The sequence below is a fragment of the Cohnella cholangitidis genome (genome assembly GCF_014107495.1).
GTDB lineage: Bacteria > Bacillota > Bacilli > Paenibacillales > Paenibacillaceae > Cohnella > Cohnella cholangitidis.
Map to the genome: position 1 here is coordinate 3,145,172 of NZ_CP041969.1, position 115,343 is coordinate 3,260,514.

Sequence of the window (115,343 nt, forward strand, 5' to 3'; positions counted from 1 at the left end):
AGAGACGGATCTTGAATCTCTATGGTACCGGCGGCGTAGGAAAAAGCTATTTAATCGACGAGTTCCGCAGGCTGGCGGTGAATGCAAATGCCATCCTTCTATTGATGGACAGCCGCGGGTTCTCCCATACACCGCAGGACTTCTGCACGCAATTGTTGCGTATGCTCGGCTATCCGATGGAGAAGCTGAAGCAGATCGCAGAGCCGCAGGCGCTATTAGAGTTATGCCATGGTATCCTCAGGGAAAGGGCAACGAAACAGAAGCTTGTTCTCGCATTGGACACATTCGAGGACATGGGGGATATGGAGCATTGGCTAAGAGAGGCATTTCTCCCGCAATTGGATCCCGAAATCCTGATTATCGTTTCGGGAAGATTCCCTTTGCAGGGCATATGGCTTAGTTCTCCGGCATGGCGCCATTGGATAAACCGGATGCCCGTCGGGGATCTGGATTATCTATCCGTTAAGCAATATCTGGAGCGCTCGGGCATTACTCACGAGCCGATGATCAAACAGATTTGGATGAAGACTAGAGGACATCCGCTCACGTTGTCCTTGATCGTCTCGACCACGATGGTTCAGAACATTCAGGGTTTGGAATCGGTGGATGGAACCGAAGTATTCGAACATATCGTGAGCATTTGGTTAAAAGAAGTTCCGGACGACAATCTTAGGGAGCTCGTAGAGACCGTAGCCGTCCTTCGGCACTTTAACCAGGAGTTGCTCTCCTATGTATTGGATCGGCAGGTAAAGACGGATTTATTCCAATCGCTGGTCGGGCTTTCTTTCATTCGGAGAGTGGACCGGGGTTGGATCCTTCATGATTTGATGCGGGAGGCCATCGGGTTAGAGCTGCGTTTGCGCCAGCCTGAACATCACGATTGGTTATGGAAACGCTGTATCATGTATTACTACAGCATGATGACCAACCAGTCCAAGAGAAAGGCGATCGCTTGGGAAGGTGTCGAATGGTACTATTATATCGGCGATCATATCGTCCGTAATTTCTGTTATCAGAAATTAACTCCGTATCATATGGAGACGTTGAGTCCGTCCAATTGGGCGGAGGCAGAGCAGTATTTGAGCCTTCGCCGCGCTAATCCGAGGGAAATTTGCCTTCCTCTCCAGCATCCGGACACGGGCGAGAGGTTTGAATATACGATTTCTAAAGAAGAAGGTCTATACCCGATTAAGCATATTCATCTTCAAGAGCTTTACGAACTCGATCCCGGCATTGTTAAGTTAATGAGGGACCAGCAAGGGGCAATATGCGGTCTGACGGCCATTATTCCGATTCACGCGGGAACGCTCGGTTACTTGCAAACCCATCCGTTGTCGTCCGCTTATTTCCAAAGCCTGCGGGAGTATAAGCTGAAGGAACTCCGGGTACCGAAAGAACAAATTGCGGGTTATTTTGTAAAGTCGATTGACGTGGCGGATTTTGAGGACGTGGCGATGCGTACTACTGCCGGGCTAACGTTTATCTCCCTGCTGATTTCTTCCGATTATGTTGTGGCTGCTCCTCCGGATCTCCCCTTCTTACGGGACTTCCATCTTAGCTTGGGGTGCGAGCAGGCGAGGAACGTTGCCCATTGCGATTATGACATTAACGCTCCTGCACCCTATTACGTCCTCGATACGAGAAGCGGCAAACTACAGGATTATTTGAACAAAATGATAGCGTCCTTCGGCCTGTTAGATCATTCCAAGCAGCAGGATAATGGTTTGCCCATGCTTACCGATCGGGAGAATGAAGTGGTGGGGCTTCTAGTGAAAGGCTATACGAATCAAGAAATCGCGGCTGAACTATTTATTACGGAAATAACGGTCAAGAAGCATCTGACAGGGGTATTCCAGAAGTTGAATGTCAGGAATCGGACGGAACTGGTTAACAGCTACTTAAAAAAACATATTGATCAATAAACGCATAAACAGAGCCAACCGTTAAGGTTGGCTCTGTTTAATTGCTAGCTTGGTCAATGATTCGGGGTGTAAAGTTTTTGAGCGCGAACATAGTCGACCGGTTTATCCGCAGGGATTTCCAGGAAGTAATCTAACTGCCATTGCTGCGTTTTTTGAGCCTGTCGACTCGTAGGGTTGTCCCAAGGAGGGTAAACGCGGATTGCCCTTTTGCCGCCTTTACCTTCATTGGATACGATATCCCGATCGCATAGAACGGCTTTGGGAAATACAAACTGACCCAAGGCATTGCCTTTGCGTGCGCTAATAACGAAGAAATCGACTGGATCGGACATGTCATAGGGTTGGATCGGCCCATTCCCGATTCTCTCCCATAAAGTCACAAATTGACCGATCTTTGTTGGAGTGATTTTTGCGACTCGGAATCGAATGGAGAGTGCATTTAAGTTAAATACATACGCTCCATATTCCGTGTTTTGCGCTTCCGGAATGGGTAGAGAGCAATGGAACCCGCAGGGGGTATAAAGAAGATCCTTATTCGCAAGCAAGTCGCTATGAAAAACGTCCGAGGAAGTCCAACGTTGCGGATCGCTAGGACAAACTTCTGCATAATCTTGATTTTTCTTATCCATCGTTCGAATCCCCTTGTGCGTCCTATGTGCTGAATCATTGCTGCGGAGCTTGATCGTTGAACGGCAACCCTCCTGGGCGGCAATCAGCACTTGGGTACAAATATACAGCAAAACGATGCATTGAAAAAGAATTCTCGTACAGCGGGAATCCGATCGCAACGGGAACCGTAAAAGCTAAAATGACCTCCATGACCACATTTCGTGACCTGGTCATTCCCATATTGGGCAATAGGCACCTGATATCCCTCCGACTTCCCGTGAGAAGATCAATTAGATACTGGGATACGTGTCGGTATCGAGAGATAAGGAGGGATTGAAGTTGAAATTAGGGAGAAAAATGCGAAATCGCGCGGCGGCCGTCAGTTTGGCGCTTGCGCTATTGCTGAATGGAGGCGTAGGCTCGCTGTCGGCGGCGCCGAATCCGCAACCGACGGTTACCGAACTGTACGATTCAACAGTTGATCCGAACGCAGACCTATCGAATCAATCCATTAAAGTCGCCGATTTTCAAGCCGCGGCTTTGACCGACAGGGACATCAATCTGCGATGGGTGCTGGCCGGATATAATGAGATCGCGATTCGCTGGGATGCGATCGCGGTCCAAGACCCCGATCATCCCGGCCAGACGATGCCGGACCCGAACATCGACCATTATACGCTGGAGTGGAAGAACGGGGATGCGTGGTTACCGCTTAAAGAGACGAAAGACGATTTCTACTATCTGCATACCGGCTTGCCGGAGACGACCTTCGTGGATTACAGAGTGATCGCTTACGATGCGGACGGCAAACAAACCGATGTTTATTCGATCAAGGCGGCGACCGATCATCTCTATCAAAAGCGGATCGTCGGATTAGCCGACAGCGGGGTCTCGGCCTTGCAAATCAGCGAGGATGGCCTGACGGTCGTATTCCTTACGGACGCCGCGAACTTGCCCGATGCCGCCGCTTCCAACCAACTCGGACTCTATATGTACCGGGTATCGGACGGCAGCTTGAAGCGCATCGATAATGCAGCCGACGTTGATTACGACAAACGGGGCGACAAGCTCGCCGTCAGCGGCAACGGGCGATATGCGGCCTATTCTCGAATGAACGGGAACCAATACGAGCTGTGCCGATACGACAGCGAAACAGGTCTAATCGAATCGGTTGCCATTCAGGGCAAGCGCTTCGATCAGATCGCGATAAGCCGCGACGGAACGAAGCTCGTCTTTGATTCAATCTCGTCAACTTATGTTCCGAATCAAGGGGATCAGAACGGAACCATAGATGTCTTTCTTATCGACTTCTCCAAGCCGATGGAGGAGCGGGTGCAACGAATTAGCGTCGCGCCGGACGGACAAGAAGGCAGCACGGAAAGCAAGAACGCCGCGATTAGCGCAGACGGCCGTTATGCGGCATTCGTTACGAAGTCGGACTTGCTTCCGGAAGAAGTCGAATACGACGGTCAAAATAAGCTCTACCTATACGATACAACGACCGGCCTTTTACAGCATGTACCGGTTGGGTACGTCGAGGACGGAGAGAGGAAAGAGCTGGATGCGACATGGCCGAGCCTATCCGAGGACGGGAAGTTGATCGCTTATCGCAACTATGTAAATGCGCGCGGGCTTAGAATCGGCGTCATTGACCGCAGTTCCGGCCAACCTGTCGAGGTATGGCATACGAACGGAAGCTCCAAAATCGATTTGCTCATTCCAAAGCTCACCAGCAATGGACGATATGTGACGCTTAATTATTTCGACTACAATCCGTATGAAAAATACGCGCCTTACGATACGAAAGGTTACTTGCGGTTTGATACGCAGTCAACAGCCAATGAGTACCGTTATTTGGGGAAAATGGCGTATTCCAGCGTCGCTTACTTAAGCGGAGACGGCAGCAAAGGAGTTTATGCCTACTGGAACGATTGGAACGAAGCGTCCGGCGGGGACACGAGCCTTGAAGAGGGCGTGCAGCTTTATTACTTCTGCCTGGAAAATTGCGAGGATACCGGGCCCTCTCAGGACATGGTGACGAAGGCGGATGTCGAGCTTCCGTCTCACGTCAACGGGTCCGTTCCGATGGGCGGTAAAATCGTCATTCGAGCGCTCGCGCAGCCGAACCTGTCGTTAAAAGCGGATATTGTGTACGAAAGCGCGGATCAAGGAAACAGTCATACCGTCAGCGCGAACTTGGCCGCATCTGCGGAAGAAGCGCGCGTATATCGCGCGGACTGGACGTTGCCTGCCGGAACGAAGCGGATCGTCTCGGTGAAAGTCGCGCCGATCGGAAAGCCCGACGAAAGCAAGGAGGCTCTGAATAGTCCGCTTGAAGTCGCCGGATTGCTGCAGGTGAAGCTGTCCACGGCGGACGCCTCCGCGTTAGCCGACGTGAAGATGAACCTCTGGAGCAATTCCGCGAAGGCGGGCGGCAGCGCTAAGTTCCCCGCTTCGCTGGAAGCGGAGACGGCCTTGAAGCCGGCTTCGGATTATACGCTCTCCCTTGTCGACGCATCCGGACGACTGCTGCTCGAGGAGCCGGGCGTCGAGGTGAAGCCCGGCGAATCGAATGCCGTCGCTCTATCCGTAATCCCCGCCGCGCAGCTCGCTGTTCATGTGATCGGGGAACGAGGCATGGCGGTTCAGAACGCCCAGGTGGAAATACGCCGGCCCGAAGGCGAATTGCTGTATCGCGGCAAAACGGTCGGAAACGGAATATTGACGGTCCCGAACGTGTTCTTTGCCGGGGATGAAGTTGAAATCCGGGTCGCGGCTCCGTCCCCCTATCAGTCTCCTGCACCGGAAATCCACAAGCTTCAAGCGGGCAATCAGCAGCCGGTCATCCAGCTTGCCAATTTGGACTTTGGTACGCTCGCGGGCATCACGATGTTCAAGGGTAAACCGGTGCCTGGCGTAACGGTAAAGCTATTAGGAGAAACCGGTACTCTCGTCGACCAGACGGTATCCGACGCGCAAGGCCGTTATCGTTTGCGAGCGCCGGCAGGCATTGTCCGTATCGCCGCCGAACGGAAGGAAGCGCCGTTGTACGCGAGCAAGCAGATTGAAACGCTTACGCTGAGGACGGCGGAAACGTTGACGCGTGATATTCCATTGGATAACCATGGTCTGGGAACGATCAAGGTCGAAGCCAAAATTCTTCATGTCGATGGAAGCTCAATCCCGATCTCCCTTGCCGACAAGGTGAACGCCCAAGATTACCAGCTCATGTTTCGTGCTTTGAATGTCGCTCAAGTCTATCGGATCTCTCCTGTCTATTACGATCGATTTCAATTTTACGGGACGCCCGGGGATCAATTCGAGGTTTGTATAAAGTCAACGGCAGTCGAGCTGGGCTCCGCCTGTGAAACCGTGCAATTAAACAGCAATCGGGAAGCTACGGCGACTCTGACGCTTAAAGAGACTGCAAGAATTACGGGAACCGTCTCGGGTTCTGATTTTGAAAGATCGGTCTATTACCAATACCGCTCAAGCAACGCGGACAATTGGACCTATCTCGGCTATCGAAATATTGAACCTAACGGAGCTTTTGCGCTTTCGCTCCCGAAACCCGGGATATATCAAATCCAATTTCGGAATAACTCCCAATCCTACACGTGGGAAGGCGAAGTCCATCAAGGGGAACTTCTTACCCTTCCCCCGATTCACCTGGCCAGCCAACCGACCCTATTCGCAGGAAAGTCCGGCAACGGCTTCAATCAAAGCGAGCTGCGTGCTTCGTCCGGGGAGACAGTGACCTTACGGGCAAGCTATCACAACAGCAGCCAAGCAGACATGCTGTTCGAAGCGAAGTTGATTTTGAACGTACCGACGGGCGCAACCTTATTGCCTGACAGCGTGATGCTGAACAATATCCCCGTTGCGGCTGCGGATGAGGGGAGCGGCAAATACGCCGTTACGGTAGGGCACTTGAATCCGTTAGCAAGCGGATCGATATCGTATCGCGTTCGAATCGACAATAATCCGCCTAGCGAGATGCTTCAGCAGATGGACATCCGCTTTAAGAAGACTTCCAACAGCGCGGTCGCCGTGGAAACGCTCGGCGCGGCTTTCATTCGCACTTCAATACTGACCTTAGAAGCGCCTGAGACGATTGCGCAACAATCCTTCACGGTCAGCGGACGCGCGCCAGCAGGCAAGCAAGTGTTCATCTATTCCGACGATGCGCTCGTCGGCAGCGCGGAATCGACTGCCGGCGGCTTATGGCACGCTGAAATCGCATTGCCGGATAAGCCAGACAGCTTCGTCTGGAAGAAGCCATCCAACAATCGCTTGATCGCGAAGGTAGAAACGGATTCCGGATTTGTAGAATCCAATATCGCGCTTGTTAAGGTTGATCCGACAGCGCCATCGATAACGGAAATGACGATAGGGCAGCAAACCGGCCGTAAAACCGTTTTTCATCCTAATAGGGGAGTTGAGCGGTTTCCTTTTACTATCGCGCCGAACACGTCCATTTTTGTGACGGCGAGCATCTCCAATCCCGAACGGATGATCAACCCGACGGTGACGATCGGCGATCAAACGGTTCCTTTGTACGAAGGCGATTCCGGCAAATTCAGCGCGATCGTCCCGGCCAGTCGCAACATGGGAACAGGGATATATGTAAACTACGACTTGCTGCCCGAAACGGCGAAACCAAGAACGAAAGAGCCGACCGAAGACGACTGGCTTGCGGAGCAAGCCGCTCAGGAAGCCGATTGGGGCAAGGTGGATGTCACCGTTTTCGATTCAAGCGAGTCGGGACCTGATCCCGAGGCGGCCTACTCCCCGACGTACAAGGTCAACTTCCCGGACAAAGACCATACGGAAGCCCTGTTCCGGATGAGCGTAAAGGCGGAGAAGCTGACGGGAGAACCCGTGCCTTACCGCGGATTCGTACCGACCTGGGATTACGAAACCGGCGCTCTGGTCATCAAAGGCAGCATTTCAAGAAGCATGTTCTCCGCTGCGCAGATGAAAGAGCTGGCGGCTATCGTGCCCGGCGTGCAATCTCTTCAATTCGGTCCAGAACCGACTTTGTCGACGGACTACCTGGGCATCACGCTCTCTCTCCTCAATCCGAAAGCGGAGAAGTTCAATACGGCGTACGGTATCGCCAATAGCTTAAAAGGCTACGTGAGCGACACGATCGATTTTATGGATTACGCCGATCAAATCCTGCAGTTCCAGGATTACGTCATCAACAACGAATGCGATGCGACGAGCGTCCGCTACTTCGTGAATGTGTCGAATATCCTATATGATCAAGCCGCGGGCGGGCTCGTCATGAAAAACATCATCACCGGGGCCGGTTTGGTGGCGGGCGTGGGGCTAAGCAAGCTCCCTCCTTGGGCGACGGCTTCCATATCGGGACTTCTGACCGCCGCGAATGACGCTATTTTGAGCTCCTGGGGCGATCGGCTGAATGACCTGAAAAAGGAATTCGAGGAAAACAAAAAATGGCGCGATCAAATGGCGGAAGCGGGAGCGATCAGCCGATGCAACACGAAGGACTTTAAGGAAGATAAAAAGGTGGCCGACCCCGTATGGATTTGGGACCCTAGCGGATATGCCTACGAAGCCGTACCCGGCAATCGGCTGGAAGGCGTAAAGGCTGTTTTGCTGCAAGAGGATCCCCGGCATCCGGGAGATTGGGGCGAGTGGGATGCGGACTGGTACGGCCAGCAAAATCCGCTCTACACGGATTCCGAAGGCCGATACGGATGGGATGTGCCGGAGGGCAAGTGGCGCGTTCTCTATTCGAAAGATGGATATCTGCCTGCGCAAAGCGCCGATTTGACCGTATTGCCGCCTCACTTCGACGTGAATGTCGCGATGGTATCGCTGCAGCCCCCTGAACCGATCGCCGGTCAAGCGGTCGCCGGCAAGTCGATTCGGGTGTCGTTCAGCAAATATATGGTTGCCGACACGGTGACCGCCGGAGGTATTATTCTTGAGAACGCAAGCGGATACCAAGTATCCGGCCGGGTCGAAGCCGTCGATAGCGAAGCGGACGAATCCGGACAGACGCTTGCGCGAAGCTTTAAGTTTGTACCTGAAGCGCCGCTTAAAGCCGGAGATCAATATCGCTTGCGCGTACTCGCGCATGTACAAAGCTACGCGTATGTCGGCATGACGTCGGAGCGCTCGTTCAATGTGAGCGTACTGCCTGCGGACGCGCGAATTCTTGAAGCGGCGGCAGATCTTACGGCTATCGCAGGGCAAACCGAATTGTTCGTTGAATGGACGAAGCTGGACAATGCCGACGCAAGCGGCTATAGATTGACCGCGACGCCGCAAGGCACATCGGCTTGCGAACCGGTCGTAAACGATTTGGGCCTAGCCCGAAACAACGCCTCGATGCAAGATTTGTGCGCCGGAACGACGTATGATTTGAGGTTGGCAACGTTGGATGCCGATGGCGGCGTATCCGCGGGTACCGCTATCACTGTGAAGACGAAGAATGCGCCGACATTGCTGCAGGACACGACGTCTCCCGGCGAGGCGACCGCAGCGTCGGCAGTCTGGAAAGACGAGCAGCTTTTCGTCGCATGGACGGACCCGAACGATCCGGATTTGCACCATGTAGAAGTATCGTACAGGGTCAAGGGAACAACGGCTTACAGCGTTCCGCAAGTCGTGGCGAAGGGCTTGCAGCAAGTCCGGTTGCTGCAGCTGGACAAGAGCAAATCGTATGACATTCTCATTCGCTCGTTTGACAACCGGCTGAACGGCTCGACCGGCCTAGCCCTTACCGACAAAGCCGACAATCCTGGAAGCGGGGGCGCTGGCGGTGGTGGTGGTGGCGGAGGCACTGGCGGTGGTAACGAAACCGGCGACCCGCTGCAGACGGAGATCGAACTTACCGGCGACGCGGGCGAATGGACGCTGTTCGACGGCGCTTTGCGGCTTAAGCAGCCCGCCGGAGCCTTCAAAGAGACGGTCAAGCTCGCGATTCGACAGCTTCCGATCCGCTCGAACGAGCAGCCGGCAGGCATGCTGCAGGTCAGCCCTGCGATCTCTCTCGTGGCAGATACGCAATCGCTCAAGCGAATGTCCGTCGAACTTCAAGCCGACAAGAGCCTGATCGTTGGCAAAGATATTCGCAAGCTAGGTATTTACCGGCAGGATCCGGCGAAGCCGCAAGCTTGGATCTACGTTGGAGGCGTCGTCGGAACGGACGGTTCCTCTGTCCGGACGGACATTTCCGAATGGGGCGTCTATGCGGCGTTCTATCATGAGGTTACGTTTGCGGATATTCAAAGCCATTGGAGCCGGCAAGAGGTGGAGGTGCTGGCGAGTCGGAACATTGTGTCCGGCGTATCCGCGGGCAAGTTCGAGCCGAATCGCTTGCTGACGCGCGCGGAAGCGGTTAAGCTCCTCTTGTCCCTGATGCGGCAATCCGGCAATTTGCCTGACCAGCCCGGTACCGGAGCGAATTTTAAAGACGTTCGGGGCAGCGCGTGGTATGCTGCGGATGTTGCTGCGGCAAGCGCGATTGGCATTATCCAGGGAGCGAATGGCCGCTTCCGCCCTCACGACGAGATTACGCGCGAAGAGCTTGTCTCCATGATTGCTAGAACCGGGGTTATCCCGGCAACGATGGATTCGGACGAATCTTCCGCTTGGCTGGCTCCTTACCGGGATGCCCGGAGCATATCCATTTGGGCGTTGCCGGCCATGCGGTTCGCCGTAGAACAAGGCTGGCTGAAAGGCCGTACCGCAAGCACGCTTTCCCCGCAAGGAAAGCTGTCTCGCGCAGAAGCGGCGGTCATCCTCTACCGGCTGTTGGATCAATTGCAGTTGATCCGGCAAGCTTAACAAAACGGAGACCCGAGAGAAGGACACTTTATCGCAAGTGGCCCCTCTCGGGTCTCCGTTTATCTAAGGCTGCAGCGGCAAGTCGATCCGCAGCACGCAGCCCCTATCATGGTCCGGCGAAAGCGTCAGCGTTCCCCCGAGCAGCATCACTCTTTCGTTCATGGATTGCATCCCGAAGCCGTATTCACCGGGCTCATACCGAATGCCGTCGTTGCGGAGGCGGAATCGAACAAGATGATCCTTCTGCTCCAGATGAAATCGGAAATGCTTGCTCTTGCCGTGTTTAATCCCGTTCGTCAATCCTTCCTTCAACGCTTGCAATATCGTACGCTGATGCGCCGCTGTCATGGGGGGCAGATCCCCTATCGCATAGTCGATTAGGACGTCCATCGTCTCGGACGTGTTTTCGATCAGCTCGGCAAGGATAGTCTGCAAAGTCAACTCGAACGCGTTGTCCTCCTTCATTCGATGGACCGCTTCCCGAATTTCGTCCAAGCCTTTGCGTACAAGCGCCTGAGACTGGCGAGCGTTCTCGAGGCCGCGTTCGTCTCCCCGCTCCAGCAGCATCATAGCCGCTTCAAGCTGAACGATCGACGCGGTCAGCGTATGCCCCACATGGTCGTGAATATCCTCGGAAATCCGATTCCGCTCCTTCATCATCGCAATGTCCGACATGGCTTTCGCCTTTTCGCGAATCGATGCCTGAAGCTGAAGGGATGTCCGTTCCAGGTCGGAAGTTCGTTCCCGCACCTTGCGCTCAAGCCTTCCCTTCATCCCTCTAAGCTGATCCCTTGCGCGTACGACGAGGACGAATCCCATCCCGAAAATCAAATAAAACAAGCTGAGCAGCACCAGGTTATCCACTACGATCTCGATCAAGAGCGACCACTGGTTCGAAGATCTGCTCCCCCGCGGATACATGAAGTTGTAAAGCTCTTCAGCCCCAATGCCGAGCAGCAGCACAATAACTAACGAGGCGATTTTTCCGGTTTCGCCGATGCGATCGCGGTACGACCGATAGATGCCCAAGATGGCAATAGGAGACGACAGCAGAATCAGCAGCAACATCAAGGTAATCGTCGTGTGATGGACCGAAGGGCTTAGCAAGCTGAAAATGATCGCTAAAGGAATCAGAATGGAATAATAGATTCGCAATCGCGCGAAAATTCGAGACGGATCCCCTCCGGACAATCGCTCCAGCAGCCCGGCAATCGCCCAAGCCGCCGCCGGGTTGCCGATTTGAACATAGGAAGCGAAAGCCCCCATGTCCAAGTAATACTGCAACAGCCCCGTGCCGAATAGCGCGGAATAGCCTGCCGATAATGTCAAACAGCCGAAGTATAGGTATGCAGCGTTCCGTTCGTAGAACAGCCATGCGCAAACCGTTAGGATGAAGATGAAAAGATAGCAGACCGACAGCACGAGCCGAATCGCGTCTTGCCGTAAAATCGAAACGAGCAATTCCTCTTGCGGTCCGCCGATGATTTGTCCGGCGGTAGGCACAAGCGAGGAGGGCTCCCCCCAGATGCGAAGATAGAGCATGCTGCCCGCCGACGATTCCGGCAAGGGAATTCGATTCCAACGGAATAATGACGGCTTTTCGCCCTCCGGCAGTTGACCGCTGTACACGATTCGGCCGTTCAAATAGGCTTCGAAATGACCCAATCTTCGAATATGAAGCGCCGTGCCTTCCCCGGTATCGACATTGGAAGGAAGGGCTCTTCGAACCCAATACACTTCCGAAGGCGTCTTGCGATCGTCGATTGCCCGCTTAGAGACGACCAGCCTTCCGACTCCGCGAATGCTTCGGCTTCCACGGACATATCGCCGTTGTAAAATTCCCATTTCTCGGGGGAATCAATGGAGAAGAAAGCCGGAAGTCCATATTGGACGGACTTTAGCGCGCTAAGATTGAAAATAGCCGTCACGATCAAGATCGCGACGGGGATCCCCAGTCCAAAGATAACCCAGCTTTTTCGCGTTTGCCGGCTAAGGCTATTTCCCATACGGCGTCTCCCCGATCAGCTCCTGCAGCATCATGGATGCGATCGTTCTGTCGTTCGTTTTCAGCTTGGCATAAATTCCGCTGACGTAATTTTTGACTGTCCCGATGCTCATGAAGAGCGTCTCTGCAATCTCCGGGTTCGATCTTCCCTGAATCAATGCGCGCGCGACTTCGTATTCTTTTCCCGACAGTTGGATTCCTTTCAGCTTCGTATCCAAAGCGCCAACAAGAACCTTGGCGGAAACATCGACCGATTTGATGCGTTTAGCCAGTTTCTCGGCAATGGCCGTCGGAAGCAGAAATTCCCCCTGGGTCGCATCCCGAATGGCTTGCGCCAGCTTCTTTCCGGGAATATCCTTCAGTAGAAAGCCGGTCGCGCCGCTTGCCAGCGCTTCAACAATGTACTCGTCCTCCGCGAACGTCGTCAAAATGATCAGCACCGTGTCCGGAAGCAGCCGCTTGAGCCGGCGCGTACATTTCAGGCCGTCCATGCGCGGCATTCGGATATCCATCAGCACGACCTGCGGCTTCAGCTCCGCAGCCAATCGCAGCGCTTCCTCGCCGTCTTTCGCTTCGCCTACGACTTCCATATCGTCTTGAATGCTGAGTATCGTTTGCAGTCCTTCCCGCATCAACGTTTGATCGTCTGCTATCAATATGCGAATCATATCCGTTCCTCCGGTCGTCCTGTTTGTTCCAAGTATATGACAGGCTCAAAGGAGCGACAATCGTTTACGGGCATTCCGTGACGGCAGTCACCCTTTTCCATGACAGTCAGGTATGTTCATTTTCGACAGATGGAGAACAAGGTTAGTCCACCATAGTGGAGTTGGGCGGGAAATCTTTCTTAAACACGGGAATTATAACAACAAAAATACATCTAATTTCATAATAAAATTATTGTAAAACGATAAATATATGTTAAAATAAAGCTAATTCATTATAAGTGAGGGGCTTTCTTATGAAACGAGGAACAACATTCTTTTTAAGATTAACTATTGTTCTGATTGGAATGGCAGTTCTTGCTTTGTGCGTTTTTTTGGTGCCTGAGATCGCGAACTACGCAGTGGAACTGTATCCGGATAGGACGTATTTGAAATCTCTCGTGTACATCGATTTGTATGCATCGGCGATTCCTTTTTACATCGCTCTGTATCAAGCGCTTCAACTTTTAAGCTACATCGACAAGAACAAAGCGTTCTCGGAATTATCCGTGCGGGCTTTAAAGAATATCAAAAACTGCGCGATCGCAATCAGCGGTTTGTATGCGTTAGGCATGCCGCTCTTCTATCTCGTGGCGGACAAAGACGATGCCCCGGGGATCATCGTAATCGGGATGATTATTATTTTTGCCTCCATGGTCATTGCCGTTTTTGCCGCCGTTCTTCAGAAGCTTCTAAAAGAGGCTATCGATATCAAATCAGAAAACGACTTGACGGTCTGAGGTGAATATTATGGCGATCATAATCAATATCGATGTGATGTTGGCTAAACGAAAAATGAGCGTAACGGAGCTTTCGGAGAGGGTTGGAATTACGATGGCTAATCTCTCCATATTGAAGAACGGGAAGGCAAAAGCGATTCGATTATCTACTTTGGAGGCAATTTGTAAGCATCTAGAATGTCAGCCGGGAGATCTATTAGAATACAAAAGCGACGATACCCAAGCGTAGGGGGGCATATCGATGGACAATAACAATCTAATTATCGAGAACATGGATAATCCCCGCGAGCTGGAGAGAATGTTTAGACAAGAGCCCGAAGTCTTTAAGAAGTCATTCTCCTACGCATGGGAACAAAACCCCGATTCGCGGGTTCTTGCCGTTTGGCAGGAAAGGCTGCATTTCAAGGAGACGGAAAATACGGAAAAGAGTTCTTTGTTTCGGAGAAACTTCCTATTTATAGGCATTTTAGCGATCCTAGCCGGGATTAGCACGAGGCTCCTTTTTCATTTTACCGAACAGCAAGCAATTGCCCCTATTAACCTTTTTTTCGGCATACTTCCCTTTATGGCTATTTATTTTGTTTACAATAACCATTCCAATAGAAAAGTGATCTACACCCTTTCATCGTTATTCCTGATCTCCGGAGTTTATCTGAACGTGCTGCCGCTAGAGAATAAAGACAGCATTATCATGGCCTATCTTCACCTTCCCGTTTTCTTATGGGTAATCATGGGGATAGCCTTTACCGGAAATGAACACGGTAGAGGCAGCGCAAGATTAGCTTATCTGAAATTTAACGGGGAATTTGGCATTCTATACGCCTGCATGGCCATAAGCGGAATGGTGTTAACCGCAATAACCCTGCAATTATTTAGATTCATCGGCACGGACATATCGGAATTCTATTTTAGCAACGTCGTATTATTCGGTACTGCCGCTCTGGCGATCGTAGCTGCCTATTTGGTAACAAGGGACATTAAGCTTGCAAAAAATATAGCGCCGTATCTCGCCAAAATTTTTAGTCCGCTTGTACTGGCGACATTGTTGGTTTACTTTATAGCGATTCTTTGGATCGGCAAAAACCCATTCTTGGACCGCGATTTCTTATTGGTGTTTAACGGAGTGCTCCTTAGCGTATTGGTCGTCACCATCTTCTCCATTACCGAACGCGGCACGGACGAGAAAATGAACGTTTCCGATTATATCAATTTAGCTCTAATCGCCCTTGCTCTTATCATTGACGCTGTAGCTTTATCGGCCATCGTGTTCAGGCTTTCTTCTTATGGGATTACGCCCAACAGACTTGCTGTCTTAGGCGTAAACCTACTGATCTTTGCCAATCTCATTTGGATTATCCTTTCCTATGTGCGTCTTCTAGGAAACAAAACCGGACCGTTAGCCATTCAAGATGCCGTTACGAAGTATTTGCCGGTCTACGGACTGTGGGCTGCTTTCGTTACCTTTACTTTTCCTTTGATTTTTTAACGAAGAGAGCCTTAAGCGAAACCATACACCGCGCCTATCGCCAACGATGCGTTCTAAAAAGCCAGTCGAGGAAAGGTTTGAGGGCAGGTTTAAGGACAAGCGTTATAGCGCCGATAAAGTCGGGACCAATGGCGACGGGGGATAGAAGGGCTTTTTGCGAATACTGATCGTTTATGATATACGTCCAAGTCGAAGATGGGCTTTTCAAGCCTAACCGTTCCCACTCGGAAGGATCGTTCGAATTGCCGAGCTTTGCCAGCATTCTCGAAGTTTCTTTTTCTATTTTCGCCTGAAGTTGCTCGAACGCCTGGATAATTCGCGTATGAAACTCGTCGATCGGGTTGAGGCTTGCAAGGCCTTCCAAATGGATGCCTTCGCGAATATACGAAACGTAAGCGAGATGCTCGGCCCAAAACTTGTCGATATAGAACAATCTGACGCGTTGTTCCGAGGGGCTCATTGGCGTTTCGCCGGTCAAAATGGCGAGGCGATCTTTATACAGGATGCGCCTTTGCTCCTCAACCATATCCGAATAATGGTTGAGCTCTTGGCGAATATGGAAGTTTTGGCCCATGATCACGTGCTGAATGTGGCCGATTTTGTTACGCAGCAACGCTTCATCGAGCGGCTCGTCCTGTTTGAGTTTCTTATAAGAGGAGGGGATCGCTTTGTCGATGCCGAAACGCAAAATCAAATCGTCCTCCAAGTTTACGAAAAATCTGGACGACCCCGGATCTCCTTGCCGGCCCGCGCGACCGCGCAGTTGGTCGTCGATTCGAATGCTTTCGTTCGCGAGCGTACCGATGACATACAGCCCCCCAAGCTTCGCGACAACATCCGCCTGCTTCGCGTCTCCGCCGCCAAGCCGTATATCCACGCCGCGCCCGGCCATGTTCGTGGACACCGTTACGGCGCCGATCTCTCCCGCCTTGGCAATGATTTCGGCTTCTTCCGAATCGTTCTTCGCGTTAAGCACATGGCAATTCACGCCGATTTGCCGTAGGCACTCCGCCAACAGGCCCGACTCTTCGACGCTCGAAGTGCCGATCAAAATCGGCCTTCCCGTCGCATGGACGGACGCGATTTCGGCGACCAGCGCTTTCAGCTTCGCTTCCTTGTGGGTAAAGATTTTGTGTGGGTGATCGATTCGGATACAAGGACGATTGGGCGGAATTTGTACCACCTGCAGCGAATAAATATTCTCGAATTCAATCGCCGATACTTGGGCGGTAGCCGTCATTCCGCTGATTTTCGGATATAAGCTCAGCAGATGCTGCAGCGTGATCGTGCCGAGGATTTGGCCGCCGGCTCTGGAACTAAGTCCTTCCTTCGCTTCCAGCGCTGCTTGCAGCCCGTCCGGTAAATGCCGGTTTTCCGCCACGCGTCCGGTATATTCGTCGATTAGCTCGATTTTACCGTCCCGGACGATGTAATCGATATCCCGCTTTAATAGAGCATCCGCATGAAGGGCGCAATTGAGAGACGTTAACAAATGACTGTTATGGCTTTCGTACAAATTACCGCAGTTCAATAGCGATTCTACCTTTTCGGAGCCAGCCTCGGTTAAGTAGACGTTACGCTTAAACTCATCGAAAACGAAATGCTCTTCGTGATGCAACTGCTTAGCCGCATCCGCGAACCTTGTGCCGTCGTTGTCAGTAGGTGCAGCTTCGCCTGCAATGACGAGCGGAACGCGCGCCTCGTCGAGCAGCAGCGAATCCGCTTCGTCGACGATCACGTAATGAAAAGCCCGGTGGACGGTGTCGCCCGCGGTCATCGCAATCGAGTCGCGCAGAAAATCAAAGCCCGCCTCTTTGGCCGTCACGTACGTAATGTCCGCCGAATAAGCCCGCTTTTTCTCGGCCAAGCCCATGCCCGCCTGAACCGCGACTACCGACAGACCGAGAAACCGATAAACCGGTCCCATCCACTCCGCATCCCTGTTCGCCAAGTAATCGTTAAACGTCAGGACATGCACGCCGTTGCCCGTTATCGCGTTTAAATACGCCGGCATAACGGCCGCAAGCGTCTTCCCTTCGCCTGTCCGCATTTCGACCAAATTCCCCTCGTGAAGGGCAATAGCCGCCATAATTTGAACCTCGTACGGCCGTATGCCAAGCGTTCGCCGCGCCGCCTCGCAAACTAATGCGTAAGCATCGATCAGCAGCTTGTCGAGCGGCGCGCCAGACTTGACTTCGCTTTGAAGCCGCAGGGATTCGGCCCTTAGCCGATCGTCGTTCCACTCTCGCAAATCCCGTTTCATTATCGTTTCGGCTTTGTCCCGATAGCCTTTGAGCTTGCGAAGCGCGTCGCGTTCTTTTACCTTTTGTACCAGTTTGCCGGCCATGTTCATGCGCTTGGTCCTCCCTCGCTACCGATAAATGTTGATAGGTATACGTTTGTTGCGAAAGGAGGTTGCGTGATATTGGGATACCAGGAAAAAATGTGCGAAAATGAGGAAGTAAAAGTCTGCGCAGATAGAATAAAACGGCAAAAAAACTATCATAGAATATAATTAATCGGGGAGGGAGAAGAATGAATAAAAATAGCGTGATTGCTGCTTGTCTCATCCTTTCGCTTGTAGGAAATGCATTTTTGCTGAAAATGTATTTTGACGCAAAGCATAACCAGGTTACGCTTGAAAAGGGAATTGTTATGAATGAATTTATTGAAAGGGAAAAGGAGTTAAGAAACTTCAGAGCATTTGTCAGCGAATTGGCAGCAGATGATGATGAACGCGTCCCTATTAGCGAAGAACAATCTAGCCTTTATTGGTTATTGGCATTTCCTTTAGAATCGATAATTATGAAAGGCACATATGAGATACAAGCAGACTATGAACATTACGATGACTATATAGGATTTATTCGAGAATTTGATCAAGAGTACAAGGCGATTGGAAATCACTTTAAATCCAAGTTGCCGTTAATGACTAAGGAGCAATTGGCGGATTTTGCTTTTCGTTTAGATGGAACTTATGAGTTGCTTATGAATCAAGCGTTAAGAGATTGGAAAATTAGTAGAAAGGATAAAAAGGTAGATATTCGATTCGAACCTCGCAAAGAAATACTTGATCAGGTTATACAAGAGCTAATGTCGATTCGCGAAGAACTTGAAGCTGGTGGATGACTCGCCTTTGTTCAAACGATCGTTGCGCATGAGGTCTAAAATGAGGAGGGGTAATTCAATGAAAAGGATCGAAACAGCAAGGCTATATATTAGAGAGTATAATATAGAGGATCTCTCAGCATTACATGAAATCCTTTCGGATGAATTAACAATGAGTTTTTGGCCAAAGCCTTTCAATTATTATCAGAGCGAAGAGTGGATCAAAAATAGGGGCATTGGGAAATACCAAGAAGGATATGGAAGATTTGCGATTGAACTCAAGGAAACAGGTAAAATTATCGGGGATGCGGGACTTTTAAGACTAGAGGTGGCCGGGGAAGTCGAGAACGATTTAGGTTATATTATTAAATCCGACTATTGGGGCCAAGGTTTTGGGTTTGAGGCTGCAAATGCGTTGATGATACGCGGCTTTAAAGAATTAAATCTACAACGGATATGCGCGAATATGCCGACAACCCACAACGCATCAAGAAAAGTGGCGGAAAAACTGGGAATGAAGCTTGATAAACAATTTTTGAATAGTAGAAATCGTGATATATTGACGTGTTTATATGTTGGAAACCCTCGAACATAATCCATTAATATTTCATTAATATTTGAAGAATTAAATGATGTTAGGATATTAAAAGTCATATGGTAAGCAACATAAAATATTGCTAGAGGGTAGGTTGAGAAGTGATCATGAAGAAGAAATCGCTAATCTGGTCTACGGTATTGGCGCTTGGTTTGACCTCCGCCGCGTCGTTCGGCGTCGGCATGGGTTCAGCGAAGACCTCGGCTGATTTTACCGATCTAAAGGACTTGGACGCAGCGACGAAGGCCAAGTTCGATGCGATGATGTCGGCAGGCGTTTTCGATGGGATATCCGAGAACACTTTCGGACTGAAAGACGAGATGAATCGCGCCCAATTCGCGAAGGTGGCGGCTCTTATTTTCGGCCTAAAGGTCGACACGAGTCTCAAGACATCTTCCTTCACGGACGTACAGTCCGACAGTCCCGGGTTCGGCTATGCGTTACCCTACATAGAAGCGATTAAGAAAGCAGGAATAACAGAAGGCATGGGTGACGGTACCTTCAACCCGGCGGGCGAGGTGACCAAGGAGCAGTTGGCCGCATTTCTGGTTCGAGGATTGGGCAAAGAAAAAGACGTAGAGGCGACTCCGGACGTTGCCGATCAGACCGTTTCTGGTTGGGCGCAAGGTTACGTTAATTTGGCTCTCGAGCTTAAATTACTAAATAATGCTCCGGAAGGTACGTTCGGGGGAAATGCACCAGCAGCCCGGGAATTGCTCGTTACCGGAGCCTTCGAGTCTGCCAGAACGTTCGAAGAGACCAAACCCCTTGAGGTATCAGGAGCCGACTTCGCGGCAGGGAACAAGTTGAAGCTGATGCTGACGGTGGGGGTCGACACAGGCTCCATCGACCTGTCCAAGATTACGATCAACGGAGTACCGCTCGATCCGAAGTTAGACAGCTTCGCGCTGTCCGAGGACAAGAAGACGATCATTATCACGCTGCATGAAGGTTTCCAACTCGATACGTCCAAGCAGCCGGTCATCAATGCGAACGGCCTGAAGACGATATTCGGCAATGAGATGAAGAACGAGGAGAGTAAGCCGATCCCGGTTACGGTAACCGAATCTCCGGTCACGAAACCGGAGACCCCTAGTACGCCATCGACGCCGGAACCTGCAACGAACCCTAACTCAAACACGGACTCCAACTCGAGTACGGGCCCGAACTCAAACCCGAATCCGAATCCGAATCCAAACTCGAACACGGACCCGAACTCAAACCCGAATCCGAATCCGAATCCAAACTCGAACACGGAACCGAACCCGAACACGGACCCGAATTCGAACCCGAATCCGAATCCGAATCCAAACCCGAACTCGGATCTACAGTGAAGATTCTGAATACATCCCCTGCGAATCGTATATCCCGGGCGGTGTATTTTTTTATGCTCCGAGCCGATATGACATCCGCGGATCGCTCGAAGCCGCGCTTGGTTCACCTTCAAAGACCCGGATGGCAACGAGTTGATGGTCACATCGCCAAGTTAGCAAGTCCATATGTTAAAATAGTAAAAAAACGAAAGTGAATGAGGATATGGTTAAAGCAGTCGATGTTCCCTCCTAAAAATATAAAATTTTAGGAGGGTAAAAAAATGATTTTCAATCCGATCGATAGGGATAGTTGGACTAGAAAACCTTATTTTGAACATTATTTAAACCGTGTCAGATGTACCTACAGTATGACCGCTGATATTGACATCACCCTTTTGCATGCAGAACTAAAAAGCATAGGGGTTAAGTTATATCCCGCCCTGATTTATATGATTACGACGGTGGTTAATCGTTACCGTGAATTCCGAACTTGCTTTGATCCGGAGGGAAGGCTGGGTTTTTGGGACCGTATGTCTCCCAGCTTCACCATATTTCATGAGGAGGATAAGACCTTCTCAAGCATTTGGACTCCGTTCAGCGAGGAGTTTCAAACGTTTTACGAGCGTTACCTTCAAGAGACGGAAACGTACATGAATGCGAAGCAATTATTCCCGGACGCGAACGAACCGCCGAACACGTTCCCGATTTCCAGTATCCCTTGGGTTAGCTTTACGGGTTTTAATCTGAATATCTATACTGAGGGAACGTATCTCCTGCCCATCTTTACAATGGGAAAATTCTATAGACAAGACGAAAAAATACTGTTGCCTGTATCGGCACAATTCCACCATGCGGTATGCGACGGCTATCATGCAGGTGTGTTCTTTAATGATCTGCAACGGTTGGTTGATGGTTGCAAAAGTTGGCTGGCAGGTAAATAATCGTACAAAAAAGCGAAACGGTTGCGTGTCTGCAACCAACCGTCAACAGGCTGCAAACGGAAATGCTGCAGCCTGTTGTTAGACCACAAAAAAGTCGCCTTAACCTTCAATTTTGACCGCTTGGAATAAATGCGTTTCTAAAATTTAAGCCACCGATTAGATTGCATACGGAGGGTGAAAGCCCTCCTTTTTTCGTGCCTTCGTTAGTCGCTGCGAGAACGCTTGTTCCCCACTCGATTTAGTGCTAAAATTTGTAATTATACGAAAAAGGAGAACGATGCATGAAAGTTAGACTAGAGGGCGTTACCATGCTGGCAAACGACGTGTCCGCGTTGGCCAACTTCTATCGCGATGCAATTGGATTTCATGTAGCTGTCGAAGAGGAGCATTATGTGGAACTCGAGAATAGCGGGGTTCGTCTTGCGATATGCTCCAGGCCCTTGATGGCAGAAAATACGAGCGGACATTATTCCTTCATCGAGAATCGTAGGGGGCAGGCATTCGAACTCAACTTCGAATGCGATTCCCCTGAGGCCGTCTATCATTCGTTTGCGGAATTCGTCGCTAAAGGAGCTACGGCGATTGCCGAGCCTACAATCAAACCGTGGGGACATGTTACCGGATTTTTTGCCGATCCCGAGGGCAATATCCATTCGCTATTTGCCGTTAACCCCAATAGTTAGTTGGCATCCCTTTCACTCAGATCTTCAAACAATCTTGATTTAACCACCACCAGATCTTCAAACGCCTCCTGTAAGATTCAGATATGAATCATTCTGGGGGGTTATTTTTATGAAAAGTTGGGGTTCAGGATGGGCTGGAATATGCGGAGGATTGCTTTATCTTTTCTTCGGGGCTGCATTCGTTATCACGCACGGAAGCACGACATTTAACCGTAATGACACTTGGCTAGGTTTCGATAATTTCGACTATGGTGAACTCAGCTTTGTGAACCCTATTCTTTTCTTGTTGTTGACGCTAGGGTTCGAGCGAAACGCCGATTATATGGGGAAAAGGGGCAAGTTTGGTATAAAATTGACTCAAGTCAGTCTGGTGTTGCAAGCAATCTCGCATTTCATAACGAATAATACGATTGATTTGGAGCATGACTGGAGAGGTCCTATTGCAACCAACGGCTGGATTCTCTATTTATTTTCCGTCTTGCTCTTGCTGATCGGAATGTTGTTGTGGGGATTATCGCTCGTGAAAAAGGAAGATTACCGTTTTCTTGCATGCCTCTTGATTACGACTGTTGTATTTTCGATCGCTATGTTTGTTGTTGGTGCATGGATTTCGAATAATTCGGACGGCAGCCAAATGTGGGAAGTTGCCTTCGGCCTTACTTATTTGCCAGTCGGTTTATGCTGGATAAGTTTAGGCGTGTTGCGACTTAGCAAATCAAGAGCTCTAGCTAGAGGTTGCTCCGTTCCTTAAGCCGGCTTGAACGCTCGGTAGATCTGCTGAGAGATCAGCAAAAGAATGCCCGCGAAGACCCAGATATCCGCGAAGTTCATAGTTGCAGCATCGGAGAAGTGAAGAAAGTCCGTCACATGGTTGAAGAGGATCCGATCGATGGCATTGCCAATCGCTCCGCCAATGATGAGAGCCACGCACGACTGCAGGTACGCGCCGCGAATATTGCCTTTCCGATGCCAATAGAGCGCGGCGATCGTCATGAGAATGACCAACAGCGCGAGAACTCTTCCCCATCCGTGGAACATGTTTCCGGTAGATCCCGTATTCACGAGATGCACAATCCGGAACGATCCGCCCAGAATCTCCGTCCTTTCGCCAAGCTCCAAGTTCATGCGAACCGCAACCTTCGTCGCGGCGTCGATCACGACCGCCGCGACGATGATCAAGTAGAAGTACATAGAGGTTCCCCCTTCACGACGATGCGCTATTTACTAAAGCTCTCCGGCGCATTCATTGACAGCTTTACTCCCAGACCGCTCCTGAAATCCTTCAGCGGCACGTACGGCTGATTCCGGAACGAAATGACCGTCTCCGGCTTGACCGCCCACGTCTTATCGTTCCGACGAATGCTCTTCCCCATATAGCTCGTTCAAATGAGCGATATGAGCTACTCCCCAGTCATTCATGACCTGCAATAAAGGGGCCATTCGTTGACCGTATGCCGTAATGGAATATTCGACCTTGGGAGGAATTTGGTTATAAATCTCGCGATGGATAATATCGTGATACTCTAGTTCCCTTAATTGTTGAGTGAGCATCTTTTTGGTGATGTCCGGGATCGTTTTTTGAAGCTCGCTAAATCTCATTGTGCCATTTGCAAAAAGGCGAAGCAGAATAACGGGCTTCCACTTCCCGATAAGGATATCTAACGCCGTTTCAAACTTGCAATAAGCAGTCACTAAATTTCCCTCCGATTCTTTACCATCCTAAGGTTTAGTTTTGTATACTACGTTTATTTTAAGTGCCTACTTCCTAATAGTTGCCCCGGAAATTATTATATGTTCAGGCGTTGAAGATACACAAGCAGAGGAGCTAACGACCATGAATATCGCGTTATGGATCGTGCAAGGAATTTTAGGATTAGGATTTATTTTTTCCGGTTGGATGAAGGCGGTTCAGTATGAAAAGGCAAAAGCGTCCTGGCTTTGGGTGAAAGACGTTTCGAGAGGATTCGTTTTCTTCATCGGGATCGTGGAGTTGGTTGGGGTACTTGGGGTAATTCTGCCCCAAGCGACGAATATCTCGCCTGTTCTGACGCCGATCGCCGCTACCGGGCTTGCCGCAATTGTTCTACTCGGAGCCGTATTCCATATTAAGCGCAAAGAATATAAACAAATCGGCGTGAACATCGTGTTCTTGGCGTTAGCCGTATTTGTAGCAGTAGGACGCATGTGAGCGGATAGAATGTGATAAAATGATGATATCTTTTTTTTGGAGGTGTTTGCTTTGTTAATGGGTATCCATTCCATGCGATTGAGATAATGTGAGAGTAGGCAAAAGCAACTCGGCCATTTTTTTCGTATGATGGCAAGGGTTTATTTGTTTATGCTTTTTACATTGTCTGTAGACGAAGGAATGGTTATCTAGTATTCCATATAAGGGGAATGAACAATGCAAACTCACTGGAAAAAAGCGTTCGCGATCATATTTAGCGGACAAATCTTCTCGATTTTAACGAGCTCTATGGTTCAGTTTTCAATCATATGGCATTTGACGGAAACGACGGAGTCGGCTGTCGTGTTAACGATGGCGGGGCTTGTCGCGTTTATGCCGCAGGCTATCTTAGGTCCGTTTATCGGCGTATGGCTCGATCGATGGGACCGAAAGTTAACCATGATTATATCCGATAGCACGATTGCGTTATTCAGTCTCGCATTAGGCTTATATTTCTATTTGGGCGAACCGAGCTTGGCATTCGTTTATCTGATATTGATGGTGCGCTCTACCGCTGCGGCTTTCCATGCGCCGTCATTCCAAGCCGCAATTCCGCTCATCGCTCCCGAAGAGCAGTTAACGCGGGTGGCAGGCTGGCAGCAGATGGTTTTTTCGGTTTCTACCGTTATCGGCCCGGCCCTGGGCATTGCCGTCTATACGGCTACTTCTCTTGGCGTCGTGTTGTTCTTAGACGTATTAGGCGCATTAATTGCAAGCACCATGCTTCTGTTCGTCAAGATTAATCAACCGAAGCCGGAAGCGAAACAGTCGTCTGGTTTTAAAAGCGAATTCATGTTGGGCTGGAAAGCTTTCGTTAAGGTAAAAGCAATTGTCTCGATTACGATAGCTACGGCGATATTCAGCTTGGCGTTCATGCCTCTGGCAACGCTGTTTCCTTTGATGACGTTGTCTCATTTCGAACGCGGAGGATATAGCGCAAGCCTCATCGAGGCGGTGTTCAGTATCGGAATGATACTGGGCGGGTTATTGTTATCCGTCGCTGCTTCGAAGTGGAAGGATATAACTTATATTTGTTGGAGTTTAATTGTGATAGGCTTAACTTGTTTATTTAGCGGAGTAATTAGCAATGAGGCCTTTATTGTCTTCGTGGTTCTGTCGTTCTTAATGGGAGCGGCTTCTCCGTTCTTCAATGGGCCGTATATGGCGATGATCCAGAGAGCATACGAGCCGGAGATGCTGGGGCGCGTTATCTCGCTGGTTACGAGCGTGATGCTGCTCGCTTCGCCGATCGGACTATTGCTCGCCGGACCGATCGTAGACAAGTATGGCGTTCAATGGTGGTTTTTCTGGTCTGGGGTCGTAACGGTCATGACCGGAATGGTTTTGGCTGCTCAATTCAAGCGATTGCAAGTAAGCGAAGCCGCTGCATAAAATAACAGAGAGTACGTGAATTTAGAATACATCGCCACTGAGGCAAGTGCCTTGGGCGATGTATTTTTTATGCCTCGAGGTCGTCAGGAATAAGTGGAGCAAATAGATTGAACGTTCTCGTGCTCGTGTTCGTGCTCGGCATACTAATGCCATGTAACAAACGAATTACAAACGCACAGTCACGATTTCAAGGGTTCGCAGAAATGCGATTCCTATTTTTTTTGGGCGAACAAGCACATGCGATTTGGGAAAGCAATACTCTACATTAGTTTATTGGAGGTGTTTCATTGGGCAATAAATTGACTTTCGACTACATCATTATAGGAACAGGGCCGGCTGGTGCGGTAATTGCCAAGACGTTAACGGATGATAACAAAACTTCGGCTCTTCTTATAGAAGCAGGCGAGAATAACGATAAAGACGAGTTTATCAGGGATTCCGCATTTGCTCTGGAATTAGAAGAGCAGTTTTTTCCGAAATATTTTTGGCAGGGGGAAGGGGTGCCGCAAGAAGGGTTGGACGACCGGGTATTCGAATGGACCACGGGTCGTCTATTGGGCGGAGGATCGTCGATAAACGGAGAACAATACGTACGACCTACATCGGCAGTATTTAGGCAGTGGGAAAAGCTGCTCGGTCCAATATGGTCGCCTAGACGCGCATTGCTTCGCTTCAAACGATTGGAGAAATATAACGGCCTATCGGACAATCCGCGGTCTCGTGGTTTCGGAGGCAGAATCGACATCAGGCAGGCACCGAAAAATCCGACAACGATGGCAGAGAAATTCGTCTCGGCGGTTGAACAGGGTACCGGGCATCAAGAAATTCTCGACTATAATGATCCCCGAACCCCGCTAGGTCCGTTTACGCGTTGGCAGCTCTACCAAAATCCTAACGGGGCAAGAGAAAATTCGTCCAGAGCTTTTTTATCATCGGATATTATGACTCCAAATGGGCGAGGCGTGAAAGGGCGGAAACTACGGGTCTTCTTTAACACAACCGCGCTTCGCGTTCTCTTTTCCGATAAAAGCGCGAATGGAGTGGAGCTCTTAAAGGAAGGCAGGCATCTTAAAGTTTTCGCTCGGAAAAAGGTAATCCTTTCGGCCGGAATAAATAGCGCGCAGCTTCTCATGCTCTCGGGAATCGGACCTGCCAAAATGCTTCGACAAGCGGGTATACCCGTCGTCTTCGATAATCCCAATGTAGGGAATAACTTAAGAAATCATACGCTTAATTTTGCATCCTTCACGACAAACCCCGAAGATAACGGATTGCCGTCCAACGATCCGAATGCCCTGTATACGGGAGGGGCATTCTTGCCTGACCCTACCGGTATAAATCCTAACAGACGAGCGGTTCAACTTGTCGGGATAGCTGCCGATGGAATGTTAAATTTGGCGATCTTATTCTTACGGCCCAAAAGCCGTGGAAGCATAACTATCCAGAATAACGACCCCTTAAAAATAGTGCTGGCGGATGAAGGATTTCTAGACAACGAGGATGATCTGGAGTCGGTTAAAAATATTTACAAAATTTATATCAAGGAAATCGCGGCGCGGCTTGAGGCAATTGATCCTTCCTATCGGCTTGTTTCGCCGACTTTGGATACGATAAACGATGATTTCCGGCTGGAGGAGTTTATTAAGCAAAATTTCGAACATAACCATCACCAACAAGGATCCTTGCGTATGGCTCCATTGAGCCGCGGGGGAGTTGTCGACAGACGAGGCGGGGTTCACGGGGTAAGGGATTTAATCGTTGCCGATGCGTCTATAATCCCGTTTACCGTCGACGGTAATACGTCAGCGGCAGCTTTTCTTATCGGTTATACGATTGCCAGGCAGATCCAGAGGCAAGCTAGAAGAACCCACAATCAGGATACTAAAAATAAACGCCTCGAAGACAGTGTGGAATAATCGCTAGATTGAACAAATACCAAAGAGGAGGGCTCCTCGGGATTGGAGCCCTTCTCTTTGGTATTTTAGGCTGGACTTAGAGGAAAGTTTTTCATAACGGTAGTGATCCGTCCATTCCCTTTTGAACATAGATCATAGGTTATTCAGAAAGTGAATAAAGGAGGATTCATATGGCAGAAAACGTGAAGGTAAGCCCGCAATTTCAAAGGCTGTGCACCCAATTCGCCAGAATTCTGGGAGGCGAATCGGAAATCGAAGCAGGACCGGTTTGTTTCGTCACGCGGATGACGAATTTAACGGAGACGATCTTGGGAAGAAGAACGCGCTCGCCTTTGGTTCAAATGCAAATGTTCTCGTTTGAATCGCTTGACAAGACGGGTCGCGCGCTTTGTTTGGGCGAGACTGCCGTACATCAAAATCAGGTTAATCGATTGTTGACGAACCTCCGTAGACGCGGGATTAAAGTCACCGCGCTTCACAATCACTGGTTAAAAGAGAATCCACGCTTAATGTATATGCACTGGGAAGCGATTATGAATCCTGTCGTGTTTGCCAGAAGAACCAAAGATTCGATTAGATTCCTGGGTTAAGGATCGAGAAATGAAGTTGTATTGCAAGAAATAATGAAAGGATGATTTCCTATGGCGGGGCAAGTGAAAGCAAGTCCTCAATTTATAAGGCTATGCAACCAATTTTCGCGTATTTTAGGCGGAACAGAGCATGAAATTACAAAAGGCCCGGTGTGTTTCGTCACTAGAAATAGGGTAGTAAACGCCTCTATTCTAGGAAGACGCACCACATCCCCTTTGGTTCGCTATCAATTGTTCTCGTTCGAATCGCTGAATAGTTCGGGACGCGCGCTTTGTCTGGGGGAGACGGCCCTCTTCCAAAACCAAGCCAATCGATTGCTGTCCAATCTTCGCAGAAACGGGATTAAAGTAACGGCGCTCCATAATCACTGGCTGTTCGAGAACCCGCGCCTTATGTATATTCACTGGGAGTCGATTGATAATCCCATTGCATTTGCAAGGAAAGTCAAACGTTCTATCGCTTTCTTGGGATAACGATAGGTACCAAGCATGAAACGGCGGACTTATCCATAGTGGATATGTCCGCCGTTTCTCATTTCTTCAGGCCAGCATCCCGTCACTCTACGGAGCGTTTATTGAGAAGTTTATATCTTACCGTTACTCTAGACTTATTGGAGGTGAATAAAATGGATTGCAAAAAAGTAGGTAGTCTGATTCTCGGTCTTCGTAAAGAGAAAAACATGGCGCAGAAGGATTTGGCCCTTCTCATGAATATTAGCGACAAGACGATTTCTAAATGGGAACGCGGGTTAGGGTGTCCTGACGTGTCGTTGCTTAGCGAGCTCTCCAAGATATTGGGCGTAAATATCGAGAAGATTTTATCGGGGGAGATAAATGCCAATGACCAGGACAGCGGGAGTATGAAGCGCATTCGATTTTATTCGTGTCCAAGCTGCGGCAATGTCATGACCAGTACGGGGGCAATCAATCTTTCTTGCTGCGGCAGGATTGTGGAGCCATTGGTTTCGAAGACAGGGGATGAAGAACATAAAATAACGGTTGAAGAGATAGAAAATGATTACTTCGTAACCTTTCAGCATGAGATGACCAGAGACCATTATATATCGTTTGTTGCCTATATTTCGTATGACAGGTTGCTGTTGATCAAACTTTATCCGGAACAAAATGCAGAATTGCGTTTCCCTAAAATGTACGGCGGAACCCTCTACTCGCATTGCACGCGACATGGACTATGGAGACATGACATAAACCGCGATAAAAGGAGGTTGGTCAGAAGTGAGACTCATTGGTGATGTGCGGAGTTCAAACAGAGTATTGCGTGGATACTACCGTGAAGAGCGGCTATTCACACGGCTATAAAGTGGAATTAGCGAGAGATTGCCATAGCACCTATGATTCCGATGAATTAACCGCGGAACAAATCGTGCGTCACCATAATAGCGTTCTTGCTCAATTTGCTACTATAGTTGATTCAAGAGACATTCAGTTTTAGGATGCAACTCTGGCTTAAGGCTGTGAGAGGTCACCGGAAGGCGACCTGTTGCAGTCTTTTTTTGGATCCTCGACCCTGGCTGCCGAGTCATGGGATTGTGTTTGTTAATGGTAAGTTTTATACTCACGAAAGTAGATTCCGGCATCCTATTTTTCTTCATTAGGAGGAGATATGCAAATGCTAAACGTTCTTGTTTTGGGCGGTACAACGTTCGATTCCGTCATTCGTCTTAAAAAATTGCCCGAACCTACATCGCAAACGATTCATTCCGCGCCGTTTCATGAAACGGTAGGTTCTACGGGCGCAGGGAAAGCTTTAAATTTAAGAAAACTAAACGTCCCCTCGGTCTTGCATTCCATTATCGGGAACGATCTTCACGGGGAGCGCATTATTCGGTTTATGCAGCAAGAAAAAGTCGACTTTGTGTATGATATAGATCCAAAAGGAACGGAAAGGCACATCAATTTAATGGATGAGGAAGGCAACCGTATCTCTATTTTCGTTACCCAATCCTCCGACAAGCCGGAACTGGATTTATCGCGCTTGGAAAAGTTGATCCAGGGGTGCGATGTTGTAGTGTTGAATATCATCGCTTATACGAAACAACTTATTTTGCTATGCCAAAAACATAAAAAGCCGATTTGGACGGATCTTCATGACTATGATGGAAGTAACGCGTATCACGAGGATTTCATAGAGGTTGCCGATTATATTTTTATGAGTTCCGATAATTTGAAGGATTATAAGTCCGTTATGAGGAGATTCATAGAGGCTGGCAAACAACTGGTTGTTTGTACGCATGGCAAAGGCGGTTCGACGGCTTTGACCAAAGACGGACATTGGATACACACGGGCATTATCCCGGGGTATCCATTTCGGGATGCAAACGGAGCGGGGGACAGCTTTTTCTCCGGGTTTTTATATGGCTATTTGCAGAATAGGACTACGGAAGATTGTTTAAGATTCGGGACGATCTGCGCAGGTCTTTGCATTACCTCAGCCGAGCTTGTCCATGACGAACTATCGGAACGGGTATTGCAAAGCGAATACGAGAAACATTATAGCAAGCAGTAATGAGGCCTCGGATAACCAAAAAAGAAGTCGGCGTTTGCCGGCTTCTTTGTTATATAAACGATTTACATGCAAGTAGTCATATGTTATGCTTAGGAAATCCGTATGCCTAAATAAAAAAATAGGCATAGTTATTACATTTTATCTACACCTTTATCTTATCATGCGGATCAGTGGTTTGTCAAATGCGTTTTTAATTTTGTCCAAGACCGAAAAGGAGCGTGTTCGGAACGATGATCAGCGCGAACGATTGGAAGCAAGAGCAAGAGCGGTTGGATCTGGTGACAACGCAACTGCAATCGAGGATCGCCGAGCTGGAGCCTGAGGTGGCAGGACTTCGCAATCAAGTGACGGACTTTCGCAAACGTTTCTGGGAGGAGGTTACGGTCAACGCCAGCACGCATGAAGATTTCGAAGAAACCTTCTACAGCATCAAGCAGCAAGAAGCGCTTTTATCCGAGCGGGAGAGAAGTCACCGTCTTCGCGTGCAGCAATGGAATAACATGAAGCGGCTGCTGCCGTCTCCCTTCTTCGGACGCATCGATTTTGAAGAGGAAGGGATGGGCTCTAGCGAGCCCATTTACATCGGAGTGTCGTCCTTGGTCGATGAAGAGGGCATGAATTTTCTCGTTTACGATTGGAGGACGCCCATCGCAAGCATGTATTACGACTATTCCCCGGGGGAGGTCGCTTATCGAACGCCTGGCGGGCTCGTCAAAGGGAAGATGCTGTTAAAGCGGCAATACCAAATTCGCGATGGCCGTCTCCGGAATGTATTCGACACTAGCGTAACGATCGGCGACGAGCTGCTTCAACAGGTGCTCGGCAAAGGTGCGGATGCGCAAATGAAGAGCATCGTGGCGACGATCCAGAAGGAACAGAACGCGATCATACGCGACGATAAGAGCCGCATGCTTATCGTGCAGGGCGCGGCCGGCAGCGGGAAGACGTCCGCCGCGCTGCAGCGGGCGGCGTATCTGCTGTATAAGTACCGCGATAGGCTCACGGCCGATCAAATCGTTTTATTTTCGCCGAATCCGATGTTCAACAGTTACGTATCCACAGTCCTTCCCGAGCTTGGCGAGGAAAACATGCAGCAGACGACCTTCCAGGAATACCTGGGATTTTGGCTTGAATCCGCTATGCGGCTGGAGGACCCGTTCGATCAACTCGAATACGTATTGGCTGCGCAACCGACGAAAGCGTACGAAGCGCGGCTGCAAGGGATTCGATATAAAGCGTCGGAAGCTTTCCTTCAAGCGCTCCAAAGCTACGCAAATTGGCTTTGTCGGGAAGGGATGAAATTTAGCGGCATCGAATTCATGGGTCGCGAGTTGATTACGGCGAAGCAAATGGAATCGCAATTTTACAGCTACGACAGTTCGATCCGATTGGAGAATCGCGTCGCTCTGCTGCGGGAGTGGCTGCTCCGGGAACTGACGGATTTGGAACGCAAGGAGCGGGACGCGACTTGGGTTCAAGACGAGCTCGATTACCTCGATAACGAGCAATATGACGAGGCCTACAAAACGCTGCTGAAAAAGTACCGGCGGGAAGAAGCGGTTTTCGATTTTACCCAGCAGTACGTCGATGCCTATGGCGATTTCCCTAATCGGGAGCAAGGGGAGGAGAACGTCTTCGATTTTGCCGGCCAGGAAGAAGAGCTTCTTCGCCGGATGGTCGTGAAGGAACGCTTCCAGCCGTTGCGGCGGGACGTCAAACGGTTCAAGTTCGTGGACGTGATCGGGCTGTACGGCCAGTTGTTTGGGGATGAAGCCGATTATCGCCGGATGACCGGCGGTTCTGAAGTACCCGAACATTGGTCGGAAATGGGCAGGCAAACGAAAGAGAAGCTGGACCGGTTCGAGTTGTTCTATGAGGATGCCACCCCGTTCCTGTATGTCAAAGAACTCGTGGAAGGCTTGCGAAGCAATACCGATGTGCGGTATGTGTTCGTAGATGAAGGCCAAGATTATTCACCCTTCCAGTATGCATTCCTCAAACGGCTGTTTCCGCGTGCCCGCATGACGGTGCTTGGCGATTTCGGCCAGGCGATATTCGCTCAAGCTACGAATTTGCACGAGGAGGATTCGCCGTTAGTCCGCCTGTACGGCAAAGAAGAAACGAGGCTTATTCGCCTCGTTCGCAGTTATCGTTCTACTCAAGAAATCGTGGCGTTTACGAAGTCGTTGTTGCCCGGGGGAGGGGAAATCGTACCTTTCGAAAGAAGCGGGGGAAAGCCCCGTTTATTGAAGCTAGGTAGCAGTGAGGAGCGGGCGGCGCGTATCATGGAAGACCTCGCGAGCCTGAAAGCCGAAGGCTTTGATTCGATTGCCGTCATAACGAAGACCTCGGCGGAAAGCCGCGAAGCCTACGAAGCATTGACGGCCAAGGGAGGCGAGGCGCTGCGGCTCATCACGAAAGATACGCTCACCTTCGAGAAGGGGATAGCAATTATTCCCTCCTATCTGGCCAAAGGCGTCGAGTTCGACGCGGTGCTGGTCTACGACGCTTCATCCCGAACATACAGCCGTGAGAGCGAACGCAAGCTTTTCTATACCGTTTGTACTCGTGCCATGCATCGGCTTAGACTGTACACGACAGGGGAAATGACGCCGTATATGCAGGGACTCGATACGGATTTATATGAAGTAGGGCTATAACCTTCCATTGATCTCGGTTCTTTTCCTCGCTCCAACGTGACTCGCCGAATATCAAGCAACTTGATCGAAACCCTGATCCTGTCGTAAGGCACTTTAAAGTGGTCACCCCACTTTAAAGTGCCTTCTTATGTTATCTGAACGCATCGATTATGGTTGATGTACGGCAATCACAATCTTATACAAGGGAAGGTAATGAACCCAGCTCATAGAAAACGAGAACCGTCCATTTCGTAGAGACGAGTTCCAATGCGCGCCGATAATGACAGGGCGATTCGTTATCGTCGGGAAGGATCGGATGATCGTGCATTCCGTTAATCTCCTTCGGGTTGATAGCAGACTAAATTAAGTTCATCTAATCGCGCGGTGGCCTCCGGCACTTCTTCGAGCTCTTGATCGGATAGAGATAGATTATTCGCTGCTATTATATAAGTTCTCGCAAGATCGATCTCGTCCATGGAGACGGCGATGTCGGCTCGCAATACATAAGCTTTGAAACGGAGGGCCGCCGATGCTTCTTCGGCTTTCGAGAAAACCGGATCCAATACTTTGGCAGCCTCCGCGGGTTCGTCTTTGGCATACGCCAATCGGTACGCGGTTTCGAACGCATTCGCCAACCTTGACGGGCGCGCCGGCCGATCATTTCGGATCGGCTCGGGAGAATCGCGTTTCTGCCCGATCAATAAGCGATTTCCGGCGGGATCGATAAGGTTAAATCTTCGGTCTTCCGCAAGATTGTTCAGTTTCGAGATTCTTGGGAACCCCTTGGAAGGGATCTTGCGGTAGGCTTCTTTTAGTTTATCGCAAAATTGAGCGTATACGGCATCCACATCAGGAACGCTCACATAACACATGCTGTAAGAGTTGGTCGGTTCTAATTGTTTTAGTACGAAAAAATGCAATTCCGCAACCCGGTGACGGACGCAGGCGTATAGGTTGGGTTTGGCTTGCCTATAAGTTACCTCGAAGCCTAATGCTTGGTAGAAATCCAACTGTTCGTCTATGGACCTGCAAGGGAAAATGGGGATTGCTATTCCATTCCGTTCTGTTGACAAGGGACCAACCTCCGCGCTCGGTTAAATTCGCTTACCCCCTTATCGTACAACATTCATGCAAATGCTAATGTTCATCCGGTTTTGGCTTGGTATTAGAGTGGTTTGTATTCATAATCCGTCAATTGCTTTAATCATTTATTTGAAGGTTTATGGCTGCGTCAGGTATTCGTCGCTTGACCCGACAGCTTGCTTCTGATCCGGCTTAACGACACCGTTCCCAGCAGATATGGCGCTCGTACAAACGCTCCACCGTCTGTTTGGTGAACAGGGCGCAGCTCGTGTCTTCCAAGGCTTGAATGGATAAGAAGGAAGGCGTATCGGTCAGGAAAGACCGGTAGTCGGTGAAAAACTGCCCTTCCGTTATGAAGCTTTTGATGTGCTCGGTTCCGTATTCGTTCTCGTAATACATGCGAACCAGCCCCTGGGCGCAATAATAGACTTGTTCGCAGAATTAGCCGCCGTGCAGGAGATAGCGCCCTTTCTTCACGGTTTTCCAATGGATTTGTTCCCGAAAATAGAGCCATTACTCACACTAACAATAGCACGAATTGGCATGTCGTTGCGATAAAGGATGGAAAACGAAGAGGTGGATATGAAGCCCTGAGATTGACATTCCTCGGGGAAACATACTACACTGTGTAGTATGTAAGGATGTGATGGCATGAAAATTAAAAAACTGAACGTGAGCGGAGAAGGACTGAATCGCTTTTTCGGTCCGCTCGAAGCTAAGATCATGGATATTCTCTGGTCTTCCGACGGGTTGAGCATCAAGGATGTGCAGTCGATCCTTAACCAGGGCAATCCGATTTCGGTTAATGCCGTAATGACGGTGATGAACCGGCTGCTGGACAAAGGCCATCTGTCGAAAGTTCAGACCGGGACAGGCAGAACCCAAGCCGCGCGGTTCAGCACCGTGCAAACGAGGGAACAGTTTCTCTCGGAACAGACGAAAGAAGTGTCGCAAGGACTTATTCAAGAGTATGGAAGCTTGGTCGTGAGCCACATGATCGATGCGCTCGACGATGTCGATCAGGAGACGATCGCGAAGCTGGAACGCAAATTAAGCGAAATCAAAAGAGGAAAAAAAGGATGAACCCTCCGGTTAAGCTGAAGTGGATCTATGCGTTGACGGTCGCGTTTATTGCTTTTGTCAGCGTGCAGATGGGGCTGTTCGTCGCTCATCAACTGGGAGACGGCGGGCTGCGCGGCACAGTCGCGACTTATATCGTCATCGATGTAATTATCGGGTTCACGCTCGCAAAAGCGGTCTGGCGGATCATTGCGCAGACGTATTTATCGCGAAAATGGCATAGGCGGTTTTGCGCCGGCGAGCACGACAAACTGACGAAGCGTCTTAACTTCAAGTACCGCGGTTTGGGAACGGAAATCATCGTCGTGAAAGACGATGCGTTCGTTGCGCTGGCGATAGGTATGCGGAAGCCGAAAATCGTTGTCTCGACCGCGGTTATCGATTATTTCAGCGAAAATGAAGTAAAGGCGATTCTGCTGCACGAGTGGCATCATTGCCGCAATCGGGATAATGCGAAGATGTTCCTGATGACGCTGCTGACGGATGCATTCGGGTATTGGCCGATAATGAAGCCGATCTTCCGCTACTATCAGACATGGACGGAACTGCTTGCCGATCGTTTCGCGATCCGTCGGATGGGGACGGAGTTGCATCTGGCCAACGTTCTCTTAAAGTTGTCGAAGTGGGGGAAAGTGCGGCAACCCGCGGCTGCCGTTCACTTCGCGACGACGATGCATTATCGAATCATGCAGGTTCTGGAGCCTGACAAGACGGTGAAGGTAAAAGTAGCGGTACTTAGACCGTTGCTTGCATCCTTTTCGCTGTTGCTGCTCTTAATGTTGGGCGGGGATTCTTAATCCCCCTTTTTTTAAGCAATCATACTACAGCGTGTAGTATGATGATGGCGGCTAAAAATGAAGACAAACCATCTAGGAGGGTAAGAGAATGAGAGTTATTTTATTTACGATTGGAGATTTTCATGTCCATTCTTACGGAGTCGTCGTGGCTATAGCCGTGCTACTGGCGCTTGGGGTAGCCCGTTACTTGGCTGCGGGAACTCCGTACCGGGAGCATATCGCGAACATGGTGCCCTATCTGTTCGTCGGCGCGATCGTGTCGGCGCGTATCTGGCACGTTTTCTTTTTTCAATGGGACTATTATTCGAAGCATCTAACGGAAATCGTATATATCTGGAATGGCGGGATCGCGATCCAAGGAGCGTTGATCGGCGGATTCGTCGCTATGGTTATTTACGCGAAGAAGCACCGTTTGTCATTCTGGCAGTTGGCCGATATCCTGGCTCCGGCAATCGTATTGGGGCAGTCGGTCGGAAGAATTGCCTGTTTTCTGAACGGAGACGCGTACGGCTCGCCGACCGGCTCGGGCTTCGGAATCGTCTACCCGGAAGGCACGATGGCTTACGACGTTTACGGCTCGCAGCCGCTGTGGCCGGCGGAAATATGGGAGGGTCAGTGGGATTTGATCGTATTCGTGTCGCTGCTCCTGTTGAGGAGCAGGAAGTGGTCACCCGGAGTGCTCTTCCTGGTCTATAATATCCTATACTCGTTCGGGCGATTTCATCTGGAATGGCTGCGGGGAGATTCGCCGCGCTACGCGTTTCATTGGACGGCCGGACAGTGGACCAGCTTCGGCGTGTTCGTGGTTAGCGCATGCCTGATAGCGTTCCTTGTCATTCGCGATCGAAGTAAAGTACCGGTGCTTCAGTGACGGTCCGTTAAACCCTACTTAAGTATCTATGCGATCAAATCGTACTGAAGATATAATGCGTGTGAATCGACGCGAATCGTTCGGTTCAACCATTTGCAGATCGCAAAATACCAAGGAGGGGAACAAATGGAAACTCATAGAAAGTCCGCAACCCTTGCGGGCGTACTTTTTTTACTTGCGACGGTTACGTATCTTTCAGGAAGTGCAATGATTGAATCGATCATGAGCGCTCCGGATTATCTCGCCGATGTTTATTCTAAGAAAAACCAAGTCGTCGCGGGGGCATTGCTTGAATTCGTGAATTCCGCCGCTGTCGTCGGAATCGCGATCGTACTATTCCCGATCTTGAAGCGGCATAACGAAAAAATCGCCGTAGGCTACGTTGGTTTTCGGGTGATCGAGGCTGTACTCCTCATCGTCGGGTCCATCGGTCCATTATTAGCAGTTAAATTAAGTCAAGAGTATATCGCGGCGGGATCCCCGTCCGACTCTTATTTTCACGTACTAGGAACGTTATCGGCGGAAGGGAGCTTTCTGGCTTTTCAGCTGGCCATGATAGTGCTTGGTTCGTACAGTCTTTTGTTTTGTTATTTGTTGTATCGGTCCCAACTCATTCCGCGATTCTTATCCGTCTTAGGACTCATTGGATATGCATCGTTGTCGGCCAGCGCTATAGTGGAACTTATGGGCCATAATGGAATGTTTCTATATATACCGGGAGCTCTTTTCGAGATCGGAATGCCGATTTGGTTGATCGTCAAAGGGTTCAATAGACACGGCATGGTGGAACGATAGCCGGAACGAACCGCCGGGAAGTTCCGCGGTCCCTTCAACGCAGTCGGCGGGCGGGGATTCCTCATCCTCGGATCAAGTGAAGATTACGAAAGAACAATACGGTAAAATCAATAATGGCATGACCTATCAAGAAGGGTAACGGAAATCTAATCTCGCTTCCGAGGAGTACGGCGCGATTGCTCCACCAGCTTCCTAGCCTCGTGCCGGTCCGTGACCTGAAGCTTGTTGAGGATGGTGGAGACGTGGTTGGCGACGGTCTTGGCGCTGATGAATAGGCTAGCGGCGATTTGCGCATTGGTGTCCCCGCTGGCGATGCGCGCCAAGATTTCCGATTCGCGCCGCGTCAGCTCGGAGAAAGCCGGATTCGATGCCAGCATCGGCTTGCCCAGCCCGGATTCGGTATCCTCTGCGGAATCGTCCAAGACCGGCGAAGACTTCGAGGCAAAATAATGCATCATCCGCTCCGCGATTCCCGTGCTGAATACGGCTCTGCCGCTTCCCACCATGCGAATCGCCTGAAGCAGCTCATCCTCGTCCGCATCCTTCAGGACGTAACCTTTGGCTCCGACCCGCATCGCGGTGAAGACCGATTGATCGTCCCGATACATCGTGAGGATGAGGACTTCGGTGGACGGATAACGTTCCCTAATGACTTGGGTCGCTTCGATTCCGTTAATGCCGGGCATGCGTATATCCATCAGCACAAGGTCGGGCAGCAACTCGCCCGCCAGCTTGATCGCCTCTTCTCCGCTTGCCGCTTCCCCGACGACCTTCAAATCTTCCGTCGTCGCCAGCAAGCTGCGAACCCCGTTCCGAAACATCGGATGATCCTCGGCTATGACGATTCTCATTGGCGCCATCCTCTCGATTTACAATAACGGCAAGGAAGCCCACACTCGCGTGCCGCCGCCCTCCAGCCGCTCGACCCCGCATTCCCCGCCAATCTCGGCAGCCCGCTCTCGCATAGAGATAAGGCCGATCCCGTCGGACGAACCCGACCATGCCGGTCGTTTCACTGCACCGACTCCAATGCCGTCGTCCGTCACTTCGACGAATAGCCGACCGGCCGTCATAACTTCAAGTTTCACCTTGCAGACGTCCGCTTCGGCATGCTTGACGACGTTTACTATCGACTCCGTCACGATCCGGTAAGCGGCTACTTCCACGGCAGCCCCCATTACCGCAACGTCGGCGGGACGTCGAATTGGAAGGAGAGCCGGTTTAATCCCGTTTCTGTCTCACCTAGCCTCGCCGGATTAGCCATCTCGTCTATCCGCGCGCGAATCGCGCCGATCAAACCGAACTCGTCGAGCGCAGGCGGACGCAGGTCGTTCACGAGCGAACGAATGTCCCGGACCGACGTTCGAATGACATGGCTCAATTCATCGAGCATGGTAACCGCGATGACCGGATCTTTATCCACGTATTTCCGGGCCGCGCCCGCTTTAAGCGCCAGAGCCGCCAATCTCGGCGCTAGATCGTCGTGCAGATTGTTGCGGATTCGCCGGCGCTCCTCTTCCCGGGCCAGCACGAGCTTCTCGCGCGATTCCTGCAAATCCTCGGCCAGCCGCCTCATTCCCAGCAGCATATCCGCGTTGTTCACGAGCGGCCCTGCGTGGCGAAGCAGCACCTCCAGGAAAATATTGTCCTCCGCGGAGAAAGCCTCTCCTGCCGACCGACTGGCGGCATACAACATGCCCAGCGTCTTGCCTTGATAAATAATCGGGTAAGCGTGGAAATCTTGGCCGTCCCTTCGCTCCCCGGCCTCGGCGATAATCGTCTCTTGGCCTTCCATATCGATCGCTATTCCGACATATGGCAGGCGAAGCGCCCCTTGTACCTGAAGAGCGACCGCCCTTAACATCGCGTCCGGAGCAAGCGGCTGCATCAATTGGCTGCCGAGCTCGAGCAGAACGGCGTACGGATCGTCGTGCCGTCCTTTCATCAGCCGATTGACTTGCCGTTGAAGCCACTCCTTGATCGGGGCGAATACCGCCGCGACTAGACCCGTTGCGATCAGGGAGACAACGAAATGGTTCCAAGAGCGAAATAGATTGCCGAGATAAAGCACGACCGCGGTGTACAGCAACGCGACGCAAATGGTCAACGCCCCGTAGACGAGCGTTCGGTTAACGAGGGGGTTAATGTCCCACAACCGTCTTCTAAGCACGGCAAGCGTTAGCGTAACCGGTAGAGCCGATAGGCATAGGTGCAGCACCGCGTTCAGATAGATGAAGCTGTTGGCCTTGCCGTTATAGAACGAGGGGTCGAACAGAATGCTGATCAGGGCAAACCCGAAGAAGCACACCGTCACTCCGTAGACGACCCACTTGGTCTGCTGACGTTGTTCGGGTGACGAGAACCGCTTGAACCGGCGCAATTGCGCATAGATGAGCAGAAGCGTCGTCGATAAATACCAGACGAATTGAACGGCAACAGGGAGATGGAGCTTCTCCCATAGGCTTCCTTGGTAAAAGAAATTCACGACTCCCACTGCCGCGATAAGCATCATCGGATATTTCGACCATGAGGGAACGAACGATCCGTTCGGAAACAACAAGCAGAACAACGAAATGGTGACCCAGCCTATCGCCGATACGCCATGAAACCAATGTTGCGCGAATGTCCCGTCTGCCGAACCGACCATGACGAGAGAGGGGAAAGAGGTGCCGAACGCGATCATCGCAACGGCGGCCAATAGCCCCAGAGGTTCGCGGGAGCTTTTCCACAACAAGATAAGCGCAGACAAATAGAACGCTATCGTGAAGGCGACGTCGATGGCTACAAGCAGCAGGGTAACCTCGTGCTTCGAGAGCCCGTCGGCATCCAGCGTCAATGCAGGAACGGATAAGCCGCAGCCGTTCGAAATGCATTGCGTCAGAAGCGTTTCATAGTAGGCGGGTATGCAATTGAAATACAGTGCCGCCGTAACGGCGAAAAAGAGACCGACGAGCCATTGTAAAGCTCTCATTTTGTTCATTCTTTCATTATATCGGCGCAAGAGAGAATTGAATATATAGGTGCTCCATATTCCCGATTTCGCTCCCGAATTTCCCGATTTCGGGAATCGCGGGGTTCCCGGAAAATCGGGTGTTCTCTACCCTGTTGCCCGTGATGCGGCAGCCTGTAAGATGAAGGCAAGCAAGAAAATCAATCCAAAGGACGGGATAAAGAATGAATATTGAGGCAAGAGTGGTACGATGGCTGGGCATGATTTGTTTGCTGGCGGGAATCGCGCGGATCGGAATGACGCCTTCGGCGATCATCTGGGGAACGGACAGCGCGCAGGAATTGGCTTTCGGCTATACCGCTTGCATCTTGATGTCGGTTTGCTCCATCGCGTTCTATCTGGTGCAATCGCGGGAAACCGGAGTTCTCGGGTTCATCGGCACGCTTGGCATTATTATCGGCAACATCTTAACGACGGCACTGGTTTTTACCGCTTTTTTGCTGAGTCCGACGGATCCTAAGCCAGAGGGCTTGGCGGTAGCGATTACCGGTATGGGAGGCATGATCGGATTGACGGGGGGCACGTTATTGATGGCCATCCTCATGTTCCGTGCCAAAGTGTTCCCGCGCTGGGTGGCAGGCTTGTTCGTGGTCATGATTCTTAGCATGTTCCTCCCGATCGAAGATAATAAATACTTCGCCTTATTCTGGGGAATCGCTTATGTCGGCGCGGGCTTCTGCATCTGGACGGGAAGGCTGCAGCCTCGTGTGCAGCAGGAACAGAAGATTGCGGCCTAACATTCATGCAGGAATGAAGGATTAAAGGCTAAACGCTCATTCGTAGAATGGCAGATTACTTCGCCGTTACACGAATGGGCGTTTTTTTTGTTTTTTTGCTTGATCCTTACGTAACGTCATGTTTTATAATCAAGTTACCGGTAAGAAGCTAGCGGCAACGAAGGGATGGAGCATGCAAAAACTGTGGAAAGTCGGAGACCTCGCCCAACTGACGGGTCTCACTGTAAGAACTTTGCGATTTTACGATCAGATCGGCTTGTTCACGCCGTCCGGCCAGACGGAATCCGGCCACAGGCTATACGATGAATCCGACCTGTCCCGTCTTCACCGGATCTTAACGCTTAAGGAATTGGGCTTGTCGCTTGAAGAGATCAAGCTCGCCTTGGCCGGGGATCGCATCAGCCCGCTCGAGATCGTCTCCTTGCAGAAGGCTCGGGTCAAGGAGCAGATCAAGCTGCAGCAGAAGCTTCTGGAGCAGCTTGAACATGTGTCCAAGCTCATGCTGGGCAAAGCTTCCTTAACCGTCGATGATTTTACCAATCTTCTGCAAGCGATGAAAATGGAATTCGAGAAGCCGGTTATCGAACGGCGGACGATTTGGGAGCGCAGACTGGACAAGCTGGACGACTTATTTACCGGAGAGAGCGACACGCCGAAATCCAAGGAGGAAAATCCATGAAAGAACGATTCGTCAAGCACGCGACCTTTGTTGTCGAGAAGACTTATGCTGCCCCGCCTGAGCGGGTATTTCAAGCATGGGCCGACCCGGAGGCCAAAGCCAAGTGGTTCTCGAAAGCGGACGTCTTCGATTTTCAGGTCGGAGGACGAGAGTACAGCAGCGGCGGACCGCCCGAAGGTCCGGTTTTCGTCTTCGACGCCGTATACCAGGAGATCGTACCGGGGCAGCGTATTGTCTATACCTATACACTGGATTCGGACGGCGTGCGTATCTCCGTCTCGATCGCCACGATCGAGCTTATTCCGGTAGAAGGCGGCACGACATTGGTCTTCACCGAGCAAGGAGCGTTCTTCGACGGCTTGGATACCCCGGAAGTGCGCGAGCACGGTACGAACGAGATGCTGGATGCGTTGGGCAAGACGTTGGCTTAGTTAATTGTGCGGCGGTTCGATATCAATTAAAAGGCATACGCGGCCCCATACTGGGTGCAACCGCGTATGCCTTTTTATGCGGTACTATTACGCGGATACGAATACGCGGGATGAACGTTCTGGATTTTACGTCGTTCGCTATATGCTAGACATTATCGCTACGCTCGTTATCTTGGGCGAAATACAACGTTTCTAATATTTTCCGCAACGTCTGCCTGTCCTCTTCGGAAACCGGCAAAGCAAAATATTTCTTTATGCCTTTCGCGTATACAGGCCAAGCCCTCCGCAGCTCGGATTCGCCGGCTGCCGTAAGTATGGCGTAGGCTCCCCGGCGGTCTTCCGCGCTCTTTTCCCGTTGCAGCAATCCTTCTTTCTCTAACCTGTCCAACATCCTTGTCAGTCCGCTCTTGCTCAGAATGACTTTCTTGTTCAGGTCTCCCAGCCGCAGCTTGCGTTCCGGCGATTCGAACAAGGCAATCAAGACATCGTAGGTCGTAAGCGGGACTCGCTTCTGCTCGGCTAAATCCTGCTCGATGCTTTCTATGATTTTGGCATGAGATTTAATGAAATAACGCCAGGCGGAAAGTTCGTCTTCGCTAACCCTGTCCACGATAATCACTCCGAACGATGTAATACTCTAACTATAGGCTGTTTTAGTTGTCGGTGCAACAATATCCGGTGTCCGCAATAGATTTATCGAAATAAAGAAATGACGGTATAGGAGGAGTCCCCATCATACCGCCATCTCTTTATTTTCTCGAGATCGTTAACTCCATGTTCGATACTTACCGGGGCTGCTCCACGACGGGCAGTCCGGCCTCATGCCAGTCTTGTTTGCCTTCGCGATATTCTTTGACGTTAGAGTAGCCGAGCGTCATAAGGCGTTTTGCCGCGATTTCGGAGTTCGGGCACGGCAAGCTGGCGCAATAGACGATGATCTCCGCCGACCGATCGGGAAGCAGCTGCGGTGCGAGTCGATCCACTTCGTCATGCGGGATGTTGATGGCTCCCGGCAAATGCATATCGTCGTAATATTTCTTCGGAAGGGCTTCTACGAGAATGATTTTCTCGCCTTTGTTAAGCTTGCTATTGATTTCATCCCGGCTAATGCTTGTTACGACCATTTTTTATTCCTCCAAACGATTATTTTAGTTGCGCGCACAACTAATATATCGCCATTTAGTTGCGTAGTCAACTACATTTTAGAAAAGTTTGGGAAAAAGTTTTTCGAGAGTTGTCCCGCCGGCAACAAAAAAACCTTCCAATACCGCATTTCGGCGGTTTTGGAAGGTTTTTTCGTTATTGCGGAAAGGCCACCCTGATCGCTACCCGTTTTTTCGTCCCAGAGACAGACTCGAAGTTTGCGGTAACGAAAGAGTCGGCATATTTGTCCGACCCGTAGTCGGCAACAACCATCGGAACGGGGTCTATTCCGTCAGGCACCCATCTGGCCGTGATCTCGTATTTGGCGATCGGTACCGACTTCAGACCTGGGGAGGTCCCGTCCGTAAAGAGCGAACTAATCTCCGTAATCGCTTTCCCTTTCGTGCCGTCGATCAAAGGCGTGAGCGGGGTTAGCGTCAACTCGACGTCATCGAGAGAGAAATCGGGCCAATCCGGGTTTTCGGGATAATCGAATATACCGATAGCGACACTGCCTGTAATATCGTCCCAGAGAAAGTCCCTTACGGCTCCTTTTTTAGCTCCGAACGACTGGTCAATAACGGAAGTCAGATTAAACTCGTAGATCTGGCCTTCAAATTTGTGTTCATAATAACTGACCATGTACCAAGTCGTATTGATTTCCGGCAAATCGATCTGATAGTAGCCATCCTCGTCGGTAATCGTCGTAAGCTTGCTTTTGCGCTCTAGTTGGTTTTCCGCAATAATCTCTACGCCTGCGAGCGGTTTGCCTTGTCTGTCCGTAGCGCGCCCTTTCACGACGAAAGGTTCGGCTTTAGCGCTTGGCTTAGGATTGGAAGTCGAATTGGAATTAGTGTTGGAATTGGAATTTGAGTTGGAGTTGGCATTCCCGTTGGCAGTCGTTTGAATCGCAACGATTTGCCGTTTGGAGTCATAGGCGACCTGAGCGCCAAGAGCTTCTGAAACGAACCGCAGCGGGACAAACGTAGACGATTTGATATCCATTGGCGGAACTTCCAACGTCACGGATTTGTCATTCACTTGCGCGGAGGTGTCGTTGAGACGAAGTTTAACGGTTGTTGAACCTTTCTTGGCCGTAATGGATTGGGAAGACTGCTCCCATTTGACCTCGGCTTGCAGTTTTTCGAAGATGGCCCGCAGCGGCACCATCGTGCTGCCGTCTACCGAGTAAGCTTCGACATCAAGCTTCTTGCCATCGATTTCAATGCCGATCTTCTTATAATCACTTTTTGCCATCGCATGAACGCCTATGCCGGACAACAAGATCACGATTACAAATGCCAATATTTTTTTCAAAGTCATTCTCCCTTTCGATCATCCTTTCCGAACGTCGATTTGATTTTAGCAGATCCGACTTTCGCGCAAGACTAACTAAAGATATAGATCCTGGTTATATCTTTGGGAGTTTCTCTTCCAACCGCCTTCTATTACTGACCGATTCTGTCAGTGATACCGGGTTATACTCCTTCGTGTAAGAGACAATTAAGCCGGGAGGAAAAGAAATGTATACGACGATTAACGATTTTGCGGCGGAGTGGGAGAGCGAGGCTCGGTTGACGCAGAAGCTGCTCGACGGGTTAACGGACGAATCGTTGCCGCAGCCGATCGGACCCGGACGCCGTACGCTGGGACAGCTCGCTTGGCATCTGGTTACGTCCGTCCGTTATATGTCTTCGTTGGGTCTGAATATCGAAGGTTCGGACGAGGCTGACGACGGGAGCACGCCCGAATCCGCTGCGCGAATTGCCGAGCAATACCGCAAGCTCAGCCTCTCCCTATCTCAGGCCGTTCGGGCGAAGTGGAACGATGACAGCCTTCGGGAAAAGCAAACGATAATGGGGCAGGAATGGGGGAACGGCGACTCTTTAAGGTTTACGGTCATGCACCAGGCTCATCATCGCGGACAATTAACCGTGTTGGTTATACAGGCCGGCCTTCGACCGCCGGAGATTTACGGGCCGATTTACGACGATTGGATCGATAAAGGACTAGCACCGCTTGCCTGAATGGAATACAATGGAGGCGATTTCCAGACGCGATCCATGAAGGAAGGTTCGGAGTATGACCAAGGCGGACAATATGTTGTCGATTCTATGGATGCTGCGTTCCGGCAGGAGAATGACGGCGGGGCAGTTGGCCGAAGAGCTTGAAATCCACGTTCGAACCGTGTACCGGTGCATAGACTCCTTGTGTGCCAGCGGGGTTCCCATCATCGCGGATTCGGGGCCCAACGGGGGATACCGGATACTCGGCCGATTCGCGGAATCGCCGTTGCTATTCGGCTTGGAGGAACAGAAGGCGCTTATACACGCGTCCATCTTCGCCAAGGAAGCGGGTTATCCGCATACGGATGCGCTTGATCGGGCCGTCGACAAATTGAAAAGATACACCAACGAGAAGCAATTGGATCAACTGGAGCGGCACGGAGGCGGCTTATCGGTCATTTCGCCTCCAATCGACGGCAAGTACAAGGATTATCTTCAAGTGCTGGAGGATGCGACAGGGCAAGGCGTGACGATCGAGATGGAGTATGACCGGGGCAAGGGGGAACCTTCCCCGCCGCGCCTATTCGATCCTTACGGCATCGTCTTCTGGAAGGGCAATTGGTATACCGTCGGCTATTGCCATTTACGCCGGGATCGGCGCAGCTTCCGCGTCGACCGCATCGAGAGGCTGCTCGCGACCGATCGCAGGTTTGAACGGCCGGAGTTCTTTTCCGCCAAAGATTTCCTCATGGGAAATCTGCTTCCCGGGGCGCTGAACGACCAGTCGCTCGTAACCGTCCGGATTAGGGGACAGGAGCAGGTTCTGAACGAATTGTGCAGACATTGGTTATTCGGTCACGCTCTCTCGGAACGGGAGGCGGGGATGGCGGTTTTCCGGCTGGGAGAGGAATCTTTGCGCACGTTCGTGCCCTATTTTCTTCTCCCTTACGGGGCGTCGCTGGACGTCGAGTCGACCGTTCTTGTCGATAGATTAGCGGAAGTAAGCAGACGGGTCTCCGAACATTACGAGGCAATGGCATCGAAAATCAACGAGGGAACGAAAGGATGAGAGAGATGAATAAATTCGTCATGTACGGCAAACTAATCGCTCACCCCGGCAAGAGGGACGAGCTCGCGCGTATAATGCTGGAGTCTGATACGATGAAGGGAATGGATGGCTGTCTGCTATATATTCTCAACGAGTCGGAAGACGAGCCGGATGCGATCTGGATCTTCGAGGTATGGACGGATGCCGAAGCCCACGCCGATTCGCTCAAGAACGAGAACGTTCAGGCGCTCATTCAGCGTTGCAGGTCCTTGATCGCGAATGTAAGCCCCGTTCCGCTGCGCCGCTGGGAGGAATAGGCGTGTAAAAGGGTTGCGACAGGGTTGCCGATGGATGGAATATGTTGACAGCGCTCTATGCCAAATCTATAATACTTATAATACCAATTGGATAAGTGTGAATTATTGTAGAGGCTGTAAATACATTTAATCGGCAAAGGAGATTGCGATATGGCTGCTGTTCAAACCTTCAAAGCGACCGCGCATTTGCAAGACGGGGTTAAAGTGAAAACAAAGGCTAGAAATTTCGAACTCATTATCGATGAACCGAAGAGTCTGGGAGGAACGGATACCGGCATGAATCCGGTCGAAGCTCTGTTAGCGTCGCTGGGCGCATGCCAATCCATCGTGGCCAGGGTCTACGCCCCTAAGTTCGGCGTGAAGCTCGATGATTTTGTCGTCGAAGTCGAAGGGGATCTGGATCTCGATGGATTCTTCGACAGATCCGCGGTTCGTCCGGGTTATTCGGATATCCGATACACGTTCCGGATTAAAACCGATTCGCCGAAGGAAAAGGTGGACGAGTTCGTCCGATTTTTGGAGAGCAAATGTCCGGTCGGAGATACGCTAGCGAATCCGGTTAATCTAACGCTGCAAAGCATCATTATTGAAAACGAAACCTCGAACGTATAACATCAAACCATTGAAATGCAGAGCATGGCGGGTTGAACGCCGCAGCTCTGCATTTTTGTTTCCGAGCGAAGCAGGGGAGCACGGCCTCTGCGTCGAACATTTTTCCGCATGCTACATTAAGGAGATATCCGGCAAAATTTCACGGCATAAGGATGTGTAGGAAAAAGTGGATCGTATATTAGACGGACAGGCAGAAATCGTAAGCGCGGCGGAACGATTCTGCAAGGCGGAGTTAGAAAACGATCCGACCGGCCACGACTGGTGGCATATTCATCGCGTTGTGCAGTTGGCGGATCGGCTGGCTCGCGAAGAAGGCGCGGATTGTTTCATTTGCGCGATGGCTGCGCTTCTGCACGACATTGCGGACGAGAAGCTTAATGATTCGAAGGAGAGCGGACTTCGCAAAGTGAAGGATTGGCTTGAGGAACAGCCGATGGCAGAAGAGGACCGCCTGCACATTATGGAAATTATCTCGACCATGTCCTACAATGCCGGAGCCAATCCGCCAATGCGCACATTGGAAGGGAAAGCGGTACAGGATGCGGATCGGCTCGACGCGATCGGCGCGATAGCGATTGCGAGAACGTTCCTCTATGCCGGATGGAAAGGCGATCCGATTCATGACCCGCAGGTGCCGCCTCGCGATTCCATGACTCCCGCGGAATATCGGCAGGGTAAGAGCACGGCCATAAATCATTTTCATGAGAAGCTTCTCAGGCTGAAGGATCGGATTAATACGCCGTCGGCTAGACGAATAGCCGAGGAGAGACATCGTTACATGGAGCAATACGTAGAACGGTTTTATCAAGAATGGGATGGCAAAGCGTAGTATGCAAAAAAAAGCAGGGGGTTAGGTAAAGATTCCCCCTGCAATAACTGCTTATTGTACCCCTTCCGGTTCAACGGGAGGGGTCGTTTGTTGTGGTTGTTCATCTTCGGGTAGAGAAGGTTCTTCCGGAGCTTTCGTAAGCTCATCGACCTCCTCGGGAGTCATTTTGCGGCTATTAAGCCCCGATATCCACCGCAGACTCTCGTCCTCGGATTCGATCTCCAACCAACTGCCCTTCGAGCGCGTGACCTCATAATTGCCGATAGGCAGACTGCCGAATGTTTCGGATTTCAATAGCGGCCATTGGTAGGCGGTAGTTTTCTTGGTCAACTCAACCCACCCTGGCGCTGCCGCCGCTTCGTGTTTGTCCGTCTCGATCTGGACGGCCGTCGTGCCTAGCAACCAGGCGACATCCTCGTGCAATCTCCAGATTCGGTCCCAATTCGATAACGGTACGCTTCGTTCTCCGATGGACGGACTAAGCTCGGGTGTCAGTCCGGGATGTCCGAATTGCTGGATGAACCAGTCCGTAAATCCGCCGCCCGACGGCCGGGCCGCGGGTTTGACCACCCGATAGCCGGTCATGCGGGAATAGGCGGTCGCGAGCGTAAGGTCGCGTTGCAGGTTTTCCTTCGGTGTTTTGTAATTCCAATATAGGATTTCCCCGGAAGAATGATAGGACACGGCTATCGCGGGCTTCATGTTATTCGCCAACTTGAACATCGTTTGCGCTTCTTTGGCCTCGAGCGGCTTTTTCCCTTTGTAATTCATGTAATGGGGAGCAGGCGCCGGGTCGTTGATACGCTCCCAATCGGCAGGGTACTGCCGGTTCAAATCCACGCCTTTGGCGTTGCCTTTCCAGCGTTTGAAGTCGCGGCTTCCCTTGTTCATCTTCAACAATGCGGCATGGTCTTTTTGCGGAAAGGCATCGAGTCCTTTCTGCTGCAGCGTTACGCCGTCGGGGTTGACCATGGGCACGATCTGAAAAGTGACGTGGTCCAGCAAATCGCGAATCCGGTATTTTCCCCATTGCGCGTCCTTGCGATCGCTAACGGCGATGTGTTCCGCCATCCTCATAAGCAGAATAGTAGATATCCACTCCCTCGCATGATGAGAGCCGTTAAGCAATACGTTTATCGGTCCGCGGCCAACCTCCATCACCCATATCTCGCGATTGTACTCGCTTTTGCCCGCCGAACTGTATCGGATAAGATCGGGATATCGTTTCGATAGCGTTTGTATGTTTCTCGTCATGATTTCATATGTGTAGACTTGCTTCGGATTTACGATAGTCGCCGAAGAGGAAGCCGCGGAAGCGTCGTCGACAGCTACCGGGAACGATGCCGCAACGAGAAGGATTAACGCTAGCAGAATGTAAAAAATGCGAGTTCGAAGAATAGAGCGAAGAGTAGTAGGATGAAGCATGGGAAATCTCCTGTCTCTTTAGTAGAAGTTGGAATAAATAGATTATTCGACTTCGTTCGACAGGAACCCTGCTCTTTTATTTAAAAAACGATTATCTCTTAACTTCCGCCCGCGACCATCAGCATATGTCCGATTTCCATGAATCCTTGCCGCTTGGCATGCTGAAGCGGAGTAACCCCGTCGTTATCGGCGATGTTCACGTCGGCGCCGTGTTCGATGAGCAATCGGACGATCTGCTGGTGCTTCTCTCCGCCGTCGCTTAAGATTACCGCTTCAAGCAACGCCGTCCAGCCTAGATTGTTGACATGGTTTACGTTAACGTCCGTTGCCTCGAGCAGCGTCCTTACATTTTCTACATGGCCTTTCTCCGCGGCGGGAATGAGCGCATTGCCGCCGTAGCGGTTGGTCAGCTTCGTGTCCGCTTTGGCTTCGATCAGCAGCTTCAGGATGTCCAGAAGTCCTTCGGCTCCCGAATAGAGGAAAGGATTGTTCTTCAGTTGATCTTGTTTATCGATATCCGCTCCGGCTTCGATCAACAGTCTGACCGCATCCGGTTTATCGGCATAAGTCGCCGCCATGATAGCGGTTCTCCCCCGCATATCCTGCACGTTCAAGTCGGCGCCTTCTTCCAGCAACTTCCGGAGGGTTGCCGTGTCCCCGCGTTCCGCCGCCGCAATCAGTTGATGATCCATGACGTTCACAACCTTTTCCGTTGGATTCGATTCTTGCAATGGAGCTGAACATCCCGTAAATAAGAGAACGCCAGCGAGCAGGGCCGAATTCCATTTATTCATAGGAGCAACTCCCTTCCAAAGCGTTGTCTACATTATACCGGAGAGTTGTTAAAGCGGAAGAAACGAAATCTTAAATCTATCTTAACGCGCCACAAGAAAAAGCACGTCGTTTCCGATAGAAACGACGTGCCCAAGGCTTAAGAATTCCGATTGCGATACAGCAGATAAATGAAGAAAGGAGCGCCGACGCCGGCGGTAAACACCCCGACCGGAATATCGTACGGCAAGAACGCCGTTCGCGCGACCGTGTCCGAGAGGACGACGAGGAGTCCGCCGATCAAGGCCGATACCGGCAGCACTCCGCCGAACGAAGGACCAACCAGCTTGCGGGTCATATGGGGCGCGATAAGTCCGACGAACGAGATGGCCCCGCCGACCGCTACGGCCGCCCCGGCTAATGCCACGCTTACCATAAGCAGCGTGAATCGTTGCCGTTGAACGGCGCTTCCCGCACCCGCCGCGATGTCGTCTCCTAACTGAAGCACGTTGACATTGCGGGCGAGGATGAACGCGATGGGGATAAAGACGATTACCCACGGTACGATCATCCACACGATGCTCCAATCGGTGCCGTACACCGTGCCGGTAAGCCATACATAAGCTTGCGACGATGTGTACATCGGATTCATGACAAGCATTACTTTGGTCATCGATGCCAACAGGAAGTTAATCCCGATCCCGATCAGCACGAGACGAATCGCCGTCACGCCTTTTTTCCACGAAAGCAAGTAGATGAGGATAGACGTAACGCCTGCCCCGACCATCGCCGCGACCGGCAGCCAAACGATGCTGACCGTCCCCGCTAGATAGGTGATGAAAGCAACCGCCGCAAGGGAAGCGCCGCTCGTAATGCCGATAATGTCGGGGGAAGCCAGAGGATTGCGAATGATTCCCTGCAAGATGGCTCCGGCAACCGCCAGCGCGGCACCGACGAGGAACGCGGCGATGATTCTCGGAAGGCGGAGTCTTTGAACGACCAGTCTGTGTTCTTCGGTGCCGTTCCCGAACATCGCTCTGATAACGTCCAAGGGATGAATGCGCATGTCTCCGTCTCCGAGGGAGAGGCTTACCAGAAACGCAACAACGCTGGCGGCGGCAAGCGCGATCGTGAGCACCGCTGTTTTCTTATGGAGAAAAAAAGAAACGGGAATTTTCTCGAAGCGGATGTGCGTATAGTGTTTCACTTTTTGACGATCCCCTTTCTGGCGATCGCAATGAAGGCCGGAATGCCGATGATCGCGGTCATGACGCCGACCGGAAGCTCTTCCGGCTGGATGACGAAACGCGCCGCGATATCGGCGGCGAGAAGAAGGATCGCGCCGATCACCGCGCTATAAGGAATGATCCAACGGTAATCGTTGCCGGAGAACAGGCGGGCGATCGTCGGCACGACCAATCCGATAAAGCCGACCGGACCGGCTACCGCGACGGAGCTGCCGGCGAGCGCCACGATAATCAAGCCGGCGGCCAGCTTCACGAACAGCGTTCGCTGGCCGAGTCCTTGCGCCGTATCTTCGCCCATCGTCAGCACGTTCATGTGGCTGGCGATCCAGAGCGCGGCGAGCAAGCCGAAGCCATTAGCGGCAATACGCTTGCAGCATCTCGAGCGATCGTCCCGCGACGGAGCCGGTCAGCCAGAAGATCACCTCGCTCAAGCTTTTCTCGTCAAGGACGAGCAGCCCTTGCGTGAACGAAGAGAATAGCGCGCTGAGCGCGGCTCCCGCCAGAATGATTTTAAGAGGCGTCAGCCCGTCGCGTCCGAGCGAGCCGAGCAAGTACACCGCGATGGCGGCAACCGCCGCGCCGGCGAACGATAGGGCCGTCAACGCGGGCAACGAAGAAACCGATAGCACGGTCACGCTGAATACGATCATGAACGACGCGCCGAAATTGATCCCGAGCACGCTAGGATCGGCAAGCGGGTTTCTCGTCAGCCCTTGGATCAGAGATCCGGCAACGGCTAGGCAGGCTCCGATGGCGGCGGCGGTGAACGCTCTTGGCATGCGCGAAGTTTGCACGATGATATGAGCGTTGGAAGTGCCGTCGTATTGCGTGAAAGAATGATACGCCTCGGACCAAGTAATCGGCGTCGCCCCGTATACCATGCTGGCGAATATGAATACGATCAATATGATGAATCCGATGGCGAGGCCGGAACCTTTAGCCAGGTTTCCGGAGAACAGCCTTTCCATGATTGCCACTCCAGTCCCGCGACGCACGAAAGAATGAGCCGGATAGCCCATTCTTTCATGCGATGCGTTCTTTTACGATTTTTACAAGTCGAAGTAGAAGTACAAGTCGTCGAGCATCATTTTCGCGGCTGTCGCGCCGCCGGACATGTTCCAAGTGATATCGTTCACCTTGTAGTACTTGCCGTTCTTGACGCCTTTGAGGTTGTTCCACAACGGATTTTTCTGCCATTCTTCTTGGGATTTGAACTCTTCTCCGCCGCCGTTGCTGGAAGTAATGTCGAAGATGATATCTCCGTCCATCAACGGGATTTGCTCTTGGGAAGTAAGGTTGACGAGAACCTTGTCTTTCACTTGCTGGGCTTTAGGCCGTTTCAAACCAAGCTCCTGAAGAATCGTACCCGCGAAGCCCGTCACGTAGAACCGCGCGGAGCTGTCTTCCTGGAAGCGGACGATCGACACTTCGGCGCTGGCGAGGCTGCTGTTTTTGCTGACTTTGGACTTGAAGTCCGCTACCCGTTTATTCCAATCGTTAATGAAGGTTGTCGATTTGGCTTCCTTATTAAGCGCTTTGGCCGCCATCTCCATATTCCCTTTCCAATCGAACAATTGGTCCATGAACAGGGTAGGAGCGATTTCGGACAGTTGGCCGTAAATTTTCTCGTGGCGGGTTTTCGCTCCGATAATGAGGTCCGGCTTCAAGGCTACGATCGCCTCGATGTTCGGTTGGAGCTCGCTTCCGAGGTTTTTGACGCCGCCCATGTCCGCGCGCAGATAGTGATACCATGGCGCTTGAACCCATGATTCAACCGCGCCTACCGGTTTAACGCCCAATGTCAACGAGATGTCGACCATGCCGTTAAACAGGACGACGACGCGTTTCGGAGCCGATGTGAGCGTCGTATTGCCCATAGCGTGAGTGATCGTACGTTTCGTATCGATGCTTACCGTTTTTGCGCCGGCATTCCAGTTGACCCACAAGCCGAAAGCATCGCCAAGGAACTGGAGCGGAACGAGCGTCTGGCCGTCTTTCGCGACTACTTTGGCGCCCAGCGTTACGGATTTGCCGTTTACGGTTGCTTGGTTGCTGTTAAGCGCGATTTCCGCGGTCGTTTTGCCTCTTGTTACTTTTGTCTTTTTGGTCGCCTTATCGTAAGTAAGCTTGCCGCCGATATTGGATACTACCGGACCGAACGGAACCATCGTGATGCCGTTGATCACTTGCGGTGGGGAAGCCAGGCTGAGCGCCTTGCCGTCTAGTACGACTTTGATCGGCGTTGCGGCCGCTACCGCGACGAACGGAACGGAAGCGATTGCCAATAGCAATGAAAGGCATAAGGCCATTGTACGAAACGATGATTTAATCATGGGGAGCAGAAATCCACCTTTCAAAATGTTGTTATGATAATGATTATCATTATCACGAATCATAAAGCGGCCTTCTCGTTTCTGTCAACAATAATTTTCCAAAAGCTCAAGGCAATCGATTACAAGCCGGCTTTGTCCGCGAGCTGGCGGAACGACTGATATAGCTCGTAATCCAGCTGAAGCATAGCTTGCGAGTCGATCGTTTCCGCGGCTTGCAGCTCGTTCAGCTTAACGATTTTTTCTTGCAGGAAATCGGTCATATCCGGAAAGGAAGCATCAACGTCCGCTTTCATCGCTTCCCAATCTTGAACGATTTGAGAGGATACCTCTTTCATTTTCTCCGCGTCTTCGTTCTCGGCATGCTGCTTCAAGTCTTTGACAAGCCCGCGGATCCCTTCGATCGATTTTTTCAATCGTTCCGCTTCCGGACCGCTTGCGGCAGTCTTATCCTCGCCGTTGTCCATAATCGAGTCGGTAACGGCTTTGGCTACCGATTCGTTATTTTTCTTGGCTTCCTGCACTTTCTCGGCCTTGGTCTGCTTTTTGGCCGGCTCCTTCGGCTGTTCCGTAGGCTGCTCCTCGGTTTTCTCGCCTTGCTGCGTCGGTTCCGCCGGCTGCACGGTCTCCGTTTGCGTCGGCTCCGCCTGAGCCTCCTCCGTCTGAACGGGAGCTTCGCTTGCCGTTTCCGTCGGCTCGATCGCGGGTTCCGCAGCCTCTATATATCGGTTGGATGTCGGCGATGAGCCGCAACCCGTCATCAGCCACAGCGCCGCCGCTACCGAAATTACGCCTAATAATCGTTTCAACGTGATTCCTCCTATGTATTTCTATTTATTGGATTCTGGATGTCGTATGTTATTTTAGATAAAATGAGAACGATTTTCAATAACTTATTGAAAATAATTATCATTCTCGTTGACATGGAGGCTTTGGCTGTTTAGAATCTATGGTAAATAAAGGGGATGAGCCGTTTGAACGCATTGGAAACTCGCGACTTGTCGATAAGCTACGGAGATCAATTCGTTTTTCGGGATTTAAATCTGTCCATCGACAAAGGCAAGGTCACCTCGCTGATCGGAAGCAACGGTTGCGGCAAATCGACGTTGCTTCGCACGATGGCCCGCTTGCTCAAACCGCATAAGGGCAATGTGCTGCTCGAAGGCCACAGTATCGTTTCGATGCCCACGAAGGACGTCGCGAAAAGGATGGCCCTGCTGCCGCAAGGTCCTACGGCGCCGGAAGGACTGACTGTGCTTCAACTCGTCAAGCAGGGAAGGTATCCTTACCAGAGCTGGCTGCAGCAATGGTCGAAGGAAGACGAGCGGCACGTTCGTCAAGCGCTCGAGACGACCGGATTGACGGAGCTCGCGGAGCGCGCGGTAGATTCGTTGTCGGGCGGGCAACGGCAACGCGCTTGGATCGCGATGGTGCTGGCGCAAGGTACGGATATCGTGCTGCTGGACGAACCGACGACTTATTTGGACATGACGCATCAGATTGAAGTGCTCGATTTGCTGTACTCCCTTAACGTGAGCGAAGGGCGCACGATCGTCATGGTACTCCACGATATTAATCTGGCTTGTCGGTACTCGCACCAAATCGTGGCTATCCAAGACCAAAAGGTATTCGCGCAAGGATCGCCCGAGGAAGTCGTGACCGCAGGTATGATCGAGTCCGTGTTCCATATGAAATCGGACGTTATCCGGGACCCGCTGTACGGGACGCCGATGTGCGTGCCTCACGGGAATGGAAGGGTCCTATCGTATACGCGTTAACCCGCAGGGAAAGCGAGAAAAGAAAACGAGGAAAAACGATGGCATTGGCATATAACCCGGAAGAAATCGACGTTTTAGTTAAAGATTATCGATTGGCGATAGAACCGTCGACGGATGGCAAGTTCTCCATGCCGGCGATCGATTTGCTGAACAATGACAAATGTTCGGCCTATTTGGGCGGGGTAAAGGGCATCTTCGAAACCTCCTCCGACGTGGCTACAGTGTCGCTTTTTGCGAAGAGATACAGTTACCTGATAATCGCTTCCAGCCTGTACGCGATGAGCGCGTTTAACAAAGGGTTGGATTATTCCATCGAGAATTGTCATGTCGAATCCAGCTTCCAAGGCCAGGCATGGCTTCCGAAGGTGCGCTTATCGGATTGGCCCGTCTCTCAACCGGCAGAGGGCGGCCGGAAGGAATGGCGGGATCAGGTGATTCGCAACATATTCGCCGAGAATATCGCCAAGGCATGGAACTCCCTTTCGAAGATCGGCCCCATTTCGAAGGCCGTTTTATGGGAAAATACGGCCATCTACGTGTATTGGCTGTATGAGAACAAATTCGGAGAGGGAGCCGACGCCGAGCAGCAATCGCGGATACAAGAAGATTACGAATATTTGCTGAATGAAGCTCCGGCGCACTTATTCGGAGAAACGAAAAATCCGTTAGCCAGATTCAACAGTCCCAAAGTGGCCACCATGGCTTCAGAGGCGCCAATCCGTATTCGGAAAACGTGCTGTTATTATTACTTGGCGGCGGAAGATCCCGAAGATTACTGTCCGACTTGCCCCAAAATCAAGCACGAATTGCGTTGTAATTAAAGGCACTGCTAATAGGCACGTACTAAGCACTTTGTTTCCTAGGGAAACGGGTGCTTTTTTCTTGTTACATAAAAATACAAAAATGATTAATGTTGACAGTCGCAACAACAATCCATATGATGGGTATACATAATGATATTGAGTATCATTATCAATTAGAATCGAATAAGTAACGTTTTACCGTTGTTACCGGGAGGAGATGCAGTGAGCCAACATCAAGTGCGGAACGCGCATAACAAACTAATCCAAAACAAAGCGAGGGAAATGGGGATTGCATGCAAGCCGTTAATTCCGGGGTGCGAAGATTTTCTAGAGTTATCGTATAAGGGCAAGAACATCATTATCAACAAGACCAGAACTCACAAGATGTCGTTGATGGCCGGATTATTGGCGAAAAACAAGGAAGCTTCCAACCTCTTGTTAAGAAGACGCGGATTGCCCGTGCCGGATGATATCGTCGTATCGCGAATGAACGAAGAAGCCGTCGATTTTATGAATAAATACAGGCTAGTGACGGTGAAGCCTCTGGATACGAGCCGCAGCATCGGAGTTACCGTCGGCATCGACAAGGAAGAGGACTTGGATCGGGCCATTCGGACGGCGCGCCTTCATAGCGAGAAAGCGATGATTCAGAAGTATGTAGAAGGCCGTGACTATCGCGTACTGGTGATAGCAGGGCAAACGATAGGCGTATTGGAGTATGAACCGGCGTTCGTCGAAGGCGACGGCCGATCGACGATCGGGGAGCTCATTCATCGGTTGAACGCGGACCAGCTTAGACGCAATGATGCCGGAGACGCCGGATCCTTCCAAGAAATAAACGTCGATTCGAAGCGTTTGTCCGCGCATCTGCGGGAGCAAGGCTTCGCCATTCAAACGATTTTACGCAAAGGTGTTCGGGTGGAGCTGTTCTCAAGCGTTAACGCGATGGCGGACGAAATCAGCGAGATCGTGACCGATCGAACCCATGACATTTGCCCGTATAACGAGAATGTCGCCGTTGAGGCGGCGAAGGCACTGAACGTCGACGTGGCTGGTATCGATATTCGCTGCAAAGATATTAGGCTTCCGCTAAACGACGATAACGGGGGGATTCTTGAGGTCAACGCTTTGCCGGATATGATCGATCCGCACCTTTTTCTGCAAGGGGCTTCTACAGATGTATTCCAGGTTTACCTGCAATATTTATTCGAAGAATAAAAGGAGCGTTTAATGATGCTATCCGTGAATGCCGGGAATGCGTATTTACAGCTGCAGAACGACAAGGAATCCAATGCCCGATCTTATCCGCGCCGTTTTCCCCTCGTCATCCACAAAGCCAAAGGGATAATCATAACCGATACGGAAGGCAAGCCCTATTACGATTGCCTCGCGGGCGCGGGCACGTTGGCGCTGGGCCACAATCATGACGTCGTGGTTGCGGCGATCGGCGATGTTCTGGAGAAACAAATCCCTTTACATACGCTGGACCTGGCAACGCCTTTGAAAATCGAGTTCATGCAAGAAATTTTCTCTATTCTGCCGGAAGAGTTAAGAGACGCCTCCAAAATCCAATTTTGCGGTCCGACCGGCGCGGATGGGGTGGAAGCCGCCATCAAGCTGGTCAAGAACGCGACCAAAGGCAAATCCATTCTGGCTTTCCAAGGCAGCTACCACGGCTCGACGCAAGCCACGATGTCCATGAGCGGCAATTTGAGCAAGAAACAGCATTTGCAAAGCTTGCTGCCGGATGTCCACTTCCTGCCGTTCCCCTATGAATATCGTTGCCCGTTCGGCGTCGGAGGAGGAATGACCGCCCAGATCAGTACGCAGTATATCGAGAATTTGTTGGACGATTGCGAGAGCGGCATCGCTTCTCCTTGCGGCGTCATTATCGAAACCGTGCAAGGCGAGGGGGGATCGATTCCGGCCGATCTCGAATGGCTGAGACAATTGCGGCGCATCACGGCCGAAAGAGGAATTCCGCTCATTATAGACGAGGTTCAGACGGGCATCGGCAGAACCGGTAAAATGTTTTCCTTCGAGCATGCCGGCATCGTCCCGGATGTCATCGTCTGTTCGAAAGCGATTGGCGGAAGCTTGCCGATGTCGGTGGTCATCTACAAGGAAGAATTGGACCAATGGCAGCCGGGAGCGCATACGGGTACGTTCCGCGGCAATCAATTAGGCATGGCGACGGGGCTCGCGACGCTGAAATACATGAAAGAAAACCATGTGCTCGACAATGTTCAAGAACGCAGCGAACAGTTCTTCGAAGCCCTGAATCGGATGCGGGATAAATACGAAGAGATCGGCGACGTTCGCGGAAGAGGCTTGATGATCGGAGTCGAGATCGTAGATCCGAACGGCCGCAGAGACCGCTTAGGGCACTATCCTCCAAGCGGGGAGCTGGCTTCGCGAATTCAAGCGTGCTGCTTCAAGAACGGACTGATTATCGAAGTGGGAGGCCGTCGCTCGGCCGTGCTGCGGTTCTTGCCGCCGCTTACGATTACGGCGCTTGAAACGGCGGAGGTGTTGTCGATTTTCGAGAAATCCGTCGTTCAAGCCATAGAAGCGATGCGGGGCAAATGAACGCGTTCGGATTGAAAAAGCATTCCGTATTATTGGCGATTTTGCTCGGCGCCTTTTCTTTGGTGCTGACGAATAGCGCTTTTAATATTTTGCTGCCGAGCTTCGTTCGAATGTACGGAATATCGACCGCGTTCGGCGGATGGATTATTATTCTCTATATTTTGGCGATGACGATCACGATGCCTTTGACGTCGCTTGTCGTCGATCGTCTCGGCAGGAAGCAAACCTATATTTTAGGCGTCGGACTCTATGGCTTATTCTCCGTGCTGGGCGGCTTATTCTGGCAACACATTGAGATCGTTCTGTTGGTGCGCGTGATGCACGGCGTTGCGGCCGGACTGATGATCCCTTTGTCGCTGGTGCTGTTGTTCGATTATTACGGCAAAGAAGTAAGGGGACGGGTAGTCGGCGCGTGGGGAATCCTGCTCATGATCGCGCCGGCCATCGGCCCGACGTTAGGCGGAGCGATCATGCAGTTCGGACAGTTGCAGCATCTGTTCTGGCTCAATGTGCCGTTCGCGTTTCTATCGTTCGTTATGTGCTGCACGCAGATCAAGCGCTATCCGGCGGCGAATAGAAAAACGATTCATTTTCAAGGCATTGCGTTGATGGTTGTATGTATCGCTTCGCTAAGCCTCGGCATTCAGATGGTTTCAAGTCCGACCGTCCCCAAGTGGATCCCCTGCGTCTTGCTGCTATTAGGCGCGGTGACGTTGATTCGTTTCGTTCAGCGAGAAAACGTCAAAGACGAACCGTTGATTCGTTACCGGCTGTTGCGTCGGCATCCGGTATTTACGGTGTCGCTCGTCATTTCGGCGATTCAAGACTCCGTTATGTTCGGCGTAATCTTCGTTCTGCCGCTGATCTTTCAAGAAGTGTTTCATCTATCGCCTTCCGTGACGGGTGCCATGTTCATTCCGACGGCTATTTTTACGAGTTTGTTCGTGTGGATGGGCGGCAGCATGATCGATTCGGGCAAGTCTTTGAAATTCATCGCTTATGGCATCGGGTTCATCGCGGTTTCGGTATTGGCGTTTGCTTTTGTCCCGCGAGGAGTTCCATTCGTTGTTCTCCTCCTCCTCATGTCCTTGAGAGGGATCGGCAACGGATTATCCGATATGACGGTGACCGCCATCGGACTGAACTCCTTGCCGGAAGAGGATTTGCACGAGGGGTCGGCGTTATCGAACACGATCCAACGGCTAGCCTCTTCGTTCGCCGTGATGCTGCTTAGCGTGTATTACGAGCTTCGTTGGCAGATGATCGCACAATCGGGAGTACTCGCCGAGCAGGCGAAATGGACGGCTTTAAAAGAAGAGTGCGTCGCTTTAGGCGGCTTAATGCTGCTTGCTTTGCCGCTTGTCATCTTTATAAACGGGAGGAAGGTGGAAGTCGTTGCTGGGAACGGGGAAAAAACGGTCGCTTAACGGCCGTGAACAAGCCAACCGCCATACTTGCAAGACGTTGCTGAATTGTTATGCCAGAGAGTTCTGTAATGAACATACGAGCTCTTTTTCCATGAGCCCTCATGATCTTGCCTATGCATTCTATTTTCCGGCGAGCGACGTTATCCTTTCCGGCAAACTATCCTATTATTCCGCAATCGGCGAGCATGAATACGAATCCTATCTCGTGAATAACGGGCGTGAACCGGAATACGCCGACGTGGCGCAATGGATCGTGAAGGAACTGCGGCAACACCAGTTGCTCATCACGGACAAGAGGGCGATCGATTTCTCCACTAAAGTAGCCAACAGTTATCGGAACTTGGCCTTGTATTTGGAGCATTCGGTCGATGTCCGGGCGCAGGACTATCTGTCATCCGAACAATCGTTGCTCTATGGGCATCCGTTTCACCCATTCCCCAAAAATACCTTAGGTTTTACCGAGGATGAAGCGAGAAAGTTCGGTCCGGAGCTGCGGGCTTCTTTTCCGTTGTGCTATCTGGCCGTGAGGAAGGACGTCTATCGGGAAGAATGGGTGCCGGGAAGACAACGAATGGAACTGCATGAAAGCGTGATGGAACATGCGCAACTCATGCTTCAAGAGCAAAGGGACGGTTACGAAGTGTTGCCGATGCATCCGTGGCAGTACGAGCATGTCCAGTCGATAGAGGCGGTTAAGGAGTACATCCAAGAAGGGAAAATCATTCTTCTAGGAAGCTGCGGGCCGTTAAGCTATCCGACCTCATCTGTACGTACGGTATATATTCCGGCGATGAGATGCAATATCAAGCTGCCGTTGAACATTCAAATCACGAATATGACGAGGAACAACAACAGGGAGCAAATGCGAAGAACGTTGGACGCTGCTGGCTATTTGGTACAGAGGAATTGTTTTGCGGAAGAGCCGGGCACCCGAATCGCTTACGAAGAAGGCGTATGCGCTTGCTATTTTGAAGAGGATGACATCACTAAATTATTCGCGGTCGCTTATCGCCCGATCGAGTTCGATGAAACGTCAACCTATGTGCTATCTAGCCTAGTCGAAGCTCCAACGGGGGGAGAGCCGTCTCGCTTATTCTCGTTGATGGATCATCGCGATGCGGATCAGTGGTTCCGGCAGTATCTTGCGATCTCCTTGCTGCCCATCGTTCACATCGCGGAGGAGAAAGGCATTCATTTCGAAGCCCATCTGCAAAATTCATTATTAACGATTAAGAACGGCATGCCCCATACGTTTATCATTCGGGATTTGGAAGGGGTAAGCGTGAATAGGGACAAGGCGGGAGAGCTTGTGGACACCTTCGGTCCTCTTTTCTATGCCCAAGAAGAAGCGTGGGCGCGCACGTCTTATTATTTCGTGGTGAACCATCTTGGTTCTTTGATTCATGCCCTGGCGAGGGACGTTCAGGTAGGAGAAGAGCATTTCTGGGCAATCGTGCGGGACGTTCTCCTGCAGGAGGCGGAAGAGAGCGGGAATGAATACGTGCTTCACTTGCTAACGGCTAATGTCTTCTATGCCAAAAAAATATGATGAGCTGCTTGGCGGGGAACAGCGAGACGCCGTCATACGTTGCGGTGAACAATATCATGAAGCGAATAGGGAGTGAACGGAATGCAACGAACAAGCAGCTTGTCTGAACGACGGCTAACCGCATTCGAAGAAGTGACGGATAGAATCATGCGCCAGACGATGGAGGCTCTTATTTTCGAGGGGATTGTGGAAGTTGCGAAAGAGGGACGAAAGTGGTCGTTCGCCGGGAAAACCGCGGCAGGGGATGTCGCCGATTATTCCTGCGAAGCGGAGGAGAAATGGTCTTTCGGCAGGGTGAAGATAGTTCGGAATTCGATCCGAAGAGAGGGGGAGCCGTATGCAAACCTGTATCTCTTCCTCGAAGAAGTCATCCAGAATCGATTGGAAGGGGCGCATACGGCGTCGTTCATCCATGAATTGCTGGAAACGTTGGCGAAGGATCACCAGTCCAGAGAGTTGCTGCCGGATCGGATTCCGGAGCAAGACCGGCATTACGAAGCCTTGGAAAGCCATATGACCGACGGGCATCCGTATCATCCGAGTTACAAATCGAGGATCGGGTTTTCTTTGGCGGATAACTATGCGTACGGGCCCGAGTTTAACCAAGAAGTTTTGTTGTATTGGGTCGCGGTTAACGAGCAATTGGCGGACTTTGCTCTATCTAGCGAGAATTCGCTTGAAGACATTCACAAGCATCATTTAACGGATAGAGATAGGCGCAAATTCAATCGAATCGTCAAAGAGAAAGGCTGCGGCGATAAGAAGTATGCGATTATCCCCGTTCATCCTTGGCAGTGGGAGCATCTTCTTCCCTCCGTCTTCGTGCAACAGTTGAAGGATCAAGATATCGTGCTTCTGGGCACCTCGGACCGTCCGTATAGGGCACAGCAGTCTATTCGCACGCTGGCTCATCGCGATAATACCGACGCCACCTATATTAAATTGGCGATGAGCATTACGAATACGTCGACCAGTCGTATTTTGGCGCATCACACGACGCAGAATGCGCCGCTGATCAGCGACTGGCTGGACACGATCGTTCGGAACGACAGCCTGCTGCAGAAGGAGCGGTTTCGACTTTTAAGAGAAGTCATGGGGATTTCCTTCCGCTACGATAAGCTGCCGCCGATTCAATACCGTTCGGCTTATGGGACGCTTGGCGCCATCTATCGGGAGAACGTGTCGACCTATTTGGAAGAGGGGGAGGAAGCGTGGCCGTTAAACGCGCTGCTGCTCACGCAGAAGAACGGAGAGTCGTTCATCCAAGCGGCGATTCGGCAGCATGGGGTAGAGAAATGGAGCGATGCGTTGATTCGAACGGTGACTCTTCCAATCATCCATCTGCTGTATGCTCATGGCATTGCGCTTGAATCCCACGCGCAGAACATTATTTTAGTCGTTCAGGATCGGTTGCCTAGCCGGATTATCGTGAAAGATCTGCATGACGGCGTTCGTTACGTGCCCGACAAACTATTGAGGCCGGAGTGGGCGCCGAAGCTGAACCCCGAGCCGGAGACGCATCGGAAATTCAATCGCTACTCGTTTATTCAGACGGAATCGGTGTCCGAGGTTAGGGATTATACGTTCGACGCCTTCTTCTTCATCTGCATGACGGACATTTGCTGGGCGCTTGAGCGATTCGGGTTGAGCGAAAAGGATTTTTGGCGCAAATGCGCGGGGACAATCGTGAGCTATCAGAAGGAACACCCGGAATATGTGGATAGATTTGAAATGTTCGATTTGTTCGCCGAAGACGCCTTGATCGAAGAGATGACGAAGCGGCGGATCTACGGCGATAGCGAGTTGTACTTCCGTTCGGCGAAAAATCCGCTGTTGCTGGCAAGGGCTGAGTTGGAATGAGAAAAAATAAGCTGAAGGGAAAAATCAGCCGCGGCGAGCCGGTGTACGGACTATTCGTCTCTATTCCGCATCCGATCGTCATCGAGTTGATCGGGTATGCGGAGTTCGACTTCGTCATTATCGATTATGAACATGCGTCGATGAATATGGAAACGATCGAAGAGATGATTCGCGCCGCCGAGCTGCTGGATATGACGCCGCTGGTGAGAATATCCAAGGTGGATCGGATAGAAATATTGAAAGTGTTGGATAGCGGCGCCCAAGGGATTGTCATCCCTCACGTGGAGCGTCGAGAACAAGTCGAAGAGGCCGTTCGTTACGCTTATTATCATCCGATCGGCATGAGAAGCCTGAACAGCGGACGGGCGGGAGCTTTTGCGAAATATTCGCTCACCGATTATATTTCCGAAGCGAACGAAGAGTTGATGATCGTTCCGATGATCGAAAGCGTAGAGGGCGTGAGGCAATGCGAAGCGATCTTATCCGTGCCTCAAGTCAGTTTCGTTCTGGAGGGGGCGGCGGATCTGTCGCAGTCGCTGTCCGTTCCTTGGGATACCGATCATCCAGAGGTGCAAAGGAATTTGGACGTTTTGCACGAGGGAGCTGAGAGATGCAATGTGCCTTACGCGATCGTTTCGAGAAGTCTGGACGGTCATCGCAAGTGGGCGGATAAGGGCGTGCATATTTTCGTGCTGGGAGATGATCGCAATACGGCATTCCGGGCATATAGGCAGAAGAGAGACGACTATCGAAACGCGGCAGGGGGAAGACGATGAACCGGCAAATAGAGAGATGGATTCACGAGTGGCATAATCAAAGCGGTGAACCGGTCTGCGCTTATGTATACGACCTGGAAGGCATACAAGGCCATGTGCGGAAGATGCTGGAGACGATGCCGGAAAAGACCCGCTTGTTCTATGCGATTAAAGCCAACCCGGACAAGAGAATCATCGAGGCTTTGCTGCCGTTAGTGCAAGGATTCGAAGTGGCTTCGATCGGCGAGCTGTTGCTCGTAAGAGAGGTTTCAGAGTCCGTGCCGATTCTATTCGGCGGGCCGGGGAAGAAAGACGACGAGCTGGAGACGGCCCTTCTCAAAAACGTCGCTTATCTTCACGTGGAAAGCCTGTTGGAGCTGTGGAAAATAGTGATGTTGGCGAAAGAATGGAGACGGCATACGCAAGTGTTGCTGCGCATTAATCTCAGGACGAATACGTTGCCGCAAACGAAGATTGCGATGGGAGGCCGTCCAAGCCCGTTCGGGCTAGATGAGCATTTTATTGAAGAAGCGATTGCATTGCTAAGAGAGGAAGGCAATACATACGTTCATCTCGCCGGATTTCACTTTCATTCGTTATCCAACAATCTGCAAGCGGAGCTGCACGCGGATATGGTTCATCTGTACCTGCAGAAGGTGGAAGAGTGGAAACGTTCGTATGGATTGGACGTTCAGGTCATCAATGCAGGCGGCGGGTTCGGAGTCTCCTACGACGATACGCCGGGGTTTGATTGGCAACGTTTCACCTCCTTATTGGCGGAGAGCGAGGCCGTGCGGGGGTTGGGGGATACTCGGCTGTTCTTCGAGCCGGGAAGATTCATCGTCGCCGATCACGGATATTACGCGGTCGAAGTCGTCGATATTAAGCAGTCGCACGACCAATGGTTCGCCGTCATTAGAGGGGGCACCCATCACAACCGCTTACCGGCATCGTGGGGACATAATCATCCGTTTAGCGTCGTTCATACGGACAGATGGCCGTATTCTTTTGCGAGACCGTCGATTAACGATGCCAAGGTCACGATTGTCGGGGAATTATGCACGCCTAAGGACCGACTGCATACGGATGCCCAATTGGAAAGCTTGCGCGTGGGGGATGTGCTTGTATTCGAGAAATCGGGCGCCTATTGCTGGACGATCTCGCATCATGATTTCCTGAGTCATCCGCACCCGAAATTTTATTACATAACGGAGGGGGATTAGGATGGACGGAGCTATGACGACATTTCGGAGCCGGACTGCCGAAGGACAAATCATGAAAGATTTAATGGATGCTTTGATCGCGGAGCATTTTTTTCAGATTGATGATCATACGACAAGGAAGCTTGCGTCAGTACCGGAGATCGCTCGCCGACTCTATCCCGAACACGGTAGAGGGTTAGTTTACGTTGGCGACATCTGCTGTCTCCTGGAAGAGAGCTATCGACAAGGCCATCAATGGGTGTCCGATTCGCCTATTTATAAGAAGAGCGATGAGGAATGGGTGGAAGTCCGTTCTCCGAGGGAGCTCTGCCAAGTCGTGTTACGCAGCTCGTTATCCGAAGAAGCTTATGCGCATCCGGGCGTAACGGAATTCCTGGAAGGGCTGGACGTAGCTATCGAACAATTGAGTCTGAGTCTTGAGCGGGCGACCTCCCCTCTCGCTTTTGCGCCGAAATCCGCGTATGAGTGGTATGTGAAAGGCGAAATGATCGCGTCCTTGCGCGACCGGCCTTTTCACCCGTTATCCAAGGCTAAGATCGGTTTTACGACGGACGATTATGAGCAGTACATGGCCGAGTTCGGGGTAAAAACCTCCTTGCACTGGGTAGCGATTCGCAATGACTCCGTCATGAAAGGGTGCGCGGAGGAGGAATGGGAAGCTCTCGACGTGCTGAACGATCAGCAACGGACGATCATCGAGAAGGAGCTGGCGCGGAAGGGAATCTCAAAGCGACAATACACGATCATTCCGGTTCATCCGTGGCAGCTGAAGAATAAGATCTTGCCGGATTTTCACAAGGAAATCGCGGACGGAACCCTCATCATTCTGGCCTCACAGGCGGGCGACTTCCTCGCGACTTCATCGGTGCGTTCTTTCGCGTCTGTCGATGCATCGGCGAAGATGTTAAAGCTGCCGATCAGCGTGAAATCCCTAGGTGCAGCTCGATACTTGCCCGTCGTCAAATTGTTAAACGGGCTCGCCGGAGAGAAAATGTTCCGCCAAGCCGTCGCTTGCGATGAGACGTTAGCCGACAAATTGTTCTTATGCGAAGAGAAACATTGGTGGGGATATATGCCTCCATCGATGGGGCTGTTCGACGATCACCCGCGCCATCTGGCTGCTCAGGTTCGCGTTTACCCGAAAGAGATAATGACGGAGGGATACAAAATCATTCCTATGTCCTCTCTAGGTGTGGTGCGGGATGGAACGCATTTTTTATCGGAAATTTTGGGGGATAAACTGTGTGAAGCTGACGTGCTCCGCTTCTATTCTGAGATGACCTCCATGTTCTATGACATTACAATGAGGTTGTTTAAGGTCGGCATCGTACCCGAAATCCACGGTCAGAACTGTTGCTTAGTGCTGAAGGACAACAAGGTCAGCGGCATGCTGTTCCGCGATCACGATTCCGTGCGTCTTCACCAACCGTATTTAGATAGGCATGGGATTCAGGATCCCGGTTATCATATCAGACCCGGTTATTCGAATAGCTTGTACAACGAGACGTTGGAAAAGTTGATTTTCTACGTTCAGTCGTTGGGTACTCAGGTCAATCTAGCCTCTATTATGGAAGCTTTGTCGGAGGCCTATTCTATTCATTTGAATGTTTTGTGGGGGATTACGGAGTCGAAGTTAAGAGAATCGCTACAGAATATCGATATTCCTGAAGTCGATAGAGACGTTTTGCGCCATGCGTTGTTTGAAAGCGAAAATTGGCCGGTAAAGTTAGTTATTAGACCGCTGCTTGAAGCCGATGGCGTTCCGGGAGCTATGCCTTCTGGGAAGGGTTTGGGAGTTAATCCTTTTTATCTGAAGTCGTGAAGAGCTGTATACGGGGAGTTGGAGTGATTGGATTTCGTATGGGGAGAATCTTGTTGCCACCGAGGTTGTAGAATAACACAATAAAGTATAGCAGTAATTTTGCAATGAATACATCGCCTACGGGTCATAGACCTTGGCGATGTATTTTTTTATGCGGAGAAGTCAACACGGAGTCAACAATCGGTCCCTAATAGACTTTCGCAACGAGCTTAACCGGCCGAGCGTTCATGTCTGTGTTTACAAAATTAGTGCTAGGTATGTCTAACTATAGTATGTCCCTACTGTAACCGGGATTATATTAACTGCAGGGCAGAGGATGTATCGGGTGCACAATTAGACCATTTTTTCAGCAAATCAGACTTCCCTTTATTTGCAATCTGTTTGTATAATCTCGTACCCGTCTGCGGCAATTGCAACAGAATCAAAAGCAATAGCAATAGGAAACTAGCGTTTAGCTCACCTTTCGATAAGAATATTAACTGGGATGAAGATATAACCTTCTCCTACAAGGGTAGCACTGTGAGTGACATAAAGGTTATTGTAGACGCTAAGGGGAATTTGGAAAATAACTTGAAGGGCATGAAAATCCGTGAAGCTTATCAAATTCATGGCACTGAGGTACTAGAATTAATAGAGAAGCAACAAATGTATAATAGCACCCAAAAGCAAGAAATCAAAGCTCTGCTATCTCAAGCGAATTTGACTGATTCAGAAATTAAGAAGATTGTATTCGGCCCTGAAATTACAACAGAAGGTATGAAAACTAAGCCGCTCGGTAAGCTGATGCGTGATTTACACAAAGAATTGAAAATTTATAATATTGACGTGTAATAAAGCCTATTAAGGCGAAATGTTATTTGTTGTTACTAGCAAAGTAGAATTAATGCAAATCCTCCAGTTGGAGCGATTGGATTTGTTATGAGGGAAATCCGGTGGCGACGGGGGAAGAGTAAGAGTGGAAAGGTTAATAGCAGTATGCGAAGTTCAATACAGAGCACGGTGAGAAAGATGCCGATGCTCTGTATTTTTCTATGTTTAAAGTCAATATGGAGTCCGCACGTAACATCTGAAAATATTCTCAAGAGGCTTATTATTGAGCGACTACCTCGCATACTCTAGGATAAACCCCTCTGAATTTCATAGAAGAGGCCTTCCCCTTACTGGTTGTTTTTTAGAGTATAAAAAATCAACAGACACAATTGCAAAAGATTTAGTCAACGATCAGTCAACATTCGGTTATTGGCTTTCGAAAGAAGATACTTGTTAAGCTGTTCTCTTCCAAGAAAGAAACATATAAGCTAAAATAACGCAACGAAAGGAAAATACTGTTGTTTTATGTATAACCATGGAATATTATATCTGTAATAATTCAATAAGAGGTGGCAATATGGTAAGTAAGGAAGATCTTATTTCGTTCTCGGTAGAGTTGGTGCAAAATAATATTGAGCGAACAATTAGGGGAATTAGTCACTTCGGGAGTGATTCATACAAAAAAATAAAAGTTAATTCAGGGGCAGCTTTTAAAAGTTACTTGGAAACTGCAATTAGAAAGTATAGTGATATAAAGACAATCTTGTATAGAGATGCTCCGGTATTTTTATATAAATTTTACGAAGATTCAGAATTGTTATTCGGTGATAATGTTATTGATGCTAGCGATCTCGATAATTTATTACAAGTAAGCGATAAAATAATAATTACTGGATCTGCTGGAACAGGTAAATCGACACTAATGAAACATTTATTTCTAAGTGCTATTGCCAATAAAAACAGGATACCAATATTTGTAGAACTTAAAAATATTAATAACATTCCTGACATCGTAAATTTAATACATTCAGGAGAGTATAGGTTACTAGATTTTATTTATCATAGTGTGAAATCATTAAATTTTTCGTTTGAAGAAGAGTATTTTATAAGGGCTATTGATAATGGAAATTTATTCTTCTATTTTGATGGATTTGATGAGGTAAATCCTGAAATTAGAGAATTATTGTCCTTACAAATTATAGAATTGAGTGATAAATATTATGAAAATGTAATAATTGTTTCATCTAGACCAGATGAAGGATTTGTTGCCTGGAATAGCTTCTGTGAAATTCGAATGTTACCTTTGTCTAAGAAAAAAGCATTGAGTTTAATGAACAAGATTGAATATGAAAGCGAAATGAAAGAGAGATTTATTGATGAACTAGATAAAAATCTATATGAAAGACATAAGTCATTTGCGTCTAATCCTCTACTTCTTACAATAATGCTAATGAGTTTCTCGCAGTACTCAGATATACCAGAAAAAATATATCTTTTTTATCAGCAAGCATTTGAGACATTATTTACTAAGCATGATTCAACAAAAGGTGGGTATAAAAGAAAAATGTATACCAACCTGGCGATGGATGACTTTGTAAAGGTATTATCTGCATTTGCAATTCAAAGCTATTCTAACAATAATATAAGCTTTGACTATACAACAATTTCGAAATATTTAAATGGTGCAAAAAAATAACTAATATTGAATATGAAGTTCTAGATTATCACAGAGATATGTGTGAGTCAGTATCGTTACTTGTTAAAGATGGGTTACTCTTTACTTTTTCACATAGGATTTTTCAAGAGTATTTTACGGCTATCTTTATAATTAGTTCTTCTGATGAACGGCAAAAAAACTCATAGATAAGCTTTCACGGAGATTTAATACGGATAAAGTGTTTGATATGCTATTTGAAGCTGATAGAAATAGGCTGGAAAGAAATTATATTATACCTATGTTAGAGGGTATTAGAGAAGCTACTTACTATGAAATATCTGATATTTACGATTCAACATATAAATTTGTTATTAGCTTGTTCGATCAGATTCGAATACGTAATACGAAAAAAGAAGAGGATAGAAAAGGGTTTAGTTATTCAATAAAAAATAGTGAGTTATTTGGTTTTATACGCGTAACTAAAAGAAAATATGAAGCATTATATAACTTAAACGATGTTAAGATGATTCAAGTAAATTCAACAGAGGATTTTATGCAAAAATATGATACATATTTAGAAGAAGATGTTTTAATAAATATTGAAGATCTCGTATCAGTATCGTCAAAAAGAGAGATTGTAGAAATAATGCCGTATGTTAACGAATATATATTCTTGATGAATATCTTAAAGGTGTTAAAAGTTGAACATCAACAGCAAGATAATTCTATTGAAAATATTCTATTTGAGAGCGTTTAAGGTGAATATCAGGAGTAATGCGACAACTGGAGCGATTGGATTAGCTATGCGGGGAATGCGGTGGCGACGGGTGTATTACAGAGCACGGCGAGAGGGATGCCGTTGCTCTTTATTTTTTATGTATTGGAAGTCAACACAGAGTCAACTATATAAATTTAGAGATTAATCATGCTGAACCAAATCATAAATGATAATAATTGATTTAACAAAATCTTGACTGGTCCTAATTTCCCAGCATTATAATATATAGTAGTAATTTAGAATTAGTAGCAAATTAATGGCCTTCTTATAGAAAAGGGGAATCGTCCAATGAAATGCACTGCTACTGAACTTGAAATCGAAACGCTGGTTAATAGGATAGAAAGTAAAGATATAGAACTGCAACCTGATTTTCAGCGCGGTGAAGTTTGGAGTAATCAAAAGAAAAAAAAGTTAATTGACTCTATATTAAGGGGGTGGCGAATTCCCCCAGTACATGTAATTGAAAATAAAGATAACTACATAGATGAAGTTTTAGATGGTCAACAACGATTAGCAACTATACGGGATTTTATGAAAGATATTATTAAGGTGGACGGAACATTGATGCCGATAGATTTGCAAATTGACTCTTTACATGGAAAGACATTTTCTGAGCTAGATAGGGAAATACAGAGAAGATTCAAGAAATATAGCCTTACTATTATAAGGTTAACAGAATTTACGCCTGAGGAACCAGCTGAGTTATTTTATAGGTTGAATCAACCCGCATCCTTAACATCTGCAGAACAAAGAAATGCTTTTATTGGTGACACTAGAAATCAGGTGAGGGAATTAGTTAGTATATTCGAAACCCATGGCGCGAATAAAGAAAGTATAGGTTTCTCAAATTCAAGAATGGCATATGATGATATTATTTCTAAGTTTTGTTACACACTTGAGACAGGGTCTCTTCGAAAGAAAATAACATCAACAGACATTTCAGAAAAATACAGAACCAATAAACCGTTTTCGCCTTATGTTTTTGAAGATGCTAGCAAGGTGCTTAGGTTCTTTTCGAAGGCTATAACAAATTATGAGTTTAGAAGGTTGTCTTTAAATAAAGCAACTTTATTTAGTTGGTTAATATTTACCAAAAGACACGTTGACGTAATATCTAGTTCAAAATTGTCTCAATTGGTTTTTCAATTTGAATTCGAACGGGAATATGCAAAAGGGAAGGCAAATAATAATTTATTTGAGCGCGGTAGTATTAACTTTGATAAATATCCCTTTTATGAGAATATGTTTTTATTGTTTAATCAAAGAGCTAGTATGGGGAGTACGGATGCGACCTCGATTATGGTAAGGGATATAATTCTAGAGTTATTTGCATGTATGAATATGAGCGAACACATGGATCACGCTATCTTTGAGGTGTTTGAGAGCATTTACTCCAAATATCAAAATCTTCCCTTGAGTATAGAGACTACTATTGATACAACTAGCTGGGGGAATATTTAAATGAGAAGTGCAAAAGCGAAAGATCATTGGAGTACTGTTTATAAAAGGAATTACACATATTCCATAGAGAAAGTACTCCTTAATGGCGCAGGCGGCTTTAACGATATAGAGCTAAATAAAGGGATATTCGCCCTATGTGGGTTAAATGGCGCAGGGAAATCAACTATTATCTCCTGTCTTAAGGATATTTTAGGTATACCATTAAATAGAAGAGATTTAAAAAAGGTAAACGGTGGATCCATTGAGGCCCAAATAAAAACAGGCCAAAGTGTTACAACATATCAAAATACTGATTCTATGAGATTTAGGGATAGCTGTGAAATAGAGAATAATTTGTATTATGTAGATTATGAACAGCCTTTGGATATTCTCGCGTATTTTGAACAGGATAATCTTGAAGAACTTTTGGAACAATATGATTCTAAATACTTTACAAATGACGAAATTGAAGAGATAAACTACCTAACAGGAAAAAAATACAGTAGCATAGAGTTGATTGAAGTTGAAGATAAAGATTCAAGTTTACCATTCTTTAAGGTCACAGATGGCGCATTAAGTTATGATTCTCTGTCAATGGGAATTGGAGAACATTACTTGTTTTACTTATATTGGATGTTGGAAAAAGTTGTTGATAATGGAATAGTCTTAATTGAAGAACCAGAAACATTCATAAGTATTACATCACAATATCACTTAATGAATCATATCGCGGAAAAAACGAGCTCAAAAGGATTAAATGTCGTAATAGCAACACATTCACCTCAAATTTTAAGAAACATAAAGAAGGAAAATATCTGTATTATTAGCCGTTATCAAAACCGAGTGTCAATACAACGGCCGTCCATTGAGCAAGAGTCATTAATTACACTTGGACTTGAGTTGCCTAAAAAAGGTTGTATATTCGTTGAGGACTTTTTAGCGGAAAATTTTCTAAAAACAGTGCTCTCAAAAAATGGGAGTTACTTACTATACGAATATGGGATTGAAAAAGTGAATGGAGAATCTGAGATTACCGAATTGCTACAATTCCCTCCCAAGCAAAACTTTACATACAAACTGGTTGGAATATATGACGGGGACATGAGGTCAAAGGAAAGCCAGATTATACCGGTAGTAAAGTGGGGATATTGTTTTTTACCTGTTGATATAGAAATTGAGAAAGAGCTCAGAGAAGCATTGGATAATAACATAGAAGCGCTATGTGAAACATTGCGCATCGAAGTAGGTAGAGGAATACAGTTGCTTGCCCGTATTAATGGTGAAGAGCACCATGACTGGTTTTTAGAACTTTCTAAAGCATTAGGTAAGGAATATTCAGTGGTTGTTGATGTTTTGTATGATTATTGGGAAGCACAAAATAACAATGCAGAAAAAGTGAATGTTTTTATTAAGGAACTAACACAAATATGCTAGCATCCAATAAATTTTTTCATTAGACCGTTATGGAGAACCGTATCGTAAGGTATTTCTTTAGCAGGAGCGATTGGATTTCATGGCAAGATAACCCTACTGCTACGGGAGATAAGTAAGAGTTGTAAAGCAGTATGTAGATCTATAATACAGAGCATGGTGAGATAATCGCCGTTGCTCTGTATTTTTATACTCGAAGTCAACAGCATGTCAACATTAGGTTGCTGAAGGTATTTATAGAACATGGTACTCTTAGCGTATATCCTACGATTAACGTGTTGTCCCAGTAGCCATATAAAACAATTTGTTTGGGGACGACCGTGACCGAGGATAAACCCTCAGGGAAGATGTAGTATCTTCGAACATAGCTAATAAAATCGTCTGGACCTAGAGGTTCATTGGTTAAATGAGCGGTTTTACCAAGAAACCATTCTAAAAACGGATGGGATTGGAAGCGTGCGTGGAGTTCGAGTATTTTGCCCGATCGGCGATAGTGCACGATTTTTTCGGACATGTTCAAGAAATCTTCGTCGATGTAGGCGTTACCGCCACGGTGGATAAAGTCACGTACGGCGGCTTCGTTAGGCGGTATGATCCGGTGTTTGACTTCTGCGACTAGCAAACTACCGAGGAATGCCCAAATCAACGGGATAAGCAGCAAGCAAGCGACGATCCTCGTCTCGGAGAGCCATTTTTTGCTGAGGTCAAAGAGGATGATCGAGAGAACGGGGAACACGACAAGCAACCCGAAGTGCACGAGAAAAACCGGTGGGAAAGCGATGATGAAAATCTGCGTGCAAACCCAGTATGTGAGCCACCACAAACCTAATAAAAAGTAGGAGAGAATTAAGACAAATCGGGTTGATCGCATGATCGGACCTCGTCAATTTGAATTGGGGTTCTTTTTACAATATCGGGTATATTCTCACGTTAATTAACAGCGATATTTAAATGCACCGTCGGGCCCTGCATCCGCAGGAGCCTCTCACCCGCGCGGAGCTGGCGGTGCTGCTGCACCGGATGCTGAAGCAAGCGGGAGTTATCCACTAAATCGTTAGAATTGCGAAGGCACCCAGCCGTTAGGGTGCCTTCGTCGCTATGCTATGTCAATTTCGCCATCCTAACCACCATTGCTAATTTACGCTTCGGATATCCCGAGATTACCCTTGTTAAGTTCAAAATAATCAAACTGCACCAAACAACCTTCGCCGATAGGGGATTGCGCAACGATACCTACTTTTATCTCGGCAGGGCATTCCATTCCAAAGTACCTTACGAGATTCCACTGTTCACCATCCAAGGAATAATGGAAAGCGAAACAATTCCCCGCACGAGCTATCCTCAAGTAAGGTTTAAGTACATCCACTTTTCCCGAGATACAATCATCGGAAGTTTTTTTCGTAACGACGCTTAGAATGGATGGCTTATTCTCGAAAAACTCATAACACAGCTTAGCCCAATGTTGATCGTCGGCCATGACCATCAGACATCCCGAATCATATTGCTGCTTCATATCCACGCTGACTCTTGTAGTCAGATTGAAATCGCCTTGCACTAACGTGTAGAGGAAAGGCGCTGAAGATTTTACGGCCGCCCCCGAAGGATCGATGAAAAAATCCGCTTCCGCGGGAGCGGAGATAACCAAAGAATGGTTCGCATCTAATCCCCAGCTTTTCGGTTCGTTTATCCAGTTTAATTCGGGATTTAAGAGTTTGTCGGAACCGTTGTCAAATAAATTCAAAGTTAATCGCTCCTTCATTCTAATTCAGGTTGATCGTATGGTCGGACCTCGTCAATTAGACTGCTGGTTTTTATATCGGGTTTATTATGCAAAAATCTAAATCCTAAAAGGAAGGGTTTTTACCCGCCTTTCGGTCCGAGAGAGGCGTTATCAGAAATACAAAAAGGAGCCCGGGAGGGCTCCTCGTACTGTTTTTATTCGACTTTTATTATGGAGCGGTACCTCAAACCAAAGTTCCGTTCTGATACAGCGTGACATGATCCCAGTTGGCGTAAGAGGTTTTCGTCGAATCGAAAGAATAGTCGTTGGCTTCGTTGAAGTTCGACCAGTCGGCTTTGGCCATGCGCAGCTGAATGTCGCCCGTTTGTCCGCCTGCCGCGATCGAACCTGCGCCTGCGGTGAAGCCCAGTTCAACATACGTGTCCGTATTGGTGCCGGATGCGCTTACGAACGTCATAGTTATGTTGCTTCCGCCGATCTGCGCCCAATCGATGAAGGCGTTCAAGGCGGCCGTTCCGTCTTTCGTGAAGTAGTACCGAATTTTGACCGTGCTAAGGCTAACGGCTGATGTGCCTGTGTTCTTGATGTTCAAATGAGGCTTGATTTGGTTGTCCGTGGCATTCGTATCGCCGGCTTTGTATTGGACGACAAGGCTGCCCGTTCCGGTGCTGCCGCCTGCCGGCGTCGCGCTTGCCTGTGCGGAGTTCGCGCTCTCGCCCGCGCTATTGGACGCGCTGACGACATAATAGTAAGCTGTGCCGTTCGTCAGGCCCGTGTTCGTGTAGCTCGTCGCCGTAACGCCGGTCGCTACGATCGTGTAAGGTCCGCCGCTCGTCGTTGCACGCTTCACCGTGTAGCTCGTCGCTCCTGCGGATGCCGTCCAGCTCAATGTAACTTGAGCATTGCCCGCAGTTGCCGTCAGCCCCGCAGGAGCCGCAGGCACGGTCGGTGACGTTACCGGACCGACGCGCTTGCCTGTGCGGAGTTCGGGCTCTCGCCCGCGCTATTGGACGCGCTGATGACATAATAATAAGCCGTGCCGTTCGTCAGCCCCGTATTCGTGTAGCTCGTCGTCGTAACGCCGGTCGCTACGATCGTGTAAGGTCCGCCGCTCGTCGTTGCACGCTTCACCGTGTAGCTCGTCGCTCCTGCGGATGCCGTCCAGCTCAATGTAACTTGAGCATTGCCCGCAGTAGCCGTCAGCCCCGCAGGAGCCGCAGGCACGGTCGGTGACGTTACCGGACCGATGAGCTGCCATACTTCATTCGTTCCGGGCGTCTGGCCTAAGGTATACCATCTGGCTTGCCAGACGTTACCGCTATAGACGACTTGTTCGCCGGTATTATACGGGCGAATCGAGCTCCAGTCGCGGATTGCGCCAAAGCGATTCGGATCGCCGGGGAAACCCGGGGCCGGAGTGGTCGGTTGCGAAAGATCGCGCGTCAGGTTCACGTCCATCGCTTGATAGAAGGCGTTGACCGTATCGAAGATATCCCATACCGCGACAATGACATGGTAGCCTTCCCGATCGTTCGGGATGAAGCAGTCATTGGAGAGATCCACCGGCGGGATGGCGCCGTTATCCTCATAGCGGCAGAACTTCTCAAGATCGGCGCGTGCCAGAGGCTTGTTCGGATCCCAACCCGGCTTCGTAATGTAATAGTCCCAATAGTTGGTGCTGTGATTGGCGACCAAATTCCATTGGAAAGTATGAGGTCCGCCGCTCAGGTTGACTTTGGTCCAGCGGGTCATGGATTGCGCATCCAATGGCGGGTACTTGCCTCCGCCGGCGATCTGGCCGTCCGGAACCCCGATTTCCGGGAAGTCCCCGCGACCTTCTACGCTCCAAGGCTCGTACTGTACCGGACCGCAATCCGTGTTTTGCCCGCTCATGCACAAGTCCGCGCGACTGCCTATCAATCTACCGTGCGCCGAAGCGCGGTCCGCAAACAGCAGCGAACAAATCAAAACGAGCAGCAGAGCGCCTGTCCCCATCAAGAGCATCATGGCTCTAGAGGGTTGTTGCTTCAATGTTTCTTGAACCGACATCACAATCTCCTCCCTCATTCATAGATTTCAAAACGGAAGCAAGCATTTCCCGGAATGAAATCACCTCCTTTAGTGAAACTCTACAAATTTAAAGTGCGTGATCAACTATTAGTATCAGCATTTAGTCTAGAAACTAGCAAAAATACACAATAAAACCGTAAAGCGGATGGAAGAGGGCTAGCAACTGACGTTAATTCAATTTTACACCCGCCTACCCCTATGAAATGCTCTTTTGGTAACCAAAACTATGCCCAAATGTGACCTGTTGCGAGCCCGCCCTGAAATCGCTTTAAGTTCATCCGGTTTAATCAAAGAAAGAGCCGGATCCCCCTCGCTGAAATCGGGAGCTTCCGGCTCTTCGCCATTCCTATTCGCATCAGAAACACGAAAACGATTCGATGCTCTGAAGGTCGAGGCCCGTGTAAATCCAAATGAAACCGTTCCAACGAAATCCCGCGACCGATGTCCGGCCGACGAAGACAGGGTAAAACCAGAAGTTTGTTCCATTGCGCTGCCAAATATACGTATAGCGGAACAAGCAGCGGGATATTGCACCCGGGTCAACGGCAAACGTCGTTGCGAGGGGCTTCGGCGGAATCGTCTGGGGCGGCGGCGATGAAGGGGATTGCTGCCCGCCTTGCGGTCCGAAGGGAGGCGTAAAGGCCATGTTCATCTCTCCTTATTTAGTCGACTTTCATTGCAGCCTTAGAGTAGCGAGATGGTGAGAAGGTTAAACAGAACAAGAGGCAGCACGAGGTCGTTAAAAGCGTTGGGGGGACTTGGACTTGGGAAGAAGGCGCGATCGTAACCCTCATTCGATTGACTTAAGTAAAGAATGCCTCTGTCGCAATGAACGATGCGCCCTTCGAAGACGTCCCCGTGTACGGTCTCGACCTTCACCAGTCTATTGGCGTGGCGAGCGCATAACTGATGAAGATGGTTGCCTACGGATTGCAATGCTTGACGAACCTGGGGTTCGCACTGATAGATTCGCGTCTGTTCAAATGCCGTGTTTTTCGAATTCATCACAAGTCCCTCCGTCATTTTCGAACATGGGTTAGTCTATGCGAAAGCCCAGTTCGACGTTACGCCAATGTGCTCGTTGAGCTTCAAGTTCCTGTTTCCAAATAAGAGGTTAACTGCTATCGTAAGGGGGGAAGCGGAATCGTTATATTATTTTGCGGAGGTGCATCATGAAAGTCCTATTTATCGGAGGAACGGGAACGATTAGCTCTGCGATCACTCGGCAGCTGTTGGACAAAGGGGACGAGCTTTACCTTCTGAATAGGGGTACCCGAAATGATGCTTTGCCGGCGGGCGTAAATATCCTTAAAGCGGATATTAATGATGAAGCCGCCGTATCGAAGTTGATTGAAAACTTGGAGTTTGATGTCGTCGCGGATTTTATAGCATTCGTGCCGGCCCAGTTGGAAAGGGATTATCGACTGTTTAACGGTAAAACGAAGCAATTTATGTTCATTAGCTCGGCTTCCGCATACCAAACGCCGTTGTCCGATTATAGAATTACGGAGGGAACTCCTTTATCCAATCCTTATTGGGAATATTCGAGAAACAAAATCGCCTGCGAAGATTATTTAATGAAGCAGTATCGCGAGAATGGATTTCCGATCACGATCGTTAGGCCAAGTCACACGTATGATGAACGTTCCATTCCGCTCGGGGTACATGGAAGCAAGGGGTCTTGGCAGGTTGCCAAGCGCATGTTGGAGAACAAACCCGTCATTATTCATGGAGACGGGACTTCTCTATGGACGATGACGCACAATAGCGACTTTGCTAAAGGATTTATTGGGCTTATGGGTAACATTCACGCGATCGGGGAATCCGTTCATATCACTTCGGACGAGACCGTGACCTGGAACCAGATTTATGAGATCATTGCCGATGCGCTTGGAGTTAAGCTCAAAGCCGTCCATGTTTCATCGGAATTTCTGGCTGCCTGCAGCAAAGAGGATTATAGGGGCGGATTGCTGGGAGATAAAGCGAATTCCGTCGTTTTCGATAATTCGAAGCTCAAACGGCTCGTTCCCGAATTCGTTGCGACGACTCGGTTAGACCAAGGGATTAAGCAGACGATCAAAAACATTTTAGCCCATCCCGAGCTTCAAAAAGAAGATAAGGATTTCGATATTTGGTGCGACAAGGTTGTTGGTGCATTAGAAGCCGCCTTAAAGACGATAAACGAATAAGCTTTAATCCCAAAGTCCGCTCTTGCAACTGCGCAGGGTGGACTTTTTGATAGCGATCAAGTGATATAATCACGGTAGACTGTTGATCTTAGAAGGGTGATAGCCATGAGCGTAATTCGTTTGGAGAACGTTACTAAGAGGTATGAAGAGACCATGATTTTTAGGGATATTTATTTTCGCTTGAGCCAAGGGGAGCGTATCGGCTTGATCGGACGGAACGGTGCCGGTAAGTCGACGGTTTTCAAGTTGATCTTGGGCAAGGAGGAGCCGACGTCCGGGAAAGTAGAAATAGACCCTCAAGTGAAGATAGGGTACTTCTCGCAATTCTCGGAAATGCGCGGAAGCCTGTCTGTTCAGCAAGAGTTGGAAATGTGCTTCGAGCAGGTTGCTCTTATCGAAAGGGAGCTTCAGGAAGTCGGGGAAAAGCTGGGTTTGGTCGCCGATGACGGAGAGATGGATGCGCTGCTCGCGAGACAGGCGGAGCTATTCGAACAAATGGAGCATTTGGATGGCTGGAACGTATCCGTCGAGATTAACACGGTTCTGACGAAACTGGGGTTCAACGAGAGATCGCGCCATCAACCTATCGATGAATTGTCCGGGGGCTGGAGAAACCGTGCCGCGCTCGCGAAAATGCTAATCGAGTCGCCTGACGTCGTCTTGCTCGACGAACCGACGAATTATTTGGATATGGAAGGGATAGCGTGGCTGGAGCAGTGGTTGTACCGGTTCAAAGGCGCCATGATTCTAGTATCGCATGATCGGCAATTTATCGACAAAGTGGTCACGCGAACGATCGAGATCGAGAACTATCATTTTCAGGAATACGAAGGGAATTACACCGATTATATCCGCAAGAAGAAAATGCGCAAGAAGGAGCTGGACCGTCAGTTCGAGTGGGAGGAAGAGCTTCTCCTCATGGAGTCGGAAGCGATCGACGACCGGGCGAGCAGGAAATCCGGCTCTAAGGACCGGCTCTCCCGCAAACTGGCGGATAACAAGAAGCGGATAGAGCCGCACCCCGTAAACGTTCTGATCACGGATATTTACGAGAGGTTGCGCTTTCCGGACAAGCTATGCGAAGTGAAGAACATCGGACAAACCTACGAAGACCGGCAGATCTTCCGGAACGTCAGCTTCGATATTCAGAAGGAAGATCGCATAGTCATCGCGGGCCCGAACGGAAGCGGGAAGTCCACGCTCATTAAGGCGCTTACGGGACAGGAGAAGCCCGAATCCGGCGAGGTGGTCTGGGAGAAGGGCGTCAGCTATGCCTACTTCAACCGGATGTGGGAGGAACTTAATCCTAAGGATACCGTCAGCCACGCGGTGAATACTTACGGATTAGGACTGGACGCCCCGCGGAAAAAGGTAAACAAATTCCTGTCCATGCTGCAATTCTCGGAGATGGATCTGAGCAAGACCATCGGCAGCCTATCCGGCGGACAGATGGCGCGGGTCGCGCTAGCGAAATGCCTTCTCTCGGGCGCCGCGGTCATCATCTTGGACGAGCCGACCAACCATCTTGATCTCACGAGCATTCAGGTCATGGAGCAGGCGTTGATCCATTTTCCCGGCGCCGTCGTTACGGTAAGCCATGATCGGTTTTTTATCGATAAAATAGGGACCAAAATGTTGACGTTCGATCCGGTAGCGGGAGTAAGCGAGCAGAACCTGTAAAGACGTGGACGGGCGAGAGTTCGGCTTAGTGCAACCCGGCCGCCGCGACCGGTCCGATGACTGACCGATCGTTGGCGATCTTGCGCTTGCTTATCCCTCGTTTAGAACGAGATGACGATTTTCCCGAAAGAGGAGCCCTTCGCCAAGTACCGGAAAGCGTCGATGGATTGCGCAAAAGGAAACGATCTGTCGATGACCGGGCGCAGGGCGTGATGCTCGATCGCGCGATTCATTCTTTCGAACATTTCGCGGCTGCCGACATTGATGGCTTGTAACCTTGCCTTGCGAATGATGGCGGGGACGATCGCGAAATCTTTGACGCTGGCGCCCGATAGGAGGCCGACAATGCTAATCCGGCCGCCGACCTTCAGCGCCGATATCGAATGATTAAGCGTTGCGGCTCCGCCTAGATCGACAATGTGGTCGGCTCCGCGTCCTTCAGTAAAGGCTAGAACGGCTTTATCCCATTCGGGATGGGTCTTATAGTTGATGCCGTAATCGGCGCCGAGCGCCTTCGCTCGTTCCAGCTTCTCGTCGCTGCTCAGCGACGATCACCTGGGCCCCATGGAGCTTGGCGAATTGCAGCGCGAACATGGATACGCCGCCGGTTCCTTGCACGACGACCGTATCGCCGGCTTGAACCCTTCCTTCTTCCGAGACGGCATGCCATGCGGTGACCCCGGCGCAAGGCAATGTCGCCGCTTCTTCGTCGGTCAGATGCTCGGGCACGCGAACAAGTCCTTCTTCCGGCAACGTTACGTATTCGGCGAGCATCCCGTCGAGCGGACTTCCCAGCGTCGTGATCCAGTTCGCTTGCGTGGGCTCGCCCGTCGTCCAGCTTTGGGTGAAAATCCCGCTTACGCGTTCCCCGATTCGGAACTTGGACGCGCGATCTCCTAAGGCAACGACTTCCCCCACTCCGTCGGAGGTTGGGATCAGGGGAGCCGTCCGGTGAGGCTCATAAAATCCATCGATGACCCCGGTATCGCGGGAATTCAAGGAGACGGCCTTCATCCGAATCAATACTTGTCCGGGGCCGGGGGAAGGCGGGGGAAGGTCGATTTCCTTCACGTGATCTAGTCCGAAGCCGCCATGCAGAACGAATGCTTTCATTGAACTCTCTCCTTCTCGTTTAGGGAATAGACATACTATAAGTGATATACTAATCTTTAGTAAGAAGGCACTTTAAGGTGGTATACGAACTTTAGGGTGCGTACGGGGGGAGAGTTAATCGTGAAGACGGGGCCGGATATTTCGCACGAGGCGTGCAGTTACAGTCATGTGCTGGAGATTATATCGAACAAATGGACCGCTCTGGTCATCTACGCCATGGAAGACGGTACGATCCGGTATGGGGAAATAAAAAGGCGCATCGAGGGCGTCTCGCAGAAAATGTTGACTCAAACGTTGAAGCAGCTGGAGCGGGATGGCATTGTCGCGCGCAAGCTCACGCTGTCCGTGCCTCCGATCGCGGAATACTCGCTGTCCCCCCTGGGCGAATCGCTCATTCCCCTGCTGAAGATGCTGCAGGTTTGGGCCGCGGACAATTTTCGCGCCGTTCGGGAAGCAAGAGAACAATACGATCAGTAAAACCAAAAGCCGAGACACCCCTTGAAAGGGCGTACTCGGCTTTTTCTTTGACGGAAGGCTTGTCCATACACGGTTACGCGACTTTGGCCTGCTCCTCTTCTTTGCTCTTGCGTCCGGACAGGAACCAGCCGCATGCGGCGATTAGCAGGAGCACCACGTAGAAGGTTAACTTCCAGCCCGTCGATTCGGCAAAATCGTGCGAGATGACGTGTATCGATGGATGCGCCAACGTATGGACCGCCAGCTTGACGCCGACCCAGCCGACGATAACGAACGCGGCGACTTCAAGCGAGGGTCTGCTATGCAGCAGCTTCACGAACATATTCGCCGCGAAGCGCATGATCACAAGGCCGATGAACCCGCCTAGGAAAATAACGGCAAAGTGACCGCCGTCCATCCCGCCGATCTTCGGCAAGTCCGTTGTCGGCAAGGCGACGGCCAATGCGACGGCCGCCAAGATGGAGTCGATCGCAAACGCGATATCCGCGACCTCGACCTTGAAAACCGTCATCCAAAATCCGCTATGTTTCCGTTGTTTCTCCGAGCTCTTGTCCGCGGATTCCTCGCCTTTCTTTACGATGATTTTACGGACGATGTGATTCAACGCAATAAACAGAAGGTATAACGCCCCGATCGCCTGCACCTGCCACACATCCACCAAAAACGAAATCACGAATAGAGAAGCGAAGCGGAACACGAACGCGCCTGCCAAACCGTAGAACAAAGCTTTTTTCCGCTCTTGCTCGGGCAAGTGTTTCACCATGATCGCCAACACGAGCGCGTTGTCGGCTGCCAGCAATCCCTCAAGAACGATTAGGACAAGCAGTACCCAGCCGTACTCCATCAATATTCCGAAATCCATTAGACACCCCTCTTTATTGATTGAGCTAATGTGCATTACCGCTTATTCTTTCCCCAAAAAACGAAGAGACCTTAGCCTCTTACGGACAAAGGTCTCGCTAACAACGCCTTATCGGCAATGCCAATAAAGCCGGAGAATTGGAGCTCTCGTCATGACGACTTTATTGTTAAGCTACTCCCCTTTGGAGTTCGAGGTTACTATGCGGTTGCTGAAGCGTTAACTGATAAACTAATACGTTAAGCGCAACCCATGGTTTCACTAACGGAAACGCGCGACGGTTTGACAAAGGCGGCCGCCGGGATGTAAACTTGCAAATCTGGGCGTTTTCGGAATCAAAGCGGTTGGTTCCGGGTACTTTAGTTCCGTTGGAGGTGGGAGAACAATTGGATACGACCAAACCCGAACTTTCGGCGGTGCCTATCTGGAGATGCGTAAACAAAGAGTGCAAGGCTTGGGTGAGGGAGGAATTGGCTGCCTCTAATTCGCCTGAATGTCCTATGTGCAAAGGGAATATGATCCGGGGAATTAAACATTTGCCGAAGCTTATCAAGAAACATAAAGCCGAACGCAAGAAAAAAGAAGCCGATCAGTGGCTTCCGTAAACAGACGATGAAATGACGAATGGCTATCTTAGGATAGCCATTTTTATTTGGGACGGACGCTAACCGGAAAATGAATTCGTCGAGACCGCGGTTGCCGGCCTATGTCCGCTGACGCGGTTGCGTCCATGGCGCTTCGATGCGTACAGCGCTTCGTCGGCTTTGCTTAGCAGTGTTTCCAACGTCTCATCTCCGCCGATCGCGGCCTGTGCGACTCCGAAGCTGGAGGTAACGGCAATCGCGCCTTTTTCCGTATGCAGGGGTTCATCTTCAAGCGCCGTGCGCAGACGCTCGGCTATCGATGCCCCATCTTGAAGCGTGCAGGACGGCAGCGCAACGACAAACTCTTCGCCCCCATAGCGGGCGAACAGCGTGTTCTCGGAGAGCAGCCTTTTGCAGATGGAGACGACATGAACGATAACTCTGTCGCCCGTCTCGTGGCCGAAGGTATCGTTCACTCGCTTGAAGTGATCGATATCGAACAAAATGATCGTAAACGGAGCGGCTTGCCTGCGGGAATTCTCAAGCGCTTGCCTGCTGCGAAGAATGAATTGGGTGCGGTTGAACACTTGGGTAAGGCCGTCATAGAAAGCTTGATGCTCAAGTTCCTGCTGAAGCTGCTTAAGCTCGGTCACGTTGATAAGCATGAGCAGGCTCCCGGCTTGTTCGCCGTTTCGATGCCGAAGGGCGGAGAACCGGGCTTGGTAGAACGTTTCTTTACCGTTAGCCATCCAGGCTAGTTCTTCCGTATGGCCGTCGTTCCGATGATTGAAAGGATAGGCTGCGCCGGTCAGTTCGGTCCATGCCTGATTCAAGGTTCTGCCGATCATCGCCTGATGAAGGGCGGGAATCATCCGTCCGGCGGCCCGATTATAGTCGATAAGCCGTTCGGCCGAGTCTAGAACGATTACGCCTTCCCCCATGCTATCGAAAATCGTTTCTTTGGCGATCGGGACGACCGTGAGCATCCTGACAGATAGGATTGCCCAGATGTACAGCCCCGAAGTGACGCACATGATGATCGGAACCGGATCGATTCCGGCAGGCGTCGCGCCGACGAGGTATAGGAACGCGGTGACCATGGGAAGCAGTTGTCCGCAAATCAAGGTGAACAGCTGCGGGCGGTACGCTCTCCGCGTTTGCTTCCATCGGCTGAGCAGCAGCAAGAGAGCGGCGAGCAGACAGCTGAACGTATAGATTCCGTGTACGATATACCATTCTCCGATTTCGATCTCCAAGTAGGGGAGCGGCATGCCTTCCTTGAGCCGGATCACTTTGTAGAAAAGATGATGATAATCGTTGGTCGCGACCATTAGCAGGCTAATGGAGGGGATGACGAATAGAGCGATGGTACCCTTACGGGAAACCTTCCTTCCGAGATAATGAAGAATAATCATTAATCCGAGCGGCGCGGAGAAAGGCATCCCGATATATTCGATCACCGTCCACAGCTTGACCTTCCATAGCGTATCGCCGGCAAGGCCGAAAGCGTAGGCGAAGCTGTAAATGGAGAGGGCTATCGTATAGAGAATAAAAGTGCGGGAGCCCGGTATGTCATTCCTCTTGGAATAGACGTAAAGACTGAGAAATACGTTAAATACGCCCGATACGCTGACAAGCGTAATGTACATCGTGAGCTGCGAATCCATGACTATCCTGCTCCATCCGTCACATGTCTATCTCGTAATGGTAACACATGCATTAAATGGATGCGCAACGTTTCTATAAGGATTACCGAAATCGACGCAATTGATGATCGGGAGATTAACGTTAAGCCCGTTCGTCATGCTGCATTAATAGCTTAAGCTTTGACCTCGTAGACGTTTCCGGAGCCGGCGTGTAGATGCTGCATCTTAAATCGGCGCCTCCGTGAACCTGCAACGAAGTGAGCTGGAACAGCATCTTTCTGGCTTTGGCATGCCTGAATTCAAGCAGCACCTCGGGAGCGGAGCTCACCTTGCTCTGCTCCCATAACCGATTGAAATCAGGGTGGGTTGCTTTCATTTCCCCTAGGAACTCTTCGTACCATTCGTCCTCGACGTACTGCCCGTAATAGGCGCGGAAGATAGCCAGGAATCCGCTGGCGAATTGCTCCCAATTCACGGCAAGCCGCTGGAACTCTTTTCTCGTGAATAACAGGCGAATCATGTTTCGCTCCTCTGGAGGAACGAGCTCGAAGTTTAGGAAGACATGGGCGGCCGCTTCGTTCCAGCCGACGATATGGCATCTGCGATCGGAAATAATCGTGGGGCAGTAGGTCAGCTCTTGAAGAATGATTCTTAGCGAAGGGTTAATCTGAGGAAGCTCTTCTCTAAGGATACTTGCGCCCGAAGTTGTCTCCAAGGCCAAGGAGAACAAGTATTTCCGCTCATCCACGGTGAGTTGCAGCGCCATGGCCACGTTATCCAAGACGGAGGAAGATACCTTGATATCCCGGCCCTGCTCCAACCAGGTGTACCAAGTATGGCTAACCCCGGCCAGCTGCGCGACTTCTTCTCTTCTCAGCCCGGGCGTCCTTCTGCGGCCGCCTTCCGGGAGTCCGACGGACTGGGGGGTAAGCTTGGCTCGCTGGGCTTTCAAAAATTGGGACAACGCTTGAAGCCTTGTTTGCGAATTCATAAGCAACCGTCCTTGCATGAGGGGATAGGGTATTACTATTTATAATAGGATAAACGACAACTTGTAATAGGATAATCGCCGTGACATGATGATTATAGGGTTTTATTCAAGGATGTTCAAGGAGGTTATGGCTATGGAAAGAGTCGTCATTACGGGAATGGGCGCGATAACGCCGCTTGGCAACGATGTGGATACCTTCTGGACAAGACTGGTGCGCGGGGAGTCAGGGGTGTCCGCCATAGAGGCTTTCGACACGGATCGTTTCAAGGTGAAAATAGCGGGAGTCGTACGGGACTTCGATGCCAAGGAGCTATTCGGAGCCAAAGATGCTCGACGCATGGACCGGTTCAGCCAGTTTGCCCTAGCGGCGACGGACCAAGCGGTCCGCGACGCGGGGATCGAACTTGAGCAAATAAACAAAGAACGGATGGGCGTCTATGTCGGCTCCGGAATCGGCGGCATACAGACGTTAATGGAACAGCATGACGTATTAAGCGGACGAGGGCCGGAGAGGGTAAGCCCGACCCTGGTACCGATGATGATATCCAATATGGCCGCGGCGATGATCAGCATTAAATTAGGAGCGCTGGGTTCCACGATGTCGCCGGTAACGGCATGCTCGATCGGCAATACGGCGATAGGAGAAGCCTTCTATCACATTCAATCCGGAAGAGCGGACATCATGATCGCGGGAGGAACGGATGCGGCGGTAACCGAAATATCGCTGGCCAGCTTCTCGAGCGCAACGGCTTTGTCGACGAGGAACGACGAGCCGGCGCGGGCTAGCCGCCCGTTCGATGCCGGCAGAGACGGCTTCGTCATGGCGGAAGGAGCGGGGATCCTCGTTCTGGAATCGTTGTCTCATGCCTTGACCCGTAAGGCGAGAATATATGCCGAGGTCATCGGCTACGGCGCTAGCTCCGATGCGTATCATATGGTAGCCACTCATCCCGAAGGCGATGGGGCATACCGCGCCATGAAATCGGCGCTTCAAGAAGCCCGAATTCTCCCGAGCGAAGTGGACGTCATTAGCGCGCACGCCACGAGCACCGAACTCGGCGACAAGTCGGAAACGGCGGCGATCAAGAGATTGTTCGGCGACGAGGCTTATCGCATTCCCGTTACGGCCAATAAGTCCATGACGGGGCATATGTTCGGAGCCGCGGGCGGCGTAGAAGCGATTGCTCTGGTGAAAAGCTTGAAGAGCGGCACCATCCCTCCGACCATTAACCAGGAGGAGAACGGTGAAGGTTGCGATCTGGACTATGTTCCGAACGTAGCCCGCACGGCCGATCTCAAGATCGGCATGTCGAACTCTTTCGGATTCGGCGGCCATAACGCGGTTATCGTGCTTAAGAGATACGACGAATAGGCAAGCATCGAATACGAAAGGTCGGTTACCTCCTCTTGGAGGTGTTCCCGGCCTTTCCTTTTTTTATCTATGGGGCTATTGCAATATTCAGTTGAACTGTATATAGTGTAACTATACAGTATCACGATATAAAGTTTGACTACATACACGAAGGGGGAACAACATGAGCAGAGATAAGAACCTGCCGCTAACGGAGACGGTTTATTATATTCTTCTTGCGGTTATGGAACCGGCGCATGGGTACTTGATTATGCAGAAGGTGGAAGAGCTGAGCGGCGGTCAGGTCAGAATGGCGGCGGGGACTCTGTATGGAGCCATTGAAAATTTGTTGAAGCAGAAGCTGCTGCAGCCCGTCGCAAGCGAGGATAGCCGGCGCAAGGTCTATGTCATTTCGGAAAAGGGAAAAGAAATCCTGCGACTCGACTATGCAAGGATGATGCACATGATCGAAGCTACGAAAGCCATTCTGAAATAAGAAACGGGGGAGCGAAATGAGGAAGTGGAAATTTTTCATTAACTTCGAGAAGGAAGAGCAGTGGCTGAATGAATTGGCCAGCCAAGGTTACCTGCTAGTCAATAAATCAATCAGGTATGAATTTCAACGCGGCAAACCGGCGAACGTGAATATCAAGATCGATTATCGCGTCTTCAAGCGATGGGACGATTTCGAGGATTATCGCGCACTATTTGAAGATAGCGGTTGGCGGCATATCGCGGGAACCCCGAAATCGGGATATCAATATTTTAAGCAAATAGACGAGAACAGCAGCGACGATATCTTTTCCGACGTCGATTCCAAGGCAGCCCGCTACAGAAGAAAAGCGGAAATGTGGATATCCCTTGCGGCTACCATTATCCCTATTTATATAGCTCTGCTTCTAACCGACGCTATTGACGCCGCTGCCATATTGAATCCGAAAGCCTTGTATTATACTCCGGGTTTATGGGACAAAGCCGGGGCGAATTTTTGGAGTGCTTTTCTCTTCGAGACGCCGTTTGTTTTATTTAGAGGCTTTCTGTGGATGTTGCCTCCCGTGATGGCCGTTCTATATTTCATTTTCGCGGCTAGGGCGAGTAGGCATTATCAGAACGCGAAAAAAGGTTAAACCTCTCCTCTCCCACATTAGCAGTCCATGTCGGACCAGTGAGGCGGGCGAGAGAGCAACGGGGCAGCTTCGTACGGGCATCGCCTTTGGCCGCGTTGAGCTGGGCTTGCGTGAGGAAGAGGACGTCGGTAAGATCGGATCCCCCGAGATCCGCGTCACGGAAATCCGCTCCGATGAGGTCGGCCCCTCGGAGGTCGGCCCCTCTAAGGTCGGCTGCGATCAGATAGGCTCCTCTTAAGTTGGCGAATCTTAGATCGGCGCCTTGGAGTTTGGCGCCGATGAGATCGGCTCCGCGGCCGATCTTCTTCGGTTGCTTCAGCGGTCCTTTGTGCCGTCGACGGGCCTCATCCCTTACGAGTTCGCTAGTCTGCAAGAGAAGCGCGTTGACGTCCGCCCGATGCGACGCCACGTCAAGTTTCAAGAGGGCATCGGGATCAAGAAGCGTCAGCCGTTTCGTCTCGGCGAACGCCGAACCGAGCGAATCATGAATCGCTCGGGCGGCCGGCAACGCTTGCGCTTCGGTTAAGTACCAGAGCAGCTCTTGAAGTTGCCGCATGATCGGCAACGCCTCGAACATCGCTTTCGCCGTCTCCGGGGCTTGCCGCCAGTCGCGCCCGCCGAACGTATATTGGGATAGCAGCTGACCTGCGCCGAAGCAGTCGTAGACCGTGCAGCCTCGAAGGCCATTTTGTCTAAGGTTATTGTGAATGCCGCAACGGAAGTCCGATTGCAAGTTATGGCAGGGTTGTCCGGCATCTTTGTTCATAGCGAAATCTACCGAAGCCGCGAAGGGCAGCGCAACGCAGCATAAGCCGAAGCAGTTCTCGCAGTCGGCTTGCAAGTTAAGGCGGCTTCTATCTTGAGCAGCTCCTGAATCTTCGTGATAGGGGTTCATCTTAATGCGATCTCCTTCGTCTTCCTCGTAAATCCTGATTGTCATAGTTTAACATACCGCGATGGTTTGCGTCGGCTGTTTACACGTGAAAGAGTCTCGCAGATTTAACACTAGCCAGTCGCGCTAATCCTCGGAAAAGCGAGTTTTCGCAGAAAATAGACCGAGTCAGTCGTGTTAATTCTCGGAAAAGCGAGTTTCCGCGGAAATAGCCCGAGCCAGTCGTGCTAAATCCTGAAAATGCGAGCAACCGCAGAAAATAACCCGAGCCAGTCGTGCTAATTCCAGCATGGGCACATAAGAAAGGCTGTCCAACTAGGTCAAGGGAAGATGACTTAGGGGACAGCCTTTGCTTAGCTTTGACCTATAACACCTGCTCCAGAAAACGAGCGGCCCGCTCGCTCTCCGGCTGGCTGAAGAATCGCTCCGGAGTCGCGCGTTCGACGAGTTTCCCGTTGTCGAGGAAATAGATCGTATCCGCGGCTTCCCGCGCGAACTTCATCTCATGGGTGACGATGAGCATCGTCATTCCGCTGTCGGCAAGACCGCGAATAACGTTCAGCACCTCTTTGACCATCTCGGGATCGAGCGCCGAGGTCGGTTCGTCGAAGAGCATAATATCGGGCTCCATCGCCAGGCTGCGGGCGATGGCGACGCGCTGTTTCTGACCGCCGGACAGCCGTGAGGGGAAGCTGTCGGCCTTGTCCGATAGACCGACCCGGGCAAGGAGCTCGTGCGCTTTGGATCGGGCGGCTTCTACGGACAGTCCCTTGACCTCGACGGGCGCGAACGTAATGTTGTCGAGCACGGTCATATGAGGAAACAAGTGAAAGTGCTGGAACACCATGCCGATTCGTTGACGGATGCGGGCAACGTCGGCTTTCGGATTCGTCAGCTCGACTCCGTCAATGGCAATCGTGCCTGAAGTCGGGATTTCGAGCAGGTTCAGGCATCGCAGGAAGGTGGACTTGCCGGAACCGGAAGGTCCGATCAAGGCGACGACCTCTCCTTTGTTCACTTGGGTCGAGATGCCTTTCAGCACCTGTACTTTACCAAAGTCTTTCGTTAGGTTCGATACGTTAATCACTTCGGCGCAGCCTCCTTTCCAGCATGCGGGCAAGAGATGTTAGGACGAGCACGAGCACGTAATAGATCGCGGCCACGAGCAGCAGTGCTTCGAAGGCGCGGAAGGTACTCGCTCTTACGACGTCGGCGCGGCGCATCAGTTCGGTTACCCCGATGACGGAGACGAGAGAGGATTCCTTAAGCAGGGCGACGAACTCGTTCACCAGCGCGGGCAGAATATGGCGAAGGGCCTGCGGGAATATGATGCGCACCATCATTTTCCGATAAGGAACCCCGAGCGCGATCGCGGCTTCGCGTTGTCCTTTGTCGACGGCCATGATCCCGCCGCGAATCGTCTCGGACAAGTAGGCGGCGGAATTCAGCCCGAACGCAAGTCCGGCTGCCAGCAACGCGGGAATATCGAAGTTGAATAGCTGCGGAGTCGCATAATAGATAATCGTCAGCTGCACGAGCAAGGGCGTACCGCGGAATACCGAGGTATAGGCGGTCGCGAACCACTGCAACGGCCGGATGCCCGAGATTTTGAAGAGAGAGAGGATCGTTCCCCAGATTAACCCGAGCAGAGCCGATACGAGAGTGAACAGCAACGTGACGTAAATTCCTTTGAGAATATAAGGCACGTACCCGTTTAACACTCGAAAATCGATATTCAGGAAACCCGCGCCTTTGGCTGTCGCGTCTTCCTTGTCTTCGAACCATTTATCGATGATTTTCTGCAGCTCGCCATTGTCTTTCATCTGGGCGAGCACGCGATTGAAATCGTCGACTAGCTCGGTCTGCTTAGGAAAAGCGATGGCATAACCGTTGTCTTCCTCCGAAGCGGGCACGAAGTTCATCGTGAGGTCCGGATTGGCGCGGACCATCTCGATCGCGACCGCATCTTCGACGATGGCGGCGTCGATTCTTCCGGAGTTCAATTCTTGAATCAGGTCGGCGATTTTGTTGAGCTGTTTCAGCTTGGCTCCCTCGATGGTTGCTGCGTACTGATCTTGGGTCGAACCGAGCTGGGTCCCGACAAGCTTGCCAGAGAGCTGCTCTACGGTCTCGTAAGCTTGCGTCTTCCGAGAGACGATCGTATTGCGCGCAGTATAGTAGCCGTCGGAGAATTCGACGCTTTTCTTGCGCTCTTCGGTAACCGACATCCCGGACATGACGAAATCGACTCGCCCCGTCTGAAGGGCGGCGATCAAGCCGCTAAAGTCCATGCCGGCTATCTCCAGCTCGTAGCCGAGCTCGTTTGCGATGGTTTTGGCGATGTCGATATCCATTCCGACGATTTCCCCGTTGCTTTTCGCATCGACGCTTTCATAGGGAGGATAATCGGGCGAAGTCCCCATCACGAGCTTCTTGGTTGCCGTCGCCGGATCGCCCGCCGCATGTGCGATAGCGGTCTGGGCCAGAGGAGCCGACGATCCGAACGACAGCGACAGGAGCAAGAAGACGATGAGCGGGACGTACAGGAGTCGTAGCTTAGTCGTGTTCATAATTCCCTCTTTCTAATGCGCGTTTTATCATTTTTATTCATCTCAAAGTATAAGCCGTCCGGCGACATTAGCCATGCGCCAAATATTTCCTCCTTATTCTGTCCTGCCGTATCGAGAGTGCATGAGGACTCGGGCCGCGTTTGTTTATCCTCATTTTCCGTTGGTCATAATGGGAGTGACCCGTAAGCGCGATTGTTGGAACTCCTCCCGTTTCGATTTATAATGATATTCTTATTCCTGTCTACTTTTGGTTCGATATTGGCTTTTACTTAGTGATCGAATGAACGGGACGCACAAACAGGTACACCCATAGAGGAGAAAGGAAGAACGATAATGACGGTTTCGGAGAACGAGATGTTAAAAAATATTTTGAAAAACGTAGTATCCATGGAGCTAAGAGTGAAGAAGGCGGAGGTAAAAGATACGATAGATCTGATGGACGGCTTCGGCTTGAAATATAAGAATTCGTGGGCTTCCATGGAGCTGGCGGACCATACGGTAATCGATTTCTGGAGGAAAGACCTGATCAAATCTTCGACTGCCGAAGAGTAGAGGAAGATAGGGTTTTCGCAATTCAAAAGGATGCCGTCGCGAATTGATTTCGTAACGGCATCCTTTTTCTCATGGCTTTATTTCGATGGCTCGGCGGACTCGTTCGGCTCGCTCGCGTTCTGGCGGTATTCGGAAGGCGTGAGTCCGGTTTTTTTGCGGAAAATCTGGGAAAAGTGACGAACGTCGGGGTAACCGACGCGCTCCGAAATATCGGCGATTTTGAGTTCCGAGGCTTTAAGCAGCTCCATGGACCGTTCCAGCCGCAGATGGGTGACGTAATCCTTGAACCCCGTGCCGGTCTTCTGCTTGAACAGTTGGCTGAAGTAAACCGGGTTGAGGTAAACGATCGAAGCTACCTTCTCCAAGGTCAATTCCTCTTGGTAATGGGTCTTGATGTATTGAAGCGCGACGGCAATCGATTGATCGCCGCTGCTCGCGTAGTGGTCATACACTTGAGTAGCGGCTGCGACGCGCATGCTCTGTACCTTAGAGGGCACAACGGAGTAGTCCGTGATTCTATCCGTATGAAGAACCTGGAACGGCACTTTGACATATCGCTTCAAGTGGCTACGCAATTGTTCCACCAGGGCATTCAGCTTGTTCTCGTCGTTAAGCGTCACGAGCCCGATCAGGCTCTTGCCGTCAATGCTGGCCACGAATCCTTTGCCCATCGATTCGATCAACTCGGAAAGCACGTTCTCCACGATAAAATGCTCCAGCCTCACGTCGCGGTCGCTTTCCATTCGGACCATGACGAGATGGAAATGCGGGTGGTTTTCGGTGAACGGCCTCAGATCGATTCCCCTCAAATCCAACCCGGATGCCCAACGGGAGAATACGGCTTCCCTTAGGAAGCGGAGATTGGATCTCATGAGATGCGCTTCTTTGGACCATTCGTTCTCCTTGGCGATTTCTCCTCCGAGCTTGCGGATCATGGCGATCAGAATGTCTTTGCCGATCGGTTTCAACAGATAGTCTTTCGCCCCAAGCCGAACGGCCTCTTGGGCATACTTGAACTCGGAATAAGCGGAGATCACGACCCATTTGACGTGGGCATGGTTTTTGCGGTAAATCTCCATGAGTTCAAGCCCCGTCATTCCGGGCATGAGCACGTCGGTAAGAACGAGGTTGATCGGTTTTTTGCGGAGCAACTGAACGGCGTCCTGCGGATTAGCGGCCAGGTAAACCCGATGCTCCGGGAAGTTTCTGCCGATCGTTCGTTCAATGCCGCTGCGAATGATCTCTTCGTCGTCGACGACGAGAATGTTCACGCTAATTCCTCCTCTCGGGTGGAATAGGAATCGTCACGATGACAGTCGTTCCGAGGTTGGGATTGCTTTCGACCCGTATCCCGTAGCTATCCCCGAACATCAAGCGAATGCGACGGTGAACGTTCTCCAGGCCGATTCCCGCTCTATCCGAAGACATGTCGGCAAGGGTTTCTTGTCCTAGATCGGACAACGGCGAGTCGCTAAGCGATCGGGAGAGCGCGTCAAGCGTATCCTCGTCGATCCCGACCCCGTTATCTTCCACGATGATCGTTAGATTATCGTCCTGCGCCTTGGAACGAATACGCAGCGTGCCCGGTCGATTAAGCGGTTCTAATCCGTATTTGACGGCGTTCTCGATAATAGGCTGCAAAATCATCTTAGGAACCTCGATGTCCAGCCAACGCTCCTCCACTTCGATGAGCGTTTGGGCGCGTCCTCCTAACCGGACTTCGATGATGGACAAGTAGTGCCGCAGTTGTTCGAGCTCCCGGCGAAGCGGCACGCGGGAAGCTTCTTTCCAGTCGCTGCTGTACCTGAAGAGCTGGGATAACGCGAGAATGACTTTGCCTAACCGGTCGTTCTCCCGTTCGTCCAGCATCCAATAAATCATGTCCAACGTATTGAACAGGAAGTGAGGATTGACCTGGGATTGCAGCGCTTTAAGCTGGGCGTTCTTCTCGCTTATTGAGGCAAGCTTAATGCGTTCGATGAGCTCGTCCATCTGATGGACCATGCGATTAAAGGAGCCGACCAGGACGTTAAGCTCTTGGTAAGACTGCACGTGAACTTGACCCTTGAAATTACCGAGTTCGACTTGCTTCATCTGCTGGATAAGCCGTTTGAACGGGGAAGAGAAGGAACGCGAGATAAAAGTCGCCAGCGCGATCGCCGCCGCCACCAGAACGATGATGACGGTCATAATGAACCGTTGCGTCTCTTTAAGCTCGAGCTTCAAATCCTGTTTAGGCGTAATGCCGATAACCGTCCAATCCGCGGTGCTTATCCGGGCGGCCGTAATCAGGGCATCCTCCCGTTCGCGAAGGATGACTTCATCGTCTTTTAATGCGCCGGGCCATTCGGGAGGAACCGTGTCCGTAACATCCTGGGTCGGATTCGTGCGGATGATATCGTTGCCGTCCTGCCCCCGGATGATCACGCTGCTCCCCGGCCCCAAGCTGGCGTTGGAGAGCGCGGTTACGATGGAATCCGCATCCGTCTCGATCAAGACGATGCCGATCCGCTTCAATGCGGTAAATTCGAACAACTGTCGTCCGAATGCGAATACGGGACGGTTAATATTATCGCTCATGAGCGAATCGGGGTAGACGCCTAGCCATTTCATTTCCCCTGTAGACCGCTTTAGCTCCGTGAACCACTGCTCCTGCGGGTACGCGCGGACGGCGGCTCCCACGGAGCGGTCGAAGCTGTATACCTTGCCGCGGTAGGTAACGATATGGATGCCTACGATATCGTTACGGGAATAGAAGATCGCTCCTAATATGTCCGTAATTCTTCGTTCGAGATTCACGCCCTCGACCGTACGGTCGGAGGAAGGGTCCTGCAACAGCTTCATAAGCTCGCCGTTGCTGTTCAAGGATTTCGTTACGGAATCGTAACCTTTAAGCATTAATTCGAACAAGCCGACGGTCTGGGAAATGTTCTTCTCCGCGATAACGCCGACTTTACCGCGGATCTGCTCCGTTGCCCGCTGGTAATAAACCCAGCTTAAGATGAGCAACAAGCCGAGCATGCAGAATAGGAAGATCAGAAAGAGACGGCTGCGAATCGTGCGACTCGTACGGAAGCGGAACATGTCGATGGCAGGTTATCCTTTCACGGCGCCGGCTACCATTCCCTTCGTTATTTTCTCGCTTAGCAAGAAATAAATCAGGATAACCGGCAGAGCTCCGAGCACGAGGAATGCCCCGATCGCTCCATAGTTGACCGAGTATTGGCTGACGAAGCTGTTGACTCCGAACGGAAGCGTCTTGAGCTTCTCGGAGGAAATGAAAGTAGCGGCTAGGATGTACTCGTTCCAGATATTGATGAAGGCCAGAATGCAAACCGTCACGATAGGCGGAACCGAGATCGGAAGAATGATGGACCGGAATATCCGGAATACGCTGGCGCCGTCCATGATTCCGGATTCCTCGATCTCTTGCGGGACCGTCCTCATGAAGCCGCTTAGAATAAAGACGGCGATCGGAGTCTGGAAGGCGATATAAGGCAAAATCAGCGACAAGCGCGTGTTCAAGATATCGATGTTCTTAAAGATAATCATAAGCGGCAGCAACGTTCCTTGCATCGGAATCATCATCCCGAGCAAAAATAAGAGAAGCACGAGCTGGCCGTATTTCCAGCGGAACCGCGTAATCGCGAAAGCTGTTAACGCTGCCAGTATTATAACGCAAATCATCGTGACTCCGGTAACGAAAACGCTATTGGTCAAGTACCGCCAATAATTGCCGCTCTCGACGGCGGCGGAGTAGTTGCTCCATTGCCATACGGCCGGCAAGGAGAAGAAGCTGCCCGACAGGATTTCTTCGTTCGTTTTGAGCGAATAAATGAACAGCCATACTAGAGGGTAGAGCTGCGTGACGAGCAGAATGCCGAAAATAACGAAAACGACGGCTTTCTTGACGGAGAAGCGGTTGCGCCTGGCAGGGGCAGCGGGTTGGATGTCCTTAATGTGTACGGATTGGCTCATCGGAGCGCCTCCTTTTTACGAGAATCGTTTGTCTAGCCGGTTGAAAAGGACGTTGATGATCAGAGTGGCCGCTAGGCAGACGACGACCAAGAAGGATGCGATTGCGCTGCCGTATCCGTATTTCATCGATAGGAACGACATATTGTACATGTGGCTGGAAATCACATCGGTTGCGTGCGCGGGACCGCCGCCCGTCATGACCATGATCAGATCGAAGGACTGAAGGGATCCGATGAAGGAGAGCACGACGGATATTTTGAAAATCGGAACGATCAAGGGCAACGTGATATATCGATCGGCCTTGAAGCCTTCGGCACCGTCGATCTTGGCGGCTTCGTAGATATCGGCCGGAATGTTCTGAATACCGGTAAATTGAATGAGAATATGGTAACCGAGGTATTGCCACAACCCGACCAGGATGATGGCATAGATCGCGACCTTAGGTTCCGTTAACCAAGCATGCGTCCATGAATCCAGTCCAAGCTTGATCAAGACTTGGTTGATCATGCCGCCCATGGAAGCCGGATTGTAGATCGTCTTCCATAATTGGCCGATTACGGCCACGGACAGGATAACGGGAAGAAAATAGCTCGATACGAGGAAGCTGGTTCTGCGAACGTAGCGGCTGATCAGAATAGCCACGAACAAAGCAAGCGGTAACTGAATGAGCATGGAGAATCCGGCTAACAAGAAAGTGCGGCCTACCGCGGGCCAGAATACGGAATCGTTCGTGAACATCTTATGGAAATTGGCGAGTCCTACGAATTTGGAAGTGCCGATGCCGTTCCATTCCAACATCCCGCTATAAACGGAGACGATGATCGGAACGAACACGAGGCAGACGTACAGGAGCAAGCACGGCAGCACGAACGCCGCGATCGTCCAGCTGGATACTTTTAATACCTTCAAGGCTTTCGCCTCCTTCGAGCATTCTCGTTATGATGACGAAAGGGGGCCGCTGGGCGCCCCCTCCGTACCGGAATATCCACGGATGTTATTATTTGTTGTCTTCGAACCCTGCTTGGTGTTCTTTAGCTACATCCGCGGCTGCTTTCTTCGCAACGAACAGGTTCTGGATGCTGGAGAGATGCACCTGAGCCGTTCCCGGGTTCATCGTGTTATCGAATGCCAGGTCTCCGCCTTTAACGTCTTTGAACATGTTCGTCACTTCCATCGCCATATCGGAGTATCCGGCGGCTTTGAAGTCGCCTTCTACTGTTTGGGCAAGACCGATAGCGCCTTTTTGCGTAAACATTTCTTTCGGGTAGTTCAACATGAAGAAGTTCAAGAAGTCGAGCGTTTCTTCCAGGTGTTTGCTGTCTTTGGATACCGCGAACGCGCTGCCTGGAGCAAGCATGAACTGATTAGGATCGCCTTTGCCGCCGACGGTCGGGAATTTGAATACCCCAACGTTGCCGTCTTTGCTGACATCCGATGTTTCGATAGCGCCGGTAGCCCAGCTGCCCATGAAGTACATAGCCGATTTGCCTGTTTTGAACAAGTTTTCGCCCGCGTTGTAATCGAACGATGTTGCGCCTTCTTGGAACGCGCCTGCTTGCACCAAAGCTTGGAATGCATCCGCTGCTTCGGTGAATGCCGGATCTTCGAACGTTTTCTTGCCATCGAGCACTTCTTTCAGGAAGCCAGGGCCGTTGTTCGTACGAAGCAGAATGTTCATGAACAGGAAGGATCCGGTCCAAGAATCTTTCTCCCCGATGGCGATAGGCGTAATGCCTTTGGCTTTAAGCGTTTTGACGGCTTCGACCATTTCCTCGAATGTGGTCGGCACTTGGACGCCGGCTTGATTGAATAACGATTTGTTGTAGTACACGAGCGCGATGTTGTTTCCGTCCGGCAGAGCGTAGAGATTGTTGTTAAACGTGTAGTAATCTAGGATACCTTCTTGGAAGGTGCCTTTCAGGCCGTTCTTCTCAATCATTTCGTTAAGAGGCACGAACAGGTCGGCATCTACGAACGGTTGCATTTGGGCAGCCGGGTTAACGACCGTGATGTCCGGCATTTCCTTGGAAGCGGCTTGCGTTTTGAGCTTCAGCTTTTGTTGGTCGGTGTTGAGGGAGTCGAGCTCGATTTTGACGTTCGGGTGTTCGCTTTCGTATTGCTCTACGAGTTTGCGTACCATTTTGTATTTCGGTTCGGTAGGGTCTGGGTAGATGTTCTGGAACGTGATCGTAACTTTCTCTTTGCTTCCTCCGTTATCGGCGGAAGCCGCCGGGCTGGAAGCTGCAGGGCTTGAAGCCGTTGGGCTTGCGTTGCTGCCGCTGTCGCCGTTGTTCTTGGTGCTTCCGCATGCGGCCAAGCTTACCGCGAGCACGCCGGTCATGACCGTTCCAAGCACTTTTTTGCTTGTACTATTCATCTGTATATCCCCCTTGAGGTTGGAATGTCCTCATTATCCGCCCAAACGGGAATACGAACAATGAAGTTACTTAGGAGAACATGTTTGTTTTTTTAAGGTGGTCGTCAACGGGGCTAGATGTATTATTGTAATTTCCTAGTGAAGGGGGATTATGCGTATAAAAGAGGCTGTCCCCTATAGTCATTAAGGAGACAGCCTCTTGCTCATTGCGGCGAAATGATCGATCGGATGTAGAATAACGGCACGGCGTGCCGCTATTCCGGTGAAATGATCGATCGGATGTGATATAACGGCACGGCGTGCCGCTATTCCGGTGAAATGATCGATCGGATGTAGAATAACGGCACGGCGTGCCGCTATTCCGGTGAAATGATCGATCGGATGTAGAATAACGGCACGGCGTGCCGCTATTCCGGTGAAATGATCGATCGGATGTGATATAACGGCACGGCGTGCCGCTATTGGGTGAAATGATCGATATGTGATATAAGGCGGCGTCCGTATGGTGAAATGATGTCGGATGTGATATAACGGCACGGCGTGCCGCTATTCGGTGAAATGATCGATCGGATGTAGAATAACGGCACGGCGTGCCGCTATTCAGGTGAAATGATCGATCGAATGTAGAATAACGGCACGGCGTGCCGCTATTCCGGTGAAATGATCGATCGGATGTGATATAACGGCACGGCGTGCCGCTATTCCGGTGAAATGATCGATCGGATGTGATATAACGGCACGGCGTGCCGCTATTCCGAAATCGCACATTTACCGGGATAGTCCGCTCCAATTGGACCGATTCGGAGAATGAAATCGTACCCTTAGCTGTTCTTCTTCTCCATGGCCGCTTTAAGCAATTCTCCAAGATTGGAGCCGAGCGATTCCTCGTTATTCTTCTTGGTATATTGGCTGACCAATCTTTGTTGCTCGCGTTTGTTCAGATGTTTGCTATCTTTGTTAACCATCTCCGTAATCCCGCATGGCAAGCACTGCACGTACTTGCCGGCTTTGCCGTCTTTCATTTCCATCTTCTTGTGGCATTGCGGGCAGCGGCGATTGGAGAGCTGCTTCTCGTCGGAACGGCGATAACCGCAATCGTCGCTCGGACAGACAAGCACGGTTCCGCGTTTCGACTTTTTCTCCAGCAGGCGGGTTCCGCAATCCGGGCAATGGCTGTTCGAGACGTTGTGAGGCACGTAAGAAGCGTCGCTGTTCTTTACGCCGGATACCAGATTTTTCGCCATATCCCGGATACCGTTCAGGAATGGCTCCGGTTTCCCTTGGCCCCGGGCGATTCGTTCCAATTCCGCTTCCCAGCGCGCGGTGAGCTCGGGCGTGCGCAAATCCAAGGGAGCGAGCCCGATCAGCTGTTTGCCTTTACCCGTCGGGTGAAGCAGGTTACCTTGGCGCTCGATCGTATCGGAGCTGACCAGCTTCTCTATGATATCGGCGCGCGTCGCCGGCGTACCAAGCCCGTGCTTCTCCATCTGCGTCAACAGGGCGGCTTCCGTATACCGTTTCGGCGGTTGCGTTCGGCCGTTCTGAATCCGGCATTGTTTCACGGATAGGGACTCGCCTTCGTGAAGCTCCGGCAGCACCGCCGCGCTTTCTTCCGGGTCGTCTTCCGACTCTTCGTCGTCCAATGCTTGGTCGTTATAGACGACACGCCAACCGTTTTCCTTGATCGTCGTGCCTTTGGCGGATAACGTCTCTCCCATGATCTCTACGGCTACCGTCACTTGATCGTAACGTGCGGGACCATAGAACAAGCTGATAAAACGCTTAACGATCAAATCGTATAACCTGCGTTCTTCGGTACTCAGCAAGTTCAGATGTACGGCTTGCTCCGTCGGGATGATCGCGTGATGGTCGGTCACTTTGCTATCGTCCACGATCCGCTTGCTAAGCGGCAAAGCTCCCCGCAGCAGAGGTCTAGCGAGCGGCGCGTAGGGACCGATCGCAATGCTGGATAGCCGCTCCTTCAGCGTATCCGTCATATCCGATGTCAAATATCGGGAATCCGTTCGCGGATAAGTGACGAGCTTGTGCTGTTCATAGAGCCGTTGCAGCACATTAGAGGTTTGTTTGGCCGAGAAGCCGAGCAGGCGGTTGGCATCTCTTTGCAATTCGGTCAGATCGTAAGCAAGCGGATGAGGTACGGTTTTCTCGCTTTTCTTGAGCTTGGAAATCCGCCCGGCGCGTCCGGTCAGCTTCTCCTGCAACTCCTTTGCCTTCGCCGCATCGAATATCCGGGAATCCCCGTTAGCTCCTCTCCACAGCGCTTCGAACTTGCCTACGTTGACGCGAAGGAGACTATACTCCTCCGAGCGGAAGGAAATAATTTCGTTCTCCCTCTGCATAATCATGCCTAGCGTCGGTGTCTGTACCCGACCTGCAGATAGCGGGGCGCCGAATTTGCAAGTGAGGGCCCGCGTCACGTTAAGTCCGATCATCCAGTCCGCTTCGGCGCGGCAGCGGGCGGATTGAAACAGCCGGTCGAATTGGCTGCCCGGCTTGAGCGAAGCGAATCCCTCTTTGATCGCCTTGTCGGTCTGCGACGAAATCCAGAGCCGTTGAAACGGCTTCTTCCATTTCACTTTATCGATAATCCATCTTGCGAGCAGCTCTCCTTCGCGGGCCGCGTCGGTCGCCACGATCAATTCCCCGATATCCTGACGCTGCATGAGGGATTGGACGGCTTTGAACTGATGGCTGCTTTCCCGCAATACCTTGAGTTTCATCTGACCGGGCAGAATCGGCAGATCCTCCAGCGCCCAAGTCCCGAGCTTCCCGTCGTAATCCTCGGGTTCCGCCAGTCCGACCAGATGGCCGAGCGCCCAAGTCACGACATACTTAGGTCCTTCTATCCAACTTTTATTTTTATTATGGCACCCCATGACGCGAGCGATTTCCCGCGCTACCGACGGTTTCTCCGCCAACACTAATGTTTTCATAAGATTAATTGTTCACTCCTGATTATATTACCGGATGATTATAGTATATCATCTAGATGAAGGGGGCTGAATCATTTGAGCGAAAGCAATCGGGGTAAGAATAAGGAGTATTACGCTGTTATTTTTACAAGCCAGCGCACGGACGGAGAGAACGGTTATGGCGAAACGGCCGACGAGATGGTTCGACTGGCCGCCGAGCAACCCGGCTTCATTGACGTTGAAAGCGTCAGGAACTCTTCCGGATTCGGCATTACGATTTCTTATTGGGAGAGTTTGGAGGCGATTGGCAATTGGAAGCAGGTTGAAGCGCATAAAGCCGCCCAAGAGCAGGGAAAACAAGCGTGGTATGAGGATTATCACGTAAAAATCTGCAAAGTCGAACGGGAATATTCGATGCGCAAATGAACTGCGTGTTGTTCTATATAAATATAGCTTCAAAAGCCCCCCGGATGAGTATTTTCGGGGGGCTTTTGTTCATCTTCATTTTAAGCAGTCGGTCCCGCGGCGGTGATCATCCACATTACGCCGTATTTGTCTTGGATGTGTCCGAACAAGGCGCCCCAGAATGCCGGTTCCAACGGGTGCTTCACATAGCCGCCTTCAGCTAGCTTACCGAAGGCTTCACGGGCTTCGGATTCCGTTGCGAACTCGAGACACAGATTGATGGCATTCCCGCGAATAATCGGCTCGAATACGGAATCCGACATTAAGAAGTTAATACCTCCGGCAATCATGCTTAAGTTAACGACTTTGTCCTTGAGCTCTTCCTTTGCTTCGGGAAGCTGCCCGTGCGTCATAACGGACAGGACCTCTCCTCCAAGCGCATGAACGTAGAACTCGGCTTGAGCTCTCGCGTCCTCCGACATCAAATAAGTTGTGTGTTTTGCCATCTTATAACATCCTTTCATCCCTTGGTTTGGACTGTTCGAACTCAGCCTCTATCAAGACAACGAATGAAAGATGGCAAAATCGACAGATTCTACACCCTCCGGAAAAAATAATTCGCAGCGGCGAATAACCCTGACATAAGGATGTCAGGGTCGAAGGTTTAAACTAATAAATGTAAGCAAGAGAACAACGACAAGCCCAAATTCAAGGAGGTTATTCTCATGACAGTAAACAACCCAATGACAAATCAAGCAAGCCAAGAAAGCAGCGCCAGCGCCGAAATTCGCGCCTTCCGTATCCAAATTGCCCAAGCTGACTTGGACGATCTGAAGCAACGCCTCTCTCAAACGCGTTGGCTGAATGGCAGTCAAGGCTCGGAATGGAAGTACGGCGTATCCAAGGGCTATCTGCAGGATGTCGTCAGCTATTGGCAGGACGGTTACGACTGGCGGAAATTCGAAGCGCGCCTGAATGAATGCCCGCAATATATTACGACCATTGACGGAGCGGACATTCACTTCATGCATATCCCTTCTCCCGAGCCGGATGCCATTCCGCTGATCCTAACGCATGGATTCCCTAGCTCGATCGTCGAGTTCCTCGATCTGATCGGTCCGTTAACCAATCCGCGCGCCCACGGCGGAGACCCGGCAGATGCGTTCCATCTCGTCATTCCGTCCGTACCCGGCTTCGGATTCTCGGGCTCAAGCCTAGATGCAGGCTGGAATATCTCCCGTATTGCGCAAGCTTGGGATGAACTGATGAATCGTCTTGGATATGACAAGTACTGCTCGCACGGCAGCGATCTCGGAGCGCTCGTCTCCAGGGAACTCGGCATGATGAAGCCGAATGGACTGCTCGCGCTTCACGTGCTCCAACTCTTCTCCTTCCCATCCGGGGACCCTGCAGAGATGGCATATTTAACGGAGGAGGATGGAAAAAGGCTGCAGTTCCTCGCTAACTTCCATGAGCGAGCCGGTTTCAACGCCATTCAATCGACTCGTCCGCAGACGCTCTCTTACGGTCTCGCTGACTCGCCGGTCGGTCAACTAGCTTGGATCGCAGAGCTGTTTAATGGATTCGGCGATCATATCGACTTCATTAGTCGCGATGCATTGCTTACGAATACCATGATTTACTGGTTAACCAATACGGCTGAGTCGGCAACGCGCCTTTATTACGAGAACGCTCATATTCCAAGCCCTTATGCTCAGGAAGTAAACGCCTCGCCGACCGGTATTGCCGTATTCGGCAACGATTTTAAGTCTATCGCGCTCTTCGCAAGACGGGATAATTCGAACATCGTTCAATGGTCGGAATTCGAACGCGGCACTCATTTTGCAGCCTATGATGAGCCCCGGCTGCTAGCATCCGACCTCCAGAGCTTTTTCCGCCGCTTCCGCTAATGGAATGGGCCGCTTCGGCGGCCCTCTATTCATGAAAAGAGGCATTCGCGTTCCGGCGTAGAATCTTGGTAAGTATTGAACCTGGCGAATCCTTATTCGCATGACCGTTACGCCGAGGAGGATTCTGATTTGAAACTGGACCGTTTACTGGCGATTACGATGACCCTGCTCAATCAACCTCGAGTGAGTGCTACCGCCTTGGCCGAGCGTTTCGAAGTTTCTCTGCGAACGATATACCGGGACATGGAAGCCATCAATCAATCGGGCATCCCGATTGTGTCCTACCCCGGTGCGGACGGGGGTTATGAAATTATGTCAAGCTACCGGATCGACAAGCAAGTGTTGACGCTCGATGATTTCTCGTCCATCTATACGGCTCTTCGCGGCATCCGAACCGCGACGGACAGCTCTGACGATCACGAATTGCTAGACAAAATCGGGGCGATGATTCCCGGCATCGCAGAGGCTGCCTCGAGCGAAATTTCGCGGATCGATCTAGACTTTAAGCCGACGCCTAATGACAAGATGAAGTTTGCTCCTCTACATGATGCAATCAAAGATCTGCACGTGGTCCGGTTCGCCTATTTGGACAACAAAGGTCAAGAATCGGAACGTACGGTAGAACCGATGGGCCTCTATCTTAAAGGTTATGTCTGGTATTTCTACGGTTACTGCCTGCTGCGATCCGAGATGCGCAACTTCCGGTTATCCCGTATCCTTAGCCTGCTGGTGCTGCCGGAAACATTCGTTCGTCGGAATTACACCCTTCAAGACGTGGAAAAGCAGTTCATGAACAATGCCGACTTCTCCAAGGTGAAGGTGCAGCTGCATTTTGACCCATCGGCCAGGACGCGAGTGTTGGATGAATTCGGTTTCGATCGGATTCATGACAACGAGGATGGTACATTGTCGGTCAATGCCCATTATTCCTCTACGGATCGTGCCATCCGGACGGTTCTTAGCTACGGCAGTCTGGTTACGGTAACCGAGCCGCAGGATTTCATTGAAGAGTTGAAAAAACAAATTCAAGGCATGGCGGAGAAATACGGAGTTTAGGTGCAAGCGGCTTAAAACGACGAGTCGGCGAGATGGCAGGTCAAGTATTGAACCTAGTAGATTGATCGAATGTTGTAGAATCACGTCGCTTATAGATGGTATGATAGCCCTATTATTACAAAAGGGAAATACTGGAGGAATAGGGATGTCAAAGGTTCGTAATAAAGTACTGTTTCTATTCATAACGCTATGTTTATGTTTAACGGGTGCGGCCGGAGCCGTATATGGCGAGGAAGCGACGGGAGAGTCCGCTATTGCGTCCGTGTTGGAAGACGGAACGCCGTTGTTGAAGGATGGTTCAATATGGCTGACTAGCAAAGGGGTCCCTCTGCAGAAGAATTTGAACCTCGTGAGCGTTACCGGAGATAGCAACGCAGGTTATGGAATCAACAAAGAAGGCAAACTCGTTCAATGGTCCGGGGGGCAAGAGCCTAGCGCGGTTTCGGGCGTTGCTAACGTAAAGCAAGTCAGCGGAGAATCTTGGCTGCTGTCGGACGGAACGTTATGGACGATGGACAACGGAGCGAAGAAGGAACTAGCAAGTTTTAAAGGAACTCGATTATTCGATGAATATGACGGAGCTATCGCGGCGTTATCGGATTCGGGAGAGCTCAAGAGATACGAGAGTACCTACAGGGATCCGGCGTTGGTTGCCAACATTTCGGACGCGTCCTCTATTCGCAAGCTGAAAGTCAGAGATAATCAGGTTGCCCTGCTATATGAGGATGGAAGAGTTATTCTATACGACTTCTACCATTTCGATAACGACATGAAATCCATTCCGGAGACATTGGCTACGGATGGCGTTGATATCGGGTTCGGCAAAGATTCTAAGTTGCTGGTCGTTAAGAAAGACGGAACGGCGTGGAACAACGGAACGGGGTTAAATATAAATAAATTCAATCTCACCCAGATCGCGGGCGTTGAACGGATTGATCAAATCATTGCGGCGAAAAGTGCTGCGGACTTCTACGCCCGGCAATTGAATGGAGCCTGGGTATCCTATAGGGAGGGGAAATCCGTTCCATTGGTCGCGCCTCGAGTAGAGCGGTTGTCATTCGTTGTCTCCAGCCTAAGCCCGACCGTGGGCGGACAGATCAAGGGGGACGTAGAGCTTGCGTATAATACGGGAGCGACGGCCAAGGTCCCTTGGTCATCAGTTAAAGTGAGCATCGACAATCCTTATCTGATACAGTCGCAGGGGAACGGCAGCTTTAAGTCTCTCGGCGTGGGAGAAGCTACGATCACGGTGGAGGCCAGCGGAATTATACAATCGGTCAAGGTTGCTTCCAGCTTAAAGAATCCTCTACAGAACGCGAAGCAATTAAAAGGGATTACGTATTTGCCGGTCAAATCCGTCTTCCAAGCGCTGGGCGGTACGGTCAGCTACAACGCATCGGCCAAATCCTATAGCCTCGATAGAGGGACGGTTTCTATCGTCTTAACCAAGGGAAGCGCGAAAGCCAAAATAAACGGAAAGACCGTTACGATGAAAGGCGCTCCTATCGACAACAACGGGGAGTTGCTGTTTTCTTCGGATCTGCTTAGCCAAGCCTTCGGAGCCAAGCTGCAGTGGGATTCCGCGAAGCAGCAGATGACCGTATCTATCGGAGCGGGGAAACTCATTGTTCTTGCGAAGCAGCAAGCCGCGACGGCTCCTTCAAGTTCCGGTTCCGGCAAGATGTACGAGACGGCGGCTACCGGCAGCATGGCCGGTTGGAAGATTCTGAAAGGGCATCGCTACGAGAAGTCGCTCAAGATTTATTTTACTTATAAGAATGGGTTACTCATGACCAAGACGGAAGATATACGTTCCGTTAACTTGAATAAGAAAGTGACTTGGATAGACGACTCCGGCAAGAAGAGAACGAATACGGTCGGAGAGGTATACGGTATCTTTCAAGCGTTTAGCGGACAATATACCGATGATTGGTTTGCCAAAAAGTTCGGGACGTTATACTCGGATTGGTTGCTCTCCTCCACAGTCGACGCTGCGCAACTTGTAGAAGAATATCTGCAAAGCACCGGTCAGATGAAGAAAAACGAGTACCCCGTGACGCTGACGCCTGACGCGCAATTTGAATAATGGATTCGCTAAGGAGCGGGGATTCTCCGCTCCTTTATTTGTTGGCCATTGATTTGCTCCATCCTATTCCGATCCAGCCGCCCCCGAAAGGAATAGCCAACCAAGCTCTCCAATCCTGATCGTTCAACGCGAATAGGGAAACTGCGGCGATCAAATACAACACTCCGATATAACCGGGTGCAATCCGCTTCGCGAGTAAATAGATTCCGTACGACAGCAATCCCAAGCCAAGTAATATCCAACCGATCCCTACGGTAGGCTGGGGATCCAAGCCTTGAAACTGCATCCACCTTCCCAATGCCATGAGGGAAGCTCCCGCGAGCGTAACGAAGAAGAATAGATTTCCGACTAGCATCTTCGCATGCGACAGCCGCCAATGGAATCCGATATATCCGAGAATAACGAGAGCCATCGCTATCATGATCCAGACGACAAGATCATCCACCCGGCGGTATCCCCCTTGCTCCGCTTCAGGCCTTAGCGCGATGGAAACCCAGACGATCATCCACATTAAGCCGCCCGTCATGGCTAGAATTCCCCACAGTTTCGATCTTTGCATCATTGTCGCGATCCGCCTCTCCAGTCGTTAATACGATCATGCATTAACTTAAGATTAGCTTCCGCACATCGAGAATGGATGGATAAATGATGAAGATCCTGACAGGAAATTATGGAGATCCCCTTCAACTTCCCTCTCAGACCATGAGACCGGCTTCTTTGCATAGCTCGACCAATTGATGCACGCCGATGAACTGTTCGCGATTTCGTTTATGAATGCTTGACAGCGCATGTTCGGTCACCTTTTTCGCGTTTTCAACGTTATGATGCTCCACGGCTCGAACGATGTCCTTCATTTTGTCCAGAAAATAAACGGTTCTGCGCAACGTGCGAATGAGCAAAATTTGCCGGACGTGCACAGGCGTATACATCCGGTAGCCGTTGTCGGGATCGCGTTCGGGCGATAGAAGCTCTTCCTTCTCCCAGTGCCGAATGGCCGAGGTTTGCACATCGGCGAGCTCGGCTGCCTCTCCAATGGTCATGCGGGCCGGAAGTTTCTTGTTCGCGAGAATGGGAAGCTCCGGGTTTTCCAATAAGGCAAGGGTTTGGTCGGCGACGGTTTTCTCCTGGTTAAGTGCGGCTTGTTCCTTGTTAACGAGCCAGAATGCCGCGTCCGGATCGGCGTTCCGAACATGGCGAAGCACCTCGCAAGTCAATCCGATCCCGAATCCGGGGAACATCGCGCGTAGGCAACGAAAATAGGCTAAATGCAGCCGCGTATATAAGCGGTAACCATTCGGGGCGCGCGCCGGGGGCGGAATGACTCCCCAGGATTCATAATGCCGCAAAGCGCTTGTGCTAATACGTAGCTCCCGTGCAATCTCGATAGGCTTGTAATAGGTTTGCATTGGTCTATTCCCCCTCCCGTATACAGGTAATATAACAAGAGCCTTTACCGGAATCAAACGTTGTAGAAAAACCTTAAAGTGCTAAGATAAACCTTGTTACGTTACGCATGGGTGATTTAACGGACGGCGACCGCACGCCTTCTCACTTGCATTAGTGTTGTAAGATGGTTGGTGTAAGTACTTTTTTTATTCTGAAAGGAGATCTCCATGCAAATCTTATACGAAGTTCCGGAAGTCCGGGAATACATTCAACTACGTATCGCCGCCGGCCTTGGCACGAAGAATGAACTTTTAGCCGATAAGGTTTTGAGCCGTTCGCTATTCACGGTTATCGTGAAGGATGAACATTCGGAGCTTATCGGGATGGGCAGAATTATCGGCGACGGGGGGTACTACTATCAAGTGGTCGATCTTGCGGTCGATCCCTCTCGCCAGGGCGAGGGGCTGGAAGAGGTCGTTATGAACGAGATTACGAGCTACTTGAATCGCAACGCTCCTGAAGGAGCCGATGTCGTTCTTATGGCGGATGTGCCCGCTATTCCCATGTATCAGAAATACGGCTTCGAATTCACTTACCCCAAATCCATAAGCTTGTGCAGAAGGATAGCCGGCAAGAGCTCCTAGCCCTTAACTTGCCGCGAATTCTTCGACTGGCGTATAATGGGTTAAGTTTCCAATCCCAAGAGATTCCGAAGGTGATAGAGTGAGAAAAATATGGGGTTTAATCGTCGGTCTTATCGTATTTGTAGGTGCTTTTAATTTCTCGGGTTCTACGGCATTAGCTAAGTCTCCGGCGGCTCCGACAGGTAAATTGACGGAAAGCAAGCTCGCTTTCTCTTACGCGGACGAATCGGGAAAACGGCTGCTTGGATTCAATGGGACGAATCCGAAGCGGTTCGGCAAAGCGATCTATGCCCCCGGTAAAGTCCTTAACGTCAAATTCGCGAAGCACCAGAAGGGTTCGGATAAGAGTACGGGCAGGCAATTGGCCTATAATTTCGATCGGGACGAGGGAGAATTGTTCAACGTCGTCCAAGGGACGATCAAGAGCGACGAAAGCGTCTTGCTCGCGGAGAAGGATGCTTTCCAAGGGCATACTTTTCTGAAATACAAGCCGGTAAGCAAAGGAACGTTCTCCAAGAGCGTCATCGGCAAAATCGAGAAATCCAAAAAACGCAAGGTGATCAGTCAGGGGTTGATAGGCCAAGTTTCCGCGGAAGTGCAGATCGGACTAGTCCAGTTCGAACGGCTCAAGGGGCAAAAGCCGTTGGCCAGTCTCGTTCTGACCTCGAAATCGGGGCTCGTGTTCGAAGATTTCGTCGGCAACGACGACGAAATGTCTACTTGGCGCGTTGCCGACGGGGGAACGATTACGACGGATATGTTCAACGTTCTGTTCGTCACCCATTCGAAAGCGGGTTATTCTCTTGGCTACGAGTGGTGGGGAGACGAAGGGCTTTCGCTAAACGTCGTTCAGCAACAAGGAACGAAAGGATCGAAGTTCCTTTCCGTACTGAATAGTTATCGTTATACCGTACCGCTTTAATTCATGTGAATAAGAGGGGGTCAATGGGATGTGCAGAAACATTAAGACGTTATTCAATTTCGAACCGCCGGCAACGGAAGACGAGGTGAGGGCCGCGGCGCTCCAATTCGTAAGGAAACTGTCGGGCTTTAACGAGCCGTCCAAGGCGAACGAGGAGGCGTTCAATCTGGCGGTCAAGGAAGTAACGGAGGTCGCGGAGAAGCTGCTTGCATCGTTGGTTACCCGCGCCCCGTCGAGGAACCGCGGGGTAGAGATCGAACGGGCCCGCGCCAAATCGGTCAGAAGGTTCGGGGTTAGGGGCGCAGGAGATTGAGCAAGAAGATCGCCTACCTAATCTTGTCCACGGTCGCGGCGCTTATATTAATCGCCATTTGCTATGTGTATACCGAGATGAATGGCTACCCGTGGAAGCATGCCCAAGTTAAACAAGAAGCCGTATTATATATGAAGAATAAGTACAATATGGATGTGAAAGCTTCGGGAAGCTCTTATAATTTCAAGTTCAAGTATTATACTGCCAAGGTCTATGACGCGAACGACGTTGAAAAATCGATCATAAGCGTCGAGAAACAAAGGCATTATGATGACCAAAATTTATACAAGGGCTATAGACTAGAGGATAATTACAGCGAGGTTTATTGGAAAAAGCGGGCGGAGCAAGAGACGAGAGAGGCTTATCCGAACTTATTCGCGTCGAGCCGGATCGAACGGGCTGCTATCGATACGGTCTATTCCACGTTTTCTCTAGAGGAAGGTTTAAGCTCGGAGAGCGATGAGAGCGACATTGTCATTCCGTCGGAACCGGACTACAACTACACCCTGGATATCGATCTCGCCTCCGAAGAGATCACGGACGCCTTTTTGCTGGAATTGCTGCCCGTCATTCAGGATGTAGCGAAGGGCGAACGACGCATCGACTTCTTCATTACGGGCCGGGAGATCCCTAGCGGAACCCCGGATCGAGCGGGAACTACCCGGCTGCTGAGCCTAACGTTCGAGCAATTGGGCACTGTCGGCAGCATTGACGATTTGCGGAAAGAAATCTCCGAAATATAGGCTGCAGGAAGCTGTCGGACGTCACAATCCTTAGCGCCCTTTTGTCATGATTAAGAAAGATCGCAAATCGAATCGATGACCGGAGGACAAACGATGCTCCTTGCTCAAACCTATAAGCAACATCATTCGATGTTGTTCGGGCTGGCTTACCGAATGCTGGGGATCGCCGCCGATGCCGAGGATATCGTACAGGACGTGTTCGCCCAATACTTAGCAATGGATACGGGCGAGATCCTGAACGAGAAAGCCTATCTAACGAGAATGACCGCGAACCGCTGCATTAATCTGCTCAAATCTTCGCGGCGACAACGCGAAACCTATACGGGGGAGTGGCTTCCCGAGCCTTTGCCGGACGGCGGGCCATCGCTCGCGTCCGATTCCGCCGAGCGGCGGGAGAATATCGGATACGCCTATCTCGTGCTTATGCAGAGGCTGTCGCCGCTGGAGCGGGCGATTTATATTTTGAAGGAAACGTTGGGCTTCGAATACCGCGACATTGCCGAGATGCTGGATAAAGCCGAGACGAGCTGCCGCAAAACGTTCAGCAGGGCGAAGCTGAAGATCGGGCAGAGCGAGGAGGTCCCGCCGCAACCGGAAGGAACGTTGGAGGAGGCGCAAGAACGGTTCGTCGAAGCGTTCATTCGCGCGTCCGATACGGGCAACTTCAAGCCGTTGCTGGCTTTTCTGCTCGATGACGTCGTCTTGGTATCGGATGGCGGCGGCAAAGCAAAGGCTGCGCTTAATCCGATATTCGGCGTCGGGCGGGTGCAGGCGTTCTTCGAGGGAGTGTCGGCCAAAGGCAGCTTCCTGGACGGCATGGAACGGATCGTCGTGAACGGAGATCCCGGGTTGGCGCTGCGGAAGGACGGGCGGATTACGAGGATTATCTGCGCGGAATGGGAGCCGGGCGGCTCCCGAGTCCGTCGCATCTACATGGTTTTGAATCCGGACAAATTAACGCGTTTTAATTAAAGCAGCCGGGATATAATCCCGTGGACACGCCGATTCGGTTCCATGCGTTGATCGTATTAATGGCCATGATCAGATCGATGAACTGCTTCTCGCCGAAATGCGTGCGTACGCGGTCGTACACCGCGCGGGGGATGCCGGCCTCCGAAAGCTTCGTCGCATGCTCGGTCAGCTCCAGCACGGCGCGTTCTTCTTCCGAGAAGTGAGGCACCTCGTGCCATACGGTTAGCAACGTAATCTTCTCCATGCTCTCGCCCATTTTCAGCAAGTCCTTGGCATGCATGTCGACGCAGTACGAGCAACCGTTAATCTGCGAAGCCCGCAGCTTGATCCATTCGTACAGCTTGCGGTCGAGGCCGCTATTTTGGATAAACTGTTCCAGGCCCAGCATCGCTTTGACGGCCTCGGGATTGACGTTTGCGTAATTCATTCTTGCTTCCATATCTAATCTCTCCTTATGGGGTTTGTTTTGGTTTACAAAGATAAGACAGACGACGCTTTCGTTTTGTGACATCGCAATCGATCGTAAACGAAAAAAGGAGGTAACGATGTGAATCGCACGCCGATCGGCCAGGTCGCGAGCATCGCGAGATATCCCGTAAAGTCCATGGGAGGGGAAAGCCTTAATCGCACCCATGTCGCCGCTTACGGCTTGTACGGAGACCGGAGCCATGCTTTCGCGGATGAATCCTTGGAAGGGTGGGAGCGGTATTTCACCGCGCGCGGTATTCCTCAGTTGCTTAAATATCAAGCTAAGCTGGTCGAAGGCACCGCTTCCGCGAATGAATTTCCGCCCATCCGGGTGACGTCCCCGGACGGCCATGAATTCACGTGGGATGAAGGCTTGCTAGGAGAAATACAAGGTTATTCCAAACGTAAAATATCGATGATTCGGTACCGACCGGATAGCCGCGATTCGTTGGCGGTGGATGCCGGAGGAATATTGATCATTACGGATCGAACCTTGAACAAGCTGGAGCACTTCCTTGGCAGAGAAGTCGACCAACGCCGCTTTCGGGCGAACCTGGTCGTCACGATCAGCGACGATCGCGTGCAGGACGAAGCGGAGCTGGTGGGCAAGCGCTTGCGTATCGGCGAGGTTCAATTAGAAGTGACGGAAGCCTGCGAACGCTGTTCGATGATTACGTTAGACCCCGATACGCTTGAACGAGACGTCGCCATTCTGAAAAAAGTTAACGAACAGTTCAATCTTAGATTCGGCGTATATGCGTCTGTAGTCGAGGTAGGCGATATTGGCGTTGACGATACGGTATACATGGAAGCGTGAAGAGGCCGCCAGAGCAATCTGGCGACCATAAAAAGGGAACATTTGTTATTCGGAGACGGACGAAATACGCTGGAGGTGTGCGATGGCGGTAGAAGCGGGTCTAACGGAATCGGTCAAACATACGCAGGCCAAATTGC

General features: G+C 50.5%; 107 protein-coding genes and 5 pseudogenes (2 of these 112 running past the window's edge). 66 read left to right on the top strand and 46 right to left on the bottom strand.

Translation table 11 applies throughout. The features are described from left to right. On the top strand, positions 1-1,922 hold the 3' portion of the coding sequence (locus FPL14_RS30525) for a helix-turn-helix transcriptional regulator (protein ID WP_182303718.1). Its footprint begins 139 nt before the window's first position; the window shows 1,922 of its 2,061 coding nt (coding positions 140-2,061); the start codon falls outside the window, past its left edge; the stop codon is at positions 1,920-1,922. Positions 1,923-1,975: 53 nt separating this feature from the next. Here the strand turns inward: FPL14_RS30525 and FPL14_RS14900 are convergent, their stop codons facing one another. Further along, the gene (locus FPL14_RS14900; protein ID WP_182303719.1) at positions 1,976-2,551 is read right to left on the bottom strand and encodes a MepB family protein; all 576 of its coding nucleotides are present in this window, start codon (positions 2,549-2,551) and stop codon (positions 1,976-1,978) included. A gap of 319 nt (positions 2,552-2,870) precedes the next feature. On the opposite strand from FPL14_RS14900, the gene FPL14_RS14905 reads away from it, so the two are divergent. Beyond that, positions 2,871-10,355, top strand: a complete 7,485-nt coding sequence (locus FPL14_RS14905; protein ID WP_182303720.1) for an S-layer homology domain-containing protein — start codon at positions 2,871-2,873, stop codon at positions 10,353-10,355. 63 nt (positions 10,356-10,418) lie between these two features. On the opposite strand, the gene FPL14_RS14910 is transcribed toward FPL14_RS14905, so the two are convergent. Beyond that, a complete protein-coding gene (locus FPL14_RS14910) occupies positions 10,419-12,200 on the bottom strand; it encodes a sensor histidine kinase (RefSeq protein WP_182303721.1) in 1,782 nt (593 codons plus the stop codon). 150 nt (positions 12,201-12,350) lie between these two features. Next, complete coding sequence (locus tag FPL14_RS14915) at positions 12,351-13,028, bottom strand: response regulator transcription factor (protein ID WP_182303722.1); 678 nt, start codon at positions 13,026-13,028, stop codon at positions 12,351-12,353. A gap of 293 nt (positions 13,029-13,321) precedes the next feature. Here FPL14_RS14915 and FPL14_RS14920 point away from each other — a divergent pair, with 293 nt between their 5' ends. From FPL14_RS14920 to FPL14_RS14930, 3 genes are read left to right on the top strand one after another with little or no spacing between them, the layout of a single operon-like run. Continuing rightward, positions 13,322-13,804, top strand: coding sequence for a DUF2975 domain-containing protein (locus FPL14_RS14920; protein WP_182303723.1), 483 nt, complete (start codon positions 13,322-13,324; stop codon positions 13,802-13,804). A gap of 10 nt (positions 13,805-13,814) precedes the next feature. After that, the gene (locus FPL14_RS14925) at positions 13,815-14,033 is read left to right on the top strand and encodes a helix-turn-helix domain-containing protein (protein ID WP_182303724.1); all 219 of its coding nucleotides are present in this window, start codon (positions 13,815-13,817) and stop codon (positions 14,031-14,033) included. A 12-nt stretch (positions 14,034-14,045) separates the two neighbouring features. Continuing rightward, positions 14,046-15,290, top strand: a complete 1,245-nt coding sequence (locus FPL14_RS14930) for a DUF4153 domain-containing protein (RefSeq protein ID WP_182303725.1) — start codon at positions 14,046-14,048, stop codon at positions 15,288-15,290. Between the two features lie 34 nt (positions 15,291-15,324). On the opposite strand, the gene FPL14_RS14935 is transcribed toward FPL14_RS14930, so the two are convergent. Beyond that, entirely contained in the window at positions 15,325-17,643 is a 2,319-nt protein-coding gene (locus tag FPL14_RS14935; protein ID WP_182303726.1) for a preprotein translocase subunit SecA, read from the bottom strand. A 182-nt stretch (positions 17,644-17,825) separates the two neighbouring features. Between FPL14_RS14935 and FPL14_RS14940 the strand changes: the two genes are divergently transcribed. The 6 genes from FPL14_RS14940 to FPL14_RS14965 all read left to right on the top strand — a co-directional run bounded on the left by FPL14_RS14940 (position 17,826) and on the right by FPL14_RS14965 (position 22,681). Next, positions 17,826-18,419, top strand: coding sequence for a hypothetical protein (locus tag FPL14_RS14940; RefSeq protein WP_182303727.1), 594 nt, complete (start codon positions 17,826-17,828; stop codon positions 18,417-18,419). 58 nt (positions 18,420-18,477) lie between these two features. Then, positions 18,478-18,993: a GNAT family N-acetyltransferase gene (locus tag FPL14_RS14945; RefSeq protein WP_182303728.1), complete on the top strand. Its 516-nt coding sequence runs from the start codon at positions 18,478-18,480 to the stop codon at positions 18,991-18,993. A gap of 107 nt (positions 18,994-19,100) precedes the next feature. Beyond that, on the top strand, positions 19,101-20,327 hold the full coding sequence (locus FPL14_RS29950; RefSeq protein ID WP_229263920.1) for an S-layer homology domain-containing protein: 1,227 nt from the start codon (positions 19,101-19,103) through the stop codon (positions 20,325-20,327). A 260-nt stretch (positions 20,328-20,587) separates the two neighbouring features. After that, positions 20,588-21,247 (top strand): type A chloramphenicol O-acetyltransferase, encoded by a 660-nt coding sequence (gene catA / locus FPL14_RS14955; protein WP_182303729.1) that lies wholly within the window; start codon positions 20,588-20,590, stop codon positions 21,245-21,247. 281 nt (positions 21,248-21,528) lie between these two features. After that, on the top strand, positions 21,529-21,930 hold the full coding sequence (locus FPL14_RS14960; RefSeq protein ID WP_182303730.1) for a VOC family protein: 402 nt from the start codon (positions 21,529-21,531) through the stop codon (positions 21,928-21,930). A 109-nt stretch (positions 21,931-22,039) separates the two neighbouring features. Beyond that, entirely contained in the window at positions 22,040-22,681 is a 642-nt protein-coding gene (locus tag FPL14_RS14965; RefSeq protein WP_182303731.1) for a hypothetical protein, read from the top strand. Here FPL14_RS14965 and lspA read toward each other — a convergent pair. Both lspA and FPL14_RS14975 read right to left on the bottom strand, forming a co-directional pair. Beyond that, positions 22,678-23,121: a signal peptidase II gene (gene lspA, locus FPL14_RS14970; RefSeq protein ID WP_182303732.1), complete on the bottom strand. Its 444-nt coding sequence runs from the start codon at positions 23,119-23,121 to the stop codon at positions 22,678-22,680. The genes FPL14_RS14965 and lspA overlap by 4 nt on opposite strands. Positions 23,122-23,274: 153 nt before the next feature. After that, complete coding sequence (locus FPL14_RS14975) at positions 23,275-23,622, bottom strand: winged helix-turn-helix transcriptional regulator (RefSeq protein ID WP_182303733.1); 348 nt, start codon at positions 23,620-23,622, stop codon at positions 23,275-23,277. Between the two features lie 142 nt (positions 23,623-23,764). Between FPL14_RS14975 and FPL14_RS14980 the strand changes: the two genes are divergently transcribed. From FPL14_RS14980 to helD, 9 genes are all read left to right on the top strand, one after another. Then, a complete protein-coding gene (locus tag FPL14_RS14980; protein ID WP_182303734.1) occupies positions 23,765-24,118 on the top strand; it encodes a DoxX family protein in 354 nt (117 codons plus the stop codon). Between the two features lie 216 nt (positions 24,119-24,334). Next, entirely contained in the window at positions 24,335-25,549 is a 1,215-nt protein-coding gene (locus tag FPL14_RS14985) for an MFS transporter (protein WP_182303735.1), read from the top strand. Between the two features lie 287 nt (positions 25,550-25,836). Then, on the top strand, positions 25,837-27,465 hold the full coding sequence (locus tag FPL14_RS14990) for a GMC family oxidoreductase (RefSeq protein ID WP_182303736.1): 1,629 nt from the start codon (positions 25,837-25,839) through the stop codon (positions 27,463-27,465). A 170-nt stretch (positions 27,466-27,635) separates the two neighbouring features. Beyond that, positions 27,636-28,055, top strand: coding sequence for a DUF1259 domain-containing protein (locus FPL14_RS14995; protein WP_182303737.1), 420 nt, complete (start codon positions 27,636-27,638; stop codon positions 28,053-28,055). A gap of 51 nt (positions 28,056-28,106) precedes the next feature. After that, positions 28,107-28,529 carry a DUF1259 domain-containing protein gene (locus tag FPL14_RS15000; protein ID WP_182303738.1) on the top strand — a complete coding sequence of 141 codons (423 nt, stop codon included), beginning with the start codon at positions 28,107-28,109 and terminating at the stop codon, positions 28,527-28,529. Between the two features lie 152 nt (positions 28,530-28,681). Further along, entirely contained in the window at positions 28,682-29,308 is a 627-nt protein-coding gene (locus FPL14_RS15005; protein WP_182303739.1) for a helix-turn-helix domain-containing protein, read from the top strand. After that, the gene (locus FPL14_RS15010) at positions 29,308-29,508 is read left to right on the top strand and encodes an isochorismatase family protein (RefSeq protein ID WP_182303998.1); all 201 of its coding nucleotides are present in this window, start codon (positions 29,308-29,310) and stop codon (positions 29,506-29,508) included. Before FPL14_RS15005 ends, FPL14_RS15010 begins: the two co-directional genes overlap by 1 nt. A gap of 177 nt (positions 29,509-29,685) precedes the next feature. Beyond that, the gene (locus FPL14_RS15015) at positions 29,686-30,582 is read left to right on the top strand and encodes a carbohydrate kinase family protein (RefSeq protein ID WP_182303740.1); all 897 of its coding nucleotides are present in this window, start codon (positions 29,686-29,688) and stop codon (positions 30,580-30,582) included. Between the two features lie 230 nt (positions 30,583-30,812). Continuing rightward, on the top strand, positions 30,813-33,242 hold the full coding sequence (gene helD / locus FPL14_RS15020; RefSeq protein WP_182303741.1) for an RNA polymerase recycling motor HelD: 2,430 nt from the start codon (positions 30,813-30,815) through the stop codon (positions 33,240-33,242). A 175-nt stretch (positions 33,243-33,417) separates the two neighbouring features. Here the strand turns inward: helD and FPL14_RS30345 are convergent, their stop codons facing one another. The 3 genes and pseudogenes from FPL14_RS30345 to FPL14_RS15030 all read right to left on the bottom strand — a co-directional run. Then, complete coding sequence (locus FPL14_RS30345) at positions 33,418-33,549, bottom strand: hypothetical protein (RefSeq protein WP_267875423.1); 132 nt, start codon at positions 33,547-33,549, stop codon at positions 33,418-33,420. Positions 33,550-33,553: 4 nt separating this feature from the next. After that, complete coding sequence (locus tag FPL14_RS15025; RefSeq protein ID WP_182303742.1) at positions 33,554-34,294, bottom strand: bleomycin resistance protein; 741 nt, start codon at positions 34,292-34,294, stop codon at positions 33,554-33,556. 202 nt (positions 34,295-34,496) lie between these two features. Next, positions 34,497-34,730, bottom strand: a pseudogene (locus FPL14_RS15030) (Crp/Fnr family transcriptional regulator); the annotation flags it as partial. A 225-nt stretch (positions 34,731-34,955) separates the two neighbouring features. Here FPL14_RS15030 and FPL14_RS15035 point away from each other — a divergent pair. From FPL14_RS15035 to FPL14_RS15050, 4 genes are all read left to right on the top strand, one after another. Continuing rightward, positions 34,956-35,387, top strand: coding sequence for a BlaI/MecI/CopY family transcriptional regulator (locus tag FPL14_RS15035; RefSeq protein WP_182303744.1), 432 nt, complete (start codon positions 34,956-34,958; stop codon positions 35,385-35,387). Continuing rightward, on the top strand, positions 35,384-36,181 hold the full coding sequence (locus FPL14_RS15040; protein ID WP_182303745.1) for a M56 family metallopeptidase: 798 nt from the start codon (positions 35,384-35,386) through the stop codon (positions 36,179-36,181). The genes FPL14_RS15035 and FPL14_RS15040 overlap by 4 nt, the downstream gene beginning before the upstream one ends. A gap of 88 nt (positions 36,182-36,269) precedes the next feature. Beyond that, positions 36,270-37,052 (top strand): prolipoprotein diacylglyceryl transferase, encoded by a 783-nt coding sequence (lgt, locus tag FPL14_RS15045; RefSeq protein WP_182303746.1) that lies wholly within the window; start codon positions 36,270-36,272, stop codon positions 37,050-37,052. 126 nt (positions 37,053-37,178) lie between these two features. Beyond that, on the top strand, positions 37,179-37,847 hold the full coding sequence (locus FPL14_RS15050) for a DUF4386 domain-containing protein (RefSeq protein ID WP_182303747.1): 669 nt from the start codon (positions 37,179-37,181) through the stop codon (positions 37,845-37,847). Positions 37,848-37,993: 146 nt separating this feature from the next. On the opposite strand, the gene FPL14_RS15055 is transcribed toward FPL14_RS15050, so the two are convergent. From FPL14_RS15055 to FPL14_RS15065, 3 genes are read right to left on the bottom strand one after another with little or no spacing between them, the layout of a single operon-like run. Beyond that, entirely contained in the window at positions 37,994-38,698 is a 705-nt protein-coding gene (locus tag FPL14_RS15055; RefSeq protein WP_229263921.1) for a response regulator, read from the bottom strand. Positions 38,699-38,716: 18 nt separating this feature from the next. Continuing rightward, entirely contained in the window at positions 38,717-39,013 is a 297-nt protein-coding gene (locus FPL14_RS15060; protein WP_182303749.1) for a sensor histidine kinase, read from the bottom strand. An 11-nt stretch (positions 39,014-39,024) separates the two neighbouring features. Next, on the bottom strand, positions 39,025-40,818 hold the full coding sequence (locus FPL14_RS15065; protein WP_182303750.1) for a histidine kinase: 1,794 nt from the start codon (positions 40,816-40,818) through the stop codon (positions 39,025-39,027). Positions 40,819-41,021: 203 nt separating this feature from the next. Between FPL14_RS15065 and FPL14_RS15070 the strand changes: the two genes are divergently transcribed. The 3 genes from FPL14_RS15070 to FPL14_RS15080 all read left to right on the top strand — a co-directional run bounded on the left by FPL14_RS15070 (position 41,022) and on the right by FPL14_RS15080 (position 42,704). Further along, positions 41,022-41,594: a hypothetical protein gene (locus tag FPL14_RS15070; RefSeq protein ID WP_182303751.1), complete on the top strand. Its 573-nt coding sequence runs from the start codon at positions 41,022-41,024 to the stop codon at positions 41,592-41,594. 172 nt (positions 41,595-41,766) lie between these two features. After that, entirely contained in the window at positions 41,767-42,273 is a 507-nt protein-coding gene (locus tag FPL14_RS15075) for a MerR family transcriptional regulator (RefSeq protein ID WP_182303752.1), read from the top strand. After that, positions 42,270-42,704 carry an SRPBCC family protein gene (locus tag FPL14_RS15080; protein WP_182303753.1) on the top strand — a complete coding sequence of 145 codons (435 nt, stop codon included), beginning with the start codon at positions 42,270-42,272 and terminating at the stop codon, positions 42,702-42,704. The genes FPL14_RS15075 and FPL14_RS15080 overlap by 4 nt, the downstream gene beginning before the upstream one ends. A 145-nt stretch (positions 42,705-42,849) precedes the next feature. Here FPL14_RS15080 and FPL14_RS15085 read toward each other — a convergent pair whose 3' ends face one another. The 3 genes from FPL14_RS15085 to FPL14_RS15095 all read right to left on the bottom strand — a co-directional run bounded on the left by FPL14_RS15085 (position 42,850) and on the right by FPL14_RS15095 (position 45,164). Continuing rightward, entirely contained in the window at positions 42,850-43,314 is a 465-nt protein-coding gene (locus FPL14_RS15085) for a MarR family winged helix-turn-helix transcriptional regulator (protein WP_182303754.1), read from the bottom strand. 175 nt (positions 43,315-43,489) lie between these two features. Then, entirely contained in the window at positions 43,490-43,828 is a 339-nt protein-coding gene (locus FPL14_RS15090; protein WP_182303755.1) for a rhodanese-like domain-containing protein, read from the bottom strand. A gap of 175 nt (positions 43,829-44,003) precedes the next feature. Next, entirely contained in the window at positions 44,004-45,164 is a 1,161-nt protein-coding gene (locus FPL14_RS15095; RefSeq protein WP_182303756.1) for a stalk domain-containing protein, read from the bottom strand. 206 nt (positions 45,165-45,370) lie between these two features. Here FPL14_RS15095 and FPL14_RS15100 point away from each other — a divergent pair, with 206 nt between their 5' ends. From FPL14_RS15100 to FPL14_RS15120, 5 genes are all read left to right on the top strand, one after another. Beyond that, the gene (locus FPL14_RS15100; protein WP_182303757.1) at positions 45,371-45,874 is read left to right on the top strand and encodes a DinB family protein; all 504 of its coding nucleotides are present in this window, start codon (positions 45,371-45,373) and stop codon (positions 45,872-45,874) included. 55 nt (positions 45,875-45,929) lie between these two features. Next, entirely contained in the window at positions 45,930-46,922 is a 993-nt protein-coding gene (locus FPL14_RS15105) for a helix-turn-helix transcriptional regulator (protein ID WP_182303758.1), read from the top strand. Positions 46,923-46,927: 5 nt separating this feature from the next. Continuing rightward, the gene (locus tag FPL14_RS15110) at positions 46,928-47,218 is read left to right on the top strand and encodes a putative quinol monooxygenase (protein ID WP_229263922.1); all 291 of its coding nucleotides are present in this window, start codon (positions 46,928-46,930) and stop codon (positions 47,216-47,218) included. A 150-nt stretch (positions 47,219-47,368) separates the two neighbouring features. After that, positions 47,369-47,830, top strand: coding sequence for an OsmC family protein (locus tag FPL14_RS15115; protein WP_182303759.1), 462 nt, complete (start codon positions 47,369-47,371; stop codon positions 47,828-47,830). 166 nt (positions 47,831-47,996) lie between these two features. After that, the gene (locus FPL14_RS15120) at positions 47,997-48,659 is read left to right on the top strand and encodes an HD domain-containing protein (RefSeq protein ID WP_182303760.1); all 663 of its coding nucleotides are present in this window, start codon (positions 47,997-47,999) and stop codon (positions 48,657-48,659) included. A 51-nt stretch (positions 48,660-48,710) separates the two neighbouring features. Here the strand turns inward: FPL14_RS15120 and FPL14_RS15125 are convergent, their stop codons facing one another. The 6 genes and pseudogenes from FPL14_RS15125 to FPL14_RS15150 all read right to left on the bottom strand — a co-directional run bounded on the left by FPL14_RS15125 (position 48,711) and on the right by FPL14_RS15150 (position 55,241). After that, on the bottom strand, positions 48,711-50,084 hold the full coding sequence (locus tag FPL14_RS15125) for a M14 family zinc carboxypeptidase (RefSeq protein WP_182303761.1): 1,374 nt from the start codon (positions 50,082-50,084) through the stop codon (positions 48,711-48,713). A 98-nt stretch (positions 50,085-50,182) separates the two neighbouring features. Continuing rightward, on the bottom strand, positions 50,183-50,878 hold the full coding sequence (locus FPL14_RS15130; RefSeq protein ID WP_182303762.1) for an ankyrin repeat domain-containing protein: 696 nt from the start codon (positions 50,876-50,878) through the stop codon (positions 50,183-50,185). A 137-nt stretch (positions 50,879-51,015) separates the two neighbouring features. Then, positions 51,016-52,062, bottom strand: a complete 1,047-nt coding sequence (locus FPL14_RS15135) for a FecCD family ABC transporter permease (RefSeq protein ID WP_182303763.1) — start codon at positions 52,060-52,062, stop codon at positions 51,016-51,018. After that, positions 52,059-53,070 (bottom strand): annotated as a pseudogene (locus tag FPL14_RS30785) (FecCD family ABC transporter permease). The gene FPL14_RS15135 and the pseudogene FPL14_RS30785 overlap by 4 nt, the downstream one beginning before the upstream one ends. A gap of 81 nt (positions 53,071-53,151) precedes the next feature. Beyond that, a complete protein-coding gene (locus tag FPL14_RS15145) occupies positions 53,152-54,435 on the bottom strand; it encodes a stalk domain-containing protein (protein ID WP_182303764.1) in 1,284 nt (427 codons plus the stop codon). Between the two features lie 119 nt (positions 54,436-54,554). Then, positions 54,555-55,241 (bottom strand): hypothetical protein, encoded by a 687-nt coding sequence (locus FPL14_RS15150; protein WP_182303765.1) that lies wholly within the window; start codon positions 55,239-55,241, stop codon positions 54,555-54,557. Between the two features lie 165 nt (positions 55,242-55,406). Here FPL14_RS15150 and FPL14_RS15155 point away from each other — a divergent pair, with 165 nt between their 5' ends. The 15 genes from FPL14_RS15155 to FPL14_RS15225 all read left to right on the top strand — a co-directional run bounded on the left by FPL14_RS15155 (position 55,407) and on the right by FPL14_RS15225 (position 74,357). Next, complete coding sequence (locus FPL14_RS15155) at positions 55,407-56,210, top strand: ABC transporter ATP-binding protein (RefSeq protein ID WP_182303766.1); 804 nt, start codon at positions 55,407-55,409, stop codon at positions 56,208-56,210. Between the two features lie 38 nt (positions 56,211-56,248). Then, a complete protein-coding gene (locus FPL14_RS15160; RefSeq protein WP_182303767.1) occupies positions 56,249-57,031 on the top strand; it encodes an IucA/IucC family C-terminal-domain containing protein in 783 nt (260 codons plus the stop codon). Positions 57,032-57,235: 204 nt separating this feature from the next. Then, positions 57,236-58,231 carry an ATP-grasp domain-containing protein gene (locus tag FPL14_RS15165; protein ID WP_182303768.1) on the top strand — a complete coding sequence of 332 codons (996 nt, stop codon included), beginning with the start codon at positions 57,236-57,238 and terminating at the stop codon, positions 58,229-58,231. A 12-nt stretch (positions 58,232-58,243) separates the two neighbouring features. After that, positions 58,244-59,602, top strand: a complete 1,359-nt coding sequence (locus tag FPL14_RS15170) for a diaminobutyrate--2-oxoglutarate transaminase (protein WP_407644654.1) — start codon at positions 58,244-58,246, stop codon at positions 59,600-59,602. Next, positions 59,599-61,029: an MFS transporter gene (locus FPL14_RS15175; protein WP_182298213.1), complete on the top strand. Its 1,431-nt coding sequence runs from the start codon at positions 59,599-59,601 to the stop codon at positions 61,027-61,029. The genes FPL14_RS15170 and FPL14_RS15175 overlap by 4 nt, the downstream gene beginning before the upstream one ends. Next, positions 60,998-62,578 carry an IucA/IucC family protein gene (locus FPL14_RS15180; protein ID WP_229263516.1) on the top strand — a complete coding sequence of 527 codons (1,581 nt, stop codon included), beginning with the start codon at positions 60,998-61,000 and terminating at the stop codon, positions 62,576-62,578. Before FPL14_RS15175 ends, FPL14_RS15180 begins: the two co-directional genes overlap by 32 nt. An 81-nt stretch (positions 62,579-62,659) precedes the next feature. After that, positions 62,660-64,438 (top strand): IucA/IucC family protein, encoded by a 1,779-nt coding sequence (locus FPL14_RS15185; protein ID WP_182298215.1) that lies wholly within the window; start codon positions 62,660-62,662, stop codon positions 64,436-64,438. Then, positions 64,435-65,214 (top strand): HpcH/HpaI aldolase family protein, encoded by a 780-nt coding sequence (locus FPL14_RS15190; protein ID WP_182298217.1) that lies wholly within the window; start codon positions 64,435-64,437, stop codon positions 65,212-65,214. The genes FPL14_RS15185 and FPL14_RS15190 overlap by 4 nt, the downstream gene beginning before the upstream one ends. Beyond that, positions 65,211-66,416, top strand: coding sequence for a type III PLP-dependent enzyme (locus FPL14_RS15195; protein ID WP_182298219.1), 1,206 nt, complete (start codon positions 65,211-65,213; stop codon positions 66,414-66,416). The genes FPL14_RS15190 and FPL14_RS15195 overlap by 4 nt, the downstream gene beginning before the upstream one ends. Positions 66,417-66,429: 13 nt before the next feature. Continuing rightward, positions 66,430-68,238: an IucA/IucC family protein gene (locus tag FPL14_RS15200; RefSeq protein ID WP_229263517.1), complete on the top strand. Its 1,809-nt coding sequence runs from the start codon at positions 66,430-66,432 to the stop codon at positions 68,236-68,238. A gap of 519 nt (positions 68,239-68,757) precedes the next feature. Next, complete coding sequence (locus tag FPL14_RS15205) at positions 68,758-69,069, top strand: hypothetical protein (protein WP_182298223.1); 312 nt, start codon at positions 68,758-68,760, stop codon at positions 69,067-69,069. A 556-nt stretch (positions 69,070-69,625) separates the two neighbouring features. Then, positions 69,626-70,744, top strand: a complete 1,119-nt coding sequence (locus FPL14_RS15210; RefSeq protein WP_182298225.1) for an NACHT domain-containing protein — start codon at positions 69,626-69,628, stop codon at positions 70,742-70,744. Between the two features lie 208 nt (positions 70,745-70,952). Beyond that, a complete protein-coding gene (locus FPL14_RS15215; RefSeq protein ID WP_182298227.1) occupies positions 70,953-71,462 on the top strand; it encodes a hypothetical protein in 510 nt (169 codons plus the stop codon). Positions 71,463-71,771: 309 nt separating this feature from the next. After that, the gene (locus FPL14_RS15220; protein ID WP_182298229.1) at positions 71,772-72,944 is read left to right on the top strand and encodes a DUF262 domain-containing protein; all 1,173 of its coding nucleotides are present in this window, start codon (positions 71,772-71,774) and stop codon (positions 72,942-72,944) included. Beyond that, positions 72,945-74,357: an ATP-dependent nuclease gene (locus FPL14_RS15225; protein WP_182298231.1), complete on the top strand. Its 1,413-nt coding sequence runs from the start codon at positions 72,945-72,947 to the stop codon at positions 74,355-74,357. A gap of 196 nt (positions 74,358-74,553) precedes the next feature. On the opposite strand, the gene FPL14_RS15230 is transcribed toward FPL14_RS15225, so the two are convergent. The 6 genes and pseudogenes from FPL14_RS15230 to FPL14_RS15255 all read right to left on the bottom strand — a co-directional run bounded on the left by FPL14_RS15230 (position 74,554) and on the right by FPL14_RS15255 (position 79,170). Beyond that, a complete protein-coding gene (locus tag FPL14_RS15230) occupies positions 74,554-75,225 on the bottom strand; it encodes a hypothetical protein (RefSeq protein ID WP_182298233.1) in 672 nt (223 codons plus the stop codon). Between the two features lie 267 nt (positions 75,226-75,492). Then, a complete protein-coding gene (locus tag FPL14_RS15235) occupies positions 75,493-76,095 on the bottom strand; it encodes a DUF1349 domain-containing protein (protein WP_182298235.1) in 603 nt (200 codons plus the stop codon). A gap of 223 nt (positions 76,096-76,318) precedes the next feature. Next, positions 76,319-77,328, bottom strand: a pseudogene (locus tag FPL14_RS15240) (fibronectin type III domain-containing protein); the annotation flags it as partial. A 228-nt stretch (positions 77,329-77,556) separates the two neighbouring features. Then, positions 77,557-78,162, bottom strand: a pseudogene (locus FPL14_RS29955) (lytic polysaccharide monooxygenase); the annotation flags it as partial. 358 nt (positions 78,163-78,520) lie between these two features. Beyond that, complete coding sequence (locus tag FPL14_RS15250) at positions 78,521-78,811, bottom strand: transporter (RefSeq protein WP_182298239.1); 291 nt, start codon at positions 78,809-78,811, stop codon at positions 78,521-78,523. 38 nt (positions 78,812-78,849) lie between these two features. Beyond that, complete coding sequence (locus FPL14_RS15255) at positions 78,850-79,170, bottom strand: hypothetical protein (RefSeq protein WP_182298240.1); 321 nt, start codon at positions 79,168-79,170, stop codon at positions 78,850-78,852. 167 nt (positions 79,171-79,337) lie between these two features. On the opposite strand from FPL14_RS15255, the gene FPL14_RS15260 reads away from it, so the two are divergent. After that, entirely contained in the window at positions 79,338-80,354 is a 1,017-nt protein-coding gene (locus FPL14_RS15260; protein WP_182298242.1) for an SDR family oxidoreductase, read from the top strand. A 105-nt stretch (positions 80,355-80,459) separates the two neighbouring features. Next, complete coding sequence (locus FPL14_RS15265; RefSeq protein WP_182298244.1) at positions 80,460-82,034, top strand: ABC-F family ATP-binding cassette domain-containing protein; 1,575 nt, start codon at positions 80,460-80,462, stop codon at positions 82,032-82,034. Positions 82,035-82,135: 101 nt separating this feature from the next. Here the strand turns inward: FPL14_RS15265 and FPL14_RS29960 are convergent, their stop codons facing one another. Further along, positions 82,136-82,579, bottom strand: coding sequence for a zinc-binding dehydrogenase (locus tag FPL14_RS29960; RefSeq protein ID WP_324617932.1), 444 nt, complete (start codon positions 82,577-82,579; stop codon positions 82,136-82,138). Next, positions 82,515-83,147, bottom strand: a complete 633-nt coding sequence (locus FPL14_RS29965) for a zinc-dependent alcohol dehydrogenase family protein (RefSeq protein WP_229263518.1) — start codon at positions 83,145-83,147, stop codon at positions 82,515-82,517. Before FPL14_RS29965 ends, FPL14_RS29960 begins: the two co-directional genes overlap by 65 nt. 120 nt (positions 83,148-83,267) lie before the next feature. On the opposite strand from FPL14_RS29965, the gene FPL14_RS15275 reads away from it, so the two are divergent. Beyond that, positions 83,268-83,624, top strand: a complete 357-nt coding sequence (locus FPL14_RS15275) for a winged helix-turn-helix transcriptional regulator (RefSeq protein ID WP_229263519.1) — start codon at positions 83,268-83,270, stop codon at positions 83,622-83,624. A 73-nt stretch (positions 83,625-83,697) separates the two neighbouring features. Here FPL14_RS15275 and FPL14_RS15280 read toward each other — a convergent pair whose 3' ends face one another. Continuing rightward, positions 83,698-84,486 carry a TerC family protein gene (locus FPL14_RS15280; RefSeq protein ID WP_182298246.1) on the bottom strand — a complete coding sequence of 263 codons (789 nt, stop codon included), beginning with the start codon at positions 84,484-84,486 and terminating at the stop codon, positions 83,698-83,700. 383 nt (positions 84,487-84,869) lie between these two features. Between FPL14_RS15280 and FPL14_RS15285 the strand changes: the two genes are divergently transcribed. Continuing rightward, positions 84,870-85,088 (top strand): cold-inducible protein YdjO-related protein, encoded by a 219-nt coding sequence (locus FPL14_RS15285; RefSeq protein WP_182298249.1) that lies wholly within the window; start codon positions 84,870-84,872, stop codon positions 85,086-85,088. A 59-nt stretch (positions 85,089-85,147) separates the two neighbouring features. Here the strand turns inward: FPL14_RS15285 and FPL14_RS15290 are convergent, their stop codons facing one another. Together FPL14_RS15290 and FPL14_RS15295 are read right to left on the bottom strand one after the other, a co-directional pair. Further along, positions 85,148-86,734: a histidine kinase N-terminal 7TM domain-containing diguanylate cyclase gene (locus FPL14_RS15290; RefSeq protein ID WP_182298251.1), complete on the bottom strand. Its 1,587-nt coding sequence runs from the start codon at positions 86,732-86,734 to the stop codon at positions 85,148-85,150. A gap of 121 nt (positions 86,735-86,855) precedes the next feature. Then, complete coding sequence (locus tag FPL14_RS15295) at positions 86,856-87,704, bottom strand: helix-turn-helix transcriptional regulator (RefSeq protein ID WP_182298253.1); 849 nt, start codon at positions 87,702-87,704, stop codon at positions 86,856-86,858. A 133-nt stretch (positions 87,705-87,837) separates the two neighbouring features. On the opposite strand from FPL14_RS15295, the gene fabF reads away from it, so the two are divergent. The 3 genes from fabF to FPL14_RS15310 all read left to right on the top strand — a co-directional run bounded on the left by fabF (position 87,838) and on the right by FPL14_RS15310 (position 90,182). After that, on the top strand, positions 87,838-89,076 hold the full coding sequence (gene fabF / locus FPL14_RS15300; RefSeq protein WP_182298255.1) for a beta-ketoacyl-ACP synthase II: 1,239 nt from the start codon (positions 87,838-87,840) through the stop codon (positions 89,074-89,076). Between the two features lie 163 nt (positions 89,077-89,239). Next, on the top strand, positions 89,240-89,551 hold the full coding sequence (locus FPL14_RS15305; protein ID WP_182298258.1) for a PadR family transcriptional regulator: 312 nt from the start codon (positions 89,240-89,242) through the stop codon (positions 89,549-89,551). 16 nt (positions 89,552-89,567) lie between these two features. Further along, positions 89,568-90,182 (top strand): DUF2812 domain-containing protein, encoded by a 615-nt coding sequence (locus FPL14_RS15310; RefSeq protein WP_182298260.1) that lies wholly within the window; start codon positions 89,568-89,570, stop codon positions 90,180-90,182. 17 nt (positions 90,183-90,199) lie between these two features. Here the strand turns inward: FPL14_RS15310 and FPL14_RS15315 are convergent. The 3 genes and pseudogenes from FPL14_RS15315 to FPL14_RS15325 all read right to left on the bottom strand — a co-directional run bounded on the left by FPL14_RS15315 (position 90,200) and on the right by FPL14_RS15325 (position 93,644). Continuing rightward, a pseudogene (locus FPL14_RS15315) lies at positions 90,200-91,077 on the bottom strand (pentapeptide repeat-containing protein). A gap of 361 nt (positions 91,078-91,438) precedes the next feature. After that, on the bottom strand, positions 91,439-92,161 hold the full coding sequence (locus FPL14_RS15320; RefSeq protein WP_182298264.1) for an amino acid ABC transporter ATP-binding protein: 723 nt from the start codon (positions 92,159-92,161) through the stop codon (positions 91,439-91,441). Next, positions 92,154-93,644 (bottom strand): ABC transporter substrate-binding protein/permease, encoded by a 1,491-nt coding sequence (locus FPL14_RS15325; RefSeq protein WP_182298267.1) that lies wholly within the window; start codon positions 93,642-93,644, stop codon positions 92,154-92,156. Before FPL14_RS15325 ends, FPL14_RS15320 begins: the two co-directional genes overlap by 8 nt. A 333-nt stretch (positions 93,645-93,977) precedes the next feature. On the opposite strand from FPL14_RS15325, the gene FPL14_RS15330 reads away from it, so the two are divergent. Then, on the top strand, positions 93,978-94,196 hold the full coding sequence (locus tag FPL14_RS15330; protein WP_182298269.1) for a hypothetical protein: 219 nt from the start codon (positions 93,978-93,980) through the stop codon (positions 94,194-94,196). 77 nt (positions 94,197-94,273) lie between these two features. Here the strand turns inward: FPL14_RS15330 and FPL14_RS15335 are convergent, their stop codons facing one another. The 7 genes from FPL14_RS15335 to FPL14_RS15365 all read right to left on the bottom strand — a co-directional run bounded on the left by FPL14_RS15335 (position 94,274) and on the right by FPL14_RS15365 (position 103,505). After that, entirely contained in the window at positions 94,274-95,467 is a 1,194-nt protein-coding gene (locus FPL14_RS15335) for a response regulator (RefSeq protein WP_182298271.1), read from the bottom strand. A gap of 1 nt (position 95,468) precedes the next feature. Continuing rightward, entirely contained in the window at positions 95,469-97,280 is a 1,812-nt protein-coding gene (locus FPL14_RS15340) for a sensor histidine kinase (protein ID WP_182298273.1), read from the bottom strand. Positions 97,281-97,292: 12 nt separating this feature from the next. Next, positions 97,293-98,174 (bottom strand): carbohydrate ABC transporter permease, encoded by an 882-nt coding sequence (locus FPL14_RS15345; protein ID WP_182298275.1) that lies wholly within the window; start codon positions 98,172-98,174, stop codon positions 97,293-97,295. Positions 98,175-98,189: 15 nt separating this feature from the next. Continuing rightward, complete coding sequence (locus tag FPL14_RS15350) at positions 98,190-99,083, bottom strand: carbohydrate ABC transporter permease (RefSeq protein WP_182298276.1); 894 nt, start codon at positions 99,081-99,083, stop codon at positions 98,190-98,192. 88 nt (positions 99,084-99,171) lie between these two features. Then, positions 99,172-100,551 (bottom strand): extracellular solute-binding protein, encoded by a 1,380-nt coding sequence (locus FPL14_RS15355; RefSeq protein WP_182298285.1) that lies wholly within the window; start codon positions 100,549-100,551, stop codon positions 99,172-99,174. Positions 100,552-100,734: 183 nt separating this feature from the next. Then, the gene (locus tag FPL14_RS15360) at positions 100,735-101,088 is read right to left on the bottom strand and encodes a hypothetical protein (protein WP_182298287.1); all 354 of its coding nucleotides are present in this window, start codon (positions 101,086-101,088) and stop codon (positions 100,735-100,737) included. A 284-nt stretch (positions 101,089-101,372) separates the two neighbouring features. Then, positions 101,373-103,505 carry a DNA topoisomerase III gene (locus FPL14_RS15365; protein ID WP_182298289.1) on the bottom strand — a complete coding sequence of 711 codons (2,133 nt, stop codon included), beginning with the start codon at positions 103,503-103,505 and terminating at the stop codon, positions 101,373-101,375. Between the two features lie 75 nt (positions 103,506-103,580). Between FPL14_RS15365 and FPL14_RS15370 the strand changes: the two genes are divergently transcribed. Continuing rightward, on the top strand, positions 103,581-103,910 hold the full coding sequence (locus FPL14_RS15370) for an antibiotic biosynthesis monooxygenase family protein (RefSeq protein ID WP_407644619.1): 330 nt from the start codon (positions 103,581-103,583) through the stop codon (positions 103,908-103,910). 80 nt (positions 103,911-103,990) lie between these two features. Here the strand turns inward: FPL14_RS15370 and FPL14_RS15375 are convergent, their stop codons facing one another. Then, a complete protein-coding gene (locus FPL14_RS15375) occupies positions 103,991-104,395 on the bottom strand; it encodes a VOC family protein (protein WP_182298291.1) in 405 nt (134 codons plus the stop codon). A 219-nt stretch (positions 104,396-104,614) separates the two neighbouring features. On the opposite strand from FPL14_RS15375, the gene FPL14_RS15380 reads away from it, so the two are divergent. The 3 genes from FPL14_RS15380 to FPL14_RS15390 all read left to right on the top strand — a co-directional run bounded on the left by FPL14_RS15380 (position 104,615) and on the right by FPL14_RS15390 (position 108,941). Then, positions 104,615-105,799 (top strand): epoxide hydrolase family protein, encoded by a 1,185-nt coding sequence (locus tag FPL14_RS15380; RefSeq protein ID WP_229263520.1) that lies wholly within the window; start codon positions 104,615-104,617, stop codon positions 105,797-105,799. A gap of 129 nt (positions 105,800-105,928) precedes the next feature. Further along, positions 105,929-106,855, top strand: coding sequence for a helix-turn-helix transcriptional regulator (locus FPL14_RS15385; protein ID WP_182298293.1), 927 nt, complete (start codon positions 105,929-105,931; stop codon positions 106,853-106,855). Between the two features lie 145 nt (positions 106,856-107,000). Beyond that, entirely contained in the window at positions 107,001-108,941 is a 1,941-nt protein-coding gene (locus tag FPL14_RS15390) for a copper amine oxidase N-terminal domain-containing protein (protein ID WP_182298295.1), read from the top strand. A gap of 34 nt (positions 108,942-108,975) precedes the next feature. Here FPL14_RS15390 and FPL14_RS15395 read toward each other — a convergent pair whose 3' ends face one another. Together FPL14_RS15395 and FPL14_RS15400 are read right to left on the bottom strand one after the other, a co-directional pair. Continuing rightward, positions 108,976-109,503: a hypothetical protein gene (locus tag FPL14_RS15395; RefSeq protein WP_182298297.1), complete on the bottom strand. Its 528-nt coding sequence runs from the start codon at positions 109,501-109,503 to the stop codon at positions 108,976-108,978. Positions 109,504-109,636: 133 nt separating this feature from the next. Further along, complete coding sequence (locus FPL14_RS15400; RefSeq protein ID WP_182298299.1) at positions 109,637-110,347, bottom strand: TioE family transcriptional regulator; 711 nt, start codon at positions 110,345-110,347, stop codon at positions 109,637-109,639. 207 nt (positions 110,348-110,554) lie between these two features. Between FPL14_RS15400 and FPL14_RS15405 the strand changes: the two genes are divergently transcribed. The 5 genes from FPL14_RS15405 (at position 110,555) to FPL14_RS15425 (ending at position 113,921) form a co-directional block, all read left to right on the top strand. After that, positions 110,555-110,971, top strand: coding sequence for a GNAT family N-acetyltransferase (locus FPL14_RS15405; RefSeq protein ID WP_182298301.1), 417 nt, complete (start codon positions 110,555-110,557; stop codon positions 110,969-110,971). Between the two features lie 79 nt (positions 110,972-111,050). After that, positions 111,051-111,893, top strand: a complete 843-nt coding sequence (locus FPL14_RS15410) for a hypothetical protein (RefSeq protein ID WP_182298303.1) — start codon at positions 111,051-111,053, stop codon at positions 111,891-111,893. 28 nt (positions 111,894-111,921) lie between these two features. Next, positions 111,922-112,206 carry a DUF2277 domain-containing protein gene (locus FPL14_RS15415; protein WP_182298305.1) on the top strand — a complete coding sequence of 95 codons (285 nt, stop codon included), beginning with the start codon at positions 111,922-111,924 and terminating at the stop codon, positions 112,204-112,206. After that, complete coding sequence (locus FPL14_RS15420) at positions 112,203-112,949, top strand: YfjL-like protein (RefSeq protein ID WP_182298307.1); 747 nt, start codon at positions 112,203-112,205, stop codon at positions 112,947-112,949. Before FPL14_RS15415 ends, FPL14_RS15420 begins: the two co-directional genes overlap by 4 nt. 93 nt (positions 112,950-113,042) lie before the next feature. Beyond that, a complete protein-coding gene (locus FPL14_RS15425) occupies positions 113,043-113,921 on the top strand; it encodes a sigma-70 family RNA polymerase sigma factor (RefSeq protein ID WP_182298309.1) in 879 nt (292 codons plus the stop codon). Here the strand turns inward: FPL14_RS15425 and FPL14_RS15430 are convergent. After that, complete coding sequence (locus tag FPL14_RS15430; RefSeq protein ID WP_182298311.1) at positions 113,914-114,360, bottom strand: carboxymuconolactone decarboxylase family protein; 447 nt, start codon at positions 114,358-114,360, stop codon at positions 113,914-113,916. The genes FPL14_RS15425 and FPL14_RS15430 overlap by 8 nt on opposite strands. A 108-nt stretch (positions 114,361-114,468) precedes the next feature. On the opposite strand from FPL14_RS15430, the gene FPL14_RS15435 reads away from it, so the two are divergent. Together FPL14_RS15435 and FPL14_RS15440 are read left to right on the top strand one after the other, a co-directional pair. Continuing rightward, positions 114,469-115,206, top strand: a complete 738-nt coding sequence (locus FPL14_RS15435) for an MOSC domain-containing protein (RefSeq protein ID WP_229263521.1) — start codon at positions 114,469-114,471, stop codon at positions 115,204-115,206. Positions 115,207-115,288: 82 nt separating this feature from the next. After that, positions 115,289-115,343 carry the start of a DUF2252 domain-containing protein gene (locus FPL14_RS15440; protein ID WP_182298313.1) on the top strand. Its footprint extends 1,301 nt past the window's final position, so 55 of the gene's 1,356 nt are visible here — the first part of the coding sequence; it begins with the start codon at positions 115,289-115,291; its stop codon lies off the right edge, out of view.

Excerpts from the sequence above, each read along its gene's own strand:
- FPL14_RS14920 (WP_182303723.1), top strand. The coding sequence starts at position 13,322 with ATGAAACGAGGAACAACATTCTTTTTAAGATTAACTATTGTTCTGATT.
- fabF (WP_182298255.1), top strand. The coding sequence starts at position 87,838 with ATGGAAAGAGTCGTCATTACGGGAATGGGCGCGATAACGCCGCTTGGC.
- FPL14_RS15395 (WP_182298297.1), bottom strand. The coding sequence starts at position 109,503 with ATGATGCAAAGATCGAAACTGTGGGGAATTCTAGCCATGACGGGCGGC.
- FPL14_RS15040 (WP_182303745.1), top strand. The coding sequence starts at position 35,384 with ATGAACCCTCCGGTTAAGCTGAAGTGGATCTATGCGTTGACGGTCGCG.
- catA (WP_182303729.1), top strand. The coding sequence starts at position 20,588 with ATGATTTTCAATCCGATCGATAGGGATAGTTGGACTAGAAAACCTTAT.
- FPL14_RS15175 (WP_182298213.1), top strand. The coding sequence starts at position 59,599 with ATGAACGCGTTCGGATTGAAAAAGCATTCCGTATTATTGGCGATTTTG.
- FPL14_RS15405 (WP_182298301.1), top strand. The coding sequence starts at position 110,555 with ATGCAAATCTTATACGAAGTTCCGGAAGTCCGGGAATACATTCAACTA.
- FPL14_RS15260 (WP_182298242.1), top strand. The coding sequence starts at position 79,338 with ATGAAAGTCCTATTTATCGGAGGAACGGGAACGATTAGCTCTGCGATC.
- FPL14_RS15265 (WP_182298244.1), top strand. The coding sequence starts at position 80,460 with ATGAGCGTAATTCGTTTGGAGAACGTTACTAAGAGGTATGAAGAGACC.
- FPL14_RS15225 (WP_182298231.1), top strand. The coding sequence starts at position 72,945 with ATGAGAAGTGCAAAAGCGAAAGATCATTGGAGTACTGTTTATAAAAGG.
- FPL14_RS14960 (WP_182303730.1), top strand. The coding sequence starts at position 21,529 with ATGAAAGTTAGACTAGAGGGCGTTACCATGCTGGCAAACGACGTGTCC.
- FPL14_RS15375 (WP_182298291.1), bottom strand. The coding sequence starts at position 104,395 with ATGGCAAAACACACAACTTATTTGATGTCGGAGGACGCGAGAGCTCAA.
- FPL14_RS15425 (WP_182298309.1), top strand. The coding sequence starts at position 113,043 with ATGCTCCTTGCTCAAACCTATAAGCAACATCATTCGATGTTGTTCGGG.
- helD (WP_182303741.1), top strand. The coding sequence starts at position 30,813 with ATGATCAGCGCGAACGATTGGAAGCAAGAGCAAGAGCGGTTGGATCTG.
- FPL14_RS15065 (WP_182303750.1), bottom strand. The coding sequence starts at position 40,818 with ATGAGAGCTTTACAATGGCTCGTCGGTCTCTTTTTCGCCGTTACGGCG.
- FPL14_RS14940 (WP_182303727.1), top strand. The coding sequence starts at position 17,826 with ATGAATAAAAATAGCGTGATTGCTGCTTGTCTCATCCTTTCGCTTGTA.
- FPL14_RS15035 (WP_182303744.1), top strand. The coding sequence starts at position 34,956 with ATGAAAATTAAAAAACTGAACGTGAGCGGAGAAGGACTGAATCGCTTT.
- FPL14_RS15075 (WP_182303752.1), top strand. The coding sequence starts at position 41,767 with ATGCAAAAACTGTGGAAAGTCGGAGACCTCGCCCAACTGACGGGTCTC.
- FPL14_RS15015 (WP_182303740.1), top strand. The coding sequence starts at position 29,686 with ATGCTAAACGTTCTTGTTTTGGGCGGTACAACGTTCGATTCCGTCATT.
- FPL14_RS15210 (WP_182298225.1), top strand. The coding sequence starts at position 69,626 with ATGGTAAGTAAGGAAGATCTTATTTCGTTCTCGGTAGAGTTGGTGCAA.
- FPL14_RS15110 (WP_229263922.1), top strand. The coding sequence starts at position 46,928 with ATGAATAAATTCGTCATGTACGGCAAACTAATCGCTCACCCCGGCAAG.
- FPL14_RS15090 (WP_182303755.1), bottom strand. The coding sequence starts at position 43,828 with ATGGTCGTAACAAGCATTAGCCGGGATGAAATCAATAGCAAGCTTAAC.
- FPL14_RS15005 (WP_182303739.1), top strand. The coding sequence starts at position 28,682 with ATGGATTGCAAAAAAGTAGGTAGTCTGATTCTCGGTCTTCGTAAAGAG.
- FPL14_RS15055 (WP_229263921.1), bottom strand. The coding sequence starts at position 38,698 with ATGAGAATCGTCATAGCCGAGGATCATCCGATGTTTCGGAACGGGGTT.
- FPL14_RS15325 (WP_182298267.1), bottom strand. The coding sequence starts at position 93,644 with ATGAACACGACTAAGCTACGACTCCTGTACGTCCCGCTCATCGTCTTC.
- FPL14_RS15195 (WP_182298219.1), top strand. The coding sequence starts at position 65,211 with ATGAACCGGCAAATAGAGAGATGGATTCACGAGTGGCATAATCAAAGC.
- FPL14_RS14965 (WP_182303731.1), top strand. The coding sequence starts at position 22,040 with ATGAAAAGTTGGGGTTCAGGATGGGCTGGAATATGCGGAGGATTGCTT.
- FPL14_RS15330 (WP_182298269.1), top strand. The coding sequence starts at position 93,978 with ATGACGGTTTCGGAGAACGAGATGTTAAAAAATATTTTGAAAAACGTA.
- FPL14_RS15000 (WP_182303738.1), top strand. The coding sequence starts at position 28,107 with ATGGCGGGGCAAGTGAAAGCAAGTCCTCAATTTATAAGGCTATGCAAC.
- FPL14_RS15215 (WP_182298227.1), top strand. The coding sequence starts at position 70,953 with ATGCTATTTGAAGCTGATAGAAATAGGCTGGAAAGAAATTATATTATA.
- FPL14_RS14910 (WP_182303721.1), bottom strand. The coding sequence starts at position 12,200 with ATGGGAATTTTACAACGGCGATATGTCCGTGGAAGCCGAAGCATTCGC.
- FPL14_RS14995 (WP_182303737.1), top strand. The coding sequence starts at position 27,636 with ATGGCAGAAAACGTGAAGGTAAGCCCGCAATTTCAAAGGCTGTGCACC.
- FPL14_RS29950 (WP_229263920.1), top strand. The coding sequence starts at position 19,101 with ATGAAGAAGAAATCGCTAATCTGGTCTACGGTATTGGCGCTTGGTTTG.
- FPL14_RS15290 (WP_182298251.1), bottom strand. The coding sequence starts at position 86,734 with ATGGATTCGCAGCTCACGATGTACATTACGCTTGTCAGCGTATCGGGC.
- FPL14_RS15220 (WP_182298229.1), top strand. The coding sequence starts at position 71,772 with ATGAAATGCACTGCTACTGAACTTGAAATCGAAACGCTGGTTAATAGG.
- FPL14_RS15430 (WP_182298311.1), bottom strand. The coding sequence starts at position 114,360 with ATGGAAGCAAGAATGAATTACGCAAACGTCAATCCCGAGGCCGTCAAA.
- FPL14_RS14930 (WP_182303725.1), top strand. The coding sequence starts at position 14,046 with ATGGACAATAACAATCTAATTATCGAGAACATGGATAATCCCCGCGAG.
- FPL14_RS15050 (WP_182303747.1), top strand. The coding sequence starts at position 37,179 with ATGGAAACTCATAGAAAGTCCGCAACCCTTGCGGGCGTACTTTTTTTA.
- FPL14_RS14925 (WP_182303724.1), top strand. The coding sequence starts at position 13,815 with ATGGCGATCATAATCAATATCGATGTGATGTTGGCTAAACGAAAAATG.
- FPL14_RS15200 (WP_229263517.1), top strand. The coding sequence starts at position 66,430 with ATGACGACATTTCGGAGCCGGACTGCCGAAGGACAAATCATGAAAGAT.
- FPL14_RS14900 (WP_182303719.1), bottom strand. The coding sequence starts at position 2,551 with ATGGATAAGAAAAATCAAGATTATGCAGAAGTTTGTCCTAGCGATCCG.
- FPL14_RS15310 (WP_182298260.1), top strand. The coding sequence starts at position 89,568 with ATGAGGAAGTGGAAATTTTTCATTAACTTCGAGAAGGAAGAGCAGTGG.
- FPL14_RS15105 (WP_182303758.1), top strand. The coding sequence starts at position 45,930 with ATGACCAAGGCGGACAATATGTTGTCGATTCTATGGATGCTGCGTTCC.
- FPL14_RS29965 (WP_229263518.1), bottom strand. The coding sequence starts at position 83,147 with ATGAAAGCATTCGTTCTGCATGGCGGCTTCGGACTAGATCACGTGAAG.
- FPL14_RS15280 (WP_182298246.1), bottom strand. The coding sequence starts at position 84,486 with ATGGATTTCGGAATATTGATGGAGTACGGCTGGGTACTGCTTGTCCTA.
- FPL14_RS15070 (WP_182303751.1), top strand. The coding sequence starts at position 41,022 with ATGAATATTGAGGCAAGAGTGGTACGATGGCTGGGCATGATTTGTTTG.
- FPL14_RS15190 (WP_182298217.1), top strand. The coding sequence starts at position 64,435 with ATGAGAAAAAATAAGCTGAAGGGAAAAATCAGCCGCGGCGAGCCGGTG.
- FPL14_RS14985 (WP_182303735.1), top strand. The coding sequence starts at position 24,335 with ATGCAAACTCACTGGAAAAAAGCGTTCGCGATCATATTTAGCGGACAA.
- FPL14_RS15390 (WP_182298295.1), top strand. The coding sequence starts at position 107,001 with ATGTCAAAGGTTCGTAATAAAGTACTGTTTCTATTCATAACGCTATGT.
- lgt (WP_182303746.1), top strand. The coding sequence starts at position 36,270 with ATGAGAGTTATTTTATTTACGATTGGAGATTTTCATGTCCATTCTTAC.
- FPL14_RS15380 (WP_229263520.1), top strand. The coding sequence starts at position 104,615 with ATGACAGTAAACAACCCAATGACAAATCAAGCAAGCCAAGAAAGCAGC.
- FPL14_RS15415 (WP_182298305.1), top strand. The coding sequence starts at position 111,922 with ATGTGCAGAAACATTAAGACGTTATTCAATTTCGAACCGCCGGCAACG.
- FPL14_RS15295 (WP_182298253.1), bottom strand. The coding sequence starts at position 87,704 with ATGAATTCGCAAACAAGGCTTCAAGCGTTGTCCCAATTTTTGAAAGCC.
- FPL14_RS15255 (WP_182298240.1), bottom strand. The coding sequence starts at position 79,170 with ATGAATTCGAAAAACACGGCATTTGAACAGACGCGAATCTATCAGTGC.
- FPL14_RS15170 (WP_407644654.1), top strand. The coding sequence starts at position 58,244 with ATGATGCTATCCGTGAATGCCGGGAATGCGTATTTACAGCTGCAGAAC.
- FPL14_RS15345 (WP_182298275.1), bottom strand. The coding sequence starts at position 98,174 with ATGAGCCAATCCGTACACATTAAGGACATCCAACCCGCTGCCCCTGCC.
- FPL14_RS14980 (WP_182303734.1), top strand. The coding sequence starts at position 23,765 with ATGAATATCGCGTTATGGATCGTGCAAGGAATTTTAGGATTAGGATTT.
- FPL14_RS15230 (WP_182298233.1), bottom strand. The coding sequence starts at position 75,225 with ATGCGATCAACCCGATTTGTCTTAATTCTCTCCTACTTTTTATTAGGT.
- FPL14_RS15145 (WP_182303764.1), bottom strand. The coding sequence starts at position 54,435 with ATGATTAAATCATCGTTTCGTACAATGGCCTTATGCCTTTCATTGCTA.
- FPL14_RS15130 (WP_182303762.1), bottom strand. The coding sequence starts at position 50,878 with ATGAATAAATGGAATTCGGCCCTGCTCGCTGGCGTTCTCTTATTTACG.
- FPL14_RS15185 (WP_182298215.1), top strand. The coding sequence starts at position 62,660 with ATGCAACGAACAAGCAGCTTGTCTGAACGACGGCTAACCGCATTCGAA.
- FPL14_RS15365 (WP_182298289.1), bottom strand. The coding sequence starts at position 103,505 with ATGAAAACATTAGTGTTGGCGGAGAAACCGTCGGTAGCGCGGGAAATC.
- FPL14_RS15100 (WP_182303757.1), top strand. The coding sequence starts at position 45,371 with ATGTATACGACGATTAACGATTTTGCGGCGGAGTGGGAGAGCGAGGCT.
- FPL14_RS15080 (WP_182303753.1), top strand. The coding sequence starts at position 42,270 with ATGAAAGAACGATTCGTCAAGCACGCGACCTTTGTTGTCGAGAAGACT.
- FPL14_RS30345 (WP_267875423.1), bottom strand. The coding sequence starts at position 33,549 with ATGCACGATCATCCGATCCTTCCCGACGATAACGAATCGCCCTGTCAT.
- FPL14_RS15340 (WP_182298273.1), bottom strand. The coding sequence starts at position 97,280 with ATGTTCCGCTTCCGTACGAGTCGCACGATTCGCAGCCGTCTCTTTCTG.
- FPL14_RS15010 (WP_182303998.1), top strand. The coding sequence starts at position 29,308 with ATGTGCGGAGTTCAAACAGAGTATTGCGTGGATACTACCGTGAAGAGC.
- FPL14_RS15305 (WP_182298258.1), top strand. The coding sequence starts at position 89,240 with ATGAGCAGAGATAAGAACCTGCCGCTAACGGAGACGGTTTATTATATT.
- FPL14_RS14935 (WP_182303726.1), bottom strand. The coding sequence starts at position 17,643 with ATGAACATGGCCGGCAAACTGGTACAAAAGGTAAAAGAACGCGACGCG.
- FPL14_RS15160 (WP_182303767.1), top strand. The coding sequence starts at position 56,249 with ATGGCATTGGCATATAACCCGGAAGAAATCGACGTTTTAGTTAAAGAT.
- FPL14_RS15115 (WP_182303759.1), top strand. The coding sequence starts at position 47,369 with ATGGCTGCTGTTCAAACCTTCAAAGCGACCGCGCATTTGCAAGACGGG.
- FPL14_RS15355 (WP_182298285.1), bottom strand. The coding sequence starts at position 100,551 with ATGAATAGTACAAGCAAAAAAGTGCTTGGAACGGTCATGACCGGCGTG.
- FPL14_RS15400 (WP_182298299.1), bottom strand. The coding sequence starts at position 110,347 with ATGCAAACCTATTACAAGCCTATCGAGATTGCACGGGAGCTACGTATT.
- FPL14_RS14945 (WP_182303728.1), top strand. The coding sequence starts at position 18,478 with ATGAAAAGGATCGAAACAGCAAGGCTATATATTAGAGAGTATAATATA.
- lspA (WP_182303732.1), bottom strand. The coding sequence starts at position 23,121 with ATGTACTTCTACTTGATCATCGTCGCGGCGGTCGTGATCGACGCCGCG.
- FPL14_RS15125 (WP_182303761.1), bottom strand. The coding sequence starts at position 50,084 with ATGCTTCATCCTACTACTCTTCGCTCTATTCTTCGAACTCGCATTTTT.
- FPL14_RS14915 (WP_182303722.1), bottom strand. The coding sequence starts at position 13,028 with ATGATTCGCATATTGATAGCAGACGATCAAACGTTGATGCGGGAAGGA.
- FPL14_RS15250 (WP_182298239.1), bottom strand. The coding sequence starts at position 78,811 with ATGGCCTTTACGCCTCCCTTCGGACCGCAAGGCGGGCAGCAATCCCCT.